Source organism: Gordonia sp. G4 (assembly GCF_057770005.1).
This window is the reverse complement of record NZ_CM173442.1, coordinates 2,985,846-3,101,188: the sequence shown is the minus strand read 5'-3', so window position 1 is coordinate 3,101,188 and position 115,343 is coordinate 2,985,846. Positions and strand designations below refer to the sequence as shown.

Annotated in this window: 102 protein-coding genes and 2 tRNA genes (2 of these 104 cut by a window edge); 30 read left to right on the top strand and 74 right to left on the bottom strand. The window is 67.9% G+C overall.

What is annotated here, in order from left to right:
- Together AC3B5T_RS13845 and AC3B5T_RS13840 are read left to right on the top strand one after the other, a co-directional pair.
- A protein-coding gene (locus AC3B5T_RS13845; protein ID WP_488357529.1) for an EamA family transporter crosses the window boundary here: on the top strand, positions 1–807 show its 3' portion. It extends 150 nt beyond the left edge of the window; 807 of the gene's 957 nt are visible here — the last part of the coding sequence; its start codon lies off the left edge, out of view; the stop codon is at positions 805–807.
- 145 nt (positions 808–952) lie between these two features.
- Positions 953–1,780 carry a maleylpyruvate isomerase family mycothiol-dependent enzyme gene (locus AC3B5T_RS13840; RefSeq protein ID WP_488357527.1) on the top strand — a complete coding sequence of 276 codons (828 nt, stop codon included), beginning with the start codon at positions 953–955 and terminating at the stop codon, positions 1,778–1,780.
- A 196-nt stretch (positions 1,781–1,976) separates the two neighbouring features.
- Here AC3B5T_RS13840 and AC3B5T_RS13835 read toward each other — a convergent pair whose 3' ends face one another.
- A complete protein-coding gene (locus AC3B5T_RS13835) occupies positions 1,977–3,584 on the bottom strand; it encodes a DEAD/DEAH box helicase (RefSeq protein WP_055475363.1) in 1,608 nt (535 codons plus the stop codon).
- A 333-nt stretch (positions 3,585–3,917) separates the two neighbouring features.
- Positions 3,918–4,481 (bottom strand): XRE family transcriptional regulator, encoded by a 564-nt coding sequence (locus tag AC3B5T_RS13830; protein ID WP_010843472.1) that lies wholly within the window; start codon positions 4,479–4,481, stop codon positions 3,918–3,920.
- Positions 4,482–4,538: 57 nt separating this feature from the next.
- Here AC3B5T_RS13830 and AC3B5T_RS13825 point away from each other — a divergent pair, with 57 nt between their 5' ends.
- Together AC3B5T_RS13825 and AC3B5T_RS13820 are read left to right on the top strand one after the other, a co-directional pair.
- Entirely contained in the window at positions 4,539–5,321 is a 783-nt protein-coding gene (locus tag AC3B5T_RS13825) for an AzlC family ABC transporter permease (protein ID WP_488357525.1), read from the top strand.
- On the top strand, positions 5,318–5,641 hold the full coding sequence (locus AC3B5T_RS13820; RefSeq protein WP_010843474.1) for an AzlD domain-containing protein: 324 nt from the start codon (positions 5,318–5,320) through the stop codon (positions 5,639–5,641). The genes AC3B5T_RS13825 and AC3B5T_RS13820 overlap by 4 nt, the downstream gene beginning before the upstream one ends.
- Positions 5,642–5,659: 18 nt before the next feature.
- Here AC3B5T_RS13820 and AC3B5T_RS13815 read toward each other — a convergent pair whose 3' ends face one another.
- The 6 genes from AC3B5T_RS13815 to AC3B5T_RS13790 form a co-directional block, all read right to left on the bottom strand.
- On the bottom strand, positions 5,660–6,961 hold the full coding sequence (locus AC3B5T_RS13815; RefSeq protein ID WP_488358772.1) for a family 1 glycosylhydrolase: 1,302 nt from the start codon (positions 6,959–6,961) through the stop codon (positions 5,660–5,662).
- Between the two features lie 44 nt (positions 6,962–7,005).
- Positions 7,006–7,950, bottom strand: coding sequence for an esterase/lipase family protein (locus AC3B5T_RS13810; RefSeq protein WP_488357523.1), 945 nt, complete (start codon positions 7,948–7,950; stop codon positions 7,006–7,008).
- 110 nt (positions 7,951–8,060) lie between these two features.
- Positions 8,061–8,498: a hypothetical protein gene (locus tag AC3B5T_RS13805; protein WP_010843477.1), complete on the bottom strand. Its 438-nt coding sequence runs from the start codon at positions 8,496–8,498 to the stop codon at positions 8,061–8,063.
- A 74-nt stretch (positions 8,499–8,572) separates the two neighbouring features.
- Positions 8,573–8,998 carry a DUF5994 family protein gene (locus AC3B5T_RS13800; RefSeq protein ID WP_010843478.1) on the bottom strand — a complete coding sequence of 142 codons (426 nt, stop codon included), beginning with the start codon at positions 8,996–8,998 and terminating at the stop codon, positions 8,573–8,575.
- Between the two features lie 226 nt (positions 8,999–9,224).
- Positions 9,225–9,680 carry a hypothetical protein gene (locus tag AC3B5T_RS13795; RefSeq protein ID WP_488357522.1) on the bottom strand — a complete coding sequence of 152 codons (456 nt, stop codon included), beginning with the start codon at positions 9,678–9,680 and terminating at the stop codon, positions 9,225–9,227.
- Between the two features lie 110 nt (positions 9,681–9,790).
- Positions 9,791–9,863: transfer RNA gene (locus AC3B5T_RS13790), tRNA-Ala, on the bottom strand.
- Between the two features lie 86 nt (positions 9,864–9,949).
- On the opposite strand from AC3B5T_RS13790, the gene AC3B5T_RS13785 reads away from it, so the two are divergent.
- Entirely contained in the window at positions 9,950–10,693 is a 744-nt protein-coding gene (locus AC3B5T_RS13785) for a hypothetical protein (protein ID WP_014925903.1), read from the top strand.
- A 93-nt stretch (positions 10,694–10,786) separates the two neighbouring features.
- Here the strand turns inward: AC3B5T_RS13785 and sepX are convergent, their stop codons facing one another.
- From sepX to AC3B5T_RS13760, 5 genes are all read right to left on the bottom strand, one after another.
- Positions 10,787–12,028 (bottom strand): divisome protein SepX/GlpR, encoded by a 1,242-nt coding sequence (gene sepX, locus AC3B5T_RS13780; RefSeq protein ID WP_488357520.1) that lies wholly within the window; start codon positions 12,026–12,028, stop codon positions 10,787–10,789.
- A gap of 148 nt (positions 12,029–12,176) precedes the next feature.
- Positions 12,177–12,845, bottom strand: coding sequence for an SIMPL domain-containing protein (locus AC3B5T_RS13775; protein ID WP_488357516.1), 669 nt, complete (start codon positions 12,843–12,845; stop codon positions 12,177–12,179).
- Positions 12,846–12,916: 71 nt separating this feature from the next.
- The gene (locus AC3B5T_RS13770; protein ID WP_035717767.1) at positions 12,917–13,573 is read right to left on the bottom strand and encodes a GNAT family N-acetyltransferase; all 657 of its coding nucleotides are present in this window, start codon (positions 13,571–13,573) and stop codon (positions 12,917–12,919) included.
- Between the two features lie 112 nt (positions 13,574–13,685).
- A complete protein-coding gene (glp, locus tag AC3B5T_RS13765; RefSeq protein ID WP_010843484.1) occupies positions 13,686–14,990 on the bottom strand; it encodes a molybdotransferase-like divisome protein Glp in 1,305 nt (434 codons plus the stop codon).
- 159 nt (positions 14,991–15,149) lie between these two features.
- The gene (locus tag AC3B5T_RS13760; RefSeq protein ID WP_010843485.1) at positions 15,150–16,094 is read right to left on the bottom strand and encodes a UTP--glucose-1-phosphate uridylyltransferase; all 945 of its coding nucleotides are present in this window, start codon (positions 16,092–16,094) and stop codon (positions 15,150–15,152) included.
- A gap of 163 nt (positions 16,095–16,257) precedes the next feature.
- On the opposite strand from AC3B5T_RS13760, the gene AC3B5T_RS13755 reads away from it, so the two are divergent.
- Positions 16,258–16,836 (top strand): 5-formyltetrahydrofolate cyclo-ligase, encoded by a 579-nt coding sequence (locus AC3B5T_RS13755; protein ID WP_010843486.1) that lies wholly within the window; start codon positions 16,258–16,260, stop codon positions 16,834–16,836.
- Between the two features lie 79 nt (positions 16,837–16,915).
- On the opposite strand, the gene AC3B5T_RS13750 is transcribed toward AC3B5T_RS13755, so the two are convergent.
- Positions 16,916–17,242: an FmdB family zinc ribbon protein gene (locus tag AC3B5T_RS13750; RefSeq protein WP_488357512.1), complete on the bottom strand. Its 327-nt coding sequence runs from the start codon at positions 17,240–17,242 to the stop codon at positions 16,916–16,918.
- 104 nt (positions 17,243–17,346) lie between these two features.
- Positions 17,347–18,603, bottom strand: coding sequence for a Na+/H+ antiporter NhaA (gene nhaA / locus AC3B5T_RS13745; RefSeq protein ID WP_488357508.1), 1,257 nt, complete (start codon positions 18,601–18,603; stop codon positions 17,347–17,349).
- Between the two features lie 225 nt (positions 18,604–18,828).
- On the opposite strand from nhaA, the gene AC3B5T_RS13740 reads away from it, so the two are divergent.
- From AC3B5T_RS13740 to AC3B5T_RS13730, 3 genes are all read left to right on the top strand, one after another.
- Entirely contained in the window at positions 18,829–19,500 is a 672-nt protein-coding gene (locus AC3B5T_RS13740; protein WP_488357507.1) for an SAF domain-containing protein, read from the top strand.
- 177 nt (positions 19,501–19,677) lie between these two features.
- Entirely contained in the window at positions 19,678–20,529 is an 852-nt protein-coding gene (gene mscL, locus AC3B5T_RS13735) for a large conductance mechanosensitive channel protein MscL (RefSeq protein ID WP_488358771.1), read from the top strand.
- A 142-nt stretch (positions 20,530–20,671) separates the two neighbouring features.
- Positions 20,672–20,800 (top strand): hypothetical protein, encoded by a 129-nt coding sequence (locus tag AC3B5T_RS13730; RefSeq protein WP_269432767.1) that lies wholly within the window; start codon positions 20,672–20,674, stop codon positions 20,798–20,800.
- A gap of 57 nt (positions 20,801–20,857) precedes the next feature.
- Here the strand turns inward: AC3B5T_RS13730 and AC3B5T_RS13725 are convergent, their stop codons facing one another.
- On the bottom strand, positions 20,858–21,481 hold the full coding sequence (locus AC3B5T_RS13725) for a hypothetical protein (protein ID WP_488357505.1): 624 nt from the start codon (positions 21,479–21,481) through the stop codon (positions 20,858–20,860).
- Between the two features lie 1,273 nt (positions 21,482–22,754).
- Here AC3B5T_RS13725 and AC3B5T_RS13720 point away from each other — a divergent pair.
- From AC3B5T_RS13720 to AC3B5T_RS13710, 3 genes are all read left to right on the top strand, one after another.
- The gene (locus AC3B5T_RS13720) at positions 22,755–24,518 is read left to right on the top strand and encodes an ABC transporter ATP-binding protein (protein WP_488357502.1); all 1,764 of its coding nucleotides are present in this window, start codon (positions 22,755–22,757) and stop codon (positions 24,516–24,518) included.
- On the top strand, positions 24,511–26,421 hold the full coding sequence (locus tag AC3B5T_RS13715; protein ID WP_488357499.1) for an ABC transporter ATP-binding protein: 1,911 nt from the start codon (positions 24,511–24,513) through the stop codon (positions 26,419–26,421). The genes AC3B5T_RS13720 and AC3B5T_RS13715 overlap by 8 nt, the downstream gene beginning before the upstream one ends.
- 62 nt (positions 26,422–26,483) lie before the next feature.
- Positions 26,484–27,464, top strand: coding sequence for an alpha/beta hydrolase (locus AC3B5T_RS13710; RefSeq protein WP_014925891.1), 981 nt, complete (start codon positions 26,484–26,486; stop codon positions 27,462–27,464).
- On the opposite strand, the gene AC3B5T_RS13705 is transcribed toward AC3B5T_RS13710, so the two are convergent.
- The 7 genes from AC3B5T_RS13705 to AC3B5T_RS13675 form a co-directional block, all read right to left on the bottom strand.
- Positions 27,443–29,287 carry an ABC transporter ATP-binding protein gene (locus tag AC3B5T_RS13705; RefSeq protein WP_488357498.1) on the bottom strand — a complete coding sequence of 615 codons (1,845 nt, stop codon included), beginning with the start codon at positions 29,285–29,287 and terminating at the stop codon, positions 27,443–27,445. The genes AC3B5T_RS13710 and AC3B5T_RS13705 overlap by 22 nt on opposite strands.
- 188 nt (positions 29,288–29,475) lie before the next feature.
- Positions 29,476–30,177 carry an MspA family porin gene (locus AC3B5T_RS13700; protein ID WP_488357495.1) on the bottom strand — a complete coding sequence of 234 codons (702 nt, stop codon included), beginning with the start codon at positions 30,175–30,177 and terminating at the stop codon, positions 29,476–29,478.
- Positions 30,178–30,248: 71 nt separating this feature from the next.
- On the bottom strand, positions 30,249–30,890 hold the full coding sequence (locus AC3B5T_RS13695) for an MspA family porin (RefSeq protein WP_488357494.1): 642 nt from the start codon (positions 30,888–30,890) through the stop codon (positions 30,249–30,251).
- Positions 30,891–31,595: 705 nt separating this feature from the next.
- Positions 31,596–32,264, bottom strand: coding sequence for a MogA/MoaB family molybdenum cofactor biosynthesis protein (locus AC3B5T_RS13690; protein ID WP_010843499.1), 669 nt, complete (start codon positions 32,262–32,264; stop codon positions 31,596–31,598).
- Between the two features lie 130 nt (positions 32,265–32,394).
- The gene (locus tag AC3B5T_RS13685) at positions 32,395–33,891 is read right to left on the bottom strand and encodes a trypsin-like peptidase domain-containing protein (protein ID WP_014925889.1); all 1,497 of its coding nucleotides are present in this window, start codon (positions 33,889–33,891) and stop codon (positions 32,395–32,397) included.
- 206 nt (positions 33,892–34,097) lie between these two features.
- Positions 34,098–35,627 (bottom strand): sensor histidine kinase, encoded by a 1,530-nt coding sequence (locus AC3B5T_RS13680; protein WP_488357493.1) that lies wholly within the window; start codon positions 35,625–35,627, stop codon positions 34,098–34,100.
- Positions 35,628–35,629: 2 nt separating this feature from the next.
- A complete protein-coding gene (locus AC3B5T_RS13675; protein WP_010843502.1) occupies positions 35,630–36,316 on the bottom strand; it encodes a response regulator transcription factor in 687 nt (228 codons plus the stop codon).
- A gap of 239 nt (positions 36,317–36,555) precedes the next feature.
- Here AC3B5T_RS13675 and AC3B5T_RS13670 point away from each other — a divergent pair, with 239 nt between their 5' ends.
- On the top strand, positions 36,556–40,671 hold the full coding sequence (locus tag AC3B5T_RS13670) for a bifunctional nitrate reductase/sulfite reductase flavoprotein subunit alpha (protein WP_488358770.1): 4,116 nt from the start codon (positions 36,556–36,558) through the stop codon (positions 40,669–40,671).
- A 276-nt stretch (positions 40,672–40,947) separates the two neighbouring features.
- Positions 40,948–41,250, top strand: a complete 303-nt coding sequence (locus AC3B5T_RS13665; RefSeq protein WP_010843504.1) for a GIY-YIG nuclease family protein — start codon at positions 40,948–40,950, stop codon at positions 41,248–41,250.
- 211 nt (positions 41,251–41,461) lie between these two features.
- On the opposite strand, the gene AC3B5T_RS13660 is transcribed toward AC3B5T_RS13665, so the two are convergent.
- The 5 genes from AC3B5T_RS13660 to AC3B5T_RS13640 form a co-directional block, all read right to left on the bottom strand.
- Positions 41,462–41,785 (bottom strand): Rieske (2Fe-2S) protein, encoded by a 324-nt coding sequence (locus AC3B5T_RS13660; RefSeq protein WP_044506166.1) that lies wholly within the window; start codon positions 41,783–41,785, stop codon positions 41,462–41,464.
- Entirely contained in the window at positions 41,782–44,280 is a 2,499-nt protein-coding gene (nirB, locus tag AC3B5T_RS13655; RefSeq protein ID WP_010843506.1) for a nitrite reductase large subunit NirB, read from the bottom strand. The genes AC3B5T_RS13660 and nirB overlap by 4 nt, the downstream gene beginning before the upstream one ends.
- A complete protein-coding gene (locus tag AC3B5T_RS13650; RefSeq protein ID WP_010843507.1) occupies positions 44,280–44,627 on the bottom strand; it encodes a hypothetical protein in 348 nt (115 codons plus the stop codon). The genes nirB and AC3B5T_RS13650 overlap by 1 nt, the downstream gene beginning before the upstream one ends.
- Before the next feature lie 140 nt (positions 44,628–44,767).
- Entirely contained in the window at positions 44,768–46,396 is a 1,629-nt protein-coding gene (locus AC3B5T_RS13645) for an FAD-dependent oxidoreductase (RefSeq protein ID WP_488357492.1), read from the bottom strand.
- Positions 46,396–47,319 carry an AurF N-oxygenase family protein gene (locus AC3B5T_RS13640; protein WP_010843509.1) on the bottom strand — a complete coding sequence of 308 codons (924 nt, stop codon included), beginning with the start codon at positions 47,317–47,319 and terminating at the stop codon, positions 46,396–46,398. Before AC3B5T_RS13640 ends, AC3B5T_RS13645 begins: the two co-directional genes overlap by 1 nt.
- A gap of 191 nt (positions 47,320–47,510) precedes the next feature.
- Here AC3B5T_RS13640 and AC3B5T_RS13635 point away from each other — a divergent pair, with 191 nt between their 5' ends.
- On the top strand, positions 47,511–48,281 hold the full coding sequence (locus tag AC3B5T_RS13635; RefSeq protein ID WP_010843510.1) for an SDR family oxidoreductase: 771 nt from the start codon (positions 47,511–47,513) through the stop codon (positions 48,279–48,281).
- A gap of 124 nt (positions 48,282–48,405) precedes the next feature.
- The gene (locus AC3B5T_RS13630) at positions 48,406–49,329 is read left to right on the top strand and encodes a type IV toxin-antitoxin system AbiEi family antitoxin domain-containing protein (RefSeq protein WP_488357491.1); all 924 of its coding nucleotides are present in this window, start codon (positions 48,406–48,408) and stop codon (positions 49,327–49,329) included.
- Between the two features lie 82 nt (positions 49,330–49,411).
- Here the strand turns inward: AC3B5T_RS13630 and AC3B5T_RS13625 are convergent, their stop codons facing one another.
- The 4 genes from AC3B5T_RS13625 to AC3B5T_RS13610 form a co-directional block, all read right to left on the bottom strand.
- The gene (locus AC3B5T_RS13625) at positions 49,412–50,020 is read right to left on the bottom strand and encodes a trimeric intracellular cation channel family protein (RefSeq protein WP_014925880.1); all 609 of its coding nucleotides are present in this window, start codon (positions 50,018–50,020) and stop codon (positions 49,412–49,414) included.
- A gap of 117 nt (positions 50,021–50,137) precedes the next feature.
- Entirely contained in the window at positions 50,138–50,311 is a 174-nt protein-coding gene (gene rpmF / locus AC3B5T_RS13620; RefSeq protein ID WP_004020060.1) for a 50S ribosomal protein L32, read from the bottom strand.
- A 179-nt stretch (positions 50,312–50,490) separates the two neighbouring features.
- Positions 50,491–51,486: a DUF4190 domain-containing protein gene (locus AC3B5T_RS13615; RefSeq protein WP_488357488.1), complete on the bottom strand. Its 996-nt coding sequence runs from the start codon at positions 51,484–51,486 to the stop codon at positions 50,491–50,493.
- Positions 51,487–51,638: 152 nt separating this feature from the next.
- Entirely contained in the window at positions 51,639–52,388 is a 750-nt protein-coding gene (locus AC3B5T_RS13610) for a DUF4190 domain-containing protein (protein WP_488357487.1), read from the bottom strand.
- A gap of 61 nt (positions 52,389–52,449) precedes the next feature.
- On the opposite strand from AC3B5T_RS13610, the gene AC3B5T_RS13605 reads away from it, so the two are divergent.
- Complete coding sequence (locus AC3B5T_RS13605; RefSeq protein WP_014925877.1) at positions 52,450–53,385, top strand: AEC family transporter; 936 nt, start codon at positions 52,450–52,452, stop codon at positions 53,383–53,385.
- 4 nt (positions 53,386–53,389) lie between these two features.
- On the opposite strand, the gene AC3B5T_RS13600 is transcribed toward AC3B5T_RS13605, so the two are convergent.
- Complete coding sequence (locus AC3B5T_RS13600; RefSeq protein WP_488357485.1) at positions 53,390–54,028, bottom strand: DUF1707 domain-containing protein; 639 nt, start codon at positions 54,026–54,028, stop codon at positions 53,390–53,392.
- A 197-nt stretch (positions 54,029–54,225) separates the two neighbouring features.
- Between AC3B5T_RS13600 and AC3B5T_RS13595 the strand changes: the two genes are divergently transcribed.
- Positions 54,226–54,933: a hypothetical protein gene (locus AC3B5T_RS13595; RefSeq protein WP_488357484.1), complete on the top strand. Its 708-nt coding sequence runs from the start codon at positions 54,226–54,228 to the stop codon at positions 54,931–54,933.
- 36 nt (positions 54,934–54,969) lie between these two features.
- Here the strand turns inward: AC3B5T_RS13595 and AC3B5T_RS13590 are convergent, their stop codons facing one another.
- The 9 genes from AC3B5T_RS13590 to AC3B5T_RS13550 form a co-directional block, all read right to left on the bottom strand.
- Positions 54,970–56,973 (bottom strand): vWA domain-containing protein, encoded by a 2,004-nt coding sequence (locus tag AC3B5T_RS13590; RefSeq protein ID WP_488357483.1) that lies wholly within the window; start codon positions 56,971–56,973, stop codon positions 54,970–54,972.
- Positions 56,974–57,076: 103 nt separating this feature from the next.
- Entirely contained in the window at positions 57,077–58,513 is a 1,437-nt protein-coding gene (locus AC3B5T_RS13585; protein WP_010843519.1) for a sigma 54-interacting transcriptional regulator, read from the bottom strand.
- A 10-nt stretch (positions 58,514–58,523) separates the two neighbouring features.
- Positions 58,524–59,135, bottom strand: coding sequence for a maleylpyruvate isomerase family mycothiol-dependent enzyme (locus AC3B5T_RS13580; RefSeq protein WP_055475348.1), 612 nt, complete (start codon positions 59,133–59,135; stop codon positions 58,524–58,526).
- Between the two features lie 10 nt (positions 59,136–59,145).
- Positions 59,146–59,640, bottom strand: coding sequence for an SRPBCC domain-containing protein (locus AC3B5T_RS13575; RefSeq protein ID WP_010843521.1), 495 nt, complete (start codon positions 59,638–59,640; stop codon positions 59,146–59,148).
- Complete coding sequence (locus AC3B5T_RS13570; RefSeq protein ID WP_010843522.1) at positions 59,637–60,026, bottom strand: ArsR/SmtB family transcription factor; 390 nt, start codon at positions 60,024–60,026, stop codon at positions 59,637–59,639. Before AC3B5T_RS13570 ends, AC3B5T_RS13575 begins: the two co-directional genes overlap by 4 nt.
- Positions 60,027–60,203: 177 nt before the next feature.
- On the bottom strand, positions 60,204–61,127 hold the full coding sequence (locus AC3B5T_RS13565; RefSeq protein WP_014925871.1) for a TauD/TfdA dioxygenase family protein: 924 nt from the start codon (positions 61,125–61,127) through the stop codon (positions 60,204–60,206).
- A 335-nt stretch (positions 61,128–61,462) separates the two neighbouring features.
- On the bottom strand, positions 61,463–62,305 hold the full coding sequence (locus AC3B5T_RS13560) for an ABC transporter ATP-binding protein (protein ID WP_488357482.1): 843 nt from the start codon (positions 62,303–62,305) through the stop codon (positions 61,463–61,465).
- Complete coding sequence (locus AC3B5T_RS13555; protein ID WP_035717780.1) at positions 62,286–63,359, bottom strand: taurine ABC transporter substrate-binding protein; 1,074 nt, start codon at positions 63,357–63,359, stop codon at positions 62,286–62,288. The genes AC3B5T_RS13560 and AC3B5T_RS13555 overlap by 20 nt, the downstream gene beginning before the upstream one ends.
- Before the next feature lie 5 nt (positions 63,360–63,364).
- Complete coding sequence (locus AC3B5T_RS13550) at positions 63,365–64,231, bottom strand: ABC transporter permease (protein ID WP_055475352.1); 867 nt, start codon at positions 64,229–64,231, stop codon at positions 63,365–63,367.
- A gap of 655 nt (positions 64,232–64,886) precedes the next feature.
- Here AC3B5T_RS13550 and AC3B5T_RS13545 point away from each other — a divergent pair.
- Entirely contained in the window at positions 64,887–66,146 is a 1,260-nt protein-coding gene (locus AC3B5T_RS13545; protein ID WP_488357481.1) for an HNH endonuclease, read from the top strand.
- Between the two features lie 373 nt (positions 66,147–66,519).
- Here the strand turns inward: AC3B5T_RS13545 and AC3B5T_RS13540 are convergent, their stop codons facing one another.
- The 12 genes from AC3B5T_RS13540 to AC3B5T_RS13485 all read right to left on the bottom strand — a co-directional run bounded on the left by AC3B5T_RS13540 (position 66,520) and on the right by AC3B5T_RS13485 (position 82,854).
- Positions 66,520–67,263: a sulfite exporter TauE/SafE family protein gene (locus AC3B5T_RS13540; RefSeq protein WP_081637223.1), complete on the bottom strand. Its 744-nt coding sequence runs from the start codon at positions 67,261–67,263 to the stop codon at positions 66,520–66,522.
- On the bottom strand, positions 67,250–68,824 hold the full coding sequence (purH, locus tag AC3B5T_RS13535; RefSeq protein ID WP_055477206.1) for a bifunctional phosphoribosylaminoimidazolecarboxamide formyltransferase/IMP cyclohydrolase: 1,575 nt from the start codon (positions 68,822–68,824) through the stop codon (positions 67,250–67,252). The genes AC3B5T_RS13540 and purH overlap by 14 nt, the downstream gene beginning before the upstream one ends.
- Positions 68,821–69,444, bottom strand: coding sequence for a phosphoribosylglycinamide formyltransferase (gene purN, locus AC3B5T_RS13530; RefSeq protein ID WP_488357480.1), 624 nt, complete (start codon positions 69,442–69,444; stop codon positions 68,821–68,823). The genes purH and purN overlap by 4 nt, the downstream gene beginning before the upstream one ends.
- Positions 69,445–69,534: 90 nt before the next feature.
- Positions 69,535–71,196, bottom strand: coding sequence for a cell division protein PerM (locus AC3B5T_RS13525; protein ID WP_055477214.1), 1,662 nt, complete (start codon positions 71,194–71,196; stop codon positions 69,535–69,537).
- 145 nt (positions 71,197–71,341) lie between these two features.
- Positions 71,342–72,568, bottom strand: a complete 1,227-nt coding sequence (locus tag AC3B5T_RS13520; RefSeq protein ID WP_488357478.1) for a DUF5336 domain-containing protein — start codon at positions 72,566–72,568, stop codon at positions 71,342–71,344.
- 176 nt (positions 72,569–72,744) lie between these two features.
- Positions 72,745–74,724: an acetoacetate--CoA ligase gene (locus AC3B5T_RS13515; RefSeq protein WP_488357477.1), complete on the bottom strand. Its 1,980-nt coding sequence runs from the start codon at positions 74,722–74,724 to the stop codon at positions 72,745–72,747.
- Entirely contained in the window at positions 74,721–76,364 is a 1,644-nt protein-coding gene (locus AC3B5T_RS13510) for an AMP-binding protein (protein ID WP_159370337.1), read from the bottom strand. The genes AC3B5T_RS13515 and AC3B5T_RS13510 overlap by 4 nt, the downstream gene beginning before the upstream one ends.
- Before the next feature lie 55 nt (positions 76,365–76,419).
- Positions 76,420–77,334, bottom strand: coding sequence for an HpcH/HpaI aldolase/citrate lyase family protein (locus tag AC3B5T_RS13505; RefSeq protein ID WP_338857065.1), 915 nt, complete (start codon positions 77,332–77,334; stop codon positions 76,420–76,422).
- Positions 77,335–77,339: 5 nt separating this feature from the next.
- The gene (locus AC3B5T_RS13500; RefSeq protein ID WP_065631769.1) at positions 77,340–77,834 is read right to left on the bottom strand and encodes a MaoC family dehydratase; all 495 of its coding nucleotides are present in this window, start codon (positions 77,832–77,834) and stop codon (positions 77,340–77,342) included.
- Positions 77,831–78,976, bottom strand: a complete 1,146-nt coding sequence (locus AC3B5T_RS13495; RefSeq protein WP_058251531.1) for an acyl-CoA dehydrogenase family protein — start codon at positions 78,974–78,976, stop codon at positions 77,831–77,833. The genes AC3B5T_RS13500 and AC3B5T_RS13495 overlap by 4 nt, the downstream gene beginning before the upstream one ends.
- Positions 78,977–79,093: 117 nt before the next feature.
- Positions 79,094–81,100, bottom strand: a complete 2,007-nt coding sequence (locus tag AC3B5T_RS13490; protein ID WP_488357476.1) for an acetyl/propionyl/methylcrotonyl-CoA carboxylase subunit alpha — start codon at positions 81,098–81,100, stop codon at positions 79,094–79,096.
- A 176-nt stretch (positions 81,101–81,276) separates the two neighbouring features.
- Positions 81,277–82,854 carry a carboxyl transferase domain-containing protein gene (locus AC3B5T_RS13485; protein ID WP_338857061.1) on the bottom strand — a complete coding sequence of 526 codons (1,578 nt, stop codon included), beginning with the start codon at positions 82,852–82,854 and terminating at the stop codon, positions 81,277–81,279.
- Positions 82,855–83,078: 224 nt separating this feature from the next.
- Here AC3B5T_RS13485 and AC3B5T_RS13480 point away from each other — a divergent pair, with 224 nt between their 5' ends.
- Positions 83,079–86,651, top strand: a complete 3,573-nt coding sequence (locus AC3B5T_RS13480; RefSeq protein ID WP_488357471.1) for an indolepyruvate ferredoxin oxidoreductase family protein — start codon at positions 83,079–83,081, stop codon at positions 86,649–86,651.
- Positions 86,652–86,747: 96 nt separating this feature from the next.
- Here the strand turns inward: AC3B5T_RS13480 and AC3B5T_RS13475 are convergent, their stop codons facing one another.
- Together AC3B5T_RS13475 and AC3B5T_RS13470 are read right to left on the bottom strand one after the other, a co-directional pair.
- Positions 86,748–87,548, bottom strand: coding sequence for a class I SAM-dependent methyltransferase (locus AC3B5T_RS13475; protein ID WP_259936450.1), 801 nt, complete (start codon positions 87,546–87,548; stop codon positions 86,748–86,750).
- Positions 87,526–88,194: a DUF5336 domain-containing protein gene (locus AC3B5T_RS13470; RefSeq protein ID WP_259936449.1), complete on the bottom strand. Its 669-nt coding sequence runs from the start codon at positions 88,192–88,194 to the stop codon at positions 87,526–87,528. Before AC3B5T_RS13470 ends, AC3B5T_RS13475 begins: the two co-directional genes overlap by 23 nt.
- Before the next feature lie 226 nt (positions 88,195–88,420).
- Between AC3B5T_RS13470 and AC3B5T_RS13465 the strand changes: the two genes are divergently transcribed.
- The gene (locus tag AC3B5T_RS13465) at positions 88,421–89,074 is read left to right on the top strand and encodes a TetR/AcrR family transcriptional regulator (RefSeq protein WP_259936448.1); all 654 of its coding nucleotides are present in this window, start codon (positions 88,421–88,423) and stop codon (positions 89,072–89,074) included.
- A 15-nt stretch (positions 89,075–89,089) separates the two neighbouring features.
- On the opposite strand, the gene AC3B5T_RS13460 is transcribed toward AC3B5T_RS13465, so the two are convergent.
- The 3 genes from AC3B5T_RS13460 to AC3B5T_RS13450 form a co-directional block, all read right to left on the bottom strand.
- A complete protein-coding gene (locus AC3B5T_RS13460; RefSeq protein WP_137808939.1) occupies positions 89,090–89,710 on the bottom strand; it encodes a nitroreductase family protein in 621 nt (206 codons plus the stop codon).
- Between the two features lie 74 nt (positions 89,711–89,784).
- On the bottom strand, positions 89,785–90,195 hold the full coding sequence (locus AC3B5T_RS13455; protein ID WP_165630363.1) for an NUDIX hydrolase: 411 nt from the start codon (positions 90,193–90,195) through the stop codon (positions 89,785–89,787).
- Positions 90,192–91,664, bottom strand: a complete 1,473-nt coding sequence (locus AC3B5T_RS13450; protein ID WP_488357469.1) for a carboxyl transferase domain-containing protein — start codon at positions 91,662–91,664, stop codon at positions 90,192–90,194. The genes AC3B5T_RS13455 and AC3B5T_RS13450 overlap by 4 nt, the downstream gene beginning before the upstream one ends.
- A 156-nt stretch (positions 91,665–91,820) precedes the next feature.
- Here AC3B5T_RS13450 and AC3B5T_RS13445 point away from each other — a divergent pair, with 156 nt between their 5' ends.
- Positions 91,821–92,285: an SRPBCC family protein gene (locus AC3B5T_RS13445; protein ID WP_488357468.1), complete on the top strand. Its 465-nt coding sequence runs from the start codon at positions 91,821–91,823 to the stop codon at positions 92,283–92,285.
- On the opposite strand, the gene AC3B5T_RS13440 is transcribed toward AC3B5T_RS13445, so the two are convergent.
- The 4 genes from AC3B5T_RS13440 to sucC all read right to left on the bottom strand — a co-directional run bounded on the left by AC3B5T_RS13440 (position 92,269) and on the right by sucC (position 95,661).
- On the bottom strand, positions 92,269–92,781 hold the full coding sequence (locus AC3B5T_RS13440) for an RDD family protein (RefSeq protein ID WP_065631780.1): 513 nt from the start codon (positions 92,779–92,781) through the stop codon (positions 92,269–92,271). The genes AC3B5T_RS13445 and AC3B5T_RS13440 overlap by 17 nt on opposite strands.
- On the bottom strand, positions 92,778–93,488 hold the full coding sequence (locus tag AC3B5T_RS13435) for a hypothetical protein (RefSeq protein WP_259936444.1): 711 nt from the start codon (positions 93,486–93,488) through the stop codon (positions 92,778–92,780). The genes AC3B5T_RS13440 and AC3B5T_RS13435 overlap by 4 nt, the downstream gene beginning before the upstream one ends.
- Before the next feature lie 92 nt (positions 93,489–93,580).
- A complete protein-coding gene (gene sucD / locus AC3B5T_RS13430) occupies positions 93,581–94,483 on the bottom strand; it encodes a succinate--CoA ligase subunit alpha (RefSeq protein WP_058251543.1) in 903 nt (300 codons plus the stop codon).
- 14 nt (positions 94,484–94,497) lie between these two features.
- On the bottom strand, positions 94,498–95,661 hold the full coding sequence (sucC, locus tag AC3B5T_RS13425; RefSeq protein WP_010843609.1) for an ADP-forming succinate--CoA ligase subunit beta: 1,164 nt from the start codon (positions 95,659–95,661) through the stop codon (positions 94,498–94,500).
- Between the two features lie 439 nt (positions 95,662–96,100).
- Between sucC and AC3B5T_RS13420 the strand changes: the two genes are divergently transcribed.
- Complete coding sequence (locus AC3B5T_RS13420) at positions 96,101–97,270, top strand: M23 family metallopeptidase (RefSeq protein ID WP_259936443.1); 1,170 nt, start codon at positions 96,101–96,103, stop codon at positions 97,268–97,270.
- A gap of 360 nt (positions 97,271–97,630) precedes the next feature.
- Here the strand turns inward: AC3B5T_RS13420 and AC3B5T_RS13415 are convergent, their stop codons facing one another.
- Positions 97,631–100,132: a UvrD-helicase domain-containing protein gene (locus tag AC3B5T_RS13415; protein WP_488357467.1), complete on the bottom strand. Its 2,502-nt coding sequence runs from the start codon at positions 100,130–100,132 to the stop codon at positions 97,631–97,633.
- Between the two features lie 217 nt (positions 100,133–100,349).
- On the opposite strand from AC3B5T_RS13415, the gene AC3B5T_RS13410 reads away from it, so the two are divergent.
- The gene (locus AC3B5T_RS13410; RefSeq protein WP_488357466.1) at positions 100,350–101,906 is read left to right on the top strand and encodes a hypothetical protein; all 1,557 of its coding nucleotides are present in this window, start codon (positions 100,350–100,352) and stop codon (positions 101,904–101,906) included.
- Positions 101,907–101,926: 20 nt separating this feature from the next.
- On the opposite strand, the gene AC3B5T_RS13405 is transcribed toward AC3B5T_RS13410, so the two are convergent.
- A complete protein-coding gene (locus AC3B5T_RS13405; RefSeq protein ID WP_488357465.1) occupies positions 101,927–103,765 on the bottom strand; it encodes a hypothetical protein in 1,839 nt (612 codons plus the stop codon).
- Positions 103,766–103,863: 98 nt separating this feature from the next.
- Here AC3B5T_RS13405 and AC3B5T_RS13400 point away from each other — a divergent pair, with 98 nt between their 5' ends.
- Positions 103,864–104,223 carry a chorismate mutase gene (locus AC3B5T_RS13400; protein ID WP_010843604.1) on the top strand — a complete coding sequence of 120 codons (360 nt, stop codon included), beginning with the start codon at positions 103,864–103,866 and terminating at the stop codon, positions 104,221–104,223.
- A gap of 59 nt (positions 104,224–104,282) precedes the next feature.
- A complete protein-coding gene (pgi, locus tag AC3B5T_RS13395; protein WP_010843603.1) occupies positions 104,283–105,980 on the top strand; it encodes a glucose-6-phosphate isomerase in 1,698 nt (565 codons plus the stop codon).
- A 28-nt stretch (positions 105,981–106,008) separates the two neighbouring features.
- On the opposite strand, the gene AC3B5T_RS13390 is transcribed toward pgi, so the two are convergent.
- The 4 genes from AC3B5T_RS13390 to AC3B5T_RS13375 form a co-directional block, all read right to left on the bottom strand.
- Positions 106,009–106,542 (bottom strand): hypothetical protein, encoded by a 534-nt coding sequence (locus AC3B5T_RS13390; RefSeq protein ID WP_014925826.1) that lies wholly within the window; start codon positions 106,540–106,542, stop codon positions 106,009–106,011.
- Between the two features lie 19 nt (positions 106,543–106,561).
- The gene (locus tag AC3B5T_RS13385) at positions 106,562–107,092 is read right to left on the bottom strand and encodes a hypothetical protein (RefSeq protein ID WP_010843601.1); all 531 of its coding nucleotides are present in this window, start codon (positions 107,090–107,092) and stop codon (positions 106,562–106,564) included.
- Between the two features lie 81 nt (positions 107,093–107,173).
- A complete protein-coding gene (locus tag AC3B5T_RS13380) occupies positions 107,174–107,917 on the bottom strand; it encodes an SDR family oxidoreductase (protein ID WP_035717829.1) in 744 nt (247 codons plus the stop codon).
- Positions 107,918–107,968: 51 nt separating this feature from the next.
- The gene (locus AC3B5T_RS13375; protein WP_010843599.1) at positions 107,969–108,859 is read right to left on the bottom strand and encodes a DNA-formamidopyrimidine glycosylase family protein; all 891 of its coding nucleotides are present in this window, start codon (positions 108,857–108,859) and stop codon (positions 107,969–107,971) included.
- 25 nt (positions 108,860–108,884) lie between these two features.
- On the opposite strand from AC3B5T_RS13375, the gene AC3B5T_RS13370 reads away from it, so the two are divergent.
- Together AC3B5T_RS13370 and AC3B5T_RS13365 are read left to right on the top strand one after the other, a co-directional pair.
- The gene (locus AC3B5T_RS13370; RefSeq protein ID WP_010843598.1) at positions 108,885–109,625 is read left to right on the top strand and encodes a 3'(2'),5'-bisphosphate nucleotidase CysQ; all 741 of its coding nucleotides are present in this window, start codon (positions 108,885–108,887) and stop codon (positions 109,623–109,625) included.
- Positions 109,626–109,635: 10 nt separating this feature from the next.
- Positions 109,636–110,385, top strand: coding sequence for an ABC transporter permease (locus tag AC3B5T_RS13365; protein WP_010843597.1), 750 nt, complete (start codon positions 109,636–109,638; stop codon positions 110,383–110,385).
- Between the two features lie 109 nt (positions 110,386–110,494).
- Here AC3B5T_RS13365 and cobF read toward each other — a convergent pair whose 3' ends face one another.
- The 3 genes from cobF to AC3B5T_RS13350 are packed head-to-tail and all read right to left on the bottom strand — an operon-like array spanning position 110,495 to position 112,320.
- Positions 110,495–111,253 (bottom strand): precorrin-6A synthase (deacetylating), encoded by a 759-nt coding sequence (cobF, locus tag AC3B5T_RS13360; protein ID WP_010843596.1) that lies wholly within the window; start codon positions 111,251–111,253, stop codon positions 110,495–110,497.
- A gap of 2 nt (positions 111,254–111,255) precedes the next feature.
- The gene (locus AC3B5T_RS13355; protein ID WP_035717818.1) at positions 111,256–112,065 is read right to left on the bottom strand and encodes an SDR family oxidoreductase; all 810 of its coding nucleotides are present in this window, start codon (positions 112,063–112,065) and stop codon (positions 111,256–111,258) included.
- 30 nt (positions 112,066–112,095) lie between these two features.
- The gene (locus AC3B5T_RS13350; protein ID WP_010843594.1) at positions 112,096–112,320 is read right to left on the bottom strand and encodes a hypothetical protein; all 225 of its coding nucleotides are present in this window, start codon (positions 112,318–112,320) and stop codon (positions 112,096–112,098) included.
- A gap of 82 nt (positions 112,321–112,402) precedes the next feature.
- Between AC3B5T_RS13350 and AC3B5T_RS13345 the strand changes: the two genes are divergently transcribed.
- The gene (locus AC3B5T_RS13345) at positions 112,403–113,368 is read left to right on the top strand and encodes a GlxA family transcriptional regulator (RefSeq protein ID WP_010843593.1); all 966 of its coding nucleotides are present in this window, start codon (positions 112,403–112,405) and stop codon (positions 113,366–113,368) included.
- A gap of 46 nt (positions 113,369–113,414) precedes the next feature.
- Here the strand turns inward: AC3B5T_RS13345 and AC3B5T_RS13340 are convergent.
- Positions 113,415–113,490, bottom strand: a tRNA-Arg gene (locus AC3B5T_RS13340).
- Between the two features lie 77 nt (positions 113,491–113,567).
- The gene (locus AC3B5T_RS13335; RefSeq protein WP_193748610.1) at positions 113,568–113,783 is read right to left on the bottom strand and encodes a hypothetical protein; all 216 of its coding nucleotides are present in this window, start codon (positions 113,781–113,783) and stop codon (positions 113,568–113,570) included.
- 96 nt (positions 113,784–113,879) lie between these two features.
- On the opposite strand from AC3B5T_RS13335, the gene AC3B5T_RS13330 reads away from it, so the two are divergent.
- Positions 113,880–115,343 carry the 5' portion of a LuxR C-terminal-related transcriptional regulator gene (locus AC3B5T_RS13330; RefSeq protein ID WP_010843591.1) on the top strand. Its footprint extends 1,029 nt past the window's final position, so 1,464 of the gene's 2,493 nt are visible here — the first part of the coding sequence; the start codon lies at positions 113,880–113,882; its stop codon lies off the right edge, out of view.

Sequence of the window (115,343 nt, the reverse complement as noted above, 5' to 3'; positions counted from 1 at the left end):
GCGCTCGGTGGTCTGGTGCTGGCCGTACCCGGCCTGCTCGCCTTCCGCGACCGTCGACAGCCCATCCCCCACCGGCCCAGCCGCCGGTCGTGGGCGGTGCTCGTCAGCTACGGGCTCCTCGCGGTGGCGGGCTGTCAGCTCGCCTACTTCTATGCGGTGACCTACCTGCAGGTCGGCGTCGCGTTGCTCATCGAGTACACCGCACCGGTCGCGGTGCTGGTGTGGATGTGGTTGCGGCACGGTCAGCGTCCGGGACGTGTCACCGTCCTCGGCGCGGCGCTCGCCATCGGTGGACTGGCCCTCGTCCTCGACCTGACCGGGGACGTCCCGATCAGTGCTGTCGGGGTGCTGTGGGCGCTCGCGGCGATGGTGGGGGCAGCGGCCTACTTCGTGATCTCGGCCGATGACCGCACGGGCTGGCCCCCGCTCAGCCTTGCCGCCGGCGGCCTGCTGATCGGGGCGCTGGCCCTGGTCGGCGCCGGACTGACCGGGCTCCTGCCGATGAGCACGACGACCGTTCCGGTTCGCGTCGGTGAGCTCGAGGTGGCCTGGTGGGTGCCGCTGGTCTTGCTCGGTGTGGTCTCGGCAGCCATGGCCTACGGGTTCGGCATCGCGGGTGGCCGTCTTCTCGGCGCCCGCGTGATGTCCTTCGTCGCGCTGTCCGAGGTGCTGTTCGCGGTGGTCTTCGCCTGGCTGGTTCTCGACGAGTTGCCGGCACCGATCCAACTCGCCGGCGGACTGCTCATCGTGCTCGGCGTCATCTGCGTCCGACTCGGCGAAGCCGTCCCGGCGCGGTCACGCGAATGAGAATCGTCCCGGCGCGGTCGCGCGAGTGAGAATCATTGTGCGCATTTGTGAATAATGTTGCGCACGTTGCACATCTGTCCACAGTTCGGCGTGTTGGAAAGGAATGTGTCGCACGTCGCAACGGGCCGGGGTAGTCTCGTGCCCCATGTGGGGGGAGGAACCACGCGCGACGGGGATGTTCTCGAGGTTTGACTACATCGACGCCGCGCTCACGACTGGAGATCGTTTCACCGATCTCGTGCTCGGTGTCGACGACCCCGACACCCGGCTCGCCGATGTCCCCGGGTGGACACTGACCGATTGCGTAGGTCATGTCGCGGTGGCACCGTCGCGCTTCCTCGAACTCGCCCGCGGCGAGGGCGAATGGTGCTCGTTGGCGGTCGACGTGCCCGACTTCAACGCCAAACAGATCGCCAACCTGCCCACCCGGGACGTGCGGCAACTGTGCCGTCGACTGGCCGACGACCTGCATGAGCTCGTCGATGAGGTCTCGCACTTTCACGCCCAGGTCCCCAAGATGCACTTCGACGGCGACCGCATCATCCGGGCCGACGCCGCCCTGGGTCTGCTGATCGGCGAGTTCGTGGTGCACGCCCACGACATCGCCCGAGCGGTCGGCGCCCGCTGGTGGGTCGAGCCCGAAGTGGTCCTGATGGTCATTCGTGCCCGCCAGCACATCCTGCCGAGCTGGGTCGATCCCGTGAACGCCGCCGGGCACTCCGCCACCTACGACATCCGGCTGCGCGGGTGCGGGGAACGCCACATCTACGAGTTCACCGACGGTGAGCTGCAGATCGATCCACCGGAACCACGCCGGCCCGACGTCCACATCAGCGTCGACCCGGCCACGGCCCTGCTCGCCGGCTACGGCCGCGTGTCACCGGGCTGGATAGGCCTCACCGGCAAGGGGATCGCCTGGGGCGCCCGCCCGTGGCTCGCCTCGCGGCTGGCCCAGCGGTTCCTGCCGGCCTGATCGGCAGGCCCGAACACGGGCGAGCCCTCCCCGCTCCCTGAGGTGCGAGGAGCGAAAGCGACGAGCCTCGAAGGGCGGCAACCGAAGTCACCGCCCCTCGAGGCTCGCTGCGCTCGCACCTCGGGGGACACAGAGGGCTCGCTGCGCTCGCCCTACGGCGAGCATTGTTGTTCGATTGTCGCGGCTGACGCCCCGGTCAGCGCCCGGCAGGCGAACCGGCCGGGCGGCTCACGCGGCGTCCCTGCCCGCGGCCGGTTGCTCGCGGCTGGTCGCCGGCACGCGAGTGTCCCGCGCCTCGACCCTGCCCGCCTGTCCGTGCTTCCGACGAGCGCGAACCGCCCGCGCGTGAGTCACTCCGGACCGGGCGGCCGCGGCCCTCGCCGCGTGTGCCGCGTGAGTCACTGCCACCGGCGCTTCGGTTCTCACCGCGGGCGCCGCCGTTACCGCCCTGGCCTCGGCCACGGCCACCGCGTCGACTCCCCTGTGACCGGCCACCCTGCGAGCGACCGCCCTGTGAGCCGCCACCCTGAGCGGAGCCGCCACGAGCGGCCTCTGCCGCGGCGCGTGCTGCAGCGGACACGCGGGGCGCGCGCTCGCCGACGAGTTCGTCGACGGCAGCCGATGTGGCGGCCACGGAGACGGGGGTCACCTTGATCTTGGCCTTGCGCAGCAGCTGCGCGACCTCGCGACGCTGCTCGTGCAGACAGACGGTGACCACGTCGCCGGCCGACCCGGCGCGAGCCGTACGGCCCGAGCGATGCAGGTATGCCTTGTGCTCGGCCGGCGGGTCGACGTGCACGACGAGTTCGATGCCGTCGACGTGTACGCCTCGCGCGGCGACGTCGGTGGCGACGAGGACCCGGATGTCACCCTGACCGAAAGCGGCGAGGTTGCGGTCACGCTGCGCCTGGCTGAGGTTGCCGTGCAGGTCGACGGCGGGGATGCCGGACTCGGTCAGCTTCTTGGCGAGCTTCTTGGCCTGGTGCTTGGTGCGCATGAACAGGATGCGGCGACCGGTGCCGGAGGCGAGTTCGGTGACGAGATCCTGCTTGTCCGACGAGGAGACCTCGAAGACGTGGTGGGTCATCGCGGCGACCGGCGACTCCGCCGAATCGACCGAATGCAACACCGGGTTGTCGAGGAAGCGCTTGGCGAGCTTGTCGACGCCGTTGTCCAGCGTGGCCGAGAACAGCATCCGCTGGCCGCCTGCGGGAGTCGCGGCCAGGATCTTGGTCACGACCGGCAGGAAGCCGAGGTCGGCCATGTGGTCGGCCTCGTCGATCACGGTGATCTCGACCTCGTCCAGACGGACGATGCCCTGGCGCATCAGGTCCTCGAGGCGTCCGGGGCAGGCGACGACGATGTCGACACCGCGGCGGAACGCCTGCTCCTGGCGGGTCTGCTTGACCCCGCCGAAGACGGTGGTGACGGTGAGCCCCACGGACGCGGCGAGAGGTTCGACGACGGCGGCGATCTGGGTCGCGAGTTCACGCGTCGGCGCCAGGATCAGGCCGGTGGGTGCTCCCACGTAACGCTTGACCTGCATCTCGGCCAGACCGGCGACGAGAGGGATGGAGAAGGCGAGGGTCTTGCCGGAGCCGGTCTTGCCGCGGCCCAGGACATCCTTGCCGTCGAGGGTGTCCGGCAGGGTGTCTGCCTGGATCGGAAAGGCGTCGGTCTTGCCCTGCGAGGCGAGAACCTTGACGAGTTCGGCTGGAACACCGAGCGATTCGAACGACACTCCCGGAGACACCGCAGCGGCGTCGGAAGAGGTGGTCGTCGGGTTTTCGAGTACAGCAGTCATGTGGTGTGCAGGTGTCTTCCTGTGCTTGGCACGCGAACAGCACGACTGACGTGCGAGGGCGGTGCCGGTGGCGAACACGCGGGTGCGCGAGCTCGTTCGCCGTATGAAGTCAATGGCAGGTGGCCGACCGGTGTCGGAATCTCCAACCTGCGAGAGAGGCGTTCTACGACGCTAGACGCGGCCGGTACGGGCGCATCACTTTCAGCAACAGTACGCGTCGGTAATCGATACCGCGAATCGCTGTGATGCAGGTCGCGTTTGGAACCGTGGGCGACGGCCCCGGACTGCGCGACCACGGCACGCCATCGAAACCCCTACACGACAACACAGTTGTCAGAACGCCTCGTTCAGCATGACCGCGACGGTGCCGGGTTCGAGTGCGTCGAAGACGTGCTCGACGTCGCCGGGGTAAGAGATGTAGTCGCCGGCCGATAGAACCTCGGCGGCGGCGGTGGGGCCGAGACGCGCACGGCCGCAACTGATCACGACGTGCTCGATCATTCCGCGAGCGTGCGGTGCCGACACCCTGGGTTTGCCCGGCTCCGCCCGGATGACGTACAAGTCGCGCCTCGATCCCGGCGCCGCGGTGGACAGCAGTGTGGCCGAGTAGTCGGCATCCGCGGCCGGGATCACCGGCCCCTCACCGAAACGGATGACCTCGACGGTCGGCGTCGGCGAGTCCAACAGCGCCGAGAACTGCACCCCCAACGCCGTCGAGAGGGCCCACAGCGTCTCCACGCTCGGGTTCCCCTCCCCCGATTCGAGCTGGGACAGCGTCGACTTCCCGATGCCGGCACGACGCGCGAGTTCGGTCAGGGACAGACCGGCCCGTGTGCGTTCCCGTTTCAGCGACGCGGCGACGAGTTCTTTCGGGTTCACCGATCGTGCTTCGTTCATCAAACCGTCCGATCGTCCATCTTGACGAACACACAACAACTGTTCACTATGATAGTCATGCGTTCGGCTTGGAGAACACTCGACACGGCGACCCTGCGCGCCGTCGTGGTGATGTCTCTGTCGGTCCTCGTCATCGGCACGTCGTACGGGGTGGCTGCGCACGGCGCGGGTCTTGCTCTCTGGCAGATCGTGCTGGTCGCCACGGTGGTGCTCGCCGGGTCGTCGGAGTTCGTCTTCGTCGGCGTCCTGGCCGCCGGCGGGGTGCCGATCCTGGCGGCGCTGGCGGGCTTGCTGGTCAACACGCGCAACTTCGGATACGGCCTAGCCGTGGGAAAGCACCTGCGCGGCACCCCCGAGATCCTCCTGGGCGCCCACCTCATCAACGACGAGACGGCCGCACTGGCGACCGCCGAATCCGACCCGCGTCGTGCACGCGCCGCCTTCCTGTTGTGCGGACTGGGGGTTCTCGTCGCGTGGCCGGCCGGTGCGGCCTTGGGCGCCACCCTCGGCGGCGTCGTGGCCGATCCGGCGAAGCTCGGCCTCGACGCCGCGTTCCCCGCCCTGCTCGCCGCACTGGCCATCCCGGCCCTTCGCGACGGCGCGACCTGGGCGGCGGTGACCGTCGGCGCCGCGGTGGCCGTGGCGTCGACGCCTTTCCTTCCCGCAGGATTGCCGATCATCGGTGCGCTCGGAGGGTTCGCCGCCCTGGAGACAGTCCGCCGGTCTCGCGAAGCGTCTCTGCGCGCACCGGAAACCGCCGGCACGGGAACCGACGCCGCCGGGGAAAGCGCGTCGGCCCGGGACATGCTCGGGCACAACAGTGTTCGGAGTAGGCGATGAACGCCGGGATCTCGCTGGCCGTCGGCATCACGCTGCTCGCGGTCGGCACCTACGCGATGCGCGCGGCCGGACCTGTTCTGCGGAACCGGATCTCGGTGTCGGAGGCGACCGAGAAGCTGATGGACCGGGCGACGGTCGTCCTGCTCGTCGCCGTCGCGCTGACCGGTACGTTCTTCATCGACCACGACTTCGCCGGATGGGCGCGGCCCGCGGGCGTGACGGTCGGGGTGATCGCGGCGCTGCTGAAAGCGCCCCTCGCCGTCGTGGTCATCCTCGCCGCCGCCACCGCGGCGGGATTGCGAGCACTCGGCGTCGCCTGACGTCCGGGTCGGGAAATGTCACCGGACGATGGCCGGGCTCGTACAGCTGTCCGGCACGGCGACCAGCGAACACGCCACCGGCAGCCGCGTCGGACGATAACCGCTGCGCACGCCGCTGTCACGGGTGATCTCACGGTAGGCGGCGACCGCGTCGGTCGGGTGACGGGTCAGACTCGGATCGCGTTGCGCGTCGACGGTGTACAGGCCGAAACGTGAATCGAAGTCGCCCCACTCGTAGTTGTCGGTGAGACTCCAGTAGTTGTAGGACACCACGTCGATGCCGTCCTGACGCGCGCGCTGCAGCCAGTACACGGTGTCGCGGAGATGGTCGGCGCGGCGATAACCGTCTGGCCGCCGACCCCGCGGGTCGGTGGCCAGACCGTTCTCGATCACCCGGATCTGCTCACCCGGAAACTGCTCCGCCACATGACGAAGCACGTAGTAGATGCTCTCCGGCGCCTGCGAACTCTTCCAGAACTCGCCCGAAGCACCGTTGGCGACCGAAGCGTCGGTGACCGAGAAGGAGTAGTAGTGGTCGACACCCACGAAATCGAGGGTGTCCCGCATACGTTGCGGGAACACCGATTCGAGCCACGTCTGGACGCCGGCGATCGGGTAGTAGGCCATGTTCGACGACACCTGGGCGCCGGGCTGGACACGATGGATGTGACGGTAGATCGCCCGGTGCGCCGTCACGATCCCGTCCGCCATGAGCCCCACGTTCTGTGGTGCCACTCCCCCGTACATCAGTTCGCGCCTAACGTATTCGGTGGGCTCGTTGAAGGTGATCCACAGCGGATCGGCCCACGAGTACCGGTCCACCACACGCTCGGCGAACCGCACGAGGTCGGCAGACATCTGCGGGCGGTTCCAGCCGCCGAGATCGACCGCCCAGCCCGGATGCACCCAGTGGTTGAGGGTGATCATGGGTCGCATCCCGGCGTCGACGACCGCCCGGATCACCCGGTCGTAGAACGCCCAGCCGGCCGGATCGTCCCGGCCGCGCGACGGCTCCACCCGCGACCACTCGACCGAGGTCCGGTAGATACCCACCCCGAGACTCTCGGCACGAGCGATGTCCTCGGCGTAGCGATGAGTGAAGTCGACGGCATTGCCGACGCGATGGGCGACCCGGCCCTGATCGCCGTAACGCACCCAATTCGAGTCCCGGTTGTACCCTTCGGACTGGAAACCCGATTGGGCGACCCCGAATTCGAAGGCAGAACCGAGCGATGGCACGCTCGCCGACGCCGTCCCGACGCCGCCGAGTCCGCAGATCGCGATGAGCGTCGCGGCCGCCGCGATGGCCACGACTCCGATCCGCACTCGCCTGGGTCCGCCACCGGAACGTCGCCGGCGCGTGCTCAGAACGGACTCCCGGTGATGGGTGCGGCACGATCACACGGAACCGTCCGCGGATTCGCCGGGTCGAGCGCGTTGAGTACGAAGAATGCCGCGCGGCGCGACCCCGCGATTCCCGCGTGCTCGGTGTAGTCGACCGAACACCCGTCCTGCACAACGATGTTGCGCACGTTCGGGCCGCCCGGCGGCAACCCGAGAGTGTATGGCACGACGAGCTCGTCGTACCGCGTGGCGATGTTGGTGTACCGGATCGACGGCAGGTAGAAGCCACCGGCGGCGATCTTGCGCAGCACCTGGGCACCGGGGTCCAGCTGGGCACAGGCCTGGCAGAACGGCACCTGCTCGGGCCGTAGTCCGAGGGACCGGACGATCGGCATGATCACGTCGTTTCCGCCGACGCCGGAACCCCGCCACGCCGGCGCCAGCGACACGTAGTTGTCGATGGCATTCCGTCCGCCGAGGTACTTCGCGTAGTACGCGGGCACCACGGTGCCCTGGGAGTGGCCCACGATGTCGACCTGGGTCGCCCCGGTGGCCCGGCGAACTCTGTCCACGAAGGCACCGAACTGGGCAGCACTCCGCGTCATCTCGCCCATACCGCCGATCGCGCTGATCGGCCACGGCGCACCAGTGACCGCACCATAGGTCAGCGCGAACACGCAGTAGCCCTCGTTCTTCAGCAGGGGGACATAGGTTCCCCAGTTGGTCTGCTGCGACCCGCCCGTCCCGTGGACCAGGATGACCGGATTGGGATGGCGTGCGGACGGCCGGCAGTCCCAGTCATTCGAGCCGGGTAACGAGCCGCCCGGGTCGGTCAGTTCATTCGGGATGCCGGCCAGGAAGTTGTACGTGACCGGCAGCGTGTCGGCACGGGCCGGTGCCACGGACACCACCAGCACCCCGATGACGGCGACGACCAGGCCCCACAGGGTCCTCGGCGATCTCATGGACGAAAGCTAACAAACCGTCTCAGGCCGGGACGTGCGTTTGGGTGGACCCGTCGGGGCGAGTTCGATCGTGGTGCGTGCAGGGGCACACCCGCGGCACGCCACTCAGCTCACGACGAGGGTTCTTCGTCGCGATGCCGGATGTCGCGGATGGTCGCGACCGCCGAGGCGAACACGAGTACGAAACCCAGCACGAGAAGCGTGACCGCGGCATAGTGCATGATCTGCTCATAGTGCCCGACGTCGAACTGCTCGGCCGCTATGCGCAGGCCGACCACCACGAGCCAGGCGAGAAATGCCATCGTCAGAGCCCGACGTTGGAAGACCGCGCTCCGCCGTCGGTGCTCGTACTCACCGAGTTCGTCGATGGCGTCGACGACGATGCCGCTCATCCGTGCATGTGCCGGTGAGTCATGCGGCAACTTGGCCAGGATGTCGACCTTCTGCGCGAGCTTTTGATGCCGGTCGTTGGCGTCGAGTCGTGCGATGACCGCACCGATCACCGCCACGAGCAACGTCCCGGCGAACGTCAGCATCGCGGCGGTCATGAGCGAAATTTACACCGGGCCGCTCGGCAGCGGGTGCCGAAGTCAGCGCGACGGGCGTTGCCCTTCGACGCGGTTCAGCGGACGGCTGGGGCCGCGTGGCTACCCGCACGGACCAGGATGCGCTCGGCACGTCGATACTCGAGCGAGTGGCACTGACCGCCCGGCGCGGCGGTGTCGCTTGCCTGCCGTAAGAGGATGGCCGCCAGCGACGACGCCGTCCGCGGCGGGATGACCAGGAGCATCACGGTATTGCTTCCGCACGTGAGTGTCATCAGCGGCGGCATCTCCGGCGAGTCCGGTGAATCGAGGCCCGGAAGGCGGCGGAAGCTGCTCCAGTTCACGTCGATTCCGCTGACCTCGCCGATCTGAGGGCGAGCGGCCGCGAGCATGCCCGGCAGTTCCTCGGCGAGGCGCAAGGTGTACGGGTACCAAGCCCCGTTGATCGCGGCGGCGGGATCCAGGCCGAACCGGACCCGGGGCGGGCCGAGCAGCGGCTTCATCGCCGATCTCCGGTGTACGCGAGCCCTTGCGGGCGGGTGCTCACGACACGTGAACCGATCATCACCGTTGCCACCTGACTTGGTCACGCGAAGAGTGACCATTCGACACCGGCGACGCCGACAGGAGTCTGTCAGATGTTCGATCCAGTTGCCTGAAGTGTACTCCCGGCACCCGTCACGGGCGCACCGCCGCGACGACGAGTCCGTGTCGTGCGGACCGGCCTGGTCAGCGCGCGTCGCTGACCTCGCGGGCAATACGCAGCGCCGCCGGCACGTGCCCGACGGCGAGGACCACAGCCGACGCCCCGAGCCACGGATTGCGCAGGCAGCCCGCCGCGGCGACGAACACCAGCACCGGCAGGACGGCCATCGGAACCGGCACACCCCAGACCGGTCGATACAGGGCCGCCACCGGCCGTCCCGTCCGGAGATAGCGAACCCACAGCGCGTAGTAACCGGCCAGGCCGGCGACCGTCGGCACCGACCACCACCACGCCGGCTCTCCCGGGAGCGTGATCGCCGGGACGACCAGGCACATCACCTGACCGAGACGCTCGAGTCCGCTCATCCACGACGGGATCGCGGGCTGCGGAAGCGGCGTACGTGGCGGGAACCAGATCAACAACAGATTCGGCGCCAGAACGGCGAGCCCGACCACCAAGCCCCACGGCGAAAAGCCCACACCCGATGCTAAGCGCGGAGAACTCCTGCGCCGAAGCCGCAGCGGCCGGCCGCACACAACGAAAACACCCTGCCGGCCGATGGGCCCGCAGGGTGCGTCGTCGAAACTTGTGGAGCTATGGGGAATCGAACCCCAGACCTACTCGATGCGAACGAGTCGCGCTACCAACTGCGCCATAGCCCCGGGAGGTCTCGCGACCAACCGCGAGCCACTTTATCAGCCCGGGGTCGTCGAATCCCAAACGGCCGGTCCGCCACTAGGCTGGACGCGTGCCCAAGATGTCTGATCAGCAGTTGGCCGGAGTTCTCGACAACGTGGTGGGGGTGATCAACCCCGTCCTCGATGCCCTCGCCGAGCGGGATCCGCTCGGGCTGAAGGGCCACACCTTCCACGACGACGACCATCCCGAGTCGCGTCTGCAGCAAGCCCAGCACGCCGCGGCGAAGGTGCTCGACGTCGCGGAATGGCCCGGCACCAAGGGCTGGTCCGAGCGGTCGATGCACAAGCGCGCGAGCTGGTGGGTGACCCGTATCGGCACCCTGAACACCGGTGCCGTGGCGTTCCCGGGGGTCTTCGGGGTGTGGGCGAAACGGTTGCCGATCACCCCGTATCTCGGCTTCGCCAATCAGGCCATGGTGCTGGTCGCGATCGCCCGCGAGTACGAGGTCACCGACCGCAAGCGACAGGTCCAGCTGCTCGCGTCGGTGCTCTGCAAGCGCGACCTCACGAACCCGGACGTCACCGCCGGGTCCGGGAAGTCCCTGCCGTCCGAACCCAAGGAACGCGAGAGATCGTTGTTCGCGGCGATCTGGGATGCGGCGAAGTTGCTCCGCGCGGTCGACGACGAATTCGAGAAGCGCCCGCAGCCGATGGCGCTGTTCCGGATGCTCGCCTACATCCCCGTCATCGGGGCTCCCGCAACCTATCTCGGTGAACGATTCGCGCTGTCGAAGGCCGCGAAAGCCGGTCAGGCGTGGCTGGATTCGCACGGCAAGCCGGCGCTGACCACGTAGCCGAAACCCTCGGCCCAGCAACAGTTCAGCAGTAGGTATCGGTGGGCGATACCTACTGCTGAACGAGGTTGTTGCGGAGTGGGTCTGCGCTGATCAGCCGACGCGGCGGTACTGCAGGTCTTCGCGGTCCATGCGACGACGCTGGAACGGCGGGATGTGGTCGAACACCGGATCCTCGTCGTCGATCTCGAGAACCGTTGCGCCACCGGGTCGCCGAAGTCGCGGAGGGGGCGGTGCGGCGGCGAACTCCGGGACCGAGGCTGCGCGTCGTCGACGCTCCTCCTCGGCGCGCGCCGATCGCTTGGCACGGGCCAGGCGCTGGGCCCGGATCTGCTGCTCGGTCTTCACCGCACGACGCAGGTAGGCGAGGTAGCCCACGAGGAGCACTCCGAGCACGCCGGTGGCCACCCAGCCGGGCGTTCCCACGACGAAACCTGCCGCGATCGCCAGCAGCACCAGGACGAACAACCCCAGCGTGACCCGCTGACGTTCCCGGTACTTGAGCGCGCGCTCCGTCTCCGACGAGTAGATGCTGCGCCCGGAACGCCGGCCGCTCGACGAACGTGCCGCCGGGCGGCTGTCCTCGATCTCGTCGAGCTCGGTCTCGGTCTCGGTCTCGTCGGCATCGTCCTCGTCGACCACCGACGGCGCCTCGGCGTGCCGCGAGCCACGGGCGTAGTCGTCGTACTCGTCTTCGTCGAGTTCGTCTGTCGCGTCCTCGTATTCGGAGTCGTCCGAGTCGTCCTCGTACTCGGCGTCCTCGGAATCGTCGTACTCGGCGGCGTCCTCGTCTTCGCTGTCGTCGGCGTCCTCGTACTCGGCATCCTCGACGTCCACGAACTCGTCCGCGTCGTCGTGCTCGTCGGCGGCCGAGATGCTGCCCGCCTCATCGGCGTCGATGTCCCCGTCGGCATCCGCGGAGGCGTCGCCGTTCACCGACTCGTCGTCGGCGACTTCAACCGCTGCGTCAACGGTGTCGGTGTCCACGGCTTCGACTGTCGGCTTTTCGACCTTCGCACTGCCGGACCGACGCACTCGGGTCGTGGACTTGGACTCGTCCGCGTCGTCCTCGGTCTCGACGTCGGCGTCCTTCTCGAGGGTCGCAGTGGCGCTGCGGCGCGAGGACTTCCACGACGGGTCATGTGGGTGTCGCGCGGACGACCGGCGTCGGCTCCCCGATGCGGTCGTGGCCCGCGACCCACCGCGATGCAGCAGTCGCGTCTTGCGCGCCGCGTCGGTCGACTTCAGGATCTGCGGACGCCCTTTGATGACCATCGGGACCAGCACGAAGAGCCAAACCGCGACGAGACAGACCCACAATACTGAGTTGGGCATGCGACTCTCCCTTCATTCACTCTGGTCACACGAGGCCAGTTCACAATCTAGGGCGGCGGAACGTCACCCCCGGGTAGACGCGCCGGAGCGGGAGCGAATCGGCTCTGTTTCACACGCGCCTCTCAGCAACACCGGCGCGCCGACGCGGTCAGTGCGCTCGAAAACGGGCGTCCACCGCGACGGCGATCTCGATGTCGTCGGTCCGCAGTTCGAGCGACGGCGACGGCGTCGGACCCGCGGCAACCGCCATCGGCATGGCCCGCCGCGGTGACGGCGGCACCCGCGAGGCCATGTCCGGATCGGAGAGGAGCACCGGTGTGACCGGCCCCCGCCCGACCGCGTCGGAATAGGCCTGCGCCTTGAGGATCGCGTCGTCGACGGCGGCACGTCGCAACTCTCGCTCGCGGTCGCGCCGGGTCTCGTCGCGCAGATCCCAGTCGATGTCACCGATCTCGACGGCGTCGACCGAAGCCCAGACATCGATGAACTCCGACAGTTTCTCGAAGTCGACGAACTCGGCTTCGATCCGGATACGGGTGTTGTACACCAGTTCTCGCCGCTCACCGGTCTCGGAGTACGGACGGTATGAGTACACCCGTACCGAATCGGCGGACCAGCGGGCAACCCCGCCGGCCGACTCGTGGTCGGTGAGCGCCCTCGTCAGGTCGGCGTGGACCTCGACCGCCCGCGTGTAGACGGCCGGTTTGTCCGCACCCTCCACTCGGACCACGAGATGGATGATCCCGCGCTCGGGCCGGTAGCGCCCGCGAGCTTGGCCGCGGACCACGATCTCCAGGTCGTCGATGTGCTCGGTCATGGACGAGAGCCTAGGCGCCGACGTGTCGGCTCCGGCCTACTGACCGACCAGCGCGGGCAGATCGCCGGATCTCACTGGAACGACGCGCGGCCGGACCGGACCAGCGCCTCGGCCGCGCTGCCGGCCACTTCCTCGGCCGTGAGCGCGAACAGCATGTGGTCACGCCATCGCTTGTTGACGTCCATGTAGCGGAGCAACAGGCCCTCTTGCCGGAATCCGATGTTGGTCAACACCTTCTGCGACGCCTCATTGGCCGGTTGTACCGTCGCGTCGAGCCGATGCAGGCCGACGGCACCGAAGCAGTGGTCGACCCCGAGCGCCACCGCGGCGGTCGCGATGCCGTTGCCGGCGAAGTCCGAGTCGACCCAATAGCCGATCCATGCGGTGCGCACCGCGCCGCGCTGGATGTTCCCCACGGTCAGCTGTCCGACGTAGCGGCCGTCGAGTTCGATGACGAACGGCAGCAGCGCCCCACGCTTCGCCTCGGACTTCAGCACCGCGAACAGCGGCGGCCATGACCCCGGCTGATGGCGTTCGGCCCAGCTCCCCACGCCGGTCGGTTCCCACGGCAGCAGCGCGTTCTGGTTGCGGATCCGCAACTCACTCCACGTCTTGGCGTCGCGCATCTTCACGGGCCGCAGGGTGACCATGCCGGTGCGGGTGCGCAGCGGCCCGAGAGTTGCCGGCCAGCCCGGGCTTCCCTGATTGCCGCTCAACCACCTGAACACGAGGAGAAGTTTATGCGCTGTCACACCGGCGCCGGCATGAGACCTGCATCTCGTGCCGGGTGGCTTCGACTCGACTCAACCAGCGGGGAGTGAGCGCACACGACGTCCGGCCTCACCCGCGTTGCGCGAGGAAGGCAACCTCCACCTCGTCGCCGGTCCCCATCTCCTCGACATCGGGGTCGACCATGATCAGACAGTTGGCCTCGGCCAGTTCGGCGAGCAGGTGCGACGACCCGGTCGGTGACGCCCCGAGCACCTGAACGAGGTAGTCGCCCGACCGTTCGTCGCGCATCAGCTGCCCGCGCAGATAACCTTTGCGACCGCGGACCGATGCGATCGGTCCGATGGTGCGCGCCTTGATGATCCGCCGCATCGGTTGCCGCTTGCCCAGCGCGATCCGGATGAGCGGGCGGACCATCACCTCGAAGGTCACCAGTGCGCTCACCGGATTGGCGGGGAGCAGGAACGTCGGAACCTCGTCGCGTCCCAGGCGGCCGAAACCCTGGACCGATCCGGGATGCATCGCCACCCGCACGATCTCGAGGTCGCCGAGATCGGCGAGTGCGTCGGCGACGGCGGTCGACGCACTGCCCCCGACGGCACCGCAGATCACCACGATCTCGGAGCGGATGAGCTGCGCCTCCACGACTTCCCGCATCCGCGACGCATCGCGCTCGGCGATGCCGACGCGGTTGACGTCGGCGCCAGCGTCGCGGGCGGCCGCGGCCAGCGCATAACTGTTGACGTCGTAGATCTGACCGGGTCCGGGTGTGCGGTCGATGTCGACGAGCTCGCTGCCGACCGAGATGACCGACAACCGAGGCCGGGGGTGGACCATCACCCGCGCCTGGCCGACGGCGGCGAGGAGCCCGACCTGGGCCGGGCCGATGATCGATCCGGCGCGGACCGCGACGTCGCCCGGCTGCACGTCGTCGCCGACCCGCCGGACATAGTTGCCGCTCTCCACGCCGTGTCCGATCTTGACCTTCTGATCGCCCCCGTCGGTCCAGCGCAGCGGAACCACCGCATCGGCGAGCGTCGGCATCGGGGCCCCGGTCTCGACGCGCACCGCCTGACGAGGCTGCAGTCGCGTCGGCGTACGGGAGCCCGGGCCGACCTCCCCGACCACCGGGAGCGACACGATCATCGGCTCGCCGGCTTCGAGGTCGACCAGCTCCGCGCCGTTGGCGTCGAAATCCTCGAGGTCCTCGGGAGCGAGCACCCCCGCCAGTCCCACGTCGACCGCACGCACCGCGTAGCCGTCGATCGCCGCCTGATCGAATCCGGGCATCGGGTGCTCGGTGACGACCTCTTCGGCGCACATCAGGCCCTGCGCCTCGGAGATCGCGACGCGCACCGGTCGCGGCGCCACCGCCGCCGCGGTCACCAGCGTCAGATGATCCTCGACAGACCGCATCTCACCGCTCTTCCCGTCTCAACCGGTCTGCACACCGGGGCGCGCGGACGACAGCCGTCGGCACGTCGTGCACTCGATACAACACGTCGGAAACGTTATCGAGCAGTCCCGGCCCGGCGTGCGAGGCGCGCGGACGCACTCCTCGATCGCGGCGCGGACTCAGCTGTCGGCGAGGCGCTTCTCGAGCCACTCGCGCAGATCGGGACCGTAATCGTCGCGATCGAGCGCGAAGTCGACCGCAGCCTTCAGGTAACCGCCGGGGTTGCCGAGATCGTGCCGGGTGCCGTGGTGGACGACGACGTGAACCGGCTCGCCCTCCTCGATGAGAAGCGCGATGGCGTCGGTGAGCTGGAGTTCACCGCCGGCCCCGGGTTCGATGCGCCGAAGCGCGTCGAAGATCTTGCGGTCCAGGATGTAGCGGCCCGCGGCGGCGAGGTTCGACGGCGCGTCCTCGGGTTCGGGCTTCTCGACCATGCCCTTGAGGCGCATGACGTTGGGGTTGTTGGCATCGGGCAGCGGCTCGACGTCGAAGACGCCGTAGGCGCTGATCCGCTCCTCGGGGACCTCGATGGCACACAGCACCGACCCACCCCGGCGCTGACGTGTGCGGGCCATGACCTCGAGGACGCCGCCGGGGAGCACCAGGTCGTCGGGCAGCAGGACCGCGATCGCGTCCTCGTCGTCGTCGAGATAGCTCTCGACGCAACCCACCGCGTGTCCCAGGCCGAGCGGCTTCTCCTGCACGACCGAGGCGACTTCGAGCAGGTTCGGCGCCTTGCGCACCTTCGCGAGCATCGACTCCTTGCCGCGCGTGGCGAGCGTGTTCTCCAGGACGAGGTCCTCGACGAAGTGGGCGACCACACCGTCCTTGCCCGGCGAGGTCACGATGAGCAGACGGTCGGCGCCGGCCGCCTTGGCCTCTTCGGCGACGAGCTCGATGCCGGGGGTGTCGACGACCGGCAACAGCTCTTTGGGAACCGTCTTGGTCGCCGGCAGGAACCTCGTGCCCAACCCGGCTGCCGGAACGACCGCGGTACGCGGGATCGGCGGAGTGTTGGGTACACCGTCGTACTCACTGAAACCAGATTTATCCGTCGCACTCATGAATCCACCCTAGGACAGGAGCCGATTGTCGGCCGGACAGACGGCGGTGACCGGGACCTCATCGCACGTGATCCGACGGTCGGATACAGTGCGGGCGTCCCGGCTGTCACCGCCGGGGCGCACACGACACCGGTGTCGAGACGACGCGAAGGACGGTCGGGTCTTGCCAACGCTGAAACAGCAACTGCGACAAGAGATCGAAGAGCGACGCTCGCGCCGCTCCGAGGCCGAGCGAGACCGGTCCGCGGCGGCACTCGCCGAGTGGATGTATGCCTGTCCGTTTCGTCTGGAGTACGACGTCACGGTTGCCGCCCATGTCCCGGTGGGCAACGAACCCGGCTCGAATTCGATGCTCGACGCACTCGTCGACCGCGGCGTCTCGGTGCTCGTCCCGGTGGTTCCCGAGGGCGGTCCCGCACCGTTGGACTGGGCCCCCTACACGGGACCGGACTCGTTGACCTCCGGGCGCTGGGGGCTTCTCGAACCGTCGACCGACCGGGTCGGCGTGACCGCGATCCGCGCGGCGTCGGTGATCCTCGTACCTGCGCTCGCCATCGACAAGAGCGGGGTGCGACTCGGACGTGGCGCCGGGTACTACGACCGCACCCTCCACGGGCTCTCCGCAGACCTCGTCGGTGTGGTCTACGACGACGAGGTCGTCGACTCACTGCCGTCCGGCGACCACGACGTGCCGGTCGGCTGGACGCTCACACCCGGAGACGGGTTCCGCCGGCTCGGCTGATCGACGGGTACAGCAGAACCCGGGCGGTGTCGTGGCGACCCGGCCCGGGTTCTGCTTGCCGATGTTTGGTGCGGCGCCCTCAGGCGGGCGTCGCCGCCTTGGTCTCGCTCTTGGACGACGACGAGCTCGACGTGTCCGATTTCGTGCTGCTCGACGAGCTGTCCGACGAGGAACTCGACGACGAGCTGTCCGACGAGGACGACGACGTCGAGGTGTCCGACGACGATCCCGGACGCGAGTCCGTGCGGTAGAAGCCGCTTCCCTTGAACACGATGCCGACCGAGTTGAACAGCTTGCGCAGTCGACCCGCGCACTGCGGGCACTCGGTCAACGAGTCGTCGGAGAAGGACTGGACGAAGTCGAACTTGTTGTCGCACTCCGTGCAGGCATACGAGTAGGTGGGCACCGAAACCTCCGAAAAGTCAGTAAACGCTGACCAGTGTAACCGACTTTGGCACTCACTCATTCCGAGTGCTAAGCGACGCGTGTGATGGGTTCCCACCTGCGGGGTCATCCCCCGATGACGTCCTTGTCGATGTCGGGGATGTTGTCGCGGTTCATGTCCGGATCACGGGCTTGGCGGGCGTCCCAGCGGAGCAGGATCGCGGCCAGGATCGCCGAGACCACCGAGCCGACGAGGATGGCGGCCTTGGCCGCCGCGGCGTGATCGTCGGAGCCGCCCTCGAAGCTCAGTTCGGCGATGAGCAACGCGACAGTGAACCCGATGCCGGTCAGCAGACCCACCGGCAGCAGGTCTCGGATGCCGATCGAGTCGGGCAACCGAAGCGGCGTGAACGTCGTCATCAGCCACGTCGAACCGAGAACACCCACGAGCTTGCCGACGACAAGACCGACGACGATGCCGATCGACACCGGCTGCACGATCGACCCCTCGCCGCCGACGACGGTCACCCCTGCGGCGGCGAACGCGAACACCGGCAGGGCGAGCGCGGCCGAGTACGGGCGGACCGCGTCATCGAGCCGCTCGGTGCGCGGCTGCTCCTCGCCGCGGATCGCGACGGCCGGCACGACGAATCCGAGCAGCACGCCGGCGACGGTCGCGTGGACCCCGGAGGCGTGCATCAGAGCCCACGCGACGACGGCGACCGGGATGAGAACCGGCCACCACCGCCACGCCTGCCGCACCAGCACGGCGAAGAGGGCCACCGCGGCAAGGGCGGCCGCCAGCATGACGAAGTCGATCTCATCGGTGTAGAAGGTCGCGATGACGATGATGCCGAGGAGATCGTCGACGACGGCAAGCGTCAGCAAGAACGTCCGGAGAGCAAGTGGCAGGCCGCGGCCGAAGATCGCGAGAACCGCCAGAGCGAAGGCGATGTCGGTGGCGGTCGGGATCGCCCAGCCGCGTAACCCCTCGGGGTCGCCGATCGCGACCACGACGACGTAGCAGAGCGCGGGGACGACCATCCCGCCCACCGCCGCCGCGATCGGCACGCCGGCGAGTTTCAGGTCCCGGAGGCTCCCGGCGACGAACTCGTGTTTCAGTTCGACTCCGACGACGAAGAAGAAGATCGCCAGCAATCCGTCGGACGCCCAGTGCGCCAGCGACAGGTGCAGGTGGAGCGACTCGGGTCCCACCTCGACGTGCAACAGGGCGTCGTAGGTCTCCCGCCACGGGGAGTTGGCCCAAACGACGGCGACCGTAGCGGCCACAAGGAGCAATGCGCCGCTGGTCGTGTCGAGCGCGGCCCAGCGCCGCGCGCGGGTCGCCCGGCTGATGCCGCCACCTGGTGTCTCGTCGGTCATCCTGCTCCTCTGGTCGGACAGACAGATCATCTCGACGCCGCCCGCACCGGGCAACGGCCGACCAGACTTCCCGGCACACCGCCACCGATTCTCCCACGCAGCACCCCGGCCCGCCGCGCCGCTGCCGGCGGCGGACGCATCCCCAGGAGAGCCACCCGCCCGGAGGTTGTCCACAGGCCCGCACCGAGAGCCGACGACCACCGGGGACGGACCTACCGTCGCCCCATGCCTCCCGCGTCGACGCATCCATCCCGTGCCTCGCTGGCCCCCCGCCTTCGCGACCGGCTGGGGTCCGCACTGCGACCGGGCTGGACCCGCAACCTCCTGGTCCGTCGCGTCGCCGCGGCGGCCCTGGTCGTCGCCGCGGTCGTGGTCGGGGTTGCCGGCACCCGCGCCGACGGCGATGTCGAGGTCCTCGTCGCCGCTCACGACCTGTTGCCCGGTCAGGTCGTCGAGTCCGGTGACGTGCAACCGCGGAGGGTCGCGGGCACGAGCGTCCCCGACGGGGTCCTGACCGATGCGGCGCCGGCGGTCGGGCGGACGGTGACCGGACGTGTCCGCGCCGGCGAGATGCTGACCGACACGCGGTTGCTCTCCTCGCATCTGCCTGCCGACCTGACCGGGATGCGCGATGCCCGCCTCGTGCCGATCCAGCTGTCGGACGACGCGGTGACGTCGCTGCTCCGTCCCGGCGATGTGGTGGATGTGTTGACCGAGGAGGCAGAAGTACTGGCGCGGCGGGCGGTGGTCGCCCTCCACGGCGCCGATTCGCCGTCGGGCGGCCTCGCCCCCAGCCGCACGACAGCCGCCCCGGTGCTGCTCGCCATGGACGCCGCATCTGCTCACCGGGTCGCGGCGGCCGGGCTCGACACGTCGCTCGCGGTCGTCCTGCACTGAGCGCACACTCCGATCGCGGCGTGACGACACAGCCGCGCGAATCAACTCAAATGGATCGGTTCCTTCACGATCGTGGATAGGGTAGTACGAGCTCGCACAGCGCATGTCGGATTTGCTCCGATCGTGCACAGAATCGCCGGACAAGAGCAGGACATCACCGAAAAGAGGCCGCACACCGTGCTCAAGGGATTCAGGGACTTCATACTCAAGGGCAATGTCGTCGAGCTGGCAACAGCGGTCATCATCGGCGCGGCGTTCACCGCGATCGTCACCGCCTTCACCGACGGCATCGTCCAGCCGATCATCAATTCGATCCCCGTGGGCTCCGACGCCGCGCAGGGACTCGGATTCCAGATCACGGACAACCCATCGACATTCGTGGATCTCGGCAGCGTCATCACGGCCGTGATCAACTTCCTGATCATCGCCGCAGTGGTGTATTTCATCATCATCCTGCCGTACAACAAGCTCGCCGAGCTGGGCGGCTTCGGCAAGAAGGCGGAGGTCACCGAGATCGCGCTGCTGTCGGAGATCCGCGATCTGCTCGACCCCGAGGGCACCTCGAAAGCCAAGGCGGAGGCCGAGAGTGACCTGCCGGCGCATCTCACCGATCCGGCCGGACCGGTCGGCGACTCCTACGGTCCGCCATCGGGTTCCTTCGCGCCGTACGAGGCACCTGCCGGAGCCGGTACCACACAACGCATCTCGACTCCCCCGTCACCCCAGGGTCCGCCCTCGCGCCCGAATCCCCCGCAATCCGTTCCACCCCAGTCGGGTCCGCCCCAGTCGGCTCCGCCCCAGTCCGCTCCCCCGCAGAACCGCCCTCCGCAGGGACCGCCGCCGGGCGGCCCGTCCGGACAGCCGTATCCCACACCGCAGCCCGCGCCCGGTAGCTATCCGCCGCCCGGGAACTATCCCGGTGCCGGCAACTACCCGCCCCCCGGCCCCGGCACGGGCTACCCCGGTGAGCAGTACCCGGGCGACTTCCCGGGTGAGGGCCCGGATGCGCCGGGCCGCCACTCGCGCTGACGGCGGGCGCGGTCTCCCAGGAAGCTGACAGCCGGAACCATTCGAACCCGAAGGTTGGCTCCCTACTTTGGGATTCGTCGCCGGAACGTGCGACCGCACCGGCTCCCTGACCGGTGCGACCGAACGAGAACAGGATGAACGAATGCCCAACAAGCCCGCGCAGAACCGCCGGCCGCAGTCCCAGAACCGGCGTCAGGCGCGCCCGCAGCAGCGCAATCAGGCGCGCCCGCAGGCCCGCCCCAAGACGTTCCCGTGGTTCTTCGGTAGCTGACCCACCCGACCACGAGCCCCTGTCGCACCCCGCGGCAGGGGCTCGGCTCGTTCTCGCTCAGGCAGGCGGATCGACGCGCTGGACCCACACCGTCGGACCGCCGGTCAGGGTGAACTCCGCGCGCACCAACGCATTCCACTTGCGCGCGTACAGTTCCGACAGCTGGGGATCGCTCGTGCTCGCCGTCACCGGCAACCGTTCCCGCCGACCGCGCTCGATGACCGGATCGACCAGCCCGGCGAGGGTGCCGCCTCGGCGATGATCGGGCCGGACGAGCGCGAAGATCACCCGGATCGGATTCTCGGCCACCTGCGCGTCCTCGGATTTCCGCTGCAATTCGGTGAAGCGGTTGATGAAGCCGTCGATCGCCTTCACCTGACGCTTGGTGCGTTCCTTGAGATCGTCGTCGATCCGCCCGGCCTCATCGTCGGTGGCCGACACGGCGATCAGCGCGATCAGATCACCGTCGGAGTCGAACACCCCGTGCAGCCCGTGGAGGTACTCGATGAAGAGGATCTCCCCGTACCAGCGGTAGGCCTCCGGCGGGGCATCGTCGCCGATGAGCCACCGGTAGACCGGCACCTCACGCAGACCGTCCTCGAGCAGGTCGAGGGCTGCCTCCCGGTCGGATTCCACGAGCTGCCGAGTCGTCGTGCCGGCAGCTTCCAGGCGTTGCGTCACCGGTTCATACCAGCACATTTCCGATACCGACGGCCAACCGCCTGGTGTCGTTTCGCGGGCCCGGCCCCGGATATGCGGACGGAATGAGTTCACACAGAATTCAACCGACTCTGGTCAGGACAGCCCGGGAATTGTCCGGTATCGTCACCTGCGTTGCCGTCTTCGCGACGGAACGACCGTGCTAGACAATGAGATCGTCGACACCCATTAGGAGATTCGCATGTCCGACGCGATCAGCATTTCGTGGATTCGCCTGTACCTCGAGGAAATCGTCACCGATTCCGATGGCGACGACGGCTTCGGCTCGTACGCTGCGGAATAAGACGCACACAGCGATTCTCACCGCCATCGATCGCTTCCGAGCGTGACATGCGCAGACTTTCTTCCGGCCGGTAGTTTCCGGCCACCGATCAACACCTAGGAGAACATTATGGGCGAGATTTACGGCGGCAGCATCGAAGAAGCAATCGCGGCGCTGTTCAGCGGCTCCGACGACAACTACGGCGAACCTGTCGAGATCGACTGACCTAGTCGCTACTCGTCACCCACCTCCACACCAGCACATTCCAAGGAGAACCCAGATGGCCACCGGGATCGAGATCAACCTCAACGAGCTTTTCAAGGACGTCTTCAGCGGCTCGCTGGAAGAGGACGCGGCTCCCGCCACGTCCTAGTCGCAAGCCGACAAGGCGGCCCCCGCGGTCCATCCGCGGGGGCCGCCTTGCATCGTCGTGCTGTGACTCCTGACGCACACATGGTCAACGAATTCTCCATTGTGTGTTCACCGAAAATCTACGTCCTGTTGACCGCCGCATTGTCGAATATCGTATTGTCTGCGTCGTGATCGTCGTTCGCATGCGATCGACGCCCACGTCCGGCAGTCCATCATCGACGAAGGAGATCACATGGCCGACATCATCCAGGGCGCAATCACCGACGCAATCGTCGAATTGGTCACGGGTTCGATCGAATCGGGTTCCGAAGAAGCTCCCGTGTAGATCTCGATCCGAGACGAACCGCCCCGAGCTCCGGCCCGGGGCGGTTTTTGTCGGTCCCGATCTCGCGGAAAAGTCGACGCATTTAAGTGTTCTTCATTCGCCATTGACGATCTGCAGAGGAATCGGCCACCGGGAAATCCGGTGCGGTCCCGCGCGAAACAGTCGCATGTAGACTTCGGAACACTCACGACCGCGTCCCCCGAAGCCGGACGTCGGGGCGCAATCCCCTTCGCGCGGTACGCCAGCGTCACCACGACCCGGAGTAGCCTCACCAGATGCCCGTCACCCGCTCACTGAGCAAGGATGAGGTACGCGCGTTGCTCGCGCTCCTGTTCGACGCCCTCCGGACAACCCGCTGGGCCTGTGTCGGCTTCCTCGTCTTCCAGCTCGCGTCGGTGTTCACCACACTCGCCCAGCCGGCACTCAACGCCGCGATCATCGACGACGGGATCCTGCGCGGCGACGTGGCGACGATCAAACGCGTCGGCATCCTCATGGTCGTGGTGGCCGTCGTCAACCTGGTGGTGTCGATCGGCGCCACTTTCCTCGCGTCCCACATCTCGGCGACCTCCGCGCGCGACCTCCGCGTCCGCCTGCACAGCCGGGTCAGTGCCTTCAGCGACCCGCAGGTCCACTCCATCGGCCTGTCGAGCCTGCTGACGCGTTCCACCGGAGACATCGGTCAGATCCAGGGTTTCGTCTTCATCAGTCTCACCGTCGTGGTCACCGCACCGCTGATGCTGTTCGGCGCCCTGGTGCTGTCGCTGGCGCAGGGGTGGCGCATGGCTCCGGTGCTCGTGGTCGCGGGGGCGGTGCTGGTCGTGCTGGTCGCCGTCCTCGTCCGGCGCCTGGTGCCGTGGGCGGCCCAGCTGCAGCGTCGCCTGGACGTCGTGAACAGGGTGTTGCGAGAGCAGTTGCGCGGGATCGCGATCATCCGGACCTTCCGGCGCGAGGACCGCGAGCGGGACCGGTTCGCGGTGGAGAACGACGAACTCACCCACGTGGCCCTGCGTCTGGGTCGTCTGCAGGTCCTGATGCTCCCCACGGTCACCGTCGTGTCGAACCTTGCCGTGGTCGCGGTGACCGCATTGGGTGCAGTCTTCGTCGACCGCGGGCAGATGCAGATCGGCCAGATCACGGCAACCGTCGGCTACCTCGCGCAGATCCTGCTGGCGGTGTCGTTGCTGACCATGATCGCCGGGATCATCCCGCGCGCCGTGACCAGCGCGGGACGCATCACCGAGGTACTCGACACCGAATCCCTCGACCCCGGCGACCCCGAGACCGGCGGGGCGTCGACGCCGCCCGCGATCGTCTTCGACGCGGTCTCCGTCTCCTACCCGGGTGCCGAGGCCCCCACCGTCGACCAGGTGTCCCTCTTCTGCGCACCCGGCACGGTCACCGGGATCCTCGGCGGAACCGGCAGCGGCAAGTCGACGCTGCTGTCCCTCCCCCTGCGGTTCGCCGACCCGACGGCGGGACTCCTCCGCTGGGATGACGACGACGTGACCGGCCTCGCGCCCGCCTGGGTGCGGGCACGCAGCGCCTTCGTGGGGCAGGGCGCCGAGCTCATCACCGGGACGATCGCGGACAACCTGCGGATCGCGCGCCCCGACGCCACCGACGAGGAACTGTGGTCCGCCCTCGAGGTTGCCGCGGCCGCCGACTTCGTCTCGACCCGCCCCGGTGCTCTCGAGGCCACCGTGTCCCAAGAGGGCCGCAACTTCTCCGGCGGTCAGCGCCAGCGGCTCGCACTGGCCCGCGCGGTTCTCCGCCGACCATCGCTGTACGTGCTCGACGACCCCTTCAGCGCCCTCGACGTCGACACCGAGGCCACGATCATCGACCGCTTGCGCAGGGCCGATCCGGCCGCGACGGTCCTGCTCGCGGCGCAGCGGGTGTCGTCGGTGCGGCGCGCGGACGTCATCGCCGTCCTCGACGCCGGACGGATCGTCGACATCGGCAACGACGCCCTCTTGCGGGAGCGGAGTGAGATCTATCGGGAGATCGCCTACGCACAGGCGGTGACCAATGCTTGACCAGCGGTCGCAGGCACGGGCCGTCGCACCCGCCAGGGGTCGGAAGCGCACCGGTGCGCAGAAGCCCGCCGGCCGGGACGGGTCGCTGCGCTGGATCATCCGGCAGCTCGACCTGAGCAGGGGTCGTGGTGCTGCCATCTCCCTCTTCGCCATCCTGGCTGCCGTCGCGGGTGTGGTCGCGCCGATCCTGTTCGGGGCGATCACCAACGTCATCGTCGATGGCACCGTCGGCGACGCGACGATGAACTGGGGACTGCTCTGGACCCTGCTGGCCGTCCAGGTCGGGGTCTTCGTGGCCGCGGCGGCCTTCGGTCTCGCCCAGGGCCAACTGCTGACCGTCGCCGTGCAGCGGTCGGTGGCCGGACTCCGCGCGCGCATCGAGGACAAGATCCACCGACTACCGCTGCGCTATTTCGAGAACACCAAACGCGGCTCGCTGGTCAGCAAACTGACCGCCCACACCGACAACGCCGCGACCGTGATCGCGCCGGTGCTGGTGACCGTCCCGACGAATGCCCTGACGCTCGTCGTCGTCACCGCCGTACTGTTCGTCATCTCACCTGTTCTGGCATGCGTCGCCCTCGTCGCGGCACCGGTGTCGGCGCTGGCCGCGGTCCTGCTCGCCCGCCGGGCCCGGCCGCACCTCGAGGCCCGGTGGACGACCACGGCCGCGTTGACGGGTCACATCGAAGAGGAGCTCAGCGCGCGCCGCATGCTGCAGGCGTACAACGCCGAACCGACCGCGGCACGCCGGTTCGACGACCTGAACGGCCGACTCTTCTCCTCCGTCCGTTCTGCCCAGTGGATCGGCGGTTCGTTGCCCTCGGTGCTGACCGCGGTCAACGCCCTGGTGTTCCTGGTGCTCGCGGTCCTCGGCGGGATCATGGTGGTCGACGGGCACCTGAGTCTGGGCGCGGCCCAGGTCGTGGTGGTGTTCGCGCAGCAGCTGACGAGCGCGGTCCGCGAACTCGCCGGCTTCGTGACCAAGGTGCAGTCCGGAACGGTGTCGGCGAGCAAGGTCCGCGAGGTGCTCGAGGCCCCCGAAGACGCCGGTGTCGACAGCGGCTTGTCGGTACCCGCCTCGTCCGGGCGCCATCAGCTCCCACCCGAAGTCGTCTTCGATGACGTGGGTTTCGCCTACGAGGAGGACAACCCCGTCCTCGACTCGGTGAGCTTCCGGATGGCACCCGGCACGACCACCGCCGTGGTCGGGACCACCGGGTCGGGCAAGACCACCCTCACCAACCTCCTGCAGGCGTTCTACACACCCAGCCACGGATCCATCACCATCGACGGCGTCGACCTCGCCGAACTCGGGCCGCAACAGGTACGAGCCGACATGGCCGTCGTCACCCAGGAGCCCTGGCTGTTCACCGGTACCGTCCGCGAGAACATCGCTTTCGGCATCGACGACGGCCAGGCGGTGGACACCGCGCTCGACGACAGCCACGTGGCGCAGATCGTCGCCGCGCTGCCGAACGGCATCGACACCGTCATCGGCCAGGAATCCGAGAACCTCAGTGCCGGCGAGAAACAGTTGGTCACCGTGGCGCGAGCGATCGCGGCGTCACCCAGGATCCTGATCCTCGACGAGGCCACGAGTGCCGCCGACCCTCGTACCGAACTCCTCGTCCAACGCGCCCTGCACCGGCTGCGCGCCGGGACCACCACCTTGCTGATCACCCACCGCATGGCCACCGCAGCGCTGGCCGACACGATCGTGGTGCTCGACGATAGGGTGATTGCCGAGGCAGGAACCCACCAGGAGCTGATCGCCGCGGGCGGGATCTATGCCCGGCGGTGCGGACTCGCGCCGGACGGCGGTCCGGGTTCCGCGACCCGGGACGACGAGGGTATGGACGGCAGCAGTCCGAACGGTCCGGACACGGGGTCGAACCCGTGACAGAAGGCAGGAGCCAGCGCGGGTCGGATCACCGGTCCGTCGTCTCCCGATCAGGAGGAAACGTGTACAGCAGTTTGCGCAGGCTCGGGATGGCCGCGGTGATCGCCGTCAGCGTCTCGCTCGTCGCCCCGCTGACCGGCGGGGCGAGCGCGGCACCACGACTGGTCGACGCCGGCTCGCCCGGCCGTGTCACCGACATCGTGGTGCACTCCGACGCCATGAACCGCGACGTCCCGCTCACGGTGATCAAGCCGGCCGACGAGTCCAAGCCCCGCGGGGTGCTCTACCTGCTCAACGGTGCAGGCGGTGGCGAGGACCGGGCCAACTGGCTGGAGAAGACAGACATCGTCGAGTTCACCCGCAACAAGAACCTCTACGTGGTGATCCCGAATGCCGGCCAGTACAGCTACTACACCGACTGGCAGAAGCGCGACCCGGTTCTCGGCGTGCACAAGTGGTCGACCTTCCTGGGCAAGGAGTTGCCCTCGGTCGTCGATGCCACCTACAACACCTCCGGCCGCAATGCCATCGGCGGGATCTCGTCGTCGGCGACGTCGGTGCTCAATCTCGCCATCGAACACCCTGATCTGTACGAGGCCGTCGGCTCCTACAGCGGCTGCCCGACGACGTCCGATCCGTTCGGACAGGAGTACATCCGTCTCGTCGTGGAGGTTCGCGGCGACGGCGACGCCACGAACATGTGGGGTCCCTACGGCGGCGCCGGCTGGCGCGCCCACGATCCCGTGGTCAACGCCGCCAAACTGCGTGGCCAGAACCTCTACATCAGCAACGCCGGCGGCCTGCCCGGACAGTACGACAATCCGCGCTACGTGAAGGACCTCGACACCCTGGCCGACCAGATCGTCGTCGGTGGTGTGATCGAGGGTGCCACGCTGGGGTGCACCGTCCAGCTTCTCAATCGTCTCGGTCAGCTGAACATCCCGGCGACCGTGGACCTCCCGCCGGCCGGGACCCACTCATGGCTCTACTGGCAGGACCAGTTGCACCGTTCGTGGCCGTTCTACGAGCGCGCGCTGCGATAGCTCTCGAGCCCGTCGATCCGGGTCGGTCCGACATCGGTGAAACGTCCGTCGCGCAGCTCGACTCGCCGGTCGGCGAGTTCGAGCACCCGACGGTCGTGGGTGATGAGAAGCGTCGTCCGAGTGGACGCGACCCCCGCGAGGGTTTCGAGGATCTCGTCCACGGTGTCGTCGTCGAGGCCCGTGGTCGGTTCGTCGAGGACGAGCAGCGGCCGGTTCCGGAGGACCGTGCGAGCCAGCGCGATCCGTTGTCGCTGACCGCCGGACAGGTTCTCTCCGCGTTCGACGACCTCGGCGTCGAGGCCACCGCTCATCCTCGCGATGAAGTCGGCCGCACCCGCGGTCCGCGCCGCGGCGGCGATGTCGGCCCGCGTGGCCGATCCGGAGCCGAAGCTGATGTTCTCGGCGATCGTGCCGCGCATGAGGGCCGGCCGCTGGTGCAGCACCGACATGTGCGCCCGCAATCCGGCCACGTCGAGCTCGCGGATGTCCTTACCGTTCAACCGGATCGTGCCCGCATCGGGGTCGTACAGACGCAGCAGCAGGTAGGCCAGGGTGCTCTTGCCCGTCCCGCTGGGACCGGTGATCGCCACGGTCTCCCCCGCGCGGATCTCCAAGTGGGCGTCCTCGAAGACCCGGGATCCGTTGTCCGGGTATGTAAAAGACACTCCGCTCAGCACCAGACTCGCCGGGCTGGATGACAAGCCTGAGCATCCCGCGGCGAGAGTCGGCTCGGTGACCCGGGTTTCGATCACACCGGCTTCGGCGGCCCCCACCGGTGCGTCGAGGACCTGGGCCACCCGTTCGGCGCTCGCGGTCGCGGAGGTAACCTCGACGGCCAGGCCACCCAGCGTCTGGATCTGCGGGTAGAGGTACCCGAGATAACCGGTCAGGGCGATGAGGGTGCCCAATTGCGCATCGCCGCCCGAGATCTGCCACGCCCCGAATGCGATGACCGCGATCATGCACAGCACCTCGACGACGGTGACCGCCTCCGCGAACGCCGCGTCCGCTCGCAACTCCGACATCCGGGCGTCCCGCCATCGTCGGCTCTGGTCCCCGACGCGGCGCCGATGACTCGATGTCTGATTGTCGGCCTGTAGCGCCAGCATGTTGCCGATCCCCTCGGCGACGAGCGAACTGATCTGCCCGGCGGCCTCCCGTTCCCGACGCGAGGCACGTTTCACCGCGCCACCGAATCGTCGCGCGATCAGCCAGAGCAGCGGCGCGAGGATCGCCGCGATCAGGGCGAGCTGCCAGTTCGTCACGAACGCGGCGAGCCCGTAGACGATCACGCTCACCGCGGCGACGACGCCGGCCACCACTCCCGACGACAACAGGCTGTCGATCGCCTCGACGTCGCCGGTGTTGCGCGACACCAGGTCCCCGCCTCCGAACCTGCTCCGCACATGCGGTGCGAGCCGCTGGGTGTGCGCATACAACTGATCGCGGAGGCGCAGGAGAACCGTCTCGGTGACGTCTCCGGTGAGAACTCCACCGGCATACGACGAGACCGCACCGAGCAACGACACCCCGACCCAGACCATCATCGGCGTTCCGAGCGCGCTCAGGTCGCCGGCCACGAGCACATCGTCGACGATGTGGCCGAACAGCGCGACGGTGACCACCGTGGTGCCGACCTGCACGAGGTGCGCGATGACGGCGACGGCAAGTCGCCACCGTAAGCCGGTGAGCAACGGCGCGAACTGACGTATGGTCGCCGGCACGGACAGCGCGGATGGCCGGGCACCGGACGCCGGCACACGTGCTGCCGATTCCTCCGCTGACAGATCGTCAGCGGTTCTCGATTCGGTCGCGGTGCACACTTCTCTTCTCGCTCCTCACCGGCGGGATGGCACCGCCGCGACCGAGACTACGACCGATGACCGATGAAAACCCAAGCGAGACGGCCGGTTACAGGAGACTCACAGCGACACCGCAGCGGCCTGACAACACAACACCGCGGGGCGGGAACCCGTTCGGATTCCCGCCCCGCGGTGTGGAAGTGAGTCGATCAGCCGAGGCTGAACGGCTTGCCGTTGAGCGCCACGACACCCTTCACGGCGTCGGTGCTGACGGTCACCTGGATGAAGGCGCGAGCCGAGGCGTAGCCAGCGCAGCTCTCGACCTTGAACTGCTCCTGGCTGTAGACAACGCCACCCTTCTGCCCCGCAAAGGTGTACGCGCTCAGGTTGTAGTCCGAGTACGAGGTGTCCGACCCGGAGGTCTCGCTGATGAGCCACTGACGCTTCACCTCGCCCGGCCCGAGCGACACGCCGCCGCCGAAGAGGTTGTCGTCATCGTCAATCGGCGTGAGGCCTGCACCCGCAGTGACGTTACCCGGATTAGAGTAGTCAATGCCGGCCTCTGCACCAGGAACCTGGGCCTCGCCACCTCCGAAGTGGACCTGGCAGCCGACGTCGTAGCCAACCTTGATGGAGCCACCTTCGGCCTTACCGCCCACTGTCACGCGAACCTTGCCCGACAGCCAGCCCTCACGGGTGGTGGGGACGTTGCTGATCGGACGCTGGACGCTGACGAACTCATCGAACAGCTGGACGGTGACGGGCGTGCCGTCGACCAGAGTCTTGGTGATGGTACCGCCCGGCAGCGGGCCGGCGGTGGCGCCACCGGCGCCGAGGCTGGTGAGGCCCATCGCGACGGCACCGGTGATACCGGCCGCCGCAACCACGCGACGCGTGATGTTCTTCTTCATGATTCCCCTTCGTGGAATATCGATCTGCTCAGGGCAGATAAGTCAGGTAGAGCTTGTTATCTGCGCCCGGATCAACCGATGGTGAAGGGCTTGCCGTACAGAGTGGACTGGATGAGAGTGCCCTCGCCGCTCAATTTGCCGTCGTCGGTGCTGTAACCCTTGGCGCCGATGACCTTGGCCACCGATCGAGCCGAGGCGAAGCCACCGCACTGGTTGAGGTTGAACGACAGCTGCGACAGCTGAATCGCGGCGACTCCCGAGTCGGAGAAGTCCTTGTCGGTGAGGTCGACGACGGCGACCTGCCCCGGAGCGAGGGGAAGACTCAACGAGCCGGACAACGTGGCAGCAGACAGGCTGATCACGCCACCCAAATCGAGCGTGATGCCGCTGACGTCGACCTGGCAGCCGACGATGTACTTGACGGCGAGCTTGCCACCGACGCCGGCAGATGCCTTGGCGGTGTAGGTACCCGAGATCACGAAACCACGCGACGCGGGGTTGTTCGCCACGGTGGGGATCGGGTAGGCGTTCTCGCCGGTCCGCCACGTCTGGATGGACTCGCCGTCGATGCCGGTGGCGTTCTTGTATCCGTTCGGCAGCGGCGCACCTGCCGCTTCGCCGACGCCCATGCCGGCCAGGCCCACGACCGCGGCCGAGGCGATCGCGACCGCGCCCGCGGCGCGGCGCAGCCCAAGCTTGCTGAACTTGCTCATTCGTTCCCTCTCACAGGATTCGGCTGTTACCCCGCGGAATGCACTCACACCCGCAAGTCATGACCCTCGACGTTCGATGGGCTTCCACACAGTTACCACTAAGCGTGCTCTTACGCATGTCTTAGCTGTCGTTAAGAATCCATCGAATTCCTGGTCGTTGCTGCGTTGCCTTCGCAGACAGATCGCAGGACTACCCCCGGTCCCCGACTCTGGGGACCGGCGTGTCGTCGAGCCGAACGTTATCGGAGCGGTCTCAAGTGGGGCAACAGGAGGACTCGAGCGTGTCACGAACAGGCCACGCACCATAGTGAATGTTCAATCCGCCAGCGATAGAACACCGAAAGTTAACGACAGGAAAACACGCTGCTGTGCATACGTGCCAAGAGCCGCCCGTCAGCCGTGGTGAGGCGGCCGCTGGGCTTCGAACCATTCCTTAGAACGCCCTGTGTGATGTTCGTCACTATCGTCTGAAGTCAGTTCAGGGAGGTCGTCTCCGAACACCGCATCGAGTCGACGACGCCGCGCAGCTCGGTGCTGCGCGGCGTCATCATCGCTGCTCATCGCGGATTTTTCAGGGCCTGAAGGCTCGGTCGTCATCGGGTCAGACGTCCAGAAGCAGGGGATTTGTCACGGGTTAACCTGGGATTTTCTTCGCATTGCTGAACAGATTTTTCAGCCAGAAACGGGCGCTTGAAAGCGACCTGCTCAGAACTCGCTGATCGCTTCGATCACGTGTTTGGCGAGGGGTGCCGCGGTCGCCATGCCGTCGCGCACGGCCGCTCGCGAGTTCGCCAGGTTCACCACGAGCGTCTGTCCACTGATTCCAGCCAGCCCGCGCGAAAGTCCGCCGTCGGTGGCTCCCGCGGCGAGACCGGAGCTGCGGACTGCCTCTTCGATACCGCGCAGACGTCGATCCAGGAGGGGTTCGGTGGCCTCGGGCGTCACATCCCGGGCGCCGACGCCCACCCCGCCCACCGACACCACGAGGTCCACTCCACCGATCACCGCGGTGTTGAGCGCGTTGCGGATCTCCACCTCGTCCCCGGAGACGACCACGGCGGCGTCGACGTGGAATCCGGCCTCGGCCAGCAACTCGCTCACGAGGGGGCCGAGTAGACGCTGATCTTCGCCATGAGCCGCCTCGTCGTCGACCACGACGACCAGCGCCCGGCCGATCTCTTCACCCTGTGGGCGATGTGTGGCCTGCTCGTGCCGCGCGACGAATTCACGCGCCGCGGCGTCGGCGGCGACCACGTCCGCGGGGTCGACCGGACCCGGACCGCCCGCGAGACGGACGTTGAGTGCGTTCTCGTCGAGGTCGGTCTCGGCGGAGACGGCGGTGTTACCCGGTGTGCGCGAAGCGGCGTCGGACATGACAGGCCCTTTCTATGGGTGTGACCGTCGAAACGGTTGTTCGTGCTGCGCTGCGCCCGGGTGGACGTCGGTGCAGCCTCCTCGATGCAGTTGTTCGGCCGGCGGACGCGATTCCGCCGGTTGTCGCCGGTCAGCCGACCTCGAGCGTCCCGAGCTTCACCTGTGCGGTCTTGGTCGCTCCGTTGTCCACGTAGGTGACGGTGACCGTGTCGCCCGGGGCGTGCGACCGGACCGCGGCCACGAGGGCGTCCCCGGAGGAGATGACGCGGTCGTCCACCTTGGTGATGACCGCGTCGTCGGGGATGCCCGCGCTTGCCGCCGGGCCGCCGGGAGTCACCGCGGTGACGACGGCACCCGGCGCGTCGGATGCTCCGCTCGGCCGCACCGACACCCCGATGTTGGCGTGGCTGGCCTTGCCGGTCGATTCGAGCTCCCTGGCCACTCGGATGGCCTGGTCGATCGGGATCGCGAACCCGAGTCCGATGCTGCCACCGGCCTGTTGCTCGGCACCGCCGAGGGTGGCGATGGCGGTGTTGATCCCGATCAGGGCGCCACGTGCGTTCACGAGTGCACCGCCGGAGTTGCCCGGGTTGATCGCCGCGTCGGTCTGGATGGCGTCGATGACCGAGGTGGTGTTGGTTCCGGGGTCGCGCGAGGTCAGCACCGGTCGGTTGAGTGCGCTGATGATCCCGGTCGTGACGGTCCCCGCGAGCCCGAGCGGCGAGCCGATGGCGATCACGTCCTGTCCGACGGCAAGGTTGTTCGAGTTGCCGACGGTGATCGGTGTCAGGTCATCGCGGTCGACCTTGATGACCGCGATGTCGGAGATGGGGTCGGCGCCGAGGACTCGGGCCTCGGACCGGGAACCGTCGGCGAAGTTGACCGCGACCCTCGACGCCGGGCCGTCACCCCCCGCACTGACGACGTGGTTGTTCGTCATGATGACGCCGTCGTCGCTGAGGACGACACCCGAACCGGAGCCCATCGCGCCGCCGGACGCGACCTCGATGGAGACCACCGACGGGGTCACCCGCGCCGCGACCTCTTGGACGGAGCCGGCCGGCGCGGCGACCGGTGCGGTGTTGCTGTTGCCGGGATCGCCACCCAGCGGGCCGCTGCTGGTGCTGGAACCGCCGTCGGAATCGGCCAGGTTGTATCCGGCGACACCACCCGCGCCGCCCGCGACCAACGCCAGGACGAGTGCGCCCACACCCAGGGCGACGAGGCGTCCGCCACCCTTCTTCTTGGCGGGTGCGGCGGGCGACCCGTCCGCGCCCTGGCCTCCGAAGCCGGGCTGGGAGCCGGGCTGTGCACCGAACGGGGTCGGACCCGATTGTCCGTATGCGGGGCCCGGGCCGTACTGACCCTGCGGCGGGAACGGACTCGTGCCGGGCCGGCCGTAGGGCGATGTCGGCGCAGTGCCGCCCGGGTAGCCGTGCTGGCCGCCCGGCGCGGGGAAGGACCCGGACGGCGGACCGTAGGAACCGCCCGGTGACGACTCGTTCCCGGGTGCCGCGCGGTGGCCCCCGCCCGGCTGGCCCCCACCGTGTTGACCCCCACCGTGTTGACCACCGCCCTGTTGACCGCCCCCGTAGGAACCGTCACCATGCGAACCGCCAGTCGTCATCTTCGTCTCTTCCTCGTCGGTCCGGCCATGGGCTCGTCTCATGGCCGGTGCTGCTCTGTGTTCCGATGGGCGGGCCGGGACCGATCACCTCGGCCGCTCACCCGAACTGCGCCTTCGGTCAACCCTAGTGGTCGCACCGGGTGAGTACATTGCCGTTCGCTGTCGCCTGCAACTGCGCGTCGGCTCCGATGTCACCCGCTTCTCCTCTACTGACGAATCACCTGCGGGGATGGTTCCGCTGCAGTTGCCCGGCCCGGCAGGGTCATCCGGATCAGCGCTCCCCCGAGCGGGGAGGTGTCGGCCACCACGGTGCCGCCGTGTCGTTCGACCACGTGACGCACGATCGCCAGTCCCAGGCCCGATCCCGGCATCGACCGCGACTGGGTCGACCGATAGAACCGCTCGAAGACGAGACCGCGGTCCTCCTCGGGGATTCCGGGGCCGGCGTCGGCCACGGTGAGCTGTGCGCTCGACATGCCGACCTGCGTGAGACCGACACGGACGGTCCGGCCCGGTGGACTCCACTTGGCCGCGTTGTCGAGCACGTTCAGCACCGCACGCGAGAGGCCGTGCGCCTCGCCGAACACGAACCACGAGGAGAGATCCACCTCGAACTCGACGTCGTTGCGGCGCCGTCGAACCCGTTCGAGGGCCTGTTCCACGACTTCGGCGAGGTCGACCTCCTCGTAGACCACCTCGGGAGCGTCCTCACGGGCGAGGTCGACGAGATCGCCCACCAGCGTGGACAATTCCTCGATCTGCGCGACCACGTCGGCGCGCAACTCGATCATGTCGTCCTCGGGCACCGCCCGGGCACCCGGCCGGCTCGCGGCGATCAGCAGCTCCAGATTGGTCCGCAACGAGGTCAACGGTGTTCGCAGTTCGTGCCCGGCATCGGCGACGAGACGCGCCTGCCGGTCCCGCGATTCGTCGAGCGCACGCAGCATCGCGTTGAAGCTGGCGGTGAGCTTGGCCAATTCGTCGTTGCCGGTGACCGGGATCGGCGTCAGGTCGTTGGTTCGGGCGACCCGCTCGACGGCCCGGTTGAGCCGTGCCACCGGGCGTAACCCGGCGCGCGCCACGGTCGTGCCGGCCAGGGCCGCGAGCGCCACGCCGCCACAGCCGACCACGAAGAGCACCCAGGCCAGGCGTTTGAGCACCCGGTCGGTCTGGATGAGGCTCTGCGCCAGCACCAGGGTGTTGCCGTCGTCGAGTTTGCGTGTCAGGACGCGCTGGTTGCGCGTGGTGCGCAGACTCTGCTGTGTGGAACCGGGCACCGACGGCGATCGGACGATGCCGCGTTCCACGTCGTCGAACGGGACCTGGCCGATCAGGTACGTCTCGCCGCCGGGGGTCACCAGCGCGATGGAGATGTTCGTGGAGAACACCGTTCCGGCCACCAGCTGTTCGGGCTGCGAACGCAGCACCCCTGCCCGGGCGAGTGCCGCCATCCCGTCCGCGCGACTCTCCAGCTGCTGGTCGACGTCGTTGTACATCGCGCGGTAGACGACGAAGTAGGCAGCGGCCGCCATCAGGCTCACCGAGACCAGGACGACGGTCGCGGACAGGATCGTCACACGGGTGCGCAGCGACACCGCCCGCATCAGCGGCATCGGTGCCCGCATCTCCTTCTCATCGGATCCGTCACCGGCGCTGTGCCCCGTGAGCGCCCGGGTCAGACGGTCGCGGAGGAGATCCCACGCCTTCGGCGACGCGGAGTTCGACGACTTCCCCATCACTAGGGCGGCGTCTCCCGGAGGACATATCCGACACCGCGCACGGTGTGGATCAGTCGCGGCTCGCCGTCCGCCTCGGTCTTGCGCCGGAGATATCCGACGTAGACCTCGAGGGCGTTGCCCGACGTCGGGAAGTCGTATCCCCAGACCTCTTCGAGGATGCGGCTGCGCGACAGCACCCGACGCGGGTTGGCCATCAGCATCTCGAGGAGGGCGAACTCGGTGCGGGTCAGGCTGATCGACCGCTCGCCGCGGGTGACGTCGCGGGTGACGGGGTCGAGCGAGAGATCGGCGAAGGTCAGGGTCTCCGAATCCGCGTCGTCCTCGGGCGAGGCACGGCGCAGCAGCGCCCGCAACCGGGCGAGGAGTTCTTCGAGCGCGAACGGTTTGGGTAGGTAGTCGTCGGCCCCGGCGTCGAGACCCGACACCCGCTCGGACACCGAGTCGCGTGCGGTCAGCACCAGGATGGGAAGGTCGTCACCGGCGGAACGGAGCCGGCGGCACACCTCGAGCCCGTCGAGCCGGGGCATCATGACGTCGAGGATCACCACGTCAGGCCGGTCGGCCAGGATCTTCTCGAGTGCCTCGATGCCGTCGCCTGCGGTCTCGACGCTGTAGCCGTTGAAGGTGAGCGACCGTCGCAACGACTCCCGGACGGCCCGATCGTCATCGACCACGAGGATGCGCATGGATACAGTCTTATCCACCCCGGCTGAGATCCGGCTGAGCAACGCCGAAACCCGTCCGTTCACGTGACGGTGTCGGCGCTCACCTGCGGTTCTCACGACCTTTCACACCCGGGACCGAGTCCTGTGAGGTCAAGTTGATGGATGCGTAACGCCGGGCTACGGGTCGCGAAACATCGACCTCCGACGCTGGACCCGTGACCATCCCCGCCCCGACTCGATCCGTCGTGTCCCGATCGGTGATGTCGCTGTGCGCCTATTGCGGTGTCGGATGCGGCATGGAGATGAAGCTCGACGACGACTCCGACCGGGTCACCAAGACCGTCGGACGATCCGATCATCCGACGAACTTCGGGCGCCTGTGCACCAAGGGATCGACCACCGCGGACATGCTCGCGGCCGGTGGGCGGCTGTCGACTCCCCTCGTCCGGGACGACCGCGGCGGTCAGCTCCGGCCCGCCGAGCTCGACGCCGTCATCACCGACACCGCTCGGCGCCTGCGCACCGTCGTCGACGAGCACGGGCCTGACGCGGTGGCCCTGTACGTCTCGGGTCAGATGTCCCTGGAGGCGCAGTACCTGGCGAACAAACTGGCCAAGGGGTTCCTGCGCACCAACCAGATCGAGTCCAACTCGCGGCTCTGCATGGCCAGCGCCGGGACGGGGTACAAGCTGTCGCTGGGGTCCGACGGGCCGCCCGGGTCGTATCAGGACTTCGATCACGCCGACGTCTTCCTCGTCATCGGCGCCAACATGGCCGACTGTCACCCGATCCTGTTCCTGCGCATGATGGACCGGGTCAAGGCCGGGGCCAAGCTGATCGTCGTCGACCCGCGACGCACCGCGACCGCCGACAAAGCCGACCTGTTCCTGCAGATCCGGGCCGGTACCGATCTCGCCTTCCTCAACGGATTGCTGCATCTGCTGATCGAGAACGGCCACACCGACGAGGATTTCATCGCGTCCTTCACCGACGGCTTCGACCAGATACCCGAGTTCGCCGCGCAGTACCCGCCCGACGTCGTCGAGTCGATAACCGGCATCCCGGCATCGGACCTGCGGGCCGCCGCCGAGCTCATCGGGAGCGCACCCAACTGGATGAGCTGCTGGACGATGGGCCTCAACCAGTCCACCCACGGGACGTGGAACACCAACGCGCTCATCAACCTCCACCTCGCCACCGGCGCGATCTGCCGCCTCGGCAGCGGGCCGTTCTCGCTGACCGGACAGCCGAATGCCATGGGCGGCCGCGAGATGGGTTACATGGGTCCTGGCCTACCCGGCCAGCGCGCCGTGGTGTCCGCGGCCGATCGTGAATACGTCGAGGACATCTGGGGCGTCCCGGCCGGGACGCTGCGCGCCGACGTCGGTGCCGGCACCATCGACATGTTCCGGCGAATGGCCGACGGCGAGATCAAGGCGTGCTGGATCATCTGCACCAATCCCGTTGCCTCGGTGGCCAATCGAAAGACGGTCATCGAGGGTCTCGAACGCGCCGACCTCGTGATCACCCAGGACACCTTCGTCGAGACCGAGACCAACCAGTACGCCGACGTAGTTCTCCCCGCGACGCTGTGGTCGGAATCGACCGGTGTGATGGTCAATTCCGAACGCAACCTCACCCTGTTCGAACCCGCGCTCGACGCACCCGGACAGGCGATCCCGGACTGGCAGATGATCGCACGCATCGCCGCCGAGATGGGATATGCCGACGCCTTCGACTATTCGAGCGCCGAGGAGGTCTTCGAGGAGATCAAGCGGTTCGCGAACCCGAACACCGGTTACGACCTGCGCGGGGTCACCTACGACCGGCTGCGCCGGACGCCCATGCAGTGGCCGTGCCCACCGGCGTCCGACGACGAACCCGATCCGGCCGACACCGGCGCCCGCAACCCGATCCGGTATCTCAACGACGGTCGCAGCCAGACCCTGCACCGCCTCGACGACGGAACTGTGCCGCGCCTGGCCTTCGCCACCGCCACCCGCCGCGCGCAGTTCTTCGCCCGTCCCCACATCGACGCGGCCGAGATGCCCGACGACGACTATCCGTTCCTGCTCAACACGGGCCGGTTGCCCCATCAGTGGCACACCATGACCAAGACCGGACGGGTGGCCAAGCTCAACAAACTGAATCCGGAGCCCTTCGTCGAGATACACCCGGATGACGCCGCCCGGCTGAGCATCACGGCCGAGGACAAGGTCGAGGTCGCGTCGCGGCGGGGCCGGGCGGTACTCCCCGCACGGATCTCCGACCGCGTCCGGCCCGGCAACTGCTTCGTCCCGTTCCACTGGAACGACGTCTTCGGTGAGCACCTCGCGATCAACGCCGTGACCTCGGATGCGGTGGACCCGCTGTCGCAGCAACCGGAGCTGAAGGTGTGCGCGGTGACCCTGATCCGGGTTCCGGGTGCGCGCGGGAACACCGACGTGGTGCCGGCCGCCGCCGCCGGGTCGACGACACTCGCTCAGGCACTGGGGGTTTCCGACGTGGCGGCGCCCGCGATGACCCCGGCCGAGCGGCTCTACCTCGCCGGGTTGGCTGCCGGGGTGGGTGCGTCTCCCTCGGGCATTCCGGTCCTTCCGGCCGATGCGCCACTGGGCGCCGAGCTCCGCATCTGGGCGTCGGGCGTACTCGCAGGCCTGTACTCCCGCGGCACGACGGCAACCGATGCGGGCCTCCCCCACGACGATTCGTCACCGTCCGAACCCGGAACCGACACCGTGACCGTGCTGTGGGCCTCGCAGATGGGCAACGCCGAAGAGCTCGCCGTGGAAACGGCCGAACGGGTGAAGGCCAGTGGGCTCCGGGTGGATGCCCGGTCCATGGACGACGTGGAGGTCGGCGAGCTGAAGGGCACAGCTCTGTTCGTCACCTCGACCACCGGGGACGGTGACCCACCGGACAACGGCACGTCCTTCTGGGACGCCCTGAATTCCGAGGATGCACCCGACCTGTCCGGGGTGGACTACGCGGTGCTGGCGCTCGGCGACTCCAACTACGATGACTTCTGCGGGCACGGACGCAAACTCGACACACGCATCGGCGAACTGGGAGGTCGGCGACTGCTCGAGCGTGTCGACTGCGAACCCGACTTCGAGGAGACGGCGGGCGGTTGGCTGACCGAGGTCATCCGCGCGATCAGCATGTCGAACCGGGCACCCACCTCCGGGATGACCGACGACCGGGTGACCGTGGTCAGCGAGCCGGCCGACTCCGCAGCGGCACCGTCGGTGCGTTCCGCGCCGGCCTACTCGCGTAAGAAGCCGCTGCTCACCTCGCTCGTGCGGAACGTCAAGCTCAACGCCGAGGGGTCCGGGAAAGACGTGCGCAACTTCGGGTTCCGACTCCCCGCGGACACCCTGTCCTATCAGGCCGGTGACGCACTGGGCGTGTGGCCGCGCAACGATCCGGCACTCGTCGGGGAGTTCCTCGAGCGCACCGGCCTCGACGCCGACGCGTCGGTGACCGTGGCGGGTGAGGACCTACCCCTGCACGCGGCCCTGGGCGAGCGGATCGAGTTCGCCCGCGTGACACCCGATCTCGTCCGCTTCGTCGCCGACCGTTCCGACTCCGCCGACCTCAAGACCCTCATCGCCGCCGGGAACAAGCAGCAGTTCAACGAGTGGGCATGGGGACGACAGTCGGTGGACGTCCTGGCCGATCATCCCGTCTCCGCGGACGTCGAGGAATGGATGCACGTCCTCAAGCCGATGGTGCCGCGGTCGTATTCGATCTCGTCGAGCCCGCTGGAGAGTCCCGACGAAGTGCAGCTGACGGTGTCGGCGGTGCGGTACAACCGGTTCGGGACGCCGCGGGGTGGTGTCTGTTCGACCTTCCTCGCCGACCGTGCCGACGACGAGGTCGGTGTCTTCGTCACCTCCACCACCCACTTCCGGCCGCCGGCCGATCCCGACACGCCGATGATCATGATCGGCCCCGGCACCGGCATCGCCCCGTTCCGCGGGTTCCTGCGCGAACGGGAGGCACTGGGACACAACGGGAAGAACTGGTTGTTCTTCGGCGAGCAGTACTCGGCCACCGACTTCTACTATCGCGACGAGCTGACGACCATGCTCGGCGACGGACTGCTGACCCGCCTCGACGTCGCGTTCTCCCGCGACCAGGACCGCAAGATCTACGTCCAGGACCGCATGCGCGAGCACGGCGAAGAGCTCTACCAGTGGTTGCACGACGGCGCGCACGTGTACGTCTGCGGGGACGCGACGCGGATGGCCAAGGACGTCGATGCCGCACTGAAAGGCATTGTCGCGCAGTATGGTCGGCGCTCCCCCGCGAGTGCCGAGTCGTACGTCAAGGCACTCGCGGCCGACAAGCGGTACGTGCGGGACGTGTACTGACGGCCGTCCCACCGCTCGCTGCACCCCACATGCTCCCTGAGGTGCGATAGCGACGAGCCCCGAAGGGCACCGCAACCCGACGCCCACAAACCCGCGACCTGCCCACCAAGCACCGCACCCCACATGCTCCCTGAGGTGCGAGGAGCGAAAGCGACGAGCCACGAAGGGCGCCGCAACTCAGCTACTCTTGTCCACAACCAGTTGAGCCGGGAGCAGCTTGTCCACATGCGACATCGGTAGACGTGACAGCGCAGCGACATCATCGATGATGATGCGATGGCATGGGTGTACATCCTCGAGTGCGCGGACGGAAAATATTACGTCGGAAGCACACGCGACCTCGACAACCGGTTACGTCAGCACAGCTCCGCACAGGTGGGTTTCACGGCTCGCCGTCGGCCGGTGTCGCTGGCGTGGTCAGTCGAATTGTCACTCGACGATGCCTACGCGATCGAGCGACGGATCCACGGCTGGTCTCGAGCAAAGAAGAAAGCATTGATCGACGGTGACATCGATCTGCTTCGCAGCCGCGCCAGCCGTCGGAGCGGACGCCCGCGCGACCCCGGCGTCGTAGCTTGACAGTTCCTGCGCAGAAGTTGTTCGGCGTGGTCGCCAGCCCTTCGAGGCTCGTCGCTATCGCTCCTCGCACCTCAGGGAGCAATGGCTGCGGCCACTACCGCTCCTCACACCTCAGGGAGCAATGGCTGCGGCCACTACCGCTCCTCGCACCTCAGGGAGCAATGGTTGCGGCCGCTATTGCTCCTCGCACCCCTAGGGAGCTCGACGCTCCCTAGGGCCAGATCACGATCTCGCCGTCCCGGTCCTCGACCCGGTAGACACCGACCGAACCGACGTCGTCCGACGTGCACCGACCGTCGGCGAGGCCGAAGGCGTACTGGTGCAACGGACAGACGACCTTGCCGAGGTCGAATTGCCCATCGGCCAGCGGCCCCCCGCGGTGAGGGCAGACGGCGTCGGTGGCTCGCAGCGTCCCGTCGGTCAACCGGAACACCGCGATCTGTTTGTCCTGCACCGCATATGCTCGACTCTCACCGAGCTGCAGATCCTCCATGGGGCCCACGACGACCCCGGCGCCCACCGACACGCTGGTCATCGAACCGGCACCTGGGGCAGCGGCAGCAACGGCAGCGCCGACGTGAACTGCGCGGGCGATTTCGGCTCGGCGCGATCGAGCCACGGATCGACATAGGCCTCGACCGCGGCGTCGATCCCCTCCTGCAGACCGGCGACCAGTCCGTCACGATCGTCGACGATGATCGCGCGGAGTTCCTCGATGCCGATGCGGGGGACGAACGCGTACGTCCGCTCCAGCCACTTGCCCTGCTCTCGGTAGTACTGGATGAAGATCCCGCACAACCGGATCACCTCATCAGCCGAGTCGACCGTCGCCAGGAGGTCACCCTTGCGGATGTGGGCGCCGGCGGCGCCACCGACGTAGATCTCCCACTTGCCGTCGCCGATCGCGACCACGCCGAAGTCCTTGCACAGCGCCTCGGCACAATTGCGCGGACACCCGGTCACCGCGAGTTTGAGCTTCGCCGGCGACTCCAGGCCCTGATAGCGCGTCTCGATGTCGATGCCGAGTTGCGTCGAATCGCCGAGTCCGAAACGGCAGTAGTCGGTACCCACACAGGTTTTCACGGTCCGGAAACTCTTGCCGTAGGCGTACCCCGACGGCATGCCGAGATCCTCCCAGACCTTGGGCAGGTCTTCCTTCTTCACACCGAGGAGGTCCAGTCGCTGCCCACCGGTCGCCTTGATCATCGGGATCGAGTACTTCTCGGCGACGTCGGCGATCTTGCGCAATTGATCGGGTGAGGTCACCCCGCCCTTCATCTGTGGCACCACCGAGAACGTGCCGTCGCGCTGGATGTTGGCGTGCACTCGGTCATTGACGAACAGGGCGCCGGGTTCACGCTTCCAGTCCGAACCCCAGATGATCCGCAACAGCGACGCGAGCGGCATCTTGGCCGTGGCGTCTTCGCCGCCGGGTGCGAGTTTGTCGAACACCTCACTGACCGACCGCAGGTTCTGTCGTCGAATGGCATCGATGAGTTCGGGTTTCGTCAACGGGATCGCCGGGACGTACCAGTCCGCGGACGCGTCGGCGGTGAGCGCGTCGCCCGCGGCCAGTTCGACGATGTCGGCGACGAGGCCCTTGCACGACCCACAGCCCTTGCCGGCGCGGGTCTTCGCACACACGTCGCCCACGCTCGTGCATCCCGAGGCCACGCAGGCCACAATGTCACCCTTGGTGACGCCGTTGCAGTTGCACACCTGCACATCGTCGGAGAGCTCGGCCGCGCCGGTCTCGGCGCTCGGTGTCCCCATGTCGAACAGCATGGAGATGCGTTCGTCCGGAAGCGGAACCTTCTCGTCGAAGGCCTGGGTGAGGAAGTTGGCCTTCGAGATGTCACCCAGCAGCATGGCGCCGATCAGCTTGTTGTCGCGGACCACCACGCTCTTGTAGACACCGTTGCGCGGTTCGTAGAACTGGACGAACTCGTCGTCCTCGCGTTCGGGACCCTTGACGCCCATCGCGGCGACGTCGACGCCGGCGACCTTCAGCTTCGTTGTCAACCGCGAACCATGGTACTCAGCACGAGGATTCGCCCCGGTCAACACGTCGGCGAGGACCACGGCCTGCTCCCACAGCGGCGCCACGAGTCCGTACAGCTCACTGCGATGTTGCGCGCATTCGCCGACCGAATAGATGAATGCCTCGTCCTCACATCGCATCTGGTCGTCGACCACGATACCGCGCTCGACGACCAACCCGGCACTGCGCGCGATCTCGACGTTCGGCCGGATGCCGGCGGTCACCACGATCATGTCCGCCGGTAACGACTCTCCGTCGGTGAACCCGACACCGGCCACCGTGCCGTCGTCGTTGCGCAGTACCGACGTCGTCCGCTTCCCGGTGTGCACGCCCACGCCGAGGGATTCGATCTTGTTGCGCAGCACCTTTCCACCACGCTCGTCGAGCTGCTGGTTCATGAGGTGCCCGGGCGAGTGGACCACGTCGACGGCCACCCCCTGCGTCTGCAGCCCGTACGCGGCCTCCAGTCCGAGCAGGCCACCGCCGATCACCACCGCACGCATGTGGTCACGCGACACCGCCATCTGCAGCATGCCGTTCGTGTCCTCGATGGTGCGGAACCCGAACACCCCCCGCGCCAGTTTGCCGTCGGGCTCTCGCAATCCATCCATGTTCGGGAAGAACGTATGGGATCCGGTCGCGATGATCAGCACGTCGAATTCGATGACCCGGCCACTGGCACAGGTCACGGTCTTCGCGAACCGGTCGATCGATTCGGCGCGGTCGCCCGAGTAGAGCGTGACGTCGTTCTCCCGATACCAGGCCATCGGATTGAGCATGAGGTCGTCGTCGTCGACCGCGGTCTCACCGGACAGCACGTGGCTGAGCATGATCCGGTTGTAGTTGCCGTACGGCTCGTCGCCGATCATCGTGATGGTGAACTGGTCCCGGCCTCCCCGGGAGATGATCTCCTCCACGGTGCGCGCGCCGGCCATGCCGTTGCCGACGACGACCAGGCGCCGCTTCGCCGTCGTGGTGTCGTCCGGCATCAGAAGAGAACCATTCCGAAGTCGACGACGACCTCGCCGCTCGCCCCGTCCGGCGCGGCCAGCACAAGTTCGAGCGTGGAATCGGGGTCCACGTCCTCGACGACCCGCAGTGGCACGTTCACCGACGATCGCGCACCCATCGGGAACATCCGCATGGGTGCCCCGTCGCGCATCAAGGTGACGCAGATCAGTTCGTCGGAGCTGTTGCCGCCACGAAAGTACAAAGGCTGAGCAGTCATTCCCGAGGGAACGACAAAAGACAGCGAAGCGTCGATCGGTCCCGGCTTGGACAGCCCCGTCCCGGAGAACGCATGGACACCCTGCAGGAAGTGTGGAGTGCTCGACATTCCGCCACTATCCGCGAGGCGCATGAAATGCGACTTGCCTCGGTGTTACGGCGGCGTTGTCTGGTTCTCACCGAGCCCGCTCGACGAGGAGAGCGGACGACCCCGCACCCTGACCCGAGGCGAGCGCTCGGTGGTGGACCTCAGGTCCGACGCCACCCCGCTGCGCCCACCATCTCGGCGACCTGGGTGAACTTCACCCGGGGACGGCCCTGTTCGAGGCCACGGCGCCGTTCGTGACGGTCGATGGCACGCATCCCGCGATAGCCGATCACCGTACGGACGCGCTTGCGCACCAAGGCCCCGAACGCGCCGGGTGCACACTCGGTACGTCGGATACGTCCCGCCGCGGCGTCGGCGATGAAGTCCTCGACGGTCTGCGTCGCGCACGTCTTGTTGGCACCGATCCCGCCGCTGGGTCCGCGCTTGGCCCAGCCGAGCACGTAGCCGCCCGGGATGATCGCGCCCGTCTCGTCGACGAGCCGCCCGTCGACGTTGCTGAAGACACCGCGAGCGTCGTCGAAGGTGAGACCGGGGATCGGGGTGGAGCGGTAGCCGATCGAACGGACCACGAGATCGGTGGCGATGTGATGACGCCCTTCGCCGGTACGCACCGTGACGGACTCGACCTGCGAATCCCCGGTGATCTCTTCGGGCCTGCTGTGGAACAAGAACACGATCCGGCGACGATTCGGATCGGCCGGTACACGGAATCTCGAGAGCTCGGCACTCGAGGCGCCGTCGACGTCGTCGATCACCTCGACCTCGACACCCGGGATCTCCGACAGTGCACGGTATTCGGCCGCGGTGTAGGCCGCGGACGCCTGATCCCGACGACCCAGCAGTACCACTTCGTGTACGTTCTGCTCGGCGAGCAGGTCCAGCGCGCGGTCGGCGATGTCGGTGGTGGCCAACAGTTCCGGCGGAGACACCAGGATTCGCGCGACGTCGAGAGCGACATTGCCCGTACCGACGACCACGGCACGTCCCATCGCGGGGTCTTCGGCCGTTCCGCGGCGCAGCGGCGGCCCCGCATCGACGCCGGGCACTCCGTTGTACCAGGCCACCAGATCGGTGGCCGATGTCGAACCCGGCAGGTCTTCGCCCGGAATACCCAGTCGCCGTGACTCACTCGCGCCGACCGCGTAGAACACGGCGTCGAAGTGCTCGGCGAGCTCGGCCGGCGTGATCTCATCCGGGCCGTCGCCGACGGTCACATTGGTGAGCATCGTGACGCGAGGGTCGCGGTAGAGCAGGTCGAATCCGCGGAGCACTCCCTTGGTGCCCGGATGATCCGGGGCGACGCCGGCACGCACGAGCCCGCCCGGGGTCGGGAGTTTGTCGATCACGGTGACCCGCGCCTCGGTGCGGTCGAGCAGGGTGCGCAGCGCGTAACCGCCGGAGGGCCCGGTGCCGACCAGCGCGACGCGAAGTCCCGCATCGAGTTTCGGAACATCCGGATAGGTGACGGAGGACTCGGAGTCTTCGCCGATGGGCGCCCAGCCCGAACGGACGTCCGGGTTGTTCTTGTAGAAGTCCGCGTTGATGTCGACGAAGACCTTGTCGCGGGTGCCGAGTTTGTCCGCCGGGTAGATGGCGTCGACGGGACACGCATCGGCGCAGGCGCCGCAGTCGATGCAGGCCTCCGGGTCGATGTGCAGGATGTCGGAGCTGCCGAAGCCGCGCTCCTCCGGTGTCGGATGGATGCAGTTGACCGGACACACCGACACGCATGCCGCGTCACTGCAACACGATTGGGTGATGACGAACATCAGAGCATGTGCGCTTTCCGGTAGTACCGCATGGCGGGCTTGGTGAGCAGTCCGACCTCGTCGAGGAACTCCATGAGGTGGGCGCAGCTGCTGCGGATCATCGAATGGAAGTGTGAGTTGCTCCGCATCTCGCGGACTGCACGGTCGGCGTCGAGCCCGGCGTCCTCGAATGCCTTGCGCTGCACCAGGCTCGTGACGATGTAGTAGGCCCCGACCGAGACGGCGAATGCACTGAACTGGCGGCGGGCCCAGCTCACGCCCTGCAGCGAATCGCGAACCTCCTCGCGAGCGAACTTCATGTGGCGCGACTCTTCGAGGACGTGGATCTCGTTGACGGTGCGGATGAAGTCCAGCACCCGGTCGTCACGCATGCAGCCGCGCTGGAACACGTCCAGGACCTCTTCGGCCACCAGGATTCCGGCGTAGGCGACCTCGTTCTTCGCGGTCTGCATGAAGATCTTGCCGAGTCGCGAGACCTTCTTCGACGGCCGGTAGGAGGTGCCGACCATCTTCTCCGACGCCTTGGCGAACATCAGCGAGTGACGGCATTCGTCAGCGACCTCGGTGAGGGCGAACTGGAACTCCGAGCCGTGGTAGTCCCCGAGGTACTGGTCGCGGATCACCATCTCCTGGAGGATCATCTCGAACCAGATGCCGATGTTCATGATCGAGGCGAACTCGTGGCGCGTCACCGAGATGCGCTGTTCCTCGGTGAGCTCGTCCCAGTACTCGGTGCCGTACAGCGACGACCATTCCGGGCTGCAGCCGTACTTGGTCGGGTCCATCGGCCTGGACCAGTCGATCTCGGTCATCGCGTTACGAGAGAGCCGGGCAGCTGACGCCAGCAGTCGTGCGGACACCTCTTCGGTGCCCTCGTCACGCAGGCTGATGACATTCTCTGTGCGTTCCATCGCGGCGGTCATGGAGAACTCGCTTCCGGTCGTCGTCGATCGTGACAATGATCGATGTAATGACAATGCGTGTTGTCAAGATAGCACCGCTGTGTGACCGAGTAAACGAATCGGCGAATATACTCACCGGTAAGTTCGGCTCACAGGCCGATCGTCGCAGGTCATCGCGTCGGAGTTGTCCCGTTCATCGACTAGGAGTTCGCATGCCATCCATCTTCATCACCGGCGGCGCCGCCGGGATCGGTCTCGCCACCGCGGAGCGTTTCGGCCGTGAGGGCTGGACAGTCGGCGTCTACGACGTCGACGCCGATGCACTGGCGAAGGTGAAGGCAGATCATCCCGACTTCATCACCGGCACCATCGACGTCCGCGAGCCGGAGCAGTGGGCCGACGCCCTCGCGGAGTTCACCTCGCACACCGGCGGCACGCTCGACGTGCTCGACAACAACGCCGGCATCCTGCACGAGGGCCAGATCGACCACATCTCGCCGGATCAGATCAAGCGGCAGATCGACATCGATGCCCTCGGCGTCGCGCTCGGCGCCCAGGCCGCGTACCCCTACCTGAAGAAGACGCCGGGCGCGCACCTGGTGAACATCGGCTCGGCGTCGGCCATCTACGGCCAGCCCGGTATCGCGGTCTACTCGGCGACCAAGTTCTTCGTCGCCGGCCTCACCGAAGCGCTCGAGCTGGAGTGGGAGCATGACGACATCCGGGTGGTCAGCATCTGGCCGCTCTGGGCCAAGACCGCACTCGCGACCGGCGGCGCGAAGTCGACCAAGACCCTCGGCATCCGCATCACCCCCGAGCAGGTCGCCGACAAGATCTGGGAGTCGGTCCACCCGACCCGCCAGGACAAGCTGCTGCACCGCACCAGCTACTCCGTCGGCGCGCAGACCCTCGTCCTCCAGAACGCCGCCAAGTTCATCCCGAACTTCCTGAACCGGACCGTGAACAAGTACATCGCCCAGTAGACCCGAACCCGCAAACCCACCCTTTTTCTGTAAATTCACCCCGCTCGGACTCGGTGGGTTTGCGGAAAAAGGGTGGGTTTGTCGGTAGGTGGGTCCGGACGGGGCGTTTGTGCGTCTGACTCGTATGGACCTACCCACCGACCCGCACGGCCTGATCCTGCGCAGCGAAACCGCCGGCACCCTCATCAGCGACGAACAGCTGCGGCGCATGGTCAGCACCAAGACCCTCGCCCGGCTCTGGCCGGGCGCGATGGCCGACTTCACCGTGGTCAGCGAACTCCACGCCATCGAGAGGCACCGTCTGACCGTCATCGCTGCGGCAAGGGCGGGACGACCCGGTCGGATCTTCAGTCACGTGTCCTCGGCTGCCATGCACAGGTTGCCGATGCTGTGGCCCGACCTGTCGAAGGTTCATGTGACGTCGCCGAGAGTCGGGAAACGGGCCACGAACATCGTCAGACATCAGGCCATCGTCGATCCGCCGGACATCGAGGTCGTCGACGGGGTCACGGTGACATCCATCGAGCGCACGGCGTGTGATGTCGCCCGCCTGGGAACCAACCGGCAGGCCCTCGCGGTGCTCGATGCCGCGCTTCAGCGCGACGCCGATCCCGACCGGATGAGACAGATCCTCGACTCGTGCCGAGGGTTCAAAGGGGTCGAGATGCTTCGCCGCGCGCTGGCGCACGCGAACGCATCGTCGGAAAGTGTCGGCGAGTCCCTCAGTCGTGCAGTCATGCTCGAGTTTCCCGACCTACCGGTACCGCAACAACAGGTGAAGATCGTCGACGACCACGGCAGGTTCATCGCTCGCGTCGACTTCTTGCTGGCGAACAGGGTGATCGGCGAGTTCGACGGCATGGTCAAGTACAGCGGCGGCCTGGGCACCGAGCCCGCCTGGCAGACGGTGGTCAAGGAGAAGGCGCGTGAGGACAAGCTTCGCGCGCAGGGGTACATCGTCGTGCGGTGGACATGGCCGGACCTCGCCGACAAGGCGCGCTTCTACGCGCAGATCAAGAAGGCGCTTCGATTCGGCGGCATCGAGTGACCGGCAAACCCACCCCTTTTCCGCAAATCCACCGCGCTCGGACCGGGTGGGTTCACGGAAAAGGGGTGGGTTTACGGGGCGGTCAGCGTCGTGCGGTCGGGAGCCGCAAGGCGAACCGCAGACTCACCAGGCGCAGTCCGGTCGCGAGAACCGATCCGACGACGAGCCAGATCCAGTGCGGCGCGGACGTATAGGTGGCGCCGACCGCGACGATGGCGGCACCGAGCACCGCGGGCACGGCGTAGAGGTCGAACGGTTGGAGGAGGAGCGGGACCTCGTTGGCGATCACGTCGCGGAGCACCCCACCGCCGACCGCGGTGAGCAGACCGACGGTCGTCGCGGCAAAGGCACTCGCTCCGACGTCGAGGGCGATGCTCGCGCCGGTCGCGGCGAAGAGCCCCATCCCGAACGCGTCGAGCACCAGAATCGATCGGTGCAGCGCGGTGAATGCGGGATGGAAGAAGAAGACGACGAGGCCGGCGACGGTCGCGGTGACGATGGGACCCCATCCGTTGATCGACGCGGGCGGGGTGATGCCGAGCAGCACGTCGCGCAAGACGCCACCGCCGACACCGGTGAGCACGCCGACGGTGACGATCCCCCACATGTCGAAGTCCTTGCGGACCCCGAGCATGGCACCCGACGCCGCGAATACCGCGATACCCGCGAAGTTGAGCACGTCGAGCAGCACGGATCACCTCAGGATCAGGGACGGGGAAGACCGCCGGCACACGAATGACCGCCCCCGGTCGGACCGGAGGCGGTCATCGGTACGTCAATGCGGTGCCGGAACGGCGACCGGACGAGGCTAGCGACGATCCAGATCGATGAGACCGGCGCGGGCCGCCTTGACCAGACGACGCGGAATCCGCACGGGGACGCCGTTCACCTTCTCTTCTTGCAGTGCGGGGTTTTCCGCCTTCCACTGCGAACGACGGCTACGGGTGTTCGCCCGCGACATCCGGCGCTTCGGTACAGCCATGGTTGAGCCCTTCTCCTACTGTGGTCTGCGTGGCCGATGGTGACGCCATGCATCACTGGGTCGGCCCCATCAGTGCACCCCTCGACCCGACGCGGCCGTGGCACACAACCCGACCAGACTACCTGGCGGGGACGTCCAGCTCCAAATGGCCGATCCGGCGACATCCGTGAGCGCACTTCTCAGAGGTAACTCCACGGCGACTGCAGGTCGGTCAGCGCGATCACCAGCCAGTACGCGACCCAGACGACGATGATGAACGCACCGATGATGATCGCGGTCAGCGCAACACCGTCCCCGGTCTGCCTGCCGCCCGACGCCGCTATCTGTTTGCGTGCGACGATCCCGAGCACCAGCCCGATGAGGCCGCCGATCCCACTGCACAGTAGGCCCAGCAGCGAGGCGACGAGCGCTCCCACGGCCAGTGTGTTGGTCGACGAGCCGCCTGCGTCGTCGCCGGTTGTCTCGGCGGAGCGGGGTTCAGCGGATTCCGATCCAGGAGGGCGGCCCTCGCCGGGCGGCGTGAACTGCTGGCCTTGCCGGCCCGGGATCGGACCCTGAGGGGGTTGACCGTACCCCTGCGGTGGGCCGTACCCCGGTTGGCCGGAGCCGGGCTGCCCATGGCCCTGCGGTTGCCCGTAACCCTGCGCTCGGCCGTAACCCTGCGCTTGCCCGTGACCCTGACGTTGCCCGGGGCCCTGCGATTGCTGACCGTATCCCTGCGGTTGACCGAACCCCTGCTGCGGACCGTGGCCCTGCCGGGGAGGCGGTGGCGGCGCCTGCCCGGGTGGCGGTCCCGCCGGCGGCCGGGTCGAGATCACGCGCGTGGAGTCGTAACCCGACGGGGGCGGGCCACCGGGCCCGCGACCACCACCCGCCCCGGGAGCGCCTGTCCCCGGCGGCGGCGAAACCGGCTGCGCAGAGGGGGGATCCGAGGCAGGTCCGGTACGGATGACACGGGTGACGCCGTCGGCCGGACTGTGCGACTCGGGAATCTCCGTGTCGTCGGGTCCGGCCCCTGGCGTCGAGGTCACCGGTACGGAGTCCGGCTCGGCATCGGGGACGGCCGACTTCTGGGTCGGTTCCCACGGCGACGGGTCGGTTGCCGAGGCGTCCGACGGCGGGGTGGGTGATGAGGCCGGATCCGTCGGATCGCCACCTCCGGTCGGAGTGGTCATCAGGTGCCTTTCACGAGCTGTGCGCGCAGCGGGGCGACGCAGGGTGGATGCGTGCACGCACACCCGGCCGTGCATTCTGCACAGCCTAGTGAAAAGGGCTCCGAACTGGGCCGAAGTCGATGATCATGGCGCTCGATCGGCCCGATATTCGTTCAGTAGTAGTAGACGGAGTCCGTCGAATTGCCGGCCGCGATGATGACGATGAAGATGACCACCCACACGATCGCGCCCACGATGGCCAGCGCCCCGGTGATGATCCCGGCGAGCGCCATTCCCGATCCCGTCTGCGTATCACCGGTTTGTTCGACCTCGCGTCGGGCCATGAAGCCGAGGACCACCGCGGCGATGCCGACCGGGAACGAGATCAGGAAGCACGCGGCGAGCATGACCAGACCGACGATTCCCGAGATCAACGCCCCGATCGCCTTGCCGTTGGTGCTCTTCTGCGGCGCCGGGTATCCGTAACCGCCGCCGTAGGGTGCGGCGCCGTACGGATTCTGCGACCCGTAAGCGCTGCCGTAGGCGGGAGCCTGGCCGGCCTGGTACGGATCGTTGTACTGCCCGTAGGACCCGCCCGGGGGTTGCGCATAGGGATCCTGGCTCGGCGTCCCGTATCCCTGGTTGCCGGACGGCGATCCGTAGGGACTCTGGCCGTACTGGTCCTGGCCATAGGCACTCTGCCCGTACGGATTCTGACCGTAGGGATTCTGGCCGTAGGGGTCCGACGACGGGCCCGGCTGGTAGGTCTGGCCGTATTCGGTCGGCGCGTACTCCGGGGCGGCGCCCTGGCCCTGGTCACCCTTGCTGAGGTTGGGACCCGAGTTACCCGAAGAGCCCGAGCTCGGCACCGTCCCCCAGTCGTCCTGGCCCTGGCCCGAGCCCAGTCCCGGTGGATAACTCACGCACAACCCCCATGTAGATCCGACACGATGTGTTCACCAGCCTAACGACTAGACTCGACCGGTGTCTGGCGTCATCTCCGGCTTCACGGTGATCTTCATTGTAGTCGGGGTGGGTTACGTCCTCGGGCGCACGCGAGTCATCGGCGACCATGCCCACGAAGTCCTGTCCCGCCTGGTGTTCTTCGTCTTCACCCCGGCACTCCTGTTCCATTCGATGGTCACCTCCGACCTGTCGGTCATCTTCTCGGCGACGCTCGTGATCGCCGGTGGCAGCGCATTCCTCATGGGTGCCGTCTACGTGGTGATCGCCAGGCTCTGGCTCCGGCGCGCGGTCCCCGAACTCGTGATCGGCGGACTGTCGGCGTCGTACGTGAACAGCGTGAATCTCGGACTGCCGATCGCGATCTTCGTCCTCGACGACGCGTCGTTCATCGCTCCGCTGCTGCTGTTCCAGATCCTGATCTACTCACCGGTGGCACTGCTCGCGCTCGATCTCACCGCGCTCGACCGTGATTCGGGACGCTCACTGCTGAGGGACTCCCTCGTCGCCCCGATCACGAATCCGATCGTCGTCGGCGGACTCGCCGGTCTGGCGATCTCGCTGATCGGCTGGACGCCTCCGGCCGCGGTCATGTCTCCACTGAAGATGCTGGGTGATGCCTCGGTGCCGGCGGCCCTGCTCGCGTTCGGCTTGTCCCTGACCGGTGTGGCGGTGTTCAAGAAGGGACAGAGCCCGCGCCGCGACATCGCACTGGCGAGCATCCTGAAGATGGTCGCCATGCCGATCACCGTGTACGCCGTCGCCCGTTGGGGCTTCGGACAGACGGGCGAGGCGCTGTTCGCGCAGGTGGTCATCGCGGCGTTGCCCACCGCACAGAATGTCCTGGTGTACGCCACCCGTTATCGGCGCGGCCAGATCCTCGCCCGGGACACGGCATTGATCACGACGCTCGCGTCGATACCGACCATCATGGTCATCGCCCTCGTGCTGGCCTGAACGGTCAGACGTCCGGCTCGTCTCGGGACACGTATTTGACGTCGACGCCACCCATCAGCGCCAGTCCCGTCACCCGCACGACCGGTGCGCCGGGCCGGGATGCCTTCTGCGACCTACCGCTGAAACCGCCCATGATGCCCAGTCCCCCGATCTCGACGGTCACCCCGTCGGGCACCTTGATCTCGACGCCGCCCATGATCGCCACGCACTGCAGAGTGAGCACCGGCGCGGTGAACTCCACCTCGCGCAGATCGAGTTCGACCCCGCCCATGATGGCGGTGGCGGTGAGCTGATCGGCGACCACCGCGGTCCCCGACAACTCGCTGCCGGACATGATCGCCAATCGGTGGCGAACGGCCGGATCCCCGCTCCCGCCCGTGACGCGCGGCCCCGGGGACAGGCTGGCCGCGGGCATCGCGACGCCGAGCTGAGCCACCGGGAGGTCGTCGGTGAGGAGATCGAGGTCACCGAAAGTCTTGGCGAGCACCGCTTTTCCGGCACGCTCCTCGTATTCGGTCGGAGAGAGGCTGCCGTGCGCCATGGCGGCGGAGAGGATCTCGTGGACCAGTTCGCGGTCCGCGTCCGCGGCACGGAGCCGGGCTCGACGGTCGTCGGGAGTCGATGGTTCACCGGGTTGGGTCACGTCTGCAGACCCTAGTTGGCCGAGTCCGGCTGAACCACCCTGATCTTTCCCCCGGAGTCGACCCCGAGAGACGCTCATCTGCGATCTCGTTTCGACGACCCCTCTGCTCAACTACCCGACGAAAGATCCCGCCGAGCGGCATAATTCATCGCGTCCGGGCGGGACAGACAGCCGACCGGCGTACATCGGAGGCGAAGATGAACCAGCCCTACGATCCGGGCCAGCCCGGCGCCGGCCGGCCGGGACCGGAACCCTCGGGATACCAGCCGCCGTACGGCCAGCCGAATCCCCCGCAGTCGCCATTCCCGGACAGCGGGTACGCACCGTCGGGAGGCTTCGGACAACCCGGGTCATACGGCGGCTATCCACCGCCTCCTCCCCCGCGCAAGGACCGCGCCGGGATGCGACGGTGGGGCAAGATCCTGACCATGGTCGGCGTCCTGATCCTGGTCCTGTCGGTCGCGGTCGGAGTGGTCCTCGCAGTCGCCGGCATCGGCACTGTGGTCGACCAGGCGGACAAGGCGTTCGAGGTGAATCCGACCGCCGAGCAGTACTACGAAGCGGGCGACGAGTTCCAGTTGTTCAGTACCAGCGCCTCGAACGGCGTGCCGGGCTGTGAGATCACCGGCCCCGCCGCGCTGGCACCGGGAACGAACACGACGACCGAGTTCACCTTCGACGGTTCCGGAGTCGAGTCGTTCGACTCCTTCGAGGTCGTCGAATCCGGGACCTACTCGTTCCGATGCGATTCGCCCGCCGTCGTCGCATCGCTCGACGCGTCCGGCATCTTCAGCGGCGTCGGAGGTGTGCTGCTCGCGGTCCTCGGCGGCGGATTCGGCGGTCTGCTCGCGATCGTGGGCATCGTGCTCTGGATCATCGCCGGCCGGAAACCGAAGACGGTCTGACGGCCTCGACCCCGCGACCTCTCCGCTGAGCCGAGATCAGCCGCGGCGACGCCCCTTTCGGGCCCGAAGATAGTCGCCGACCACGGCGGCACCGAGACCGTCGACGTCCGGTGCCACGACGCGCCCGCCGATGCGGCGTGCGATCTGGTCCATGAAGTGCGCCAGCCCGGGATCCTCGCCGAGCCGGAAGAACGTGACCTGTGCGCCGATTCGCGCGACATGATCGAGTTCGCGGACCGTGAGCGCGATGGTCTGCGGGTGCGGCGGATAGAAGAAGAACGGCTCTCCGCTGGGATCGAGATGCGCGGTGGGCTCTCCGTCGGTGACCACCAGGACCACCGGCTGAGCATTCGGGAACCGTCGGAGGTGCCGCTGCGCGAGCAGCAACGCGTGGTGCAGGTTGGTGCCCTGTTCCATGCGCGGCTGCAGACCCGTCAGCTCCGCGATGTCGATCGAACGCGCATACCTACCGAAGGCGATGAGGTGCAGTTCGTCGCTGCGGAAACGGGTGGAGATCAGGTGATTCAGGGCGATCGCGGTGCGCTTCATCGGCGTCCACCGCCCCTCCATCTCCATCGAGAACGAGGTGTCGACGAGAAGCACGACCGCCGCCTGTGTACGGCTCTCGGTCTCCGAGACCTCGACGTCGCGGACATCGATGCGCACACCCGACCGCGCCATCTCCGAGGTCGCCAGAGACGGCTCGGTGGTCTCGGAGACGGTGCGCAGCACCGCATTCGAGACCGTTCGAGTGACATCCCAGGGATCGGTGTCGCCGAACTCCCACTCACGGGAGGCGCCGGTCGGTTCGCCCAGTAGTCCGGTCTGGCGGGTCTGGCGGTCGCCTCGACGCCCCGACAGCTGTTCGGCGATGTCCCGGAAGATCGACTGGCCGAGCTGGCGCATCGCCTTGGGACTCAGCCGCAGCTGACCATCGGCGGTGCGATCGAAGAATCCCTGTTCGGACAACGCCTTCTCGAGTTCGGCCAGCATCCGGGCGTCGACCGCCGCGTCGTCGCCGAGCAGCCTGGCGAGCGCATCGAGGTCGATGTCGTCCATCTGCGCGCCCGCGTACTGCTGTGACAACTGCTCGGAGAGTGCGTCGAGTTCGGAGATGTCGCGCAGCGCGGCGGCACCCTCACCGAGTCCCATCGGCTGATCGCCGGAGAACGACTGCGCGTCGTCCCAGTCGAGACCCGGTCGTGCCGCCCGAAGCTGCGAATCCATCTGTGCCAGTTGGTTCATGAGGTCGGGCGAACCGAAAGCCTGCTGGGCCAGCTGGTCCAGTTCGGCCCGTTGCTCGGGAGTCAGCGAGTTGTAGAACTGCTGCGCCGCGGCCGCCCGCTGCGCGAGGGAGTCGATCAGTTCCTCGGTGTTACGGGGGTTCTCCGGGAAGAACTCGCCGTGTGCGTCCATGAACTCGTCGAACGCCTCGGTGGTGTCCTCGCCCCGATTGTGCGCCTCGAGGAGCTTGTTCAGGTCCTTGAGCATCTCCGAGATGCGTTGCCGGTCCTGCTCGTTCGCGCCCTCGAGGGCTTCCTTCATCCCCGCGAAGCGCTGATCCAGCAGCTCCCGCCCGAGCAGGTCTTTGATCTTGTCGTAGTCCTCACGCGCCTGCGGACTGCGCCAGTTGTACTCCGACAGTTCCTCGACGGCCTGCGCGGTCGACGGCGGGAGACTCCCGATCTGCATCTCGGCGAACCGGGCGTCGTCGTCGAGGTCACGCGCCAGTTGCTTGCGCTCCTCGAGTACCGCGCGGTCGAGGAGTTCGCGGATCTCGGCGAACGTGCCGTCGAGATTGCGCTTCTTGAGGAGCTCCTGCCGACGGCGGTTGATCTGCTCGCGCAACTTGTCGAGCCCCCGCATGTCCGGCGTGCCGCGGCGCAGCAGTTCCCGCAGCGCCCGCTGCGGCGACGCTCCGGCCATGACGTCCTCGCCGATCGTCTCCAGCGCCTCGCGCAGGTCGACCGGAGGCGCGAGCGGATCGGGGCCGCCGCTGTAACGCTGGTAGCGCGAACGATGGAAGCTCTTGCGCGCCATGTGTTCTCCTAAACTTGTCGCGAAACCCTTCGTGGCTCGTCGCTATCGCTCCTCGCACCTCAGGGAGCGGGGACGGTTCCTGCGCTCCTCGACGCAGGGGCACTCAGCCGTAGACCGTCTGACCGCTCTCGTCGGCTTCCTTGCCGATCCGGCGGGCGAGGAAGAGCCCTTCGAGCGCGAGTTCGACGGCACTGGCGCGCTCCCCTTCGGTGTCGGCCTCGAGGCGCTCGGCGATCTGGTCGAGGACGCCGGCGGTGGCGTCCGGCGACGGGATGGAACCCAGCAGATCGGCGGCGCGCACCCGGTCACCGGTGACCACCGGCTCGCCGTTCTCGAGGGCGTCGACGAGCGGAGCCATGTCGATGCCACCGAGGTGGGCACGCACCGCGTCGGCGATGGACTTGCGCATCAGGTGCTCGAGGATCTCCAGTTCACGCCCCTCCTCGCCGGACTCGAACTCGATCTTGCCGCGGAGCACCTCGATCACCGACTCGAGATCGACCACTCGGGCCACCGCCTGATCCTCGCCCGTCACCGTCGCCCGGTGGAGCGCCGCGGCCGCGACGGTCTCGGCACCGGCGATGGAGAAGCGGGCCGACACACCGGACCGCTGGTCGATGGACGGGTGATCGCGGGCGTAACGGGTGAAACGCGCCAGGATCTCGGTGATGAACGTCGGCACGCTGGCGGTGAGATCCGCCTCCTGCTCGATGACCGACACCTCGTCGTCGAGCTCGAGTGGGTAATGGGTGCGGATCTCGGCGCCGAAGCGGTCCTTGAGCGGGGTGATGATCCGTCCGCGGTTGGTGTAGTCCTCCGGGTTGGCGCTCGCCATCACCAGGACGTCGAGCGGCAGTCGCAGGGTGTAACCGCGGACCTGGATGTCGCGCTCCTCCATCACGTTGAGCATGGACACCTGGATTCGCTCGGCGAGGTCGGGCAGCTCGTTGATGGCGACGATGCCGCGGTGCGAACGCGGGATGAGTCCGAAGTGGATGGTCTCCGGGTCGCCGAGGCTGCGGCCCTCGGCGACCTTCATCGGGTCGATGTCGCCGACGAGGTCGGCGACGGAGGTGTCCGGCGTGGCCAGCTTCTCGCTGTAACGCTGCGAACGGTGCCGCCACTCGATCGGCAGATCGTCGAGGAGGTTGGCGGCCTTCCTGATCGACCCCGGGGTGATGGGTTCGTACGGGTGCTCGCCGAGTTCGGAACCGGCGATGACCGGCGTCCACTCGTCGAGGAGCCCGACCAGGGTGCGCAGGATTCGCGTCTTGCCCTGACCGCGTTCCCCGAGCATGACGACGTCGTGGCCGGCGATCAGCGCCCGCTCGAGCTGCGGGATGACCGTGGCCTCGAAGCCCACGATGCCCGGCCACGGATCACGTCCCTCGCGGAGTGCGGACAGGAGGTTGTTGCGGATCTCGTCGCGCACACTGCGTTGGACATGACCGCTGGCACGCAGTTCACCCAAGGTGCGGGGTGACGGATGCCGGGTTTCGGTCGACTGGGAGCCATGTGTGGTGAAGTTGTCCTCTGGCACCTCATCGAGGCTACTCCGCGTTGCGGAGCGCGTGCGCGTCGTCACTGTCCGCCGCCGCCGGCGTCCAGGTCGGGTCGCGGCCGATGAATCCCATGAGGCGACTCACCGCGTCGGCGTCGGCGCCCACCTCGACCTTCGGACCGTACTGACCCGAGCTGCGGAGGATGTCGTCGATCGGCGCCATGCCCGCGAGCAGTTGCTCGGCGAATCCGGGGTCGAGGGCGGGGGTCGCGCCCTGGGATCGGGCCAGATCCCAGGTGTGCATGTACACGTCGGCCGTGTAGAACCGGTCGATCGCATCGGCGAGACGGTGCTCCCCGGCCATGGGATGGCTGAAGGCGTTCTCGGCCGGCGGCCCGTCGAGCAGGGCCTGTACCCCCGCCGTGTGCGCCGACCACGCCGCGCCCGGGTCGTCGGCGACGGCCGGACCGGCCGGGAGTTCGACGCCACCGGCGGCGAGGAAGCCGGTGAACCAGTCGACGAGATGGGCGACGACGTCGCGCGCCACCCACCCGTCGACCGGCGTCGGGGCGTTCCAGTCGGAGACGTCGGCGATCACGTCGGCGAAGCCTGCAGTGACTTCGCGATGCCGTGCGCCGGCACTCAGATCTGCGATGGTCATGTCCGACGGCTCAGACCGTGCCGTCGGACAGCATGCGGTCGAGGGCCGCGTAGCCCTCGTTGACGCCGACCTCCATGCCGGAGGCGAGCCAACCGTCGCGCGCTTCGAAACTGTCGCACAGGGATTGGGCGTGGAGCCGCGTCGTGCCGTCGCCCAGGTCCTCGAACCAGAGGGTTTCCAGCGACACCGCGTCCGGCATGCCGAGGAAGGTGAACGTCTGCACGATCTTGTCCTCGCCCACGGTGTGGAAGCAGCCACGGAATCCGAACTCCTGCCCATCGTGGGTGGAGACATAGCTCCAGCTGCCACCGTCGCGGACGTCCCACTCGACGATCCGGCTGCTGATGGCGTCCGGCCCGATCCACCGGACGAAGAGCTCGGGGTCGGTGTGGGCTTTCATCAGTTGCGCGGGCGTCCCGCGGAAGTCCCGCGTGATACGGATGACGGGCACCTCCTTGTCGGCCTCGATGGCAGCCTCGGGATAGCGGGTCTGGGTTGCGGTCATGACACCTTTCCTTCCTGGTGGAGTGGTTGTTCGACCTCGGGTTCCGACGGATGCTGGGCCTCGGGGCCGTCGTTCATCTCGGCGAGCAGCGTGTCGAGGCGCTGGTAGCGCTCCTCCGCCCGCTTGCGATACCGCTCGATCCACTTGGTCATGAGGTCGAACACCTCTGCTTCCAGATGGACCGGACGGGTTTGGGCCTCCCGGGTTCGGGTCACCAGACCGGCATCCTGGAGCACCTTCAGATGCTTCGAGACGGCCTGGATGCTGACGTCGTACGGTTCGGCGAGTTGGCTGACCGTCGCATCCGAGACCGCCAGCCGCGCAACCATGTCGCGCCGCGTGGGGTCCGCGAGTGCGGCGAACACCTTGGACAACTCGTCTGCCATTCGAACTCCTCAACCGATTGGTTGAATACGATGGTGCGCCTCGTCGACACCGTTGTCAACCCCTTGGTTGAATACGCTGGTTCCGCAAGTCGGCGTGGTCGAACGGCCCCACGACGACGACTCCCACCGTCGGCGGATGAGCCGAGGGTGGGAGTCCGTAAGTCGTCGGGCCGGGGGTCAGGCAGGCCCGATGGGTGCCTCACCGCGCAGGGTGATCCGGTGCATCACACGGCGGGCGTCACCGTAGTCGCGGTTCGCGTAGTGCAGCGTGTTCCGGTTGTCCCACAGCACCAGGTCGCCGAGGCGCCAGCGGTGCCGGACGATGTGTTCGGGCTTGGTGAGATGCGCGTAGAGCAGATCCAGGATGCCGCGGCTCTCCGCGTCGGAGACACCGTCGATGTGCGAGGTGAATCCGGGATTGACGAACAACGACTTGCGGCCGGTCTCCGGGTGGATGCGCACCACCGGGTGGGTGACCGGCACCAGCTCGGTGACCTCTTCGCCGTCCCAGGTGTTGCCGCGGCCGTTGCGTCGCTGCTTGAGGTAGTAACCGAACTCGCGGTTCCCGTCGTGCACCGCACTGAGTCCGTCGATCATCCGGCGGACCGGCTCCGACAGCGACCGGTACGCGAGTTCGGCGTCGGCCCAGTTGGTGTCACCGCCGTTGCGCGGCAACACAACCGGACGCAGGATCGATCCCATCGGCGGGCGCGGCATGAACGTGACGTCGGTGTGCCAGACATCGGCGAATCCGTTGTCGGCGCTGTCGAGTGAGTAGACCTCACCGGGGACGTCGCCGCTGTTCCACACCGGATGCCCGAAGGTCAGGTCGCCCAGCCGGTTTCCGAATCGGATGTGCGCCTCGTCGTCGAGGTGCTGGTCGCGGAGGACGATGACCTTGTAGTCGATCAGCGCCCGGCGCAGCGCGGCGATCTGCGCGTCGGATGCCGTGGCCACGTCGACGCCGCGGATCTCGGCACCGAAGTGCGGACCGAACTCGTCGACATCGAATTCGACTCCACCGGAGATGGTTCCGGTGTCCGGACGAAGTGCCGTGTCAGGACGGGGTGTGGAGCCGACGGATTGCGAGGTGGTTGTCATGAGGGTTGTTCTCCAGGTCGAAGCAGGCGGGGGCGGGAGCGGGGCGCGCCGGCGGCGAACCGTGATGCGATCCGTCCGCCCAGTTCATCGAGTGGAGAGTGCCCGTGGTCCCGCTGTCGCGCCTGGCGACGAGCCCGGCTTTCCCGCTGGTCGAGCCGGCGAGGCTCGCAGGCGCCGGGCCGAGCAAGCGACGAAGAAGCGTGTCGAGGTCGACGAGCCGAGTCGAAGCCGCCATCGTGGCGGGAGACGCGGGAACGGAATACACCCCTACTGTCTAACCGTCCACCGGGTCACCGGACAGGGTTGAGCCCACGCTGAGGAAAAGACCCGCTGCGTCATGCCACCGCGGCTTCCTTGACCGCGGCGCCGATCTCGGCACGCAGCGCCGCGTACTCCGGGGAGCCGCGTAGTTCGTCGGGTTCGACGCCGGTACGCGGCAACGTCGAGGTGAGATCCAGCGCGATCCGTCCCGGCCGTTTGGTGAGCACGATGATCCGACTGCCCAGGAACGCGGCCTCGTCGGCGCTGTGCGTGACGAAGACGTTGGTGCGTCCACTGCCCGCACTCACCGCCCGCACATCCTCCTGCAACCGTTCCCGGGTCAGCGCGTCGAGCGCGGCGAACGGCTCGTCGAGCAGCAGCAGGGATGTCTCGGCGGCCAGCGCCCGGGCGATCGCCACGCGTTGCTGCTGCCCACCCGAGATCTCCCAGACGCGCCGATGGGCGGTGTCGTCCAAGCCGACTCGTTCGAGGAGTTCGTTCCGGCGTGCCGCCCGTTCGGACCTGGGGACCTTCGCATATTTGAGTGCGAGATCGACGTTGCCGCCCACGGTCTTCCACGGGAACAGGCGCGGTTGCTGGAAGACCACACCGGAGGTCACCCCCGGCACCGGCGCACCGCCCGACACCTCCACGTCGCCCACCGTCGCGGGTTCGAAGCCGGCGATGAGTCGCAGGAGTGTGGACTTGCCACACCCGGATGCGCCCACCAGCACCAGGAACTCCCCCGGCGGGACGTCCAGGTCGACCGGACCGACCGCGGTCACCGTGCCCGCACCCGTCCCGTATCTCTGGGACACGTTGCGCAACCGGATCGAGCCGCGTTGCCCCGCGGGTCGGACCTCGGTCGTCGCAGCGGAGCGGCCCGCGGCCGGCGGACTACTGCTGTTCGAGGACACCCGGCAATCCCTCTGTGTAGATGGCCTCGCGGAACGTCTCGATCGGCGGGGCGGCGGGAATCTGCTGCTGCTCGGCGAGGAACACCGCTGCGCTGTGCAGATTCTCGGAGAGATTCCCCGGGTTGCCCTGTGTGCCGAGCCAGGTCGGACTGGTCAGCTCCGCGACGGTGAGGAAGGTGCCCTGCTTCAGCTGGTTGGCCGCGTCCTCGGGCGTCGTACCGAGCTGTGCGGCGACGGCGTCGGCCGCGGCCTGCGGGTCGTCCTTGATCAGGGTGAGCGCCCGGGCCTGGACCTGGCGCCAGGTGTTCACGACCTCGGGATTCGCCGCGGCGAACTCACTGGAGACCACACCGAGGTCCAGCGTCGGCTTGCCGGCCGTGGCCAATTGTCGACTGGCGATGAGAGTCTTTCCGTCCTGGCGCAATTCGTCGAGCGTGGGCAGCCAGGTGTACACCGCGTCGACGTCTCCTCGCTGCCAGGCGGCCAGGGAGGCCTGCGGCTGCAGATCGATGAGGTCCACGTCTTTCGGGTTCACCCCGGCCTGGTCGAGCGCGGCGAGCAGGCTGTAGTGGGCGGTGGAGGCGAACGCCGTCGCCACCCTCTTGCCCTTGAGATCGGCGACGGTGTCGATGCCGGTTCCGTTGCGCGCGACGAGTGCCTCATTGTCACCGGCGACGTCGAGGACGAAGGCCACCTGGTACGGGATGTTCAGCGGCGCGGACAGTCCACGGGCCACCGGGCTGGAACCGATGGCGGCGAAGTCGACCTCCTTGGCGACGAACGCGGTGTTGATGTCGGCACCGGAGTCGAACTTGGTCCACTTGATGTTGAAGTCCGGCAGGGCTTCCTCGAGCCAGCCGTTGTTCTTGACGATCAGGTCGCCGCTCGGGAAGGACTGGTAGGCGAGCCGGATCGTCGGCTTGCTGTCGTCTTCGGAGTTGTCGACCGAGCACCCGGCGAGCACCAGCGTCGCTGCGGCGATCACCCCGAGCACCGCACCGAACCGCGAGCGGCGCAACCGGCCCGAACCGGGCACCCCACGTGTGATTCTCATGTCTGTCAGACCTTTCCGCGCCACGGCACCACTCGGTGCTCGATTGTTCGAAGGAGCCCGTCGATGATCAGTCCGGACAGACCGATGGCGATGATGCCGACCAGGACGACGGGTGTGTTGTTGTAGTTGCTGGCGTCCTTGACCACGCCACCGATTCCGGGGATGCCGTTGAACAGCTCGGCCGCGACCACCGAGGAATAGGCGATGCCGACCGAAAGCCGTACACCGGTGAAGGTCTCGGGCAGGGCCGACGGTACGACGACGTCGCGGATCACCTCCGACCGCGACGCCCCGAGCGCGCGTGCCGCCTCGATGAGACCCACCGGCGCGGCACTGACGGCGGCGGTGGTCGCCACGGCCGCGGGCGGCAGCGCGGCGAGTGCCAGCAGGGTGATCTTGGGAGCCTCGTCGATGCCGAGCCAGATGACCAGCAGGAAGAAGTAGGCCAGCGGCGGCAGTGCGCGCAGGAACGTGAGCCACGGTTCGAGCAGGCGTCGAAGCCACCCCACGGTTCCCATCGCCAATCCGAGCAGTACGCCGAGGATCACGCCGATCGCGACACCCGCGAAGACACGGCGCAGCGTCATGTACAGGTGTTCCCACCAGTAGTAGTCGGCGTAACCACGGACTCCGTCGTGCGTAGTGGACATGTCGACGAAGGCCTGCCACACGGTGCCCAGGCGCGGCACGAAGGTCTCACTCCAGATCCCGCTGACGGCGACGAGCTGCCACGCCGCGGCGAACACCACCACCGAGAGCAGCGGGAGGCCCACCCGTGTCAGCGGTGATCGCACGCGAGACGAACCGCCGGGCGACGTGCGCTCCGCCCCACCACCCGCTTCTTCCGGGGTGATGTCCACAAACAAGGTCACCGTGCATGTCTAGACATCGCGATCCCCCGCGACCAGAGTTTTCCTCGTCGAGAGGAAAACTCCCGCCGGATGCATACGAATCGGGCGCGATGTGCTTCTGGCGTGGGGTTTCTTCAGTTGCAGGGGTCAGGAGTCGCCAGGGGCAGACACTGCGTGGCGGCTTCGGCGACACCCGACGGTTTCGACCGTGCGTCGATATCCGTCGACCGTGCGTCTTTTCTCGTCGACCGTGCGCCGTTTGTCGTCGACTGTGCGTAGTTTGTCGCCGACTGATCACCCGCGAGTTCGTATTCGCTGAGCCCCTTGGGCGCGAGGATCGAAAGCCGCCGGGCCGAGCAGGCGACGAAGGAGCGCATCCAGGTCGATGAGCCTCGACGGCCGGGCGAAACAACCCCGAGGCGCGGACACGGCCACCCGGGACACCGGAAGGCTTTCGCGCTCGACAGAGAGAAGCACACCGATGCAACCGGCGGAGCTACTCACCCTGAAATGCGCCCCCATTCGGGCCGGTTTGGCGAAACGGGTGTGACGGTAGTTCACCACTGTCAACGGTCTACGCACAGGCGACGACAATCGACGCACAGTCGACGAAATCGACTGCACAGTCGAATATTTCGCGATCCCGAGCTTGTGGAAACTCCTCGAAAGCGAACGAATGTTCCTGTACCTTGGAGTCATGCCAGAGCTCACCACCCTCCTCGATCAGCTCATCGAGACCACCCCGCCCACCGACGACCCCACGGGCACAGCAACATTCGACGCGTTGAACGTGCTCCGGTTGATACGCAACATCGTCGATCACCAAATCGTCACCCACACAGCACAACTCGACGCACTCAGCGTCGCACATAAGGCCGGTGGCACCACCCGGCAGCTCTTGATCGAGATGGGACACGCACCCGCAGTGGCCTCACGGATCACGCGCAGTGTCGACGGCCTACCCACGCTGCCCGCGCTAGGACGTCACGCCGCCGACGGACGCCTGTCATCCGAAGTCGTCGACGCCATCGTCCGCGGAATGAACCACATCGACAAACGCTGCCCCAACGGACTTTCCAACACCGACAAGAGTTCACACGAGATCGAACTCATCGGCCAAGCACTCTCCGGTGCGACACCGGCGCAAGTGCTCGAACACGCCCGTACGATCGCCAACACCCTTGCCGACGCCACCGACACCGCCATCCCCGCCGCCGATGACTCGTCGTTGAACACCGTCAACGTCCACACTGCCGATGACGGCCGAGTCGACATCCGCGCGGACCTCACCCAGGTCGTCGGCGAGAAGTTCCTCTCGATGATCGACGAACGGTCCTGCCCGCGGCCCGAACCCGACGGCACCGACGACCGACGCACCGCCGAGCAACGCCGCGCCGACGCGTTCGAACTCATCCTCGACCAGGCTGCATTGGGTGCGAGCATCGACAGCATCGGCAGTCCCCGTACCCAATTGATGGTTACCATCCCCGCCACCGGCGACCCAGCGACTCTGCCGTGGACCGGAACCGTCAGCCAGGCCACCGCGAAACAGGTGTCCTGTGACGGAACCCTGACCGAAATGGTCCTCGACGGTGAAGGTGTTCCACTACAGATGGGACACACCCGCCGACTGTTCCCAACACACCTGCGCAAAGCCGTGATCATCCGCGACCAATGCTGCATCAAATGCGGAGCGCCGCCGTCACATACACAGGTGCACCACATCGAACACTGGGCCGACGGTGGTCCCACCGACCTCGACAACGGCTGCCTGCTCTGCCAACGCTGCCACACCCAAGTCCACCACCACGGCTGGGACATCGTCCTCGGCTTTGATCGCCACCCCTGGCTCATCCCACCCACAACGATCGACCCACAACGGCGGCCACTACCCGCCTACAACCGGCGCACCATGCGACTCGACGACGCCGCCTGACACCCGCCGATCACACTTCCGCGTCGCACCTTCCGCACCCGAGCCCCCTCGGGACCGCATCCGTCCTTTGACAACTCCACAGTGAACAGCAGCCGGCTCCGTTCCCGGTCGAATCGCGAGGCCGGGAACGGAGCGGCGCTGCATGCAGTCGTCGCCAATCGGGCGCCCTGGGCCGGGACGATCCGCGCCTGAGTTGGGTTGCGAGCGAAGTGGGCATCGAGGGATCCGTCATGTCCTGCGAATGAACTGCATCGCCAGCCCTACATGGAAGCGCCGCTTTGTATGACTTTCGCTGTTTGCAGCCGGCGCAGATCGAGTCAGGTAGCGCTTGTGTCGTGCCGCCTCACCGGAAAGCCGGCATTGCGCGCAGCCGTCAGCTGAACGCCAGCCACAGTGCGAGCGCGAGCCCGCAGATCCCGACGACGATCCGAAGGGGGCCGGGCGGCAGGCGTTTCACGACGGGTGGGCCACACCACCCACCGGCCAGACATCCGACGGCCATCGCGAGTGCGGCCCACCACTCGACGGGGCCCCAGATCATGAAGCCGATGGCGGCGACCGTGTTGGCGATGCCGAGGAACAACGACTTCGATAGCGCCGCACGCCACAACGGCTCACTGGTCACCACGAGCATCAGGGCCAGGATCATGATCCCGGCCCCCGCGCCGAAGTAACCGCCGTAGACCGAGATCAGCGTCAATCCCAAGATGAACACCCAGGGACGTTCGACGTGCGACGTCGCCCAGCGGCGCAGAACCGGTTGGACGAGTAGCGCGATCGCGGCGATCGCCACGAGGAAGGGCACGACGGCCTCGAAGGCCTCGGCCGGCGTCGAGAGCAGCAACACCGCACCGACCGTGCCGCCGATCAGCGAGGCAACCGCGCCGACGATCAGGCGTCTACGGTCACCGTCGAGGAGGGAGCGCCCCGACTGTGCGGTGCTGCCCACCCCGACGGCGACCAGCGCGACCGTGTTCGTGACGTTGGCCGCGATCGGGCTGAGCCCGACCGCGAGCAGCGCGGGATAGCTGACGATCGAGGCCAGACCGGTGATGTAGCCGATCAGGCCGGCGCCGAACCCGGCGACGACCAGTAGAGCGAGCTCAGTGAGCGAAATGACGTGCCCCGGTGAGGTAGAGCGTCACGCCCGCCTCGTCGGCCGCCTCGATCACCTCGTTGTCGCGAATCGATCCACCTGGTTGTGCGACGGCTTTCACCCCGGCCGACAGCAGCACCTGCAGTCCGTCCGGGAAGGGGAAGAACGCATCCGACGCCCCGACGCTCCCCGCCGCACGGTCACCGGCACGCTGCACCGCCAGATGCGCGGAGTCGACGCGGTTGACCTGCCCCATGCCGACGCCGACCGACGCACCGTCGGAGGCAAGCAGAATGGCATTGGACTTGACCGAACGGCATGCCCGCCAGGCGAATTCGAGGTCGGCGAGGGTCTGGTTGTCGGCCGGCGGGCCGGCCACGAGGTTCCAGTTGGCCGGGTTGTCTCCATCGGCGTCGAGGACGTCGCGCTGCTGCATCAGCAATCCGCCCGACACCGGCTTGGTCTCGATCCCGGTCGCCGCCGGCGGAGTGGCCACCAGCACGCGGATGTTCTTCTTGCGGGTCAGGACCGAGAGCGCGCCGTCGGCGAAACCGGGCGCGACGATGACCTCGGTGAAGATCTCGGCGACCTGCTCGGCCATCTCCACGGTGATCTCGCGATTGGCGGCGATGACACCGCCGTAGGCGCTGATCGGATCGCAGGCGTGCGCCTTACGATGCGCCTCCGCGATGTCGGTGCCGATGGCGATCCCACACGGATTGGCGTGCTTGATGATCGCGACCGCCGGAGCGTCGAAGTCGTACGCGGCCCGCCAGGCGGCATCGGCGTCGGTGTAGTTGTTGTAGCTCATCTCCTTGCCGTGGAGCTGTTCGGCGGTCGCCACCCCGCCGGCCCCGGCGTTCCCGACATAGAGAGCTGCCGCCTGATGCGGGTTCTCGCCGTAACGCAGCACCGCGGATCGGGTCCAGGTCGCGCCGGCCCAGGCCGGGAACTGCGAATCATCCTCGGGTGCAACCACGCTCGACATCCACGACGCGACCGCGACATCGTAATCGGCGGTGTGCCGAAACGCCTTGGCGGCGAGCTTCTTCCGGTCGGCGAGCGAGAAACCCTCCGCGGCGACGGCTTCGGTCACCCGCGAATAGTCGTCCGGGTCCACCACGACGGCGACCGACGGATGGTTCTTGGCAGCCCCGCGCACCATCGACGGACCGCCGATGTCGATCTGCTCGATGCACTCGTCCGGCGTCGCGCCGGAGGCCACCGTCGCCGTGAACGGATACAGGTTGACGACGACGAGATCGAATGCGGCGACACCCAACTCGTCGAGCTGTGCGACGTGGTCGGACTTACGGGTGTCGGCGAGGATGCCCGCGTGCACCTTCGGGTGCAGGGTCTTGACGCGCCCGTCGAGGCACTCGGGGAAGCCGGTCAGCGCCGACACCTCGACGACCGGCACCCCCGCGCCGGCGATGGTCTTCGCAGTCGATCCGGTGGACACGATCTCCACCCCGGCCGCGTGCAGCGCCGTGGCGAGATCGGTGAGACCGCTCTTGTCGTAGACACTCACCAGCGCGCGCCGAATCGGTCGACGAGAGCTGTCAGGGCTGTGTGCGTTCACGGAATGCGGGCCTTTCGTCCATCGATGACTACTCCTCTGGTGACCAGTGCGGTCACCACGTCGGCGAGCAACACGCGCTCGACCGTCTTGATGCGCTCGTGCAGGGTGTCGGCGGTGTCGTCGTCGACGACGGTGACCACCTGTTGCGCGAGGATCGGGCCGGTGTCCACCCCCTCGTCGACCAGGTGCACCGTCGCGCCGGTGACCTTGACGCCGTAGTCGAGTGCCTCGGCGACCCCGTGGGCGCCCGGGAAAGCGGGCAGCAGCGCCGGGTGGCTGTTGACGACGCGTCCGCCGAACCGGCCGAGGAAGGCCGGGCCGAGGATCTTCATGAATCCGGCGGTCACCACCCACTCCGGTTCGAACGCGGCGACCTCGCCGGTCAGCGCCCGGTCCCACGTCGCGCGGTCGTCGTGGTCGGCGACACGACAGGTGATGAGCGGGATGTCGTTGCGCTGCGCGACCTCCTGCGCGCGGCACGCGCGGTCGACCACGATCGCGGCGACCTGAAACGGGGAATCCCCGGCACCGGCGCGCGCGATCAGCGACTCCAGCAGCGAACCGGTGCCCGACGCCATCACCACCAGCGGGGTGCGGCCGGGTGCCGTCGGGGAGGTCACGTCGTCGAGACTAATCGCCGTACGTTGGGCCACCCGCGCCGGGTGGCGCCGCAGACATCGTCGAGGGGCGCTCGGCCAGGGCGGTTCGGCTCAGCGTTGGCGGGACGTGCCGTGCGAACCCGGATACAGGTCGTAATCCGCGTCATCGGCGAGATCCGTCTCATCGAGATCGTCGTCGTACACGCGGTTCACCGCCGGTTCGCGCCGGGAGAGGGAGTCTGCACCGGAGGGCTGCCGGCCATCCGCGGAACCGAACCCGGCGTCGTCGGTGTCCGCGGACGCGTTGTCGCGCGATTCGACGCCGTCGTCGTAGACGTAGTCCTCGCGTTCGTCGGCGCCGTACTCGCCGTCCTCGAACTCAGCGCCGTCTTCGAACTCGGCGTCGTCGTACTCGGCGTCGCCGTCCTCGAACTCTGAGTACTCGGTGTACTCCTCGTCCTCGTCCAGGTCGGTGACGATGACGTATTCGTCCTCGTAACCGAGGTCCAGCGGGTCGTCGAAGTACTCGTCGCCGACGGCGAGGCGTGCAGCGCGCGTCGACGGCAGGAACGCATACACGAGCACGATCAGCAGGCCGACGACCGCGATCCAGCCCAGAGTGAACACCCCGGCCGCCGACACCGTGACGGCGACGTCGCCGAACTCCCCCAGCGTCCCGCCGGCCGCGACGGTCAGGAGGGCCACCGCCGAGGCCGCCACCGCCGCGGCGACACCCACCGAACGCACATGGGCCATCGGATCGAGGTCGCGGCATCGCCAGCCGACGAAGGCCGCGACGCCGGCCGGCACCAGCAGGCCGACCAATCCCCACGCCCCGGCACCCGGCCCGTCGGGCAGAACCGCGAGCACCGGGACCGGCGGGACGTCGCCGCCACGGACGGTGAACAGGTCGACGGTCATCGCGCCGAGCCGGACGTCGGAACCCACGAGTACGGCCATTGCCGCGACCATCACATTCGGGAGGTACAGCACCGAGAGCAGGCTGAGTCCCAGGAACCCGTCGAAGTCGTAACCGGTCTCGATCAGCTCACCGATCTGCCCGTGCCGCATCAGCATGCGCAGGCACACGAGCACGGCGCCGGCGACCAGCAGCATCAGCGCCGCCACCAGTCCGTACCGGAATCCGCGACGATCGGCGTAGGTCACGCGTCCACGGACCGCGAAGTCGCGTCGCCGGCTCCACACGACGCCAGCCAGGGCCGCGCCGCCGTGTATGCCCAGTGTGTACAGGAACGCGAGCAGCGCACTCGGCGTCTGGACCGGCAGGACCGATCCACCGTCCATCACGACCGCCAGCGACATCGCGGTGATGAGTACCGGGCCGATCACCGCCGAGAAGACGACGGCACCCAGGTCGAACAGGTCGTGCCGATCGCGTTCGGCCGAGTTCGTGCCGCCCGCGACCGCCCGGGCCGTCAGCCAGGCCGTCCCGGCGGCGACGGTCAGCGTCGGCAGCAACGGCAGCACCCCGACAGTGACCCCGCTGATCGTGACCGGCACCTGGTGGATGGCCAACCAGCCCGAGGCGATCGCGCTCGGAAGTCCGGTCAGCCCACTGCCGGCGAGAAGCAGCACCGAGAGCATGACGACGATCAGCGTCACCAGCGCCAACGCGGGAACGGTGAACGCCACCACTGCGAGTTGCCGGGCCGAACCCTCGGCCGCCGTGCGTTGCGCACGACGGGATCGCCGCAGGTTACGAAGCTGCGACGCCAGATTGTCCGTACTCGGGTCCGGCTTGAGGGAGGGCATCGTCATGAGCCTGACACGGTCCCGGCCGAGGCCGTCGTAGACGCGCCGAGGGGGCTGCGAAAGGGAGGCAGCTCACCGGGTGGCTGCACACGAACAGTGCCCCGCCGACCGACGGTCGACGGGGCACCGAGTGGAACTGTGTCTGTCAGTTACCGCTGCCGGTGGGCGGCTCCGGCTTCTGGAACACGGTGGTGGAGTGGTCTCCGGCCGGGGTGTCGGTCCCCGTGGGAGTCGCGGATGCGCCGGGTGCGGAGGGCGATGCGCCCGAGGAGCCGGCGGAGTACTGGCCGGGACGATAGTCGCCGTAGCCCGATTCGCCGTGTCCGGACGCCGAACCGGCAGCCGACGCCGACGATTCGCTCGCCCCGCCGGAGTAACCGCTCTGCCCGGTCGCCGACGCGCCCGACGACTGCGAGTAGGCCGACGGATCGTAATTCGATGAGGCCTGTTGGCCGTACTGTGCCTGCGCACCCCCGGTGCCATAGGCGGTGGTCTGCGCGTCGCCGTATCCGCTCGTCTGCTGATGCGCGCCGGTGTCGGACTGCGACGCCGCGGACGAGCCGGGGGTCACGGCTGCGGTCGCAGCATTTGCCGCGGGCGCCACCTTGATGACTGCGGCGTCGATCAGCAACCACACGACGGCGAGCACCGCGGACAGAAGGGTGAAGATCAGCAGCACGATCGCCCCGGCACCGTTGTCGTCGATGTTGAGGAACTGGAACAGCGTGATCAGGAACGAGGTGATCGCCAGCGACGCCACGATGGGAGCCGCCGGGACCTTGATGCCCGGGATCAGCGAGATCAGCGCCAGGATTCCGGCGACGCTGATCAGCGTGTAGGGAGCGTTGTACTGCGTCTGGAAAAGCTTGAGCGCGAAGTCGTAGGACTCGGCCGCGGACAGGAACCCGCTGAAGAGCACGATGAGGCCGAAGGCGCCGATCGCGGCGGCGAGGAGCACCGGGGTGATGGCCGGGAGCCCCTGGCTCGGCTGCTTGGCCGGCTGCGAGGAGTGGCCGTACTGGCCGTAGCCCTGCTGGCCCTGCTGGCCGTACTGACCCTGCTGGCCGTATCCGGGTTGGGCGTAACCCTGCTGGCCGTAGCCCTGAGCAGCGCCCTGTCCGTAGCCCGGTTGTCCCTGGCCGTAGGACTGTCCGGCCTGCCCGTACTGCTGGCCGTACCCCTGCTGGCCCCCGTACTCCTGGCCACCGTATTGCTGCCCTTGGCCGTACGGGTCGGAACCGGGGGCGGGGCTGGACTGCGGACCCGTGTTGTGGGCGCCGGACTGCGGGTATCCGGACTGATTGCCGTACTGGCCGTAGGACTGTCCGGACTCGGGCTGCTGCTGCCCGTAGCCGCCGGGTGGGTAGGTCATGACGATCTCCTGGTCGGGTCGGGTCGGTCGGTCAGGATCAGCGGGTCGCGTCGAGGTGACGGCGTCCGGCCGTCGCCCCCCACGAGCGCAGAACTGATGACCACGCTAGTACACATGCATGCCGGGCCTCATGCCCCTTGCACAACGCGACCGCCACGCCGGCGGCGTGGACTCGCTCACCAGCGATGCAGGCGCCCCTGCTCGGCGTACCAGTTGATCAGCGCATAGTCGTCGACGGCCTTGGGGTCGATGTTGACCTCGGATCGGCCTGCCAGAATCGCGGTGACCGGAACCTCGAGTTTCTTGCCGGTCCGGGTGTGCGGGATGCCCGGGGCCTCGATGACCTCATCGGGTACATGGCGTTTGGAGAGACGGTCGCGGACCGCGGCCGCGATCCGGTCGATCAGCGCGTCGTCGAGCGTCGCGCCGGGGACCAGGGTGACGAACAGCGGCATCCAGTAGGCACCGTCCGGCCCGTCGACGCCGAGCACGAAGGCCTCCGCGACCTCGTCGAGCGCCTCGACGACCTCGTAGATGTCGGCCGATCCCATGCGAATCCCGTGGCGGTTCAACGTCGCGTCGCTGCGTCCGTGGATCACCAGCGACCCGCGCTCGGTCACGGTCACCCAGTCGCCGTGACGCCAGACCGGCTTGTCGGGGTTCGACGCACCGCCCTCCCACTCGTGGGCGAAGTACGCGGCGCGGTACCGCGCACCGTCGGGGTCGTCCCAGAAACCCACGGGCATCGACGGCATCGGCGCGGTGACGACGAGCTCGCCGACCTCCCCCACCAGCGGGCGCGCGTCCGGCGACCAGCTCTCCAGCGCCACACCGAGGTAGCGGACCGACAGTTCGCCCGGCACGACCGGCACCCCCGACGACCCACCGGCGAACGCGGACACGATGTCGGTGCCGCCGCTGATCGACGAGATGGGCAGGCCGGCTCGGACGTGGTCATCGACCCAGGTGAAAAGATCTGCGGCGAGGGAGGATCCGGTGCTGCCGAGGGTCCGCAGCCGGCGCAGGTCGTGCCGGCGACCCGGCTCGAGGCCCGCCTTCCGCGAGGCCTGCAACTGCCCGGGACTCGTACCGAAGTAGGTGACCCGTTCGTCGTCGACGATCTGCCAGAGCCGGTCGGGGTCGGGATACAGGGGCGAACCGCTGTAGCACACGATGCGCGAACCGCAGAGGAGTCCGGCGACCTGATAGTTCCACATCATCCAGCTCAGCGCGGTCTGCCAGAAGAACACGTCGTCCGCGCCCAGGTCGCCGTGCAGGGCACCGGCTTTCAGATGCTCCAGGAGGACTCCCCCATGCCCGTGCACGATCCCTTTGGGCCGTCCGGTCGTCCCGGAACTGAAGAGCACCCACAGCGGATGGTCGAAGGCGACCGGCACCGGCCGGAAGTCGACGGGGTCACCGCCCACGGCCTCGGCGTAGTCGACGGTGGACGACGAGGCATCGGTGTCGCCGATCGTGATGTGCGCGAGGAGGTTCGGCAGCAGCGTCGCCAGTTCGGCACTGTCGGCGCGCTTGTCGACGACCTTGCCGTTGTAGCGATAGCCGGCCGCGGTGAACAGCACCTTCGGCGCGAGCTGGCCGAGGCGACCCGCCGCACCCAGGGGCGCATAGTCCTGGCCACATCCGGTCCAGATCGCGCCCAGGGATGCGGTGGCCAGGAAGGCGATGACGGCCTCCGGGATGTCGGGGAGGTAGGCGGCCACCACGTCCCCCGACCCCACTCCGCGCGCACGCAGGGTCGCGGCCAGGCCCGCGACCTGCGCCGGCAGTTCCGCCCACGCGATCTCGGAACGGTCACCGGCCTCGTCGATGCCCACGATCGCGGCACCGGGCAGGGCGGCGTGCCGGAGGATCTGATCGACGTAGTTCAACCGCATCCCGGGGAACCAGACCGCACCGGGCATCCGGTCGTCGGCGAGCACCGCCTCGTCCCCGGGCCCGAGCGGTTCCGCGGCGAGGGCGTCGAGGTCGAAGAATTCCCAGACGGCACGCCAGAACCGGGCCGGATGTTCCACCGACCACGACCACAGATCGTCGTAATCGCCTGTGCCGGACCCGAATCGCTCGGCGACTAAGCGACCGAACCGGTCCATCTGGGTGCTCGTGACCCGCTCCGCAGTCCTCGACGTGGTCATCGCAACTGCTCGAGGATCGAGACCGCCTCGTCGCGCATCGCCACCTTGCGGACCTTCCCGGTGACGGTCATCGGGAACTCTTCGACCACATGGACGTACCGCGGGATCTTGTGTCGCGCGATCTTGCCGGTCGCGAACTCGCGCAGGTCGTCGGCGGTGAACTCGGTGGCGGTGTCGCGCAACCGCACCCAGGCCATCAGCTCCTCGCCGTATTTCACGTCGGGCACCCCGATCACCTGGGCGTCGAGGATGTCGGGATGGGTGTAGAGGAACTCCTCGATCTCGCGCGGGTAGATGTTCTCCCCGCCGCGGATCACCATGTCCTTGATGCGCCCGGTGATCCGGACATAACCGTTCTCGTCCATGTCGGCGAGGTCGCCGGTGTGCATCCAGCCGTCGGCGTCGATGGCCTCGGCCGTCTTCTCCGGGTCGTTCCAGTATCCGGTCATCACCGAATAACCGCGCGTACACAACTCGCCCGTCTCGCCGCGCGCCGAGGTCTCCCCGGTTCCGGGATCGACGACCTTGATCTCCAGGTGCGGGCCGACCCGCCCGACGGTGGTCACACGCAACTCGAGGGGATCGTCGACCCGCGTCTGCGTCGACACCGGCGACGTCTCGGTCATGCCGTAACAGATCGACACCTCACGCATGTGCATGCGGTCGACGACCTGCCGCATGACGTACTCGGGGCACGGCGACCCCGCCATGATGCCGGTACGCAGGCTCGACAGGTCGATGTCGAGCCCGTCGTCGAGCAGGCCGAGTTCGGCGATGAACATGGTGGGCACGCCGTAGAGGCTGGTGCAGCGGTACTCCGCGACCGCCTCGAGGGTGGCCCGCGGGTCGAAGGCCGGCGCCGGAATCACCATCGCGGCACCGTGACTCGTCGCCGCGAGGTTACCCATCACCATGCCGAAGCAGTGGTAGAAGGGCACGGGTAGGCAGATCCGGTCGTCGGCGGTGTAGTTCAGCAGTTCGCCGACGAGATACCCGTTGTTCCCGATGTTCCGATGTGACAGCGTCGCACCCTTCGGGAAACCCGTTGTGCCCGACGTGTACTGAATGTTGATCGGGTCGTCGGGTGAGAGCGACGCAGCGATCTCGTCGACGCGTGTGAGCTCGTCGGCGCTCGGCTCGACACACAGCGCATCCCAGCCGGGGGATTCGAACAGGACCACTTCGCGCAGCTCCGGGCACTGTGGCCGGGCCTGTTCGAGCATCGCCGAATAGGCCGAGTCCTTGAAGCTCTCGGCGGCCAGGACGACGCTCGTCCCGGACTGCTGCAGCACGTACTCGATCTCGTTCTGCCGGTACGCGGGATTGAGATTGACCAGCACGGCGCCGATCTCGGCCGCGGCGTACTGGGTCAACACCCATTCGAACCGGTTCGGCGACCACAGCCCGACGCGGTCGCCGACCGACACGCCGAGTCGTAGCAATCCGGCCGCGAGCGCGCGTACGTCACGGTGGAACTCGGTGTATCGCCATTCCCGCCGTGCGGCGGCGTCGATCAACGCGGTTCGCTCGCCGTGGTCCGCGACGGTTCGGGCCAGGGTGGCTCCGATGGTCTCGGTGAGCAGTGCCGGTGTCTCCTCACCGCGCGTGTGTGCAGGCTTCGGGTGAGCCTCGGTGCTCATGTTCTTGCTCCGGTCTGTTCTCGGGGGGTGGATGCCCGGATGGTCGGGGGCTTCGTCAGTTCTCGGGGGCGGGATCGGTACGCGTACCGCTCACACGGGACAGGACGACCTCCGCCTGGCGCAGGACCGGCCCGTCGATCATCTGACCGTCGAGGCTGAACACCCCGCCCGCGTGTTCGGCCGCACCGTCGAGGACCTTGCGCGCCCACTCGACCGCCTCGTCCGACGGGCGGTAACCGTTCCGGATGTGATCGACCTGGGACGGATGGATGCATGCGGTCGCGGTGTATCCCAGGGCCACCGCGTCGCGGACCTCGGCGACGAGTCCGTCGACGTCGGAGATGTCGAGGTGCACCGAGTCGACGGCGAACTTCCCGTACGCGGCGGCCGCGATGCGGACCATCGACCGGACCCAACTCGCGACGTCCCGGTACTCACCCGGCCGGGCTTCACCCGGACCGAACCGGCTCGACGTGCCGCCGAGGCCCGCGACGAGATCCTCTGCCCCCCACATCAGTCCGATGCAGTTGGAGGTGGCGGCGATGTCGCGGGCGCGGGTCGCGCCGAGCGGCGTCTCGATCAGTGCGATCGTCTGGAACGCGGTGTCCAGGATCGAGGACACGTCCTCGGCCTTGGCCTGCATGACCACCCGGTAGTTCGTCTCCGAGACGGCGGCGAGATCGCGCCGGTAGTCGCCGGTACCGGCCGGGTTGATCCGCACGATGGTGCGGTCCGGATCGACCGGATTGGCGACGAGAGCCTCCCGGGCTGCGGCGCGGTTCGCCGGCGACACCGCGTCCTCGAGGTCGAGGATGACGACGTCGGCCCGGTCGAGGGCCTTCTGGTATCGCTCGGGACGGTCCGCCGGGCAGAACAACATCGCCGGCCCGGGCGGCAGCCACGCGTTGGTGAGCTGCCCCGACAGTCCGGAACCCGCGACCGGGCCGCCGGGTGGGTCCTCGAAGAACATCGTCGTCACTCCGTCCGTTGCCTGCGCACCAGCGTTGCTCGTGCGGCGCGGGCGACGACCTCGCCGTGCTGGTTGCGTCCGATGTGGGTCAAGTTCACCACGCCCTCACCCGGACGCGACCGCGATTCGCGTTTACCGGTGCACTCGGTCTCCGCGTACAGGGTGTCGCCGGCGAACAACGGCGCCGGGAAGGCGACCTCGCTGAAGCCCAGGTTCGCCACCAGGGTGCCCTGGGTGAGTTGGGAGACCGACAATCCCACGATCGTCGACAGGGTGAACATGGAGTTGATCAGCCGTTGCCCGCCGAAACCCGGCTGCTCGGCCGACCAGGCGGCGTCGAGGTGGAGCGCCTGCGTGTTCATGGTCAGCGTCGTGAACAGCACGTTGTCGGCCTCGGTGACAGTGCGTCCGGGCCGATGTTCGTAGATGGTGCCCTCCTCGAACTCCTCGAACCACAACCCGCGCTGTACGATTCGACGCCCGCCGGTGGTGTCGCTCATGCGAACCCCAGCTCGCGCGCGATCAGCATGAGCTGCACCTCGGTCGTGCCCTCACCGATCTCGAGGATCTTCGAATCGCGGTAGTGCCGGGCGACGGGATATTCGTTCATGAAGCCGTACCCACCGTGGATCTGCGTGGCCATCCGGGCGTTGTCCATCGCCGCCTCACTGGCGATCATCTTGGCGATCGACGCCTCCTTCTTGAAAGGCTTGCCCGCCAACATCTTCGCCGCCGCGTCGTAGTAGGCGGTCCGCGCGACGTGGGCGCGCGCCTCCATCCGGGCGATCGCGAAGGACACCGACTGGTACTCACCGATCGCCTTGCCGAAGGATTGTCGCTCCTTGGCGTACTTCACGCTCTCGTCGACGCACCCCTGGGCGACGCCGGTGGCGAGGGCTGCGATGGCGATCCGCCCCTCGTCGAGGATGGACAGGAAGTTGGCGTATCCGCGGCCGCGGACACCGAGCAGGTTCTCCTTGGGAACGCGTACGTCGGTGAAGGTCAGCGGATGGGTGTCCGAGGCATTCCACCCGACCTTGTTGTACGCCGGCTCGGCGGTGAAACCCGGCGTGCCGGACGGCACGATGATGGTGGAGATCTCCTTCTTGCCGTTCTCCTTCACCCCGGTCACCGCGGTCACCGTCACCAGTGAGGTGATGTCGGTCCCCGAATTGGTGATGAACTGCTTGCCGCCGTTGATGATCCACGAGTCACCGTCGTCCCGGGCCGTGGTCGCGGTGGCTCCGGCATCCGAGCCCGCCCCGGGTTCGGTCAACCCGAAGCCGGCGAGCGCCGTGCCCGCGGTGAGTTCGGGGAGGTACTGCTCTTTCTGCTCCTCGCTGCCGAATCGGTAGATCGGCATGGCGCCCAGACTCACCCCGGCCTCGAGGGTGATGGCGACGGACTGGTCGACCTTGCCGAGTTCCTCCAGCGCGAGCGACAGGGCGAAGTAGTCGCCGCCCATGCCGCCGTACTTCTCGTCAAAGGGAAGCCCGAACAGTCCCATCTTGCCCATCTGGGCGACGACGTCATACGGAAAGCTGTGCTCGGCATCGTGTTTCGCGGCCACCGGCGCCACCACGGTCTGCGCGAAGTCGCGGACCGTCGCGATGAGGTCGGTGTACTCCTGGGTGAGTTCCATGTGAGTGTTCTCCTGGGAAGGTTGTCGACGGGTGGTTCAGGGCCCTTCGTGGCTCGTCGCTTTCGCTCCTCGCACCTCAGGGATCAGTAAAGGCTCGTCGCTTTCGCTCCTCGCACCTCAGAGATCAAGGGGATCGCCGGCGGTGACGACGGCGAGGATCTGTCCCGCGTCGACCTTGTCCCCCACCTTCACGGAGATGTCGACGGTGCCGTCCACCGGCGCGGTGAGCGCATGCTCCATCTTCATCGCCTCGACGACGACGACCGACTGGCCGGCGGTGACGTCGGCCCCGATCTCGGCGGCGACGGCGACCACGGTGCCCGGCATCGGGCTGGTGATCTCGCCGGCGTGCTCGTCGGCGGCCTCGTCGAGCAGGGGCTTCGCGAGTTCGAGGACCCAGGTGCCCGACGGCCCTCCCACCCACCAGCTCTCTCCGACGCGAACACTCGACCACGACTGCGTCACCCCGTCGACGACCAGGCGGTCCGAGCCGCGACCGTCGCCGGGCTGCGCCGGCTGGTAGACCACGTGCCCGGTCCACGACGCCTCGGCGTCGTCGTCGAAGGTGACGGTGGCGGTTCCCGAGACGGACCATTCGTCTGCGGCATCGACCTGGATGGCCACCGTCGAATGCCGTCCGCCGGCGACGAGGCGGGTGCGGACCGGAGCGGATCGACCGACCCGCCATCCGACCGCCGAGGACCAGACGTCGTCGGCATCGCGAGCGCCGATCCGCGCCAGACCCACGAGCACCTGTGCCTCGGGAATGGGCTCCGGCGCAGCGTAATCAATGACGAGGCGGTCCAACAGTTCGGTGTCGAGGTCGGCGTCCACGACCGCCTGCTGACGCAGGACGAAGCGGCAGAAGTCGATGTTGGTGACCACGCCCAGCACGCGGGTGTGGGCCAGTGCCTGGTCGAGACGTTCGAGCGCCTCCTCCCGGTCGGCACCGTACGCGATGATCTTCGCGAGCATCGGGTCGTAGTCACTGCCGACGCGCAATCCGTCGAGCATGGCCGAGTCGACGCGGATGCCGCCGCCGGCCGAGGTGTCGGGATGGACGAGATGCTCGATCGTCCCGCCGGTCGGCAGGAAACCGCGGGCCGGGTCCTCGGCGTACACGCGTGCCTCGATCGCGTGGCCGCTGAGGGTGATCGTGTCCTGCGTCAAACCCAGGACTTCTCCGCGGGCGACGCGGATCTGTTGTTCCACGAGGTCGACTCCGGTGACGAGCTCGGTCACCGGGTGCTCGACCTGCAGTCGGGTGTTCATCTCCATGAAGAAGAACTCGTCGGGCCGGTGCGCCGACACGATGAACTCGACCGTGCCCGCCCCGGTGTAGCCGACACTGCGCGCGGCATCGCACGCGGCCTCACCGATGCGAGCACGGGTCTCGGCGTCGAGCAGCGCCGACGGCGCCTCCTCGATCACCTTCTGGTGCCGCCGCTGCAATGAGCACTCGCGCTCGCCGAGGTGAATGACGTTCCCGTGCTGATCGGCGAGGACCTGCACCTCGATGTGGCGCGGGGTGTCGACGAAGTGCTCGAGGAACAACGCGTCGTCGCCGAACGCGGCGGCGGCCTCACGGCGGGCCCGCTCCAGCGCGGCCGGCAGCTCCGACGCCTCGGCCACCCGGTGCATCCCCTTGCCACCACCACCCGCACTGGGCTTGATGAGAACCGGGAACCCGATGTCGGGTGCGGCGGCGATGAGGTCGTCGTCGGTCAGGCCGGGGCGCGACAGACCCGGCACCACCGGCACGTCGCGAGCGGTGACGGCGGCCCGGGCCGTGATCTTGTCTCCCATCGTCGCGATCGCCTCCGCGGGCGGCCCGATGAAGACGATGCCCGCCTCCGCCAGAGCGGCCGCGAACTTCTGGTTCTCCGAGAGGAATCCGTAGCCCGGGTGGACGGCGTCGGCACCGGTCTTGCGTGCCGCGTCGACCACTTTTGCGATGTCGAGGTAGCTCTGGGTGGCGGCGGCCGGGCCGATGTGCACCGCGACGTCGGCCTCCCGGACGTGGCGCGCCTGCGCGTCGGCGTCGGAATAGACGGCGATACTGCGGATTCCCATGTGGCGCAGGGTGTCGATCACCCGGCAGGCGATCTCACCGCGGTTGGCCACCAGGACACTGCGGATGGGTCTGGCGCCGGGAGCGCAGCGAGCGGGCCGAATGGGTCTGGCGCCGGGAGCGCAGCGAGCGGGCCGAATGGGTCTGGTACTCACGGTCGTGGTCCTCGGGGTCGGCGGGACGGGGCGGTGGAGATCGGGTTCGGACTCGGCGACGTCGGCATCGGCGGTCACATCCGGAAGACGCCATAGCGCGGATCGGCGAGCGGGGCGTACCGGGCGGTTTCGAGGGCGAGGCCGAGCAGTGTCCGGGTCTGCGCGGGGTCGACGATGCCGTCGTCCCACAGCCGGGCCGTCGAGTAGTAGGCATCCGACTGTTGTTCGAACTGTTCGCGGATCGGGGCCTTGAACGCTTCCTCGTCCTCGGTGGACCATTCCGCACCGGATCGCTCGATCTGGTTGCGTCGCAGCGTTCCGAGGGTGTCGGCGGCCTGCGGTCCGCCCATGACCGAGATGCGGGCGTTGGGCCACATCCAGAGGAATCTGGGCGAGTACGCGCGTCCGCACATCGAGTAGTTGCCCGCGCCGAAGGAGCCGCCGACCATGACGGTGAACTTGGGCACGCGTGCGCACGCCACGGCATTGACCATCTTGGCCCCGTTCTTGGCGATGCCGCCCTGCTCGTAGGCCTTGCCGACCATGAAACCGGTGATGTTCTGCAGGAACAGCAACGGGATGCGACGCTGGTCGCACAGTTCGATGAAATGAGCTCCCTTCAGCGCGGATTCGCTGAACAGGACACCGTTGTTGGCGACGATCCCCACCGGGTGACCGTGCAGGTGCGCGAACGCCGTCACCAGACTGGTGCCGTAGTTCGCCTTGAACTCGTTGTATTCCCCTCCGTCGCACAGGATCTCGATGACCGTTCGGACGTCGTACGGAGTTCGCGGGTCGGTGGGCACCACGTCGTAGATGTCGGTCTGCGGCCGCAACGGCTCACGGACCGGGATCGTCTCCCACTGTGGCGCCTCGCGGGGCCCGAGCGTCGCGACGATCTCGCGGACCTTGGCGAGCGCCTGCTGGTCGTTGTCGACGAGGTGGTCGGTGACACCGGAGACCGATGAGTGCATCGCACCACCGCCCAGGTCCTCGGCGGAGACATCTTCTCCGGTCGCCGCCTTCACCAGCGGCGGGCCCGCGAGGAAGATGGTGCCCTGATTGCGCACGATCACCGTCTCGTCGCTCATCGCCGGGACGTAGGCCCCGCCGGCGGTCGACGACCCGAGCACCGCGGCGATCTGCGGGATGCCGGCGGCGCTCATGGTCGCCTGATTGAAGAAGATCCGTCCGAAGTGATCCCGGTCGGGGAACACCTCGTCCTGCTGGAGCAACATCGCGCCGCCCGAGTCGACGAGATAGATGCACGGGAGCCGGTTGGCCGCCGCGATCTCCTGCGCACGCAGATGCTTCTTGACCGTGACCGGGTAGTACGTGCCGCCGGAGACCGTGGCGTCGTTGGCGACGATCATGCACTCTCGACCCGCGACACGCCCCACGCCGGCGATGACCCCGCCGGCGGGCACCTTGCCGCCGTACATCCCGAAGGCCGCGAGCGGGGCCACCTCGATGAACGGCGACCCGACGTCGAGCAGCCCGTCGACCCGGTCCCGCGGGAGCAACTTTCCGCGAGCGACGTGGCGATCACGAGCCTTCGCGCCGCCGCCGGCAGAGACCTCTTGCAGACGTTCGTCGAGCAGGTCGAGATTGCGCTGGTGTGCGGCCCGGAAGCCGTCGAGCGTGCTGGTCACCGTCGACCCTTCAGTTAGTAGTGATTAACTGAAAGTGATCGTACGCGATGAAGTGGCCCATGTCACGCCCCGGTTCGTCCACAGCGTCGACATGACCTACGTGACGCGCATCACGTCTTCTCGTACTGTTGTGGCAGGCCCACCACCCCCGGGCCGACACAACCGATGCGCCGACACCCCGGAACCCCGGACCGGCCACCGCACATAGAAGGCCAGGTGACCCCATGACCCTCGCAGACGACCGCGCTCGCTCCGAGCACGTCCCGACCCCCGGCACGCCGCCCGAGACGGCAGCCACCGGGTTCTCGCTCGACGACCGCTACACCCGCGAGTCCGGCGACATCTACCTCACCGGCATCCAGGCCCTGGTACGCATGGTCCGCGACCGCGCTCGCGTCGACCGCCGTTCCGGCCTCCGGACCGCCTCGTTCATCTCCGGCTACGAGGGCTCTCCCCTCGCCGGTTACGATCTCGAACTCGCCCGACGGCACGAGCATCTCGCCCCATACGACGTCATCCACCGGCCCGGTCTCAACGAAGAGCTCGCCGCGACCTCGGTGATGGGTTCACAGCTCGCCGCACAGGTCATCGGCGGTGCCGAACTGACGCCGTCCGCGGACGGGCTCCCCCGCGACGGCGTCGTCGGATACTGGTACGGCAAGGCGCCCGGTCTCGATCGCGCGACGGACGCCCTGCGGCACGCGAACCTCATCGGAACCCATTCCGCCGGTGGCGCGGTCGCGCTCGTCGGTGACGACCCGGGCGCGAAATCCTCGACGGTCCCGTGCGCGTCGGAGATGGCGCTGGCCGACCTCTACATCCCGATCCTCTATCCGGCCGATTCCCAGGACATCCTGGATCTCGGTGTCCATGCGGCGCTCATGAGCCGCACCAGCGGGGTCTGGACCTCGCTCAAGATCTCCGCGCACGTCGCGGACGGCGCGTCGACCGCACGCGTCGACCCGGACCGCATAGTGCCCGTCTTCGGTGACCTCGGGACGAGCCCCCACGTGCCCAGCGGACGACTGCTCGGCGCCCACCTCATGGAACTCGAACAGAATCAGCTGACCACCCGGCTCCCGCGTGCGCAGGAGTACGCACGGCTCAACGGCCTCAACCGGATCGTGGTCTCGAGTCCCGACGACCGCATCGGCATCGTCGCCGCGGGAAAGACCTACCTCGATCTCCGGGAAGCATTGCGACTGATGCGGATCGACGACGAGGATCTGCGCCGGCTCGGAATCCGCATCCTCAAGCTCGGCATGGTCTACCCGATCGAGCGAGAGATCCTGAATCGCTTCATGTTCGACACCGCCACCGGCGATCTCGACGAGGTCATCGTGGTCGAGGAGAAGCGCGACTTCGTCGAGACGATGATGCGCGACATCCTGTTCCGCCACCCGCGGGCCCCGCGCATCGTGGGGAAGGTGCACGAAGACGGATCGACCTTGTTCTCCCGCTTCGGCGAGCTCGACGTCGACGCGGTGACCCGAGGACTCGCCGACCGTCTCGCCCGCCACGGGGTCGACGCCGCGCGGATCTGGCTCGACCGCAAAGCCGCTCGCCGCACCCGCATCGAACTCCCGTTGGCGGTGCGCACGCCGTACTTCTGCTCCGGCTGCCCCCACAACAGTTCGACGAAGGTCGACGAGAACACCCTGGTCGGCGCCGGCATCGGTTGTCACGCGATGGTGTTGCTGATGGATCCCCGGCAGGTCGGCGACATCGCCGGGGTCACCCAGATGGGCGGCGAGGGCGCGCAGTGGATCGGCATGGCCCCGTTCGTGTCCGCGGACCACTTCGTGCAGAACATCGGCGACGGAACCTTCTCGCACTCGGGGTCGCTGGCGTTGCGGGCGGCCGTGGCGTCGGGCGCGAACATCACCTACAAGCTGCTCTACAACGGCACCGTCGCGATGACCGGCGGACAGGACCCGGTGGGCGGGATGACCCTGCCGCGGTTGACGTCGCTGCTGCTCGACGAAGGTGTCAGCCGGGTCGTGGTCACCTCCGACGACCCGAAACACGTTCGTACGCTGGGACTCCCCGACACCGTCGAGGTTCGCCACCGCGATGACCTGCTCGAGGTACAGACCGAACTCGCGGGCGTCGCGGGCGTCACGGTGCTCGTGCACGATCAGCACTGCGCCGCCGAGAAGCGCCGCAAGCGCAAGCGCGGCGCCATGCCCACCCCCACTCGTCGCGTCGTGATCAACGAACGCATCTGCGAGGGGTGCGGCGACTGCGGCGAGAAGTCGAACTGCCTCTCGGTGCACCCGGTCCAGACCGAGTTCGGACGCAAGACGCGCATCGACCAGAGTTCGTGCAACCTCGACCTCTCCTGCCTCAAGGGCGACTGCCCGTCGTTCGTCACGGTCACCCCGGGCACCGACCGCATCCGCACGCGCGCAGCCGATCTGGCGGACACCGTGTTGCCGATGCCCGCGGTCCCCGCCATCCGCGACACCTTCTCCCTGCGCATCACGGGTATCGGCGGTACGGGCGTGGTCACGGTGTCCCAGGTCCTCGCCACCGCAGCCGTCCTCGACGGCCACTCCGCGCGAACCGTCGACATGACCGGGCTCGCACAGAAGGGCGGCGCGGTGGTCAGCGACATCAAGGTGGCCCGCCATCCGCTGGAGCAGGCGGCGAAGGTGGCGTCCGAGGACTGCGATCTGTATCTCGTGTGCGATCCGCTTGTCGGCACCGACCCGGTCAACCTCAAGGTCACCGCCCCCGAGAAGACGGTCGCGGTCGTCTCGACCACCCAGGTGCCGACCGGGTTGATGGTCATCGACACCTCGGTCGGGTTTCCGGCGGACACCGCCGTCCACTCCGCGATCGACTCCCGGGTCGCGCGGACCGTGTACCTCGATTCGGGAGCGGTGTCGACAGCCCTGTTCGGCGACGAGCAGTACGCCAACATGCTGATGGTCGGTGCTGCGTATCAAGCCGGGGCGCTGGCGATCTCGGCGGAATCCATCGAGCGGGCGATCGAGCTCAACGGCGTGGCCGTGCACGCGAACGTGCAGGCGTTCCGGCGCGGGCGGCAGGTCGTGGCCGATCCCGACTCCGTGTCCGGCACGATCGACGGACTGCACGGTCACGAGGTCGCCGAGATCGAACCGAGCCGCCGCGCCATGGACGTGGTCGCCGCGCGCGGGTGCCACGACGACGATCTCCGGCGCACCATCGCGATCCGGTACGACGAACTGACCGCCCACTCCGACGAGCGATACGCGCGGAGCTACCTCGACATGGTCGACCGCGTACGGCGCGTCGCGCCGGACTCCTCGCTCACCGACGCCGTTGCCCGGAACCTGTACAAGCTGATGGCCTACAAGGACGAGTACGAGGTTGCCCGGCTCACGCAGGACCCGTCGTTCGCCGCGCGCATCGCCGACGAGTTCGGCGCCGACGCCGAGGTCGCGGTACGCCTCCACCCGCCGACCCTGCGCAGCATGGGGATGCGCGAGAAACTGGCGCTCGGATCGTGGGCCGACACCCCGCTGACCGCGCTCGCGAAGATGAAGCGTCTCCGGGGAACGCGACTGGACCCGTTCGGCCGCAGTGAGATCCGGCGCACCGAGCGTGCGCTGGTCGTCGAGTACCGGGAACTCGTCGACGCCGTGCTCGATGCGCTCGCGAGTGGGCGCATCGGCGCGGACCAGCTACCCGCGGTCGTCGACCTCGCGGAACTACCGGACATGGTCCGGGGTTACGAGGGGATCAAGATGGCCAACGTCGAGCTCTACCGGGAAGCGGTCGCACGGCAGCGGGAGGTGCTGGGGATCTAGGGCTTTCGAGCTAGCGCAACTGAAAACCGCCCGACACAGCGCACCCGACGCCCATGAGGCGTCGGGCCACCGCGGGAGGGTGGTTTTCAGCCGGCCTCAGCGTGCCCGCCGAAGACGCGCCACAGCGGTCTGGCCGTCGTCGCCCGAGACGACCTCGCACTCGTAGTGCGCTCTGGTCGGCGGGGCGACGGCGACCAGGTCGTACTGGGCGGTGTTCATCTCGATCAGCAACTCGCCACCGACGGCGAGCCATCTCCGGGCGTCGGCGATCAACGCCGTGATGTGGTCGAGGCCGTCCCGGCCACCGAGCAGTGCCCGGTGCGGTTCGTGATCCCGCGCCTCCGGCGCCAGCAGTCCGAGCGCCGACTCGGGCACGTAGGGAGGTACTGCGGCGATCACGTCCAGGCGGCCGCGTAGTGCTGCCGGCAGCGGGACGAGCCCGGCACCGAGGTGAATCCCGGACCCGCCCGGCAGGTTTCGGCGCGCGAAGCCGAGCGCGGTGTCGTCGGCATCGACGACATGCAGTTCGACGCCAGGCACCGCGGCCACAACACTCGCGGCGATGGGTGCGACACCACAGAACGCCTCGACTACGGTCGGCGACCGGCACGCATCTGCTGCGGCGATCGCGGTGCGCGCCAACAACAGGGAACGCTGCCGCGGCACGAAGACGCCCGGGCCCACGGACAACCGCAACCCGCCGAACTGCACCCAGCCCACCAGATGCTCGATCGGCACGCCGGCCACGCGTCGGGCACAGAGCGCGTCGAGTTCGGTTGCGTCGGCGGTGTGTTCGCGAAGCAGCGCAGCTTCTTCGTCGGCGAAGACACATCCCGCACGACGTAGGAGGCCGACGATCGGATCGTCGGGGCCGTCATCCCCGGTTGGGCGAGTCATCCTTCTTCAGACCGTACAAGAAGGCCGCCGCGATGAGCAGCGCCACCTGCAGGAATCCCAGTATCAGCCCGACGATCGCACCGGCACCGAGGTCGAGGAACGGCGGCGTGATCAGTGCCGCGGCGAACAGGGCCAGCCATGCGGCGACTCCGACGACCGCGAGGAACGGCAGCGCCTTGCGGTAGCTCGGAACCAGCACGAACGTCGCCGCGATGCCGACGACCCCGAGCAGGATGAAGAACTTGCCGGGGTTCAGGACGATCTCGTAGGAGAAGTACGCGGGAATACCGCCCTGCCCTTCCTCGAAATCCGTTCCCCATCGGTTGAGTTCCTCCTCGGCACCGACCCCGACCGAGATCCACCCGAGGAAGCCCATGAAATACGTGACCACCCCCGCGACCGCGGAGGCCAGCGCGAAGATCACCGACAGGTCGGCACGTGGCCCGCGGGCCGGCTGTCCCCAGCCGGGACCGGGAGGCGGGTACGGCGCGCCGGTGTTCCACTGCTGAGGAGGAAGGCTCCCGGTGCCGGGGTGCTGGACGTGGGCCGTCTGATCCTGGTTGCCGGCGAAGCCCCCGGTCTGCGGTGGGCCCTGCGGAACGCCTGACCACTGACCGCCGGGGTGCTGGGGTTCGCCTGGATTCACGATCCGCTCCTCGTCGCTGCTGCGGGACTCGGCCCGCCACCCTCTCGGGCTGTTCTGCGCCCGCCGTCCGGCGCGCGATCATGCGCAAGACTAAGCCCTTCCCGGCCTCGTGAGCACCGGCCCGTGCAGTTTTCATTCGACCGGGTCACCCACCCCGCGATCCGCGCGCCGACGTCGAGCACGCTGCATCTCGTCCGCACGCGCGAACGCGTAGAGTTCGGGATCGATGTCCGCGACGCATGAACCGCGCGAGGACGAATCGGGAATCACGAATCGTCCGCCGACGCGCCGAACCCAGGCCAAGGCGGCCCGTCGTGCCGAATTGCTGTCCGCCGCCGCCCACCAGATGGCCGAGCGCGGATTCGCCGGCGTGCGACTGGAGGACATCGGACGAGCCGTCGGGGTGAGCGGCCCGGCCATGTACCGCCACTTCTCCTCCAAGACCGAGCTTCTCGACGAGATGCTCATCGACATCAGTCAGCGACTGCACGACGGCGGCAGCGAGGTCGCGGACCGCGGCGGCTCACCGACGGAAACCCTGGTGGCGCTCATTGGCTTTCACATCGACGTCCTCGTCACCCGTCCCGACCTCATCACGGTGCAGGATCGGGACCTGCCGTCGATGACCCCGGACGCCAATCACCGGGTCCGGTTGCTGCAGCGCCGTTACGTGGAGCGGTGGGTCGACGTGCTCCTCGCGGTGGTCGACGAGAACGGGGGCACACTCGACCGCGAGGAAGCCCGCGTGCGCGTTCACGCGATGTTCGGGTTGCTCAACTCGTCGCCTCGCCTGCCCGCGTTCGACCAGCACGGGCTGCGCCGCCTCCTCACCGCGATGGCGCTGGCGGCACTCCGGTGTGAGGTGCCGGATCAGCCGTGAACCGGCACCCCGCCCTCACCAGCCGTCGATGTGGAGGACCGAGTCGAGGGGCTTGCGCGGCGCGGGCTTGAAATCGGTGCCCTTGCTGTAGGCCACCGGCAGCAACACGCCCTGATGGATGTTGGCCGGGATGCCGAGGAGTTCGGCGACCTCCTTCTCGTAGTTCAGGTGGAGAGTCGTCCACGCCGATCCGAGGCCGCGGGCACGCAACGCCAGCTGCAGGCTCCAGGCACCCGGCAGCAGCGAGCCCCAGACGCCGGCCTGGTTACCCGCCGGCAGGTCGCCGCCGGTGTAGATCGCCCCGATGACGAGCACCGGGACCTGACCCATCGTGTCGGCGAGGTACTGGGCACTGGACGCGACGCGCTTGCCGGTCTCGTCCCGTGGAGCCTGGCCGGTGTAGTACTTGGCGAACGACTGTGCGTAGTAATCCGCGACCTTCTGCTTCAGCTCGGGATCGGTGAGCACGATCCAGTGCCAGGTCTGGCTGTTGCTGCCGGTCGGTGCCTGCAACGCGACCTCGAGCGCCTCCTTGACCACGTCGAGCGGCACGGGACGCTCGAAGTCGAGACGCTTGCGCACCGAGCGGGTGGTGGTGAGGAGTTGGTCAGGGTCCAGGGGCAGTAGATCGGTCATCCCTCCATCCTGCACAAAACCATGTCCGTGCACCACGTCGGCCCCGCTGCACCGGGACCGTCGGCGGTGAGCCGTCAGGGCGACTCCGGCGGCAACACACCGGCCTGCTCCAGGTACTCCACCAAGCGGTTCGTGACCTTCGCCCGACGGACCTCGGCCGGTGTGAAGTACGCCGCGTCCGCGGCGTCGTCACCTGGACGTAGTTCCCCGGAACGGATCTCGGCACGGAAGTCGTGGACCTCGTACACCCGTCCGTCGCCGACCGGGATCTCGAGTTGGATGGCCGGTTCGCCGACCGTCACCCGCAAACCGGTTTCCTCCTCGACCTCGCGGATCACCGCCCGCTCCAGCGACTCTCCGGGTTCGACCCGGCCGCCGGGGAGGCTCCAGTGGCCGGCCGACGGCTCGTTCCGCCTCAGGATCAACAGGATCCGTCCTGACTCGTCGGTGATGAGCGCCCCGACGGCGACGACGCGCGCGCTCATCGCGCGTCTTTCGTCGGCACGCGCGTTCGTGCTTCGTCGTCCGGAACCGGCGATCCCGCGAGGTACCGGCCGATCCAGTCGCGGATCGCCGACAGCGCTTCGTCGTCCGATCCGGCGTCGACGACGAGGTCGATCATGCCCTGCGCGGCCATGCGCCCGGCGAGAATGCCCTGCCGCGAGGCCATCTCACCGGCATGGTCGAGATCACGGTGCACGATGAGACTCGCTCCCTCGGGCGGCAACGGCGAGAGCCAGGCGTCGGCGCGCGCGACCCGGACGTCGGCGGGGAACAGCGCGAGCGCGGCGCCGCCCGCACCCTGCCCGAGGAGGACCGAGACCGTCGGCACGCGCACACTGAGCAATTCGACTGTGCAGCGCGCTATCTGCGCGGCGAGGCCACCCTCCTCGGCGACGACCGACAGTTCCGCGCCCGGGGTGTCGATCACGGTGACCACCGGGAGTCCGAGGTCGCCGGCCGCCATGATCGCCCGCCGCGCCTCGCGCAGGTGTCGCGGCCCCGGGAGGTCGCCCGCCGCCTGTGACGTCCGGTCGTAGCCGACGACCAACGCGACCCGACCGTCGAAGTCGCTGAGCGAGAAGCGCAGTGGCCCGGCATCCGACAGTGGCGCCGAATCCCCGCCGGCCAGGAACTCGACCAGGCCCGCGCGTCCGGCCTCGCGGGTGGCGAGCACACAGGCCCAGGTGTCCTCCTGCTCCCCCGTCTGCGCGCGCTGCGGACGTACCGTCACCGAGCCGTCCGACGACGGCCGGTCACGCGCGTCGAGCAGTCGCAGCACCGCGGCGAGGCGGGCCGGCAGATCGACGGGATCGACCACGTCGTCGACAACCGTTGTGCGTACCAGATTCTCCGCGGTCTGGACATCGGCCGGAAAGGGCTCCCCGTACAGGCCTTCGTAGACGCGCGGCCCGAGAAAACCGATGAGCGCTCCGGGTTCCGCCCAGGTGATGTGGCCGAGCGAACCCCACGACGCGAATACCCCGCCCGTGGTCGGATGACGCAGGTACACCAGGTAGGGCAGGCCGGCGGCCTTGTGGTCGGTCACGGCACCCGTGATGGCGACCATCTGCAGGAACGCCGCGGTCCCCTCCTGCATCCGGGTGCCTCCGGAGGCGGGAAACGCCAGCAGCGGAAGTCGTTCGCGTGTCGCGCGTCGGACCGCTGCGACGATCCGGGCCCCCGCATCGCGCCCGATCGACCCGCCGAGGAACTCGAACTCCCCCAGCACGATCGCCACTCGCCGGCCGCCGATCGCGCCGGCGCCGGTGGTGACCGATTCGTCCGAACCGCTCTTTCGGCGTGCCCGGTCGAGCTCGATGGCATAGGTGTCGTCCGCACCATCGGACGTCGTGGCCGGCTCACCGACCGGCGCATCCCACGGTTCCCACGTACCGTCGTCGACGATCATCACGCGCAGGTCTGTCGCCGTCAGCCATGCCCGCTCACCCATGCCTCACACCGTATCCCGCCGCGGCCGGGCGGCTCCGGCCTGACGTCGACACCCTCCGCGACGCCCCGACGCGATGATTTCCGTCGGCGCCCGGTGTCATACTCTCGTCAGCCCGACACCCGTTCCGTATCCGACCGATCTCTTCCGGGGGCCCGCATGTCCGACACCTTCCGCATCACCCGATCCACCATCGTCGACGCACCGCCCTCTGCGGTGCTGCCGTACCTGGTCGACTTCCACCAGTGGGTGCACTGGTCGCCGTGGGAAGGGGTCGACCCCGACATGACGCGCGACTACTCCGGCGCGGAATCCGGTGTCGGGGCGAAGTACGCGTGGTCGGGCAACAAGAAGGCCGGCCGCGGCGCCATGGAGATCACGCGCGTCGACGAGCCGCGCGAGGTCGAGGTTCACCTGGCCTTCGAGAAGCCGATGAAGGCCACCAACACCGTCACCTTCGAACTCGCGCCGGAGGGACAGGCGACGCGGGTGTCCTGGACGATGGTCGGCGCACAGACGTTGTTCAGCCGCGTGGCAGGGTTCTTCGGCATCTTCGACAAGATGCTGGGCAAGGACTTCGAGAAGGGACTGGCTCAGCTCAAGGCGGTCAGCGAGAGTAGATGACCCGGGTGCGCAGGAGGACGTCGGCCACCGACCGCCGACGCCGGTCGACGACCACCCACACCAGACCGATCGCGAAGAACGTACAGAGCAGGGCGCGCAGCACCGCGATGGTCGGCCGGATGCGGGCACCCTCCGAGTTGACCACCCGCAGGCCCATCACGACCGACCCGAGGGTGCGTCCGGAGACCTCCCAGCACGTCGCGAGGTAGAGCACCGCCACCAGCACGAAGCCGGTCGTGGTGAAGACCAGATTGACCTCCGGCAACGAGAATTCGCTGACCGAGAGCACGAACTTCATCAGGGACAGGCCCGCGTAGGCGGCACCGAGGATCGTCCACACGACGAGGAGGTCGAGGAACGAGGCGACGCCCCGGCTCACGATGCCCGCGTTCTTGTCCCGGTCCTGCACCGCATGGGCCTTGTGCACGGGTGGCAGACCGGGCGTCGTCGGGGCCGAGTTCTGCAGCGGCTCTGACGGTTTCGGTTCCGCGGTCATCGTGGCCTCTCCTCATCGGGAGCGGCCTCGATGGCCGCGGCACCGCGGCGACGCAGAAATCGGTTGACCGCGTTGGCCACCGCGTCGTCGGCACGTTCGCTGGTGCTGCGCACGTCGGTCATCACATCGGCGGTCACCGACGTGCTCGCCTCCCGGATGATGTCGGGAAGGTCGACACCGTCGATGATCTCTTCGGCGAGTCCGATCAGGTCGACGCGCCCGAGGATGGCGTCGATGTCGATCCGGGCCGCGATGGCGTCGATGTCGATCCGGGTGGCGACGGAGTCGAGATCGACCTTGCCGATCACCCTGTCGAGGTCCACCAGATCGATCGCCGCCATCAGATCCACCTGTGCGACAGCCCGATCGAGATCGACCGTGGTGATCACCTCGTCGATGTCGATGAGTGCGAGGACCTCGCTGATGAGACGTTTCAGGTCGACGTGGGTGAGGACGAGGTCGGTGAGGTCGACCTCCTCGACCAATGCGTCGACGACCTCCCGGATGACGACTCCCAGAACAGCTCGCGTCATCGAGACCACCACGGTGACAGCGGTGTCGGCGGCCTCGGCCAGCCGCGCACGGACGGACCCGATGACCCCGCCCGCGAGGGGTAGACGTTCCGCGACATCGGCCACCACCCCGGCGAACCGCATCGACTCCCCTGCCAGCTGGGAGATCGCGCCGCGTCGCGCCGGGGAGTTCACCGACGAATTATCGCACGGGCCGATCCGGTCGGTCGGCCCACGAAAAACCCGAGCGGGCAGACCCGCTCGGGTTCTTCGGTTCTCGTGACTTCTTACAGTGCCTCGTAGAGCTCCCGCGCCAGCGCGGCGGTCTCGGACGGCGTCTTGCCGACCTTGACGCCCGCAGCCTCGAGGGCTTCCTTCTTGCCCTGGGCGGTGCCCGCACCGCCGGAGACGATGGCGCCGGCATGGCCCATGGTCTTGCCCTCGGGCGCGGTGAAGCCCGCGACGTAGCCGACGACGGGCTTGGTCACGTTGGCCTTGATGTACTCGCCGGCCTTCTCCTCGGCGTCGCCGCCGATCTCACCGATCATCACGATCAGCTTGGTCTCGGGATCCTTCTCGAACGCCTCGATGGCGTCGATGTGGGTGGTGCCGATGACCGGGTCGCCGCCGATGCCGATGGCGGTCGAGAAGCCGAGATCGCGCAGCTCGTACATCATCTGGTAGGTCAGGGTGCCCGACTTGGAGACCAGACCGATCGGACCCTTGCCCGTGATGTTGTTCGGCGTGATGCCCACCAGCGCCTCACCCGGCGTGATGATGCCGGGGCAGTTGGGGCCGATGATGCGGGTCTTCTCGCCCTTCTCCACGTTGTAGGCCCACGCGTAGGCGGAGTCCTGCACCGGGATGCCCTCGGTGATGACCACGAGCAGCGGGATCTCCGCGTCGATGGCCTCGATGATGGCGTCCTTGGAGAACTTCGGCGGCACGAAGGCGATCGAGGTGTCGGCCCCGGTCTCCTTCATGGCCTCGGCGACCGATGCGAACACCGGCAGCTCGACGTTGTTGCCGTCGGCGTCGACGTGCGACACAGTGGTGCCGGCCTTGCGCGCGTTGACACCGCCGACGATGTTGGTGCCGGCCTTGAGCATCAGAGCGGTGTGCTTGGTGCCCTCACCGCCGGTGATGCCCTGGACGATGACCTTGTTGTCTTTGTTCAGAAAGATCGACATGTTCCGTGGCTCCCTTACTTGCTCGCCAGCTCGGCGGCCTTGTCGGCGCCCGAGTCCATGGTTTCGGCGAGCGTGACCAACGGGTGGTTCGCATCGGCCAGGATCTTGCGGCCTTCGTCGACCTTGTTGCCGTCGAGGCGGACGACCAGCGGCTTGTTGGCGTCGGACCCCAGCTTCTCGAGAGCACCGACGATGCCGTTGGCGACGGCGTCACATGCGGTGATGCCACCGAAGACGTTGACGAAGACGCTCTTGACCTGCTCGTCGCCGAGGATGACGTCGAGGCCGGCAGCCATGACCTCGGCCGAGGCGCCGCCGCCGATGTCGAGGAAGTTCGCGGGCTTCACGTTGTTGTGCTTCTCACCGGCGTAGGCGACCACGTCGAGGGTCGACATGACCAGGCCCGCGCCGTTGCCGATGATGCCGACCTCGCCGTCGAGCTTGACGTAGTTGAGGTCGTTCTCCTTGGCCTTGAGCTCCAGGGGATCGGTGGCGTCGCGATCCTCGAACTCCTCGTGGCCGGGCTGACGGAAGTCGGCGTTGGCATCGAGGGTGACCTTGCCGTCGAGGGCGAGGATCTGATCGTCCGGAGTGCGGACGAGCGGGTTGACCTCGACCAGGGTGGCGTCCTCCTTGACGAAGACCTCCCAGAGCTTCGCGATGGTGACCGCTGCGGCGTCGAGCACCTCGGCAGGCAGATGGCCCTGCTCGGCGATCGAGCGCGCGGTTTCCAGATCGACACCCTTCACGGCGTCGACGGCGACCCGCGCGAGGCGCTCGGGCTTGGTCGCCGCGACCTCTTCGATCTCCATGCCACCCTCGACCGAGCACATGGCCAGGTAGGAGCGGTTGGTGCGATCGAGCAGGAAGGAGATGTAGTACTCCTCCGCGATGTCGCTGGCCTCGGCGACCAGCAGCTTCTTGACGACGTGGCCCTTGATGTCGAGGCCAAGGATGTTGGAAGCGTGGGACTGCGCGTCGTCCGGGGTCGCGGCGTACTTGACGCCGCCTGCCTTGCCACGCCCGCCGGTCTTGACCTGCGCCTTGATCATCACGGGCTTGCCGATTTCCTCGGCGATCGCCCGCGCATCGGCGGCATCATCGGTCACCCGACCGGGTGTGGTGGGAACCCCGTGCTTGGCGAACAGTTCCTTCGCCTGGTATTCGAAGAGATCCATTCAGCTCACCATCTCGTAGATTTGCCCGCGCAAGGGTGTAATGCGGGCCATATCGGACTTTAAACCTGTCGGGAATCGCCACCCCGCGCGCACCCTGCGCTTGTGCGACAGATCACTCGCTCGGTCGGTTCTGACAGTATTGACGTCGTGACGTGAGGTCCACAGCGTCGGTCCGACCCCATGAGCTGCGACGACCGCAGAATCCATCGGCGCGCGGCCTTCACAGGTTGAATTTGCTGTAGTGAACAGAAAATCCGGCAATTTCTATACTCGGCGACCCAGTCATGTGACTCAGCTCACAATATGCCGGTTTGTCGCTGTCTACGGTTGGACTTGCCGCAATCATTTCGTTACCGTCGGCTCTCAGCGGTGGTCACAGAAGGATTACGGACGGTGACTTCGATCCGCCGGCGACGAGATGCGGTAGCGAAGAGATGAGGTGGACGATTTGGCGGGACTCGGTGTCTCACGCGGATCGGGCCGCGTCCGATCGGGCGGGTTGATCGATGACGTCACAGCGGAAGAGATGACCACGATCATCCCCATCGTCGACACCGACGATGCGGCCGGGTACGACCTCACCGACTACGAGTTCGACTTCGCAGACTCCGACACCTCCACTCGCGAGCACTCCGACGCCGGCTGGACGCCGTCGTCGTGGCAGGGCTACTACCGTCCCACCCGTTCGGAGATCACTCAGGACATCCTGATCCCCGAGCACGAGTTCGATCAGTACGAGCACGACGAGCCGTTCGACGTCGAGGGCGCCGAGCTCGACAGCTTCGACGGGGGCGAACTCCATTCGCTCGACGACGACGTTCTCGATGACGACACCGAGCATCGCCCCTTCCGGACGAATCCGGCCGGACAACGGGTCCGACGTGGCGGCAAGCACCGCATCGCGGCGCCGCCGAACGCCCTCAAGGGCGGACGCGCAGCCCTCATCGCCATGGCCGCCGGCGCGGCCGTCGCCGCGGTCGCTCAGGTCGGCACGAACGACGAGGCGCCCGCACCCGTGAACGCCGCGGCCGTCAACGACGCCACCGCTCCGGGCGCCGCACCCGTGGAACTGGGCCCCGGCGTCGCTGCTGCGACCGCACACACCGACCAGATGAACGTCTTCACCAACCAGCTGGGTGTGGGCGCCAAGATGGCGGCCGACCAGGATCGTCGCGAGGCCCTGGCCCGGCGCCCGCTCTTCACCTCGCCGATCCCCCTCGGCAGCTACGACTTCACCTCCGCCTTCGCGATGCGCTGGGGCACCATGCACGGCGGCATCGACATGGCCGCTCCCCTCGGAACCCCGATCCACGCCGCCACCGACGGTGTCGTGATCAAGGCCGAGCCCGCGTCGGGATACGGCCACTGGGTTCAGATCCAGGCCGCCGACGGCACGGTCACCATGTACGGCCACATGGCCTCCTCGGGCGTCCTGGTCACCGAAGGCCAGCGCGTCACCGCCGGCGACGTCATCGCCCTGGTGGGCAACGAGGGCTTTTCGTTCGGCCCGCACCTGCACTTCGAGGTGTGGAAGAACGGCAACACCAAGATCGACCCCGTGCCCTGGCTCGCCGCCAAGGGCGTGAAGCTCTCCGGCTACACCGGGTAGCAGAAGGCTCCACAGGTCACCTCCTGTTGCTTGGTGGCGCCATTCCAGCGTGCTCACGCTGCGCATCCGTAGTGATACCTGGCCGGATTGCGAACTGACGTAAATTCTCGTCCATCTCAGCATGATTGAAGGGCACATTGCCCTTCGACCATGCTGAGGGGGACGAGAATTTCCAATCGAACCGGGGAGCGAGCTGGCGAGCGTCCCACTCCGCTCCCTGATCCGGAAGACGACACAACCGCATCTCACCAGGACCCTTCGTGACGCGCCCTCCGCAAGCTCCGGGCGCTCCTCAGGGAGCAGTGGGGGTCACTTCTTCCGGATCAGGGAGCGGGGCGTGCGCTCCTTGCGAACCCAGCCCTAGAGCTTGTCCCCGGGAATCCCGCCCGCGGTGAGAAGCGTGACGCGTCCCGCGCTGCCGCCGTAGTCGATGGTGACGCGTTCGGTGGCGCCACTGCCCTCTTTGGCCACGACCTTGCCCATGCCGTACTTCGGATGGTTGTGTCGGTCGCCGATGTCGAGCTGAACCTGCTTGTTGCGTCCGCGCGCCGGATCCGACGAGTACGACGACCGGCCACGGCCCATCGACGAACCACCCGAACCGGAGAATGCCCCGTCGCGGCCGAACACGCCGCCCGACGATCCGCCGAAGCCGCGCATGGAGCGCTTGGGTTCGGTTCGGCGCCAATCGACGAGGTGTTGCGGGATCTCTTGCAGGAAACGGGATTCCGGGTTTGACACCGGCTGCCCCCAGGAGGCGCGGGTGACCGACCGGGTGAGGTACAGACGCTGCTTGGCGCGCGTGATCCCGACGTAGGCCAGGCGCCGTTCCTCGCTCAGCTCGGCCGGATCGCCGAGCGCGCGCATGTGCGGGAAATGGCCGTCCTCCCAGCCGGTGACGAAGACGACCGGGAACTCGAGGCCCTTCGCGGTGTGCAGGGTCATCATCGTGACCACGCCCTCGCCCTCATCCGGCACCTGGTCGGCGTCGGCGACGAGTGAGACCCGCTCGAGAAACGCTGCGAGCGAACCGGGTTCGGGCTCGCCCTCGCGGTCCACCTCGTTCTCGGGATCGTCGGCATCGGCGTCGACCTGCGCGGCGTCGGCACTGAATTCCCGTGCCACGGCGACGAGTTCGTTGATGTTGTCGAGGCGTGCGCCGTCCTGTGGATCGTTGGACGCCTCGAGTTCGGCGCGGTAGCCGGTGCGCTCGACGATCGCGTCGACGAGTTCGCCGATGTCGGCCGACTCCTCTGTGGCGTCGAGGAAGGCCACGTCGGCGTCTTCGGTACCCGCCTCGCCGAAGTGGGTGAGGAAGTCCGATCGCAGTCCCTCGATGAGGTCGACGAATCCGCCGATCTGCTTGACGGCCCGCGTGTTCAGCAGTGCCACCTTGCCCTCGGCCGCGTCCATCAGCGACTCGTAGAAGCTCCGGCCGGTGTTCTCCGAATGGACGGCGACGCAGGCTTCCGCGCGGTCGCCGATGCCGCGCCGAGGGGTGTTGAGGATGCGGCGCAGGCTGACCGAGTCGTCGGGATTGGCGACCACCCGCAGGTAGGCCACCACATCCCGGACTTCCTTGCGTTCGTAGAACTTGGTGCCGCCGACGACTTTGTACGGAATCCCGTGCCGGACGAACACTTCCTCGATGGCACGCGAACCGGTGTTGGTGCGGTAGAACACCGCGACGTCGGAGTACTTGAAGCTCGACGAACCGCCGAACGAGTAGTCGGTGAGTTCCTCGATCTCCTTGGCGATGAACGTCGACTCGTCGCGGTCGGAGTCGGCGACGTATCCGACGATCAGTTCACCGTCGCCGGAGTCGGTCCACAACCGCTTCTCGCGACGATTCGAGTTGCGTGCGATGACGGCGTTGGCGGCCGACAGGATTGTCTGCGTCGACCGGTAGTTCTGTTCGAGCAGAACGGTTTCGGCGGACGGGAAGTCGCGCTCGAACTCCTCGATGTTGCGGATCGTGGCACCGCGGAAGGCGTAGATGGACTGGTCGGCATCGCCGACGACGCACAGTTCCGAGGGCTCCAGACCGCTCGCGGTGGTCTGCTCCCCGACCAGTTCGCGGATGAGCACGTACTGCGCGTGGTTGGTGTCCTGGTACTCGTCGACGAGGACGTGACGGAACCGGCGCCGGTAGTACTCGGCGACCTGCGGGTGCCGGTGCAGCAGTGCCACGGTCTCGCCGATCAGATCGTCGAAGTCGAAGGCGTTGGCGGCACGCAGGCGACGCTGGTACTCGGCGTAGATCCGCGCGATCGTCGTCGACGTCGGGTCGTCCTCGGGTGCCGAGGCCAGCGCCTCGTCGGGCGAGATCAGCTCGTTCTTGAAGTTCGACACGGCCACCGACACCCCACGCGGGCTGAACTTCTTGGGGTCGAGGTCGAGGTCGCGGATGACCATCCCGAACAACCGTTTCGAGTCGTCGGAGTCGTAGATGGAGAAGTTCGAGTTCATCGACTCCAGCAGCCCGGACTGCGCCCGCAGGATGCGCACACACGTCGAGTGGAACGTCGAGACCCACATGTACGCGGCACGCGGGCCGACGAGATCGATGACGCGTTCACGCATCTCCGCGGCGGCCTTGTTGGTGAACGTGATGGCCAGGATCTGCCCGGGCGTGACATCCCGCGCGGCCAGCAGGTAGGCGATCCGGCGGGTCAGCACCGCCGTCTTGCCCGAGCCCGCGCCCGCCACGATCAGCAACGGCGCGCCGGCGTGCAGGACCGCGGCGCGCTGTTGAGGGTTGAGACCTTCGAGCAGGCGCGCGACCCGGTCGTCGGCGGCCGCACCCGAGGTTGCGGCGCCCGCGCGACCGGCGAGAAGAGGGGCAGAAGAGGAGCTGTTCATCGGTTGTCCAGGCTACTCGCCGCCGCCGACAGACCCTCGTCGGCCGGTCCGCTCCGCCCCGTCGGGAGGTCCACCGAACAGTCGACCGACCCCGTGAGTTGAGGCCCCGATCGTCGTGCCCCGCGGCTAATATGACGCGGTACCACCGGCTCGGGGTGCCCTGTCTGCGAACACCCGCATGCGGCGACGACGCCCCGGCGAGCAGGAAGAGGCGCCCATGAAGAGACCGTCCATCGTCCCCGCCGCCATCGTCCTCGGTGTCGGAGCGCTGGCCCTCATCATCGCGCTCGTCCTGTCGTTCGTACCGTTCAGCAGCGCGGGCACCGTCGAGCCCACGCCCGCGTTCCGGGCGCAGAAGAGCCTCGACGAGGTGCTTTTCAAGTTGGCGACCAGTCCGGCGGCCGAGTTCACCGGCAAGGTCACGTACAAATACGACGACGAGCGCGGCGAGGGAACGGTCGAGTTCGACGACCTGATCGTCACCACGTCGAACACCGCCGAGGGCACGATCACGCTCGGCTCGCAGCAGGGCGAATATCGGCAGATCGGCAACAACCCGTTCATCAGTGCGCCCGGCGCGCTGTGGACCGAACTGCTCGTCGACGCCGAGAAGACGAACCTCGACACCGGCCCGCTGGACAACAAATGGGCCTCGACCCGCTTCACCAGCATGCCGCGCCTGGGCACCATCCTCGGCCCGGACAATCTCGCCGGCGACATCGGCAACATCGAGTCCGGCGACCCACCCGCGCTCGGGGCCGAGCTCCCGACGCCCAACAAGGGCACACCCGACGCCCGCCGCTGGCCGACCACCGACCCGCCCATCGAGTTCGTCGGTGACGACAAGGTGAAGATCGGGGCGTGGGAGGTCACGTTCGATCCGGAGACGAAGAACGTGACCAACGTCAAGGGTCAGAGCGTGCAGGGCCCGGTCACCTACGACATCGACGCCGCGGTCAGTCTGCAGCCGGCCGACCAGGCCCAGAAGGTGTTCGCCAACCAGCGCGCACTCGTACCGGACCTGGTCTCGGTGCCCGCTCCCGGGCTGTGGATGGAGCAACCGGTGGTGTCCTCGCGCCAGACCGGTGCATGCACCACCTCGTCGTGCGCCTTCGACTACACGGTGCAGGGCAGCCCGTACGCCGACGACGTCCGCGGCCACTTCAACTACGGTCTGACGCTGAACTTCGCGGTCGGCAACCGTCCGCCCGGCGCGGTGGGCGGTGAGTGCAAGGTGGTCCTGCGCGTGGACTTCGGACGAGACGGCACCACCCGGTGTGCCGCCACCAACCTCCCGCCGGACACCAACATCGCCTCGCGGTACACCTTCACCTACCTCGCGTTCATCGACTCGACCGAGACCGAGCTGAACGATCTCATCGACAACAACGAGAAGCAGACCAACACCGAGATCGTCTATGTCCGGACCGGGAACAAGGAACCCGAGCAGGCCCGCTTCGGGGCGAGCGTGACCGGTCTGCCCAGCTACTACGCGATCAAGCGCGGCGACTACATCTTCGACGGCATCGGCACCGACGGCAACATGCACATCACCTTCGGTGAGGGGTATCGGGAGCACATCGTCGGCGGCGCCTTCGATCCGTCCTGGGAGGGCACCGAGGTGCTCCGCAAGCAGATGGAACAGCAGGTCACCGCGGCCGGCGACGCACAGGTCGTCTACTTCGTCGCCGAGGAGGAGACAGCGTCGGCTCTGCGGGCCCTGATCGCCGCGGAGAACCAGAGCGACAACATCTCCGCCTTCTACTACGACTAGACGACCACGTCGACCAGTCCTCAGCCCCCGGCGAAGCGCGCCTCGGCGGCCTCGCCGACCCGCCCGGCGCCGGTGTGCAACCGCAGTCCCGGCGTCAGGGGACGGACGTCGACATGGTCGCCGCCGCCGTCGATCCGGACATACACCGAACCCAGGCCCGCCCGGACCGGCGCGCGGACGGCATCCCCGTCCTCGAGGGCGATCTCGATCTCGCCGTCCCGGGTCGCGCAGTAGCTCAGCGCGATCGTCCAGGGCCAGGAGAACAGCGGGCCGTCGAGTCGCAGTCGGGAGGGTCCGGAGACCTCCGGCGCGCGACAGGTCCCCTCGCCCGCGTAGATGATGCGTCGTTGCGTCACGCCGCCAGGCACGAGATTGCCCGCGGTGTCGAGCACGAACAGCCGGTCGGTCGCCACCCCGAAGTCGGGCCGGGGATCCACCCGGCCGAAGATCCGGCTGACCTGATTGTCGGGATAGACGAACGGCTGCAGGATCTCCAGCGGCACGGACTGGTCGAGCAGGGTCCGGCCGCCCGGGCCCTCCGCCGCGGCGTCGTGCAGCGACGCGGTCGCGGTCTCGAGATAGTCGCCGGTCGGGTTGTCCCGCCACGACGACGAGAACGAGACCAGTGACACCAGGGCGGAGACCACGACGAGCGCACCCACCACGGAGGCGAACGCGGGTAGCGCCGACCGTTCCTCTTCTCGTCCGGTCTCGTCGTCGGAGGTCCGTGCGTGTCGTCCGCCCACCTCCCCGGTCCGGGACGGCGCCGCGCACAGCAGGGCCAGCGCGATGCTGAACACCAGTGCCGTGTCCGGCAGATAGCGCATGTGCTGGGCGAGTTCGATCGCGGTCTGCGGGCTCGATCGATTCCACATCACCGGGATCTGCGCCGCGACGGCGTAGATCGCCGCGGCCGCGACGATCCCGGCGCCGCCACGTCTGCGGGCCACCGCCCACCACGTCACCGCGGCCAGCACCAACCAGCCGCCGACGATCATCCACATCTGCGGGAAGCCCGTCGGCGGACTCGGCGTCCACCGCTCCCACTCCCACGGCCCGCCGACGAGCGACGGTACGACGGCGTCGGTCACCGATCTCCAGACCAGGCGGGCGGTCTGCGCCATCGAGTGCTCAACCGATGTCGGGTCCGTGGTGACGAAGTACACGACCACCCACAGCGCGGCGGTGACGGTCAGCGCAACCCACAACTCCCGGGCCGCCCGGAGCGTCGGCATCGTCGCGCGCGCACCGCCGTTCGCGAGGATCGCCGCGACGAGCGCCACCGGCAGGATGAACAGCGACTTCTCGAAGAACGCCAACGCGATCACGAAGACGATCGTCGAGCGGATCCACACCAGCCGGCGTCGCGAATCATCGATGTCACCGCGACCGAGACGCACCGCGTCGGCGACGATCCACGCCATCGCCGCCTGCATGGGCAGTGTGTTGAGGCCGGCCGCCCACCAGGCGAACGCGGGCACCGTCATCGGACTGAAGAGATAGAACGCCAACGCGACCAGTGCACCGATGCGTGCGCGCGGCGCGATCGTCCGCACCATCCGCCACACCGCCACCGATGCGATGGCCTGCATCACGACCAGCATCAGCGCCGGCAGCGCCCAGTTCAACGGCGCCAGCCAGGTGGCCACACCGGCGAGCAGGAAGGCCGCGGGCATGAAGTGGCCGTCGTGACTGTGCCCCAGGTACTCCCAGGACAGGATCGGATTCGACGACGCCCATGCGACGAGCACGAGATCGTCCCAGTAGAAGTTGCCGGTCGCGACGAGCCAGCCCCTGATGATCAGCTGGCCCACGATGAGGGACACGGCAACAAGGGACACCATCCGCGCGTTGGGCATGCGCTCCAGTTTCCATGTGCGGCGCGCGCCGTCGTGGCCGGGTCGGGTGACTCGGCCACGTGCGGGTCGTCGCGGGGCGTCGTGGCAAAATCGGGCGCGTGACCGATCGCAGCCCCAGCCCCGGCGCTCAGGACCCCCGCCCGTCCGGCGGCACGTCCTTCGAGCACTCGATCGACCTCGACAAGTACCAGCTCTCGTCCGAGGTCGGCGACCTGCCCGACGACATCGACCAGCTGCGACTCGAGATCGACCGGCTCGATGCCGTGATCCTCGCGGCGATCAAACGCAGGTCGGCGGTGTCGAAGAAGATCGGCGCCGCGCGGATGGCCTCCGGCGGCCCGCGCCTGGTCCACAGCCGGGAGGTGAAGGTCCTGGAGCGCTTCCAGGACCTCGGCCAGGAAGGCCACACTCTCGCGATGCTGCTGCTACGCCTGGGACGCGGACCGCTGGGCCGCTGATCGCCGGGCCGTGTGACGACCGTCGCGGCCGGGTCCCCGACCACATAGGGTTAGTGGTCATGAGCACCCAGGCCCCCGGCAGCGACTTCACCGGCACCGATCACGGCGACATCACCGCGACGCAATCCTGGCAGGCGCTAGCGGCTCATCAACCGCACGTGTACGCCATGCACCTGCGTGAGGTGTTCGCGATCGATCCCGCGCGCGGCCGCGAACTCACCGTCGACGTCGGCGACCTGCACATCGACTACTCGAAGCACCGGGTCCTGCGCGAGACCCTCGAACTGCTGATGAGCCTCGCCCGCGAGATCGGTCTCGAGGAGATCCGCGACGACATGTTCGCCGGAACCCACATCAACACCTCCGAGGACCGCGCGGTCCTGCACACCGCCCTGCGACTCCCGGCCGACGCGACGCTGACCGTCGACGGTCAGGACGTCGTCGCCGACGTCCACGAGGTCCTGACCCGCATGGGTGAGTTCACCGACCGGCTCCGAAGCGGAGAGTGGAAGGGACACACCGGCAAAGCCATCACCGACGTGGTCAACATCGGCATCGGCGGCTCCGACCTCGGGCCCGTGATGGTCTACCAGGCGCTGCGCCACTACGTCGACGCCGGGATCCGCTGTCACTTCGTCTCCAACGTCGACCCCGCGGACATGGTCGGCACGCTCGCCGACCTCGACGCCGAGACGACCCTGTTCATCATCGCCTCGAAGACCTTCACCACCCTGGAGACGCTGACCAACGCCGCCGCCGCACGCACCTGGCTCCTGCAGGCCCTCGACGCCGACTCCGATGCCGTGGCACGGCATTTCGTCGCCGTCAGCACCAACGCCGCCGAGGTGGCCGAGTTCGGCATCGACACCGACAACATGTTCGGATTCTGGGACTGGGTCGGGGGCCGCTACTCGGTGGACTCGGCCATCGGGCTGTCGGTGATGGCCGCCATCGGCAAGGAACGCTTCGCCGAGTTCCTCGACGGCTTCCACATCGTCGACGAGCACTTCCGCACCCAGCCGCTGGAACACAACGCGCCGGTCATCCTCGGCCTGATCGGCCTCTGGTACAACAACTTCTGGGATGTCGGCACCCGCGCGGTCCTCCCCTACAGCAACGACATGGCCCGCTTCGCCGCGTATCTGCAGCAGCTCACCATGGAGTCGAACGGGAAGTCGGTCACCGCGAGCGGACACCACGTCACCACCGACACCGGCGAGATCTTCTGGGGCGAACCGGGAACCAACGGTCAGCACGCGTTTTACCAACTGCTGCATCAAGGTACGCGGATGGTACCGGCGGACTTCATCGGTTTCGCCGAAGCGACCGACGACCTACCGACCTCTCCCGACGGCTCGGGCTCCATGCAGGACCTGCTGATGAGCAACTTCTTCGCCCAGACCAAGGTGCTCGCCTTCGGCAAGACCGCCGACGAGATCGCCGCCGAGGGCGTGCCCGCACATGTCGTGGCCCACAAGGTGATGCCGGGCAATCGGCCCACCACCTCGATCCTCGCCCCCCGGCTCACCCCGTCGGTGATCGGCCAGCTCGTCGCGCTCTACGAGCACCAGGTCTTCGTCGAGGGCGCCATCTGGGGCATCAACCCCTTCGACCAGTGGGGCGTCGAACTGGGCAAGACCCAGGCCAAGGAGCTACTCGGCACCATCACCCAGACGGAGGCACCGGACGCCCACGACGATTCGTCGACCGATGCCCTCGTGACCTGGTACCGGGAGCGACGGGGCCGCGCGGTCTGAGGGGTTTCGACAAGCTCAACCGGCAAAATCACTTCCAGTAGTCCTCGTCGAAGACCTCGTCGGGGATCTCGTCCCCGGGCTCGACGCCGAGAGACTGGATGCGTCCCATGATCGCGGCCGCGGTAGCCACGTAGGTCACGAGATCCGTTGGCTCCACGTCACGTTCGGCGGGATCTCCGCCGAGGAACTCGTACAGGGCCGGTGGCACGCAGGCACCCATGTCCAGTGCCCGGGTCGCGGTTGCCGCCCGCCAGGCGTCGAAGCTCGCCACGTCGACGGCCTCGGCGACTTCGCCGGTGCGGATGGCCTCGGACACCTCGTCGAGGGTGGCCAGCTCGCCCGATGTCCCGCTCGACGGGTCGAAGCCGAGAACCGTGTCGGCGGAGGTCGACTCGTCGTCGGTGAGGGTGAAGTAGACGATGCCCCGCCAGTCGGAGCCCATGGCCGCGATGTCCGTCCGGTCGAAGATCTCGCCGAGCAGCTCGCCGACCTGCTCCCGCTGCCGCGCGCCGAACACCTGAAACGCGCCCGACGCCACCACTTGTCCGTGCTTGTTCGCCACGACGGCCACCTTACGCAGGTCAGTCGTCGATGCCGAGGACGACCACGCGCCCCGACGCCGGAGACAGATAGACCCTCGCCCGCCACTGCGTGGACGAGAAGGCCCGGTCGAGTTCCGGGCTGCCGAGCAGCTCGCCGGCCGGGACGAGATCGTGCAACGCGCTCACCGGCGGGTCGGGATGGGGGACGGGCGTCGCGTCGTACTCCTGTACCCACTCGGCGACCTGATCGGCACCGGCCGTGACCACGGCGTCGAACCAGTAGGTGCTCGGCCCGGGGACGCGACCGGTCGAGGCATCCCCGAGAGTGCCCGCCGCCCAGCCGTCGACAGTCGAATCGGCCAGAGCCGGGAACCGCGCGGCGACCGGCTCGATGTCGCGGCGTGGGCCGGTCGTGAGGACCTTCGTCGGCTGCGACGGGGACGACGAATCCGCCGTCGAGGAGACGGGGACCCGTTCGGTCGGTGCCGGTGTCCCGCAAGCGAGCAGCCCGGCGAGTCCGAGTACGGCGGCGACTCCGGCCCACCAGGGCCGCCACCGATTGCGCAGCATTCCGCCACGCTAACCCGTCACGGGCGCCTGCACGTCAAAGGTCTACTGCGTGAATGAGTTCCGGCAGACACGCGGAACAGCTCAGACGAGTCGTCGACTGATCGACGCCGGCAGGAACTTCAGCGCCGCCGCGATCGGCGTCCACGGCCACGCCGGCACCGGCGCCCAGTCCTTCTCCGCCTCGATCGCCTTGACCAGGGCGTCGACGCCCTTGTCCGTGTCGACCATCAGGGAGGTCTTCACTCCCCGGTTGATGTCGGTCTCGATGTAGCCCGGCGCGACGATCGAGACGGTGATGGGCGACGAGGCGAACTCGGCCTGGAGTCCCTGCCCCAGCGCTGTCAGTCCGGCTTTCGACGCCGAGTACGCGGCCTGCGCCTTGGGCATGCCGCGGACGCCCGAGATGGAGCTGACCAGCACCAGATGCCCCGCGTTCTGCGCACGGAAGATCTCGAGCGCGGCCTCGGCCTGGGCCAGCGCGCCGACCAGATTGGTCTGCACCGTCTCGATGTTCGCCGCGGCCTTACCGGTACCGAGGGGTGCCCCCTTGCCGAGTCCGGCGTTGACGACGACCCGGTCGAGACCGCCCAGACCGTCGGCGAGTCTCCGGAACACCTCGGGAACGGCCTCCACATCGGTGACGTCGAGCGTCGCGACTTCGACACGCTCGGCGGAGGGCCGCAACTCCTCGGCCAGCGCCTCCAGCTTCTCGCGCCGACGCGCCGCGAGCGCGAGCGAACGCCCCTGCGCGGCGAAGCGTCGGGCCATGCCCTCCCCGAGTCCCGAACTGGCCCCCGTGATGAGAATTCTCTGCCGTGTCGTCACGACGTCCAGGCTACCGGCCGGTAAGTTCCGGGCTCCCGGCCGGCCGGACACCTACTTCAGCAACCGGGACATCCGCCGATCAGCCAGCACCTTCCCGCCCGTCTGACACGTGGCGCAGTACTGGAAGGACCGATCGGCGAAAGACACCTCGCGGACGGTGTCGCCGCACACCGGACACGGCAGGCCGGTGCGGGCGTGCACGCGCAGACCGGTGCGTTTCTCGGACTTCAGCCGCGCCACGGCCTGGCCTTCCAGTCGTCCGGTGGCATCGGTGAGAACGCCGCGCATGGCGTCGTAGAGCGTGGCGACCTGGTCGGGCTTCAGCGTCTTCGACGACGCGAAGGGCGACAGGCGTGCGGTGTGCAGGATCTCGTCGGAATACGCGTTGCCGATCCCGGCGATGGTGTGCTGATCGGTGAGTACGTTCTTGATCCGGCCGGTCGTCCCGGACAGGATCTCCGCGAACTGTTCGGCCGTCAGTTCGAGCGCGTCGGGTCCCAGACCCGCGATCCGTTCGACCTCGGTGAGCTCACGGACCAGCCACACGGCGAGCCGCTTCTGGGTGCCGGCCTCGGTGACGTCGAATCCCTCACCGGGCAGCCCGCAGTGCACGCGCAGGGCGATCGGGCTCTTCCCGCCCGGACGCAGGGGCTTGGGCGACAGGTCCTCGCTCCATCGCACCCATCCCGCCCGCGACAGATGGATGACCAGCTGCAGCAACGGCTCTGACGCGGTGGCCGCCGAACCCGGAATGGTACGGATGACCAGGTACTTCCCCACACGTCCGACGGATTCGACGATCCGGTCCATCAGCGCCGTGTAGGGCGGGTCGGCGGTCTTCAGCACCGACAGCGACGCGACGTCGACCCGTCGGATCGGGAGTCCGGCCGCACGGCCGTCGACGTAGTCGGCGATCGCGGCCACCTCTGGAAGCTCAGGCATGCCACCAGTGTGCTCTAGTTGTGGGATGAACTCCCGACTTTCCGACGCCGAACTGGCTGCCCGGATCGCGCAGGGAGCCGGAGAGGTACTTCTCGGAATCCGGTCCGGTGATCTGCTCGGCGGGGCGATGCTCGGCGACGTGGGCGATGCGCTTGCGCAGGCGTGGATCTCGACGGTGCTGCGCAAACACCGGCCACGCGATGCGGTGCTGTCCGAGGAAGCGGCCGACGTCGGCGACCGGGCCACCGCTGCTCGGGTGTGGATCATCGACCCCTTGGACGGCACAAGGGAATTCGCCGCGGGTTCAGCGGACTGGGCCGTACACGTGGCCCTGACCGAGAGCGGGATCGTCACCGAGGCGTCGGTGTCCCTGCCCGCGACGGGTGAACTGTTTCGTTCGGACACGGTCGCACGGACCGCGGGCGAGCTGACCCGCCGCCTGGTCACCTCCCGGTGGGGCGGCTCCTACGAGACCAGCTACGTGGCGAACCGTCTGGGTCTGCAGATGGTGCCGGTCGGTTCGGCCGGGGCCAAGGCGATGGCCGTCGTCCGCGGCGATGCCGACGCCTACGTCCACGCCGGCGGCCAGTACGAGTGGGACAACGCGGCGCCGGTGGGGGTCGCCCTGGCGGCCGGCCTGCACTGCAGTCGCCTCGACGGGTCGGAGATCGTCTACAACAACCGGCATCCGTACATGCCGGACTTCGTCATCTGCCGCAGCGAGATCCGCGACGAGATGCTCGCCGCGTTGCAGCAGATCTGGTGACCTGGAGACCGTGAACGGAGTCGGCGACGCGGTCGTACAGATCGGTCCGGCGCTGATTGTCGTCGTCGTACTGCTGGCGGTGGCCGCGGTGGTGGTCAACCGCCGGTCCGGCCTGGCCACCGAGACGATGGTGGCGGTGCTACGTGCCGTCGCACAACTCGCCGCGCTGGCCGCGGTGCTGGCGGCGGTCATCCCCCATCTGTGGGCATCCGCCCTGTTCGTTCTGCTCATGGCGTCGGCGGCAGCGTGGACGTCGGCCCGGCGCGTGAACCCGGACCGCTCCGGCCTCGTCGGGATCGCGTGGTGTGCGGGTCCCGTTGCGGTTCCGACGATCGTCATCGTCACCGCACTCCTCGTCATCGGAGTGCTTCCCGCCCGCGGGATCGCCGTGATCCCGACGGCCGGAATCCTGATCGGCGGTGCGATGGTGACCACCTCGCTCGCCGGGCGCCGAGCGCACGACGAGTTGCGGGTTCGGCGCGGCGAGGTGGACGCGGCGTTGTCGCTGGGTCTGCTCTCGCGGGACGCGCGCATGGAGATCTGCGGGCCCGCCGCTGCGAGCGCCCTCATCCCCGGACTCGACCAGACCAAGTCGGTGGGGATCGTCACCATTCCCGGTGCGTTCGTGGGCATGGTCCTCGGCGGGGCCTCGGTGTGGGCCGCCGCGGCGATGCAGCTGTTCGTACTGGTGGCGCTGCTGACCGTCAGTTCCATCGCCATGCTCGTCACCGTCGAACTCGTTGCCCGCGAACGCCTGTGAGCCTTCGACATATGCAGATGTCGCGTGTCGTGGCGTCCAGCGCAACGAAGTGCGGCATCTGGCGGACAGGTGCGGAGGGTGTCCACCTCGATGAGCGGGGTCAGACTCCTCAGTGCGCCTTGCGCAGCAGATAGATGTCCATGATCCAGCCGATCCGTTCCCGGGCCGCGGCGCGCTCTCGGACGATCCGGTCCGTGACCTCGCCGACTCTGCCGCTGATCAGGATCTCGTCGTCGGTGCCCACATAAGCGCCCCACCAGATGTGATCGTCCGGGTCGGCGGTGTGCCGGAAACTGAGGTCGGCGTCGAGCATCACGATCTGGTTGGCGTCGGCACCCGCAGGAGTGTCGGCGAGGCGTCGGCCGGTGGTCGTGTGGATAGGTTCGCCGACGCGGTTGGCCACGATGCCGTGCGCCGCGGTGAGTGCGCTGGCGCTGGTCACACCCGGAATGACCTCGACGACGAGGTCGAGATCGTCACGGGCGGCGAGATCGTCGACGATTCGCAGCGTGCTGTCGTAGAGTGCGGGGTCGCCCCAGACGAGGATGGCGGCCACACCGCCGTCGCCGACCTCGTCGCGCAGCGCGGTGGCGATCAGATCGGCACGCGCGGCATGCCAGCGCCGGACCTCCGCGTCGTAGTCCGCCGGCTCACGGTCGCGCGGCGGATCGGGAATCTCCACCAGCGAATGGCCCTGCCGCGCATGCTCGGTGAGGATCGCGCGACGGGCGTCGAGCAGACCGCTCTTCGCAGTGCCCTTCTCGAGGGTGAGGAAGGTGTCCACGTCGGCCATCGCATCGATGGCCTGCAGCGTGATCTGACGTGGCCCACCGGGTCCGATCCCGATGACGCGCAGCGTGATTCGCACGGTCAGATCTTCACCTTCGGAAGCCCGTGCTTCCGGGCGGTCATGTCCAGGATGAGCTGCCTCGGCGCGAGCCGCCGGAGCAGGAAGACCGCGCCGGCCTGATTACCCTTGGCATAGAACGGCTTCGGGTGTTCGGCAAGAGCGGCGTCGACGATCTGGGTGGCCATGCTCTGCGCGCTGATGCCCGCATCCTCGTTGCGCCTGGTCGCGGCGGCGAGCGTCTCGTATTCGGCCCGGTACGGCGAGTCGTCACCGATGAAGATGCTCCGACGGTCTCCGATGCCGGTGGCGATCGTGCCCGGCTCGACACTGATCATCCGTATCCCGTACGGCGCCAGCTCACGTCGCGACGCGAGGGCGAACGCCTTGAGCGCCGACTTCGTGGCCGCGTAGTTGGACCGGAAGGCGACGGGGAAGCTGGACAACATCGACCCCACCATGACGACCGTGCCACGACGCCGCCTGCGCATCCCGGGCAACACCGCCTTGGTCAGTGCGATCGGCCCGAAGACGTTGACGCGGAACAGATCCTCGACCGCCGACATCGGGGTGTCCTCGAGCGACCCGGCCTGGGACTCGCCGGCGTTGTTGACCAGGATGTCGACCTCGCCGACCAGGGCCGCGCACGACTCGGCGGAGTCGTAGTCGGCGTTGTCGAGACGGACATAGGTGACGCCCGGCAATGGGTTGCGCACGGCGTCCGGGTTGCGGGTGGTGCCGTAGACCCGATGCCCCCGTGCGACGAACTGACGAGCGACCTCGGCACCGATGCCACTGGTCGCGCCGGTCACGAGGACAGTCTGTGAACTCACGACCGCAACGGTAGCGCAACGGCCGAGGCGTCAGACGAGCTTGTCGTACCGGCGGGTGAGGATGCTGAGTTCCGCGGCCACCCGCTCGGAGTCGGGGCCGTAGGGGCGCCTGGAATCGCGGGTGAACCAGTCGGCGATCCGCTGGCCCGGCGTCCGCTGGCCGGCCGGGGTCCGACGCGCGGTGAGAGTCAGCACCCCGGCGGTGCCGGCGACCGAAGCGATGACGACGAGTGCGAGAACAAAGATGAGTGTCATGGCAGTTATCCTGCGCCCACTATGTTCCCGCCAACAGTGGCAGCAAAGCCATTGTTCGCAAATTATCTGCCATACTGGGTTGGTGTTGAAATCCGTCGGCGTCCTCCTCTACGGACGCGTCGCACTGTTCGAGTTCGGTGTCGTCCACGAGGTGTTCGGCCTCGATCGCACCGACGACGGCGTCCCGGCCTTCGATTTCCGGGTCGCGTCGCCGGAACCGGGATCGTCACTCGGCGTGGGCCACGGGGTCTCGCTCCAGGTGTCGCACACCCTCGCCGAGTGCCGTGACGTCGATCTGGTCGTGATCCCCGGGGGAAGCATCAGCGGCAACTACCCCGACGAGATCCTGGACACCATCCGCACGGTCGTCGACGGCGGCGGCCGAGTGCTCACCGTCTGTTCGGGCGCCTTCGTCGCGGGTGCGGCCGGCCTCCTCGACGACCGCCGGTGCACGACCCACTGGCGTTACGGCACCGACCTCGCGCGCATGTTCCCGCGCGCCCAGGTCGACACCGACGTCCTCTTCGTCGACGACGGCCCCGTCACCACGAGCGCGGGCACCGCCGCGGGGATAGACGCATCGCTGCACCTGGTCCGGGAGGCCTGGGGACCGGCCGTCGCCAACCGGATCGCGCGGCGGATGGTCGTGCCACCGCACCGCGACGGCGGTCAGCGTCAGTTCGTCGAGGCACCCGTACCGGCATGCACCGACGAGGGGTTCGGCACGCTGCTCGCCTGGATGACGGCGAACCTCGACCGAGACATCAGCATCGACGACATGGCGACCCGCATGCACATGTCGGGACGGACCTTCGCGCGACGGTTCGTCGACGAGGTCGGGATCTCGCCTCGCCGCTGGCTGACCGAGCAGCGCGTGCTGTCGGCGAAGAACCTGCTGGAGTCGACCACCGCGAGCGTCGACGAGGTGGCGCGGCGGGTCGGTTTCACGTCGGCGACGCTGCTGCGTCACCACTTCGCCGCGAGCGTCGGTGTCTCGCCGCTGGTCTACCGCCGGCGGTTCGCGAAGTCCGCTGCTGCGGAGACATAGCCGAGACCGCGCCCCGCGCGGCCACGAGCTGCGAAACCGGCCTGGTTGGTGCCCTCGGTAGGATTCGAACCTACGACCTACCCTTTAGGAGAGGGTTGCTCTATCCCCTGAGCTACGAAGGCGCGCCGCGCAAGGCTTGTCGGCGCGGCTCCCGACAGCCGGAGTCTACGCGAGCGGCATCCGCCGTCGACGACGTGCCTCAGATGGTGAAGATCGTGTAGTTGGTCCCCTGCCGCCGATTCTGCGCGCGCACCCGCCCCACCAGCACGACGGCCACACCCCCTGCCACGACGGCGCACACCCCCGCGGCGATCGCCGACGGCCCGCTGTTCCAGGTGAGGGCCAGCCCGGCTCCGAGAATGCAGCCGAGTGAACAGAGCGCTGCACAGATCATGAGTATCGCCATGTTTCGCATGTGATCACCCTCGAGCACACCGGACCACGAGTCATGATCAATGATTGATCAACCGGAAATCAGTCATGGAAACGCCACCGGAGGTGAGCCCCGACCATGATCACCGATCGTCGAGCGGTGGCGTACACAACCACTCCCGTTGTGGCGCTGCTCGACGCCGACGGTCACCCGATCCCGATGCGCCCCACCGCACAACGCGCCCTCACGCTGCTGCTCCGACACCGCCACACCGGGCTGAGCCCCGAGGACCTCGCCGCCGGGATCTGGCCTCTGGACATGCCGGAGCACCCGGACGCCGCAGTGCGGACCGTCCTCAGCCGTCTGCGCCGCCACCTCCCCGCGGACTGTCTCCGCCGGACCCCCGCCGGCATCTGCCTCACCGGCCTGTCCGGGCCCGGCCACGTTCCACCACCGTTCGTCGGCCGCGATGCCGAAGTCCACGAGCTCACCCGGATGCTCGACACCCACGACGGGGTGTTGGTCACCGGGCCGTTCGGTGTCGGCAAGTCCCGACTTCTCGCGGAACTGTCCTCTCCTGACTCCGGTCGACGCTCGTGGCGCCGCGAGGTCGTGACCCTCCCGTCGTCACTCCCCGCGCTGCACGCCCGCTTCGGTGCCGAGGACCCCGTCGATGCCCTCCGGCATGCCCTGACCGCAGGAGGAGACCTCCCGACCCTCGTGGTCGTCGACGACATCCATCGCGCAGACCCGGCCGTCCTGGAGTTCCTGATGGCGCTGACCGACCTGGGACCGACCCGACTGCTCGGTGCCGCCATCACAGAAAACGCTGTGCCGGAATCGATCACCAAACTCCTGCGGACGAACCGGTGGGCCGGGTTCACGCTCGGGCCGCTGGACGACGCGGCATCGGCCGTGCTGGGTCACCTCGTCGGCGCACGAGCCGACGTCGGTCAAGCGGGCGGAAACCCGGAGCTGATCTGTTCGCTCGCACGCGCGGACGACCCCGGGGACGGAATCGCCGAAACCGTTCGGCGCCGACTGTCCGGTCTACCCCGAGAGTGCTCGGAGGCTCTCGCGCTCGTCGTGGTCGCCGGAATGCTCGATTGGGAATGCGTCGCCCGACTCGGCAGTCACGAGGCGATCGTCACCCTGGAGGATCACGAGTTCGTGACCACCGACGCGACCGGCGCCCGGGCCGCGTCCGCACTGGTCGCCGCTGCGGTCGAGCGGTCGATGACCCCCGCGCGTCGTCGCCGGCTGGCCGAACTACTCCACGCGGCCGCGACGACGCCCGTGATGCGCGCGTCGTGGGGCCTCGACCTCGGACAACCGGTGAGCACCGCCGACCTGCTGGCCGCCGGCGTTTTTCACCTGCGGTCTGGTGATCCCGACTCCGCCGAACGGTTCGCCGCCACCGCCTGGAAGTCGGATCCGAGCGCCGAGGCCGGGTTCGCCTGGGCCCGAGCTCTCGCGCTGGGCACTCGATCCAGCCCTGAGATCACTTCCCGGCTCGCGCAAGTGCGAGCCCAGCTACCGTTCGACACACCCGCGATCGCCGTCGCTGCGGCTGTCTCGACCTTCCTGAAGGGCGCCGACCCC

What these genes read in the sequence shown, in the direction of transcription:
- AC3B5T_RS13840 (WP_488357527.1), top strand. Translation starts at nt 953, where the DNA reads ATGTGGGGGGAGGAACCACGCGCGACGGGGATGTTCTCGAGGTTTGAC.
- AC3B5T_RS13835 (WP_055475363.1), bottom strand. Translation starts at nt 3,584, where the DNA reads ATGACTGCTGTACTCGAAAACCCGACGACCACCTCTTCCGACGCCGCT.
- AC3B5T_RS13830 (WP_010843472.1), bottom strand. Translation starts at nt 4,481, where the DNA reads ATGAACGAAGCACGATCGGTGAACCCGAAAGAACTCGTCGCCGCGTCG.
- AC3B5T_RS13825 (WP_488357525.1), top strand. Translation starts at nt 4,539, where the DNA reads ATGCGTTCGGCTTGGAGAACACTCGACACGGCGACCCTGCGCGCCGTC.
- AC3B5T_RS13820 (WP_010843474.1), top strand. Translation starts at nt 5,318, where the DNA reads ATGAACGCCGGGATCTCGCTGGCCGTCGGCATCACGCTGCTCGCGGTC.
- AC3B5T_RS13810 (WP_488357523.1), bottom strand. Translation starts at nt 7,950, where the DNA reads ATGAGATCGCCGAGGACCCTGTGGGGCCTGGTCGTCGCCGTCATCGGG.
- AC3B5T_RS13805 (WP_010843477.1), bottom strand. Translation starts at nt 8,498, where the DNA reads ATGACCGCCGCGATGCTGACGTTCGCCGGGACGTTGCTCGTGGCGGTG.
- AC3B5T_RS13800 (WP_010843478.1), bottom strand. Translation starts at nt 8,998, where the DNA reads ATGAAGCCGCTGCTCGGCCCGCCCCGGGTCCGGTTCGGCCTGGATCCC.
- sepX (WP_488357520.1), bottom strand. Translation starts at nt 12,028, where the DNA reads ATGCCCAACTCAGTATTGTGGGTCTGTCTCGTCGCGGTTTGGCTCTTC.
- AC3B5T_RS13775 (WP_488357516.1), bottom strand. Translation starts at nt 12,845, where the DNA reads ATGACCGAGCACATCGACGACCTGGAGATCGTGGTCCGCGGCCAAGCT.
- glp (WP_010843484.1), bottom strand. Translation starts at nt 14,990, where the DNA reads ATGCGGTCTGTCGAGGATCATCTGACGCTGGTGACCGCGGCGGCGGTG.
- AC3B5T_RS13760 (WP_010843485.1), bottom strand. Translation starts at nt 16,094, where the DNA reads ATGAGTGCGACGGATAAATCTGGTTTCAGTGAGTACGACGGTGTACCC.
- nhaA (WP_488357508.1), bottom strand. Translation starts at nt 18,603, where the DNA reads ATGACCGACGAGACACCAGGTGGCGGCATCAGCCGGGCGACCCGCGCG.
- AC3B5T_RS13740 (WP_488357507.1), top strand. Translation starts at nt 18,829, where the DNA reads ATGCCTCCCGCGTCGACGCATCCATCCCGTGCCTCGCTGGCCCCCCGC.
- AC3B5T_RS13730 (WP_269432767.1), top strand. Translation starts at nt 20,672, where the DNA reads ATGCCCAACAAGCCCGCGCAGAACCGCCGGCCGCAGTCCCAGAACCGG.
- AC3B5T_RS13720 (WP_488357502.1), top strand. Translation starts at nt 22,755, where the DNA reads ATGCCCGTCACCCGCTCACTGAGCAAGGATGAGGTACGCGCGTTGCTC.
- AC3B5T_RS13715 (WP_488357499.1), top strand. Translation starts at nt 24,511, where the DNA reads ATGCTTGACCAGCGGTCGCAGGCACGGGCCGTCGCACCCGCCAGGGGT.
- AC3B5T_RS13700 (WP_488357495.1), bottom strand. Translation starts at nt 30,177, where the DNA reads ATGAAGAAGAACATCACGCGTCGCGTGGTTGCGGCGGCCGGTATCACC.
- AC3B5T_RS13695 (WP_488357494.1), bottom strand. Translation starts at nt 30,890, where the DNA reads ATGAGCAAGTTCAGCAAGCTTGGGCTGCGCCGCGCCGCGGGCGCGGTC.
- AC3B5T_RS13690 (WP_010843499.1), bottom strand. Translation starts at nt 32,264, where the DNA reads ATGTCCGACGCCGCTTCGCGCACACCGGGTAACACCGCCGTCTCCGCC.
- AC3B5T_RS13685 (WP_014925889.1), bottom strand. Translation starts at nt 33,891, where the DNA reads ATGACGACTGGCGGTTCGCATGGTGACGGTTCCTACGGGGGCGGTCAA.
- AC3B5T_RS13680 (WP_488357493.1), bottom strand. Translation starts at nt 35,627, where the DNA reads ATGGGGAAGTCGTCGAACTCCGCGTCGCCGAAGGCGTGGGATCTCCTC.
- AC3B5T_RS13675 (WP_010843502.1), bottom strand. Translation starts at nt 36,316, where the DNA reads ATGCGCATCCTCGTGGTCGATGACGATCGGGCCGTCCGGGAGTCGTTG.
- AC3B5T_RS13670 (WP_488358770.1), top strand. Translation starts at nt 36,556, where the DNA reads ATGTCGCTGTGCGCCTATTGCGGTGTCGGATGCGGCATGGAGATGAAG.
- AC3B5T_RS13665 (WP_010843504.1), top strand. Translation starts at nt 40,948, where the DNA reads ATGGCATGGGTGTACATCCTCGAGTGCGCGGACGGAAAATATTACGTC.
- AC3B5T_RS13660 (WP_044506166.1), bottom strand. Translation starts at nt 41,785, where the DNA reads ATGACCAGCGTGTCGGTGGGCGCCGGGGTCGTCGTGGGCCCCATGGAG.
- nirB (WP_010843506.1), bottom strand. Translation starts at nt 44,280, where the DNA reads ATGCCGGACGACACCACGACGGCGAAGCGGCGCCTGGTCGTCGTCGGC.
- AC3B5T_RS13650 (WP_010843507.1), bottom strand. Translation starts at nt 44,627, where the DNA reads ATGTCGAGCACTCCACACTTCCTGCAGGGTGTCCATGCGTTCTCCGGG.
- AC3B5T_RS13645 (WP_488357492.1), bottom strand. Translation starts at nt 46,396, where the DNA reads ATGTTCGTCATCACCCAATCGTGTTGCAGTGACGCGGCATGCGTGTCG.
- AC3B5T_RS13640 (WP_010843509.1), bottom strand. Translation starts at nt 47,319, where the DNA reads ATGACCGCCGCGATGGAACGCACAGAGAATGTCATCAGCCTGCGTGAC.
- AC3B5T_RS13635 (WP_010843510.1), top strand. Translation starts at nt 47,511, where the DNA reads ATGCCATCCATCTTCATCACCGGCGGCGCCGCCGGGATCGGTCTCGCC.
- AC3B5T_RS13630 (WP_488357491.1), top strand. Translation starts at nt 48,406, where the DNA reads ATGGACCTACCCACCGACCCGCACGGCCTGATCCTGCGCAGCGAAACC.
- rpmF (WP_004020060.1), bottom strand. Translation starts at nt 50,311, where the DNA reads ATGGCTGTACCGAAGCGCCGGATGTCGCGGGCGAACACCCGTAGCCGT.
- AC3B5T_RS13615 (WP_488357488.1), bottom strand. Translation starts at nt 51,486, where the DNA reads ATGACCACTCCGACCGGAGGTGGCGATCCGACGGATCCGGCCTCATCA.
- AC3B5T_RS13595 (WP_488357484.1), top strand. Translation starts at nt 54,226, where the DNA reads ATGAACCAGCCCTACGATCCGGGCCAGCCCGGCGCCGGCCGGCCGGGA.
- AC3B5T_RS13590 (WP_488357483.1), bottom strand. Translation starts at nt 56,973, where the DNA reads ATGGCGCGCAAGAGCTTCCATCGTTCGCGCTACCAGCGTTACAGCGGC.
- AC3B5T_RS13580 (WP_055475348.1), bottom strand. Translation starts at nt 59,135, where the DNA reads ATGACCATCGCAGATCTGAGTGCCGGCGCACGGCATCGCGAAGTCACT.
- AC3B5T_RS13575 (WP_010843521.1), bottom strand. Translation starts at nt 59,640, where the DNA reads ATGACCGCAACCCAGACCCGCTATCCCGAGGCTGCCATCGAGGCCGAC.
- AC3B5T_RS13570 (WP_010843522.1), bottom strand. Translation starts at nt 60,026, where the DNA reads ATGGCAGACGAGTTGTCCAAGGTGTTCGCCGCACTCGCGGACCCCACG.
- AC3B5T_RS13565 (WP_014925871.1), bottom strand. Translation starts at nt 61,127, where the DNA reads ATGACAACCACCTCGCAATCCGTCGGCTCCACACCCCGTCCTGACACG.
- AC3B5T_RS13555 (WP_035717780.1), bottom strand. Translation starts at nt 63,359, where the DNA reads ATGAGAATCACACGTGGGGTGCCCGGTTCGGGCCGGTTGCGCCGCTCG.
- AC3B5T_RS13545 (WP_488357481.1), top strand. Translation starts at nt 64,887, where the DNA reads ATGTTCCTGTACCTTGGAGTCATGCCAGAGCTCACCACCCTCCTCGAT.
- AC3B5T_RS13525 (WP_055477214.1), bottom strand. Translation starts at nt 71,196, where the DNA reads ATGCCCTCCCTCAAGCCGGACCCGAGTACGGACAATCTGGCGTCGCAG.
- AC3B5T_RS13520 (WP_488357478.1), bottom strand. Translation starts at nt 72,568, where the DNA reads ATGACCTACCCACCCGGCGGCTACGGGCAGCAGCAGCCCGAGTCCGGA.
- AC3B5T_RS13515 (WP_488357477.1), bottom strand. Translation starts at nt 74,724, where the DNA reads ATGACCACGTCGAGGACTGCGGAGCGGGTCACGAGCACCCAGATGGAC.
- AC3B5T_RS13510 (WP_159370337.1), bottom strand. Translation starts at nt 76,364, where the DNA reads ATGAGCACCGAGGCTCACCCGAAGCCTGCACACACGCGCGGTGAGGAG.
- AC3B5T_RS13505 (WP_338857065.1), bottom strand. Translation starts at nt 77,334, where the DNA reads ATGTTCTTCGAGGACCCACCCGGCGGCCCGGTCGCGGGTTCCGGACTG.
- AC3B5T_RS13500 (WP_065631769.1), bottom strand. Translation starts at nt 77,834, where the DNA reads ATGAGCGACACCACCGGCGGGCGTCGAATCGTACAGCGCGGGTTGTGG.
- AC3B5T_RS13495 (WP_058251531.1), bottom strand. Translation starts at nt 78,976, where the DNA reads ATGGAACTCACCCAGGAGTACACCGACCTCATCGCGACGGTCCGCGAC.
- AC3B5T_RS13480 (WP_488357471.1), top strand. Translation starts at nt 83,079, where the DNA reads ATGACCCTCGCAGACGACCGCGCTCGCTCCGAGCACGTCCCGACCCCC.
- AC3B5T_RS13475 (WP_259936450.1), bottom strand. Translation starts at nt 87,548, where the DNA reads ATGACTCGCCCAACCGGGGATGACGGCCCCGACGATCCGATCGTCGGC.
- AC3B5T_RS13465 (WP_259936448.1), top strand. Translation starts at nt 88,421, where the DNA reads ATGTCCGCGACGCATGAACCGCGCGAGGACGAATCGGGAATCACGAAT.
- AC3B5T_RS13460 (WP_137808939.1), bottom strand. Translation starts at nt 89,710, where the DNA reads ATGACCGATCTACTGCCCCTGGACCCTGACCAACTCCTCACCACCACC.
- AC3B5T_RS13455 (WP_165630363.1), bottom strand. Translation starts at nt 90,195, where the DNA reads ATGAGCGCGCGCGTCGTCGCCGTCGGGGCGCTCATCACCGACGAGTCA.
- AC3B5T_RS13450 (WP_488357469.1), bottom strand. Translation starts at nt 91,664, where the DNA reads ATGGGTGAGCGGGCATGGCTGACGGCGACAGACCTGCGCGTGATGATC.
- AC3B5T_RS13445 (WP_488357468.1), top strand. Translation starts at nt 91,821, where the DNA reads ATGTCCGACACCTTCCGCATCACCCGATCCACCATCGTCGACGCACCG.
- AC3B5T_RS13440 (WP_065631780.1), bottom strand. Translation starts at nt 92,781, where the DNA reads ATGACCGCGGAACCGAAACCGTCAGAGCCGCTGCAGAACTCGGCCCCG.
- sucD (WP_058251543.1), bottom strand. Translation starts at nt 94,483, where the DNA reads ATGTCGATCTTTCTGAACAAAGACAACAAGGTCATCGTCCAGGGCATC.
- sucC (WP_010843609.1), bottom strand. Translation starts at nt 95,661, where the DNA reads ATGGATCTCTTCGAATACCAGGCGAAGGAACTGTTCGCCAAGCACGGG.
- AC3B5T_RS13415 (WP_488357467.1), bottom strand. Translation starts at nt 100,132, where the DNA reads ATGAACAGCTCCTCTTCTGCCCCTCTTCTCGCCGGTCGCGCGGGCGCC.
- AC3B5T_RS13410 (WP_488357466.1), top strand. Translation starts at nt 100,350, where the DNA reads ATGAAGAGACCGTCCATCGTCCCCGCCGCCATCGTCCTCGGTGTCGGA.
- AC3B5T_RS13405 (WP_488357465.1), bottom strand. Translation starts at nt 103,765, where the DNA reads ATGCCCAACGCGCGGATGGTGTCCCTTGTTGCCGTGTCCCTCATCGTG.
- pgi (WP_010843603.1), top strand. Translation starts at nt 104,283, where the DNA reads ATGAGCACCCAGGCCCCCGGCAGCGACTTCACCGGCACCGATCACGGC.
- AC3B5T_RS13385 (WP_010843601.1), bottom strand. Translation starts at nt 107,092, where the DNA reads ATGCTGCGCAATCGGTGGCGGCCCTGGTGGGCCGGAGTCGCCGCCGTA.
- AC3B5T_RS13375 (WP_010843599.1), bottom strand. Translation starts at nt 108,859, where the DNA reads ATGCCTGAGCTTCCAGAGGTGGCCGCGATCGCCGACTACGTCGACGGC.
- AC3B5T_RS13370 (WP_010843598.1), top strand. Translation starts at nt 108,885, where the DNA reads ATGAACTCCCGACTTTCCGACGCCGAACTGGCTGCCCGGATCGCGCAG.
- AC3B5T_RS13350 (WP_010843594.1), bottom strand. Translation starts at nt 112,320, where the DNA reads ATGACACTCATCTTTGTTCTCGCACTCGTCGTCATCGCTTCGGTCGCC.
- AC3B5T_RS13335 (WP_193748610.1), bottom strand. Translation starts at nt 113,783, where the DNA reads ATGCGAAACATGGCGATACTCATGATCTGTGCAGCGCTCTGTTCACTC.